We start from the raw sequence: 115343 nt of genomic DNA, 5'->3' as shown, positions 1-115343 counted from the left end.
GCGAGCCGCACCTGCTGAGTGCCGAGCAGCCAGCCGAGCACGACGTAATTGCCGAGGGCGAGCGGCGCGGCCCAGATGCGCGCGTGACAGTACAACCGTGCGTTGCGCTGCACCGCGTCGCTGCCGCCGATCACGCGCAGTCCGTAATCGATCAGCGGCATTTGCAGCGCCAGCACAACGGCGCCGATCGCGGCCGCCAGCAACAGCGCGCGGACGACGTTGTTGCGCAGTTCGACGTGGTTATCCGCACCGTGCGATTGCGCGACCAGACCGGTCGTGCCCATGCGCAGAAAGCCGAAGCCCCAGAACACGAAGTTGAAGAACAGGCCGCCGAGCGCCACGCCGCCGAGATACGACGCGCCGTCCAAATGGCCCGCCACAGCGGTGTCGACCGCGCCGAGAATCGGCTGTGTCAGATTGGCGAGAACGATCGGAAACGCCAGCGCCAGCACCCGGCGGTGCCAGTGCACGGGAACAGCGGGTGCCGCTGCCGACGTGTCAGCGTCGCGCGCGGCCTCGCTCAACTGCGTTCCTGCACGCACACCCAGGGAGAGACGACGACGGCCCACAGATCCGGGTCGCGCTCGGCGAAATCCGCGGCGGTTTCCGCCTGCACGCGCTCGACGAGCCCGGCGGACAGCCATTGCGTGACCTGCGTGGTGTCGTCGCTGGCGATGGCTTCGGCCACGCTCACCAGATCGAGGTCGCGCGCGACGCGCAGCAGAATGCCGCGCGCAAAGAAGCGTTCGAGTTCGACCCAGCCGATCTTGGCGGTTTCGGCGAGCAACTTGGCGTACAGCGGGCTATGGGTGGCGTCGTTGGAAGTCATCGTAAGCGGGTTCCGGCGGGGCCGTTACTATAAACCATCGGCGCGGGCCGCCAGCGCGGCGCGCGTTCCGGTAGGCTATGGGTCCTGCGAAATTCATTCTGAACCTTCATGTCACTGGATTCAACGGCGCCGGCTTCGGCCGCGCAAGCTCACGTCGTGACCGACGTTGCGCTCACGCGCGCGGAGGTGGAACGGCTCATCGCGGCAAGCCTTGCCGGCAATAAAGCGCCGCTTCATTTCACGGACTGCGATTTCGAAGGCGTCGACCTCTCGCGTCTCGATCTGCGCGGCGCCGAGTTTCACCGCTGCACGATCGTCGAGACGTCGTTTTTCGGCGCGACGCTCTCGCATACCCTCTGGGCCCGTTGCCGTGGCCGCGAGGCGGATTTCGCGTCGGCCGATCTGGTCGACGCGGCGTTTCAGTCGAGCGATCTCAACAATACCGGCTGGCGACGCGCCAAGCTGGCTTCAGCGTCGTTTCATAGCTGCAAGCTGACCGGCGCCAATTTCGAGGCGTGCACGGCGCTGGGTTTGAGCTTCGTCGAAACGCTGCTGGTCGGCGCGCACCTGCGCGGCCTGTCGTTTCGCAAAGCCACCCTGCAACAACTTGATTTCTCCGATGCCGACCTGGCCGGCGTCGACTTCCGCGAAGCGATCTTCGACGGCGGCAGCCTGAAGGATGCCCATTTGAAGGGCGCCCGCTTCGACGGCGCGGACCTGCGCGAAGCCGACCTCAGCGGCGTGCGGCTGGTGGACGCCGCGCTCTTCAAGGGCGCGACGATCTCGCATGCGCAGGCGGCCGTGCTCGTCACCGAGCTGGGTTTGCGGGTCATGTGAGCGTGCTCTCAAGTTGGCCGATTTTAGCCATTCGGCCTCCTTGAACGATTGGATGCCGATGCTTATCATTCGAATGGTCGAATCAATTAAGCCGGTCCATTTTTAGTGCTGCAATTTGTCGGCGGATTTAATCGCTTTGATATTTACGCTGTTTGCGAATTGCTGTGAAGAAGCTGGCTACTTTGATTAAGTCGGTCAATATCGGATAATAATGCGAAAGAGTGCGGTGGCGCACTAAAGCTACGCAGTACGTAAAGCGTCCGAATCATGCTGGATGGGTTAGCAGAAATCCGCCAGTGGCCTTTCCTCAGGCTTTTCGGGCCGTTTTCGGGCGGATCCCTTGCCTCGCCCGGTTCTGCGGGCAATATCGGGTTTCGAGTCGCGCCCCTTTAAAGCGTTTCATGTTGAAACGGCGGGCGCATTTAGCCTGTATGATTCCGACTTTTCTCGTTCACATAACGCGGAATCCGTACGCCGCATCACACTGACTGCGAAATTAATATATTGCGCTTGTAAAAGGGGATTGTTAGATTTCGTTCTGGCGCATGGTGAACCGGTCCTTTGCCGATATGCGCCGAACCCCCGTTAGCCCGGCCTCGTGCCGGGCTTTTTTTCTTGCCGCGCTACGTCCGAGTCACCACTGGTTCACATGTGCAGTGGATCATGAAAGCTTACATTTCCTCGCACCAGCATGACCGCGCTAATCATTTTTCTCGGCATCTGCCCGTTCGCGCTTGGCGTCCTGGTCGCGTTCGCCGCGCGCATCGATCCGCGCTCAGGACGCTGGCGCCGCCGCTAGCTCGGCTGCGGCGCGCGTGGCGTCGTCGTTATTGCTTGCAGCGAACCACCATCGAACGGTTCTTCACGTTCGCACCGAAAATACCGCCCACCGTGCCGCCCGCGGTCGCACCGTTGTCGACATCTTTCGAAACGACGTCGTAGCCGTAGTTGCCGCAGACCTGACCCGCCTGCTTGTAGCACTCGGCCCAGCTCGAACTTGCATCGCTGCCGCTGCAGTTGATTGCAAAGCCGGTGTCGCCGCTCGGCAGGTAGGTCATGGTCGTGGTGCTGGAGCAGCCGCCGAGGCCGCCGAGCGTCAGCAGGCCGAGACCGATCGCCGCGGCCGTCGCGACGGACGCAAATGCGCTCTTCATACAGATTCCTTACAGATAGACGGAGAAAGACGTGACGCGAAGCCACGTCGTGTCCTGATTGAGCGTTTTATAACACGCCGGGTTCCCTCGGCCGCCGTTGCAGAACGCATGCCCGGCAATAGGCGGCGCAGGCGGCGCGACAGCACGCGGGCGGTACAGCCGGGCCGGGAGCGCCCGCTGGCGGGACAGCCCGTGCCAACCCCAGCCAGCTTCTAGCGTGGCGGCAGAGCCCGCGACGGATCGATTGAGCGGCCCTGATAGCGCAGTTCGAAGTGCAGCATCACGCGGTCTGTATCGGTGTCGCCCATCTCGGCAATTTTCTCGCCGCGCGTGACCGACTCGCCTTCCTTCACCAGCAGCACGCGGTTGTGGGCATAGGCGGTCAGATACTCGGCGTTGTGTTTGAGAATCAGCAGATTGCCATAGCCGCGCAAGCCGTTGCCGGCGTACACCACCGTACCGGGCGCCGCGGCGACGACGGGCGTGCCCGCTGCCGACGAGATATCGATGCCCTTCGAACTGCCGCCGTCGAAACGCCGGATGACCGTGCCGTCGGCCGGCCATACCAGCGAGATCGTCGAAGCCGGCGGCGCGGACGGTGCGCTATCGACGGGCGCCGGACGTGGCGTGGCCGAAGCACTGCCGCTTCCGCTGCTGCGTACCGCGCCACTGGTCGATGCGGCGCCGCCCGGCGGCGCGACGCGCAGCACCTGGCCGACCTCGATGCTGTCCGGATTAGTCAGATTGTTCCAGCGCACGATGCTTTGCACCGATTGCCGGCTACTGCGCGCGATCTTCGACAGCGTATCGCCCCGTTCCACCCGATAAAAGCCCGGCCCCACCGGCGCCGACCCGCACGCGGCGAGCAGTGCTACCAACGACGCGCACGCGAGCCGTTTCATCATTCTTGTTGTGCTAAGCATTGGACCTCGCAAAGCGCTGCCGCGCGCCGATCCCGATCACGCGGCAGGTAGATACAAAGCGCTCGATTCTAACGGTTTTGCGCTGCAGCACGCGAAAAGCGGGCCACGCGGCAGGCACGCACGGCGCAGGCTGCGGCGAAATGCAGCGAAATTCGCCTTAAAGCCGACTACGCCGCGTTGTCTGGAATCCCCGCAATCAACCCAGCCTGGCGACGCTGATGCGCAGCGCCGCGACCTCTGTCTGCCCCGCTTCGAGCCAGCGCAGACCCAAGCCGTTGTGAATCGCGTCCGGCAGTCCGAGCCACGGTTCGACACAGTAGAAGTCCGACTCCGGTGCTTCGGTCCACGTGGTCACAGCGTACCAAGGCACCGAGCCCGGCCGTTGCAGGTCGATGGTGATGAGCCGGTCGAGGCCTGACGCGACGAGCCGCACCGGTTGATCCGGTGTGCCGATGAGGCAATGAAAGCGGTCATGGATGCGCGCCTCGTCGAGCGTATAGCGCGCTTCGCCCGGCTCGGCGGCGCTGATCGAGCCGTCTTCCTGCTGAAAGCACCGTTGCGTGCGCGGCAGCTCGAGCGAGGTCTCGCCACGCTGCGTGTGCGGCAGCGTGAAGTAGAAGTGATGACCGGCGTAGTAGGGCAGGCGCGTATCGCCGGTATTGGTGGTGGTGAACGTGACGTCGAGCGTATGCGCGTCCACGAGGTCGTAGGCGGCCTCGAAACGGAAGCCGAATGGATAGCCGCCGCGGGTCGCCTCGCTGTCGGTGAGGATCATGCGCAGGCCGGCGCCGTGCACGTCGGCGTGGGCTTCAAACGGCAGGTCGCGGGCGAAGCCGTGCATCGGCAATTCACGCACTATGCCCTGAGCGTCACGCCAGAAACCGATCTTGCCGTCGACACGATGCCGGCCGAGAAACGGAAACAGCAGCGGATTGCCGCCGCGAATTCGCGCCGGCTGGCTCCAGTCGGCGTGCTCCGGCCAATGGATGACTTCTTCGCCGCCGATCGTCCACGACATCAGTCTGCCGCCGGCTTGCGGCGCGAAACGGAGCACGGAGGCGTCCTGGGCGATCTCGAGAATGTCCTGTTGCGGGGAGAGGGGCATGGTCGATGGATTGATGAGTAAGAGGTTGAAGGCAGATCCAGGATGGCCGGCGACGGCGCCATCCTGGCGTACGCGCGTGGGAATTTGCCGCGCGGCGCCGCGCGAGAGAATGATTTTGCGCTGCTTTCCGCTACGGGGAAACCCTTCTGGGGAAATTGCGGGTGTCGCCGCAAGGCTATCCTTGCCGATAATTCGTCTGACTGCCCGGTAACTTCGACGACCGGGCGAGACTGCCTCAGGAGGCTGTATGGATCTCGCAATGGCAATGGCTGTTACGTTGTTCGGCATGTTCGCGGCAAGCACGGTCTACTTCTTTTACAAGCTCGAACGCTGATCCGGGCAGTCCGCGCCTGCTGGCTCTGCTCGTCAGACGCGTCGGGCTATTGGGCAAGGCTTCTTCTACCGTGTACCACGCGGTTCGTTTCACATCATTTCGCTGATCCCACAGGGCGGCCATTCGCGGCGCCCGCTCCTTTTTCTGCGGCGTAACAACGGTTTCGAGTTGTGACGCAACGCACAATATTTCCCCGAATGCGGTTCAAACGCTTGGCGCTGACATTGCAGCCAGGCATAATCGGTGCGCTTTGAGGCGCACGTCGATTCCTTATCCGGCGCGCTTGTCCCCGACATTTTCCTTACAAGGACGCCCCGCGTGAACCTGTCGTTTCTCATTTTCCTGAGCGTGCTGCAAGGCGTCACCGAACTGTTTCCAGTGAGTAGTCTCGGCCATACGCTGCTCGTGCCCGCCCTGTTCGGCATGCATATCGACAAACACGCGCCGCAATTGCTGCCGTTCCTCGTCGCGTTGCATCTCGGCACGGCGCTCGCGCTGCTTTGGTACTTCCGCAAACGTTGGTGCGCGCTGGTGCGCGGTTTCTTCGCGTCGTTCGGCGGCCGTCGCAACGACGACGCGCACATGATGTGGGCGCTCATCATCGGCACCATTCCGGCGGGTCTGGTCGGACTGATTCTGGAAAAGCGGCTCGAACGGCTTTTTCACGATTTGCGGATCGTCGCAATCGCGCTGATCGTCAACGGCGTGCTGTTGTGGTTCGGCGATCGCCTGCAGCGTTCGCGCGCGCATCAGGCGCCGGAGAAGCTGAGTTTCGGTCAGGCGTTTTTCGTCGGTCTTGCGCAGATCGGCGCGTTGATTCCGGGTTTCTCGCGTAGCGGCCTGACGATGATTGCCGGCAACGCTGCTGGCCTCACGGCGGAAAAATCGGCGGAGTTCTCGTTCCTTCTCGGCACACCGATTATTTTCGCGGCGGGCGTGCTCGAGTTGCCGAAGCTGTTCCATGCGCCGGGCCAACTCGCCGATGCGTTGCTCGGCGGTGTATTGACGGCGATCGCGGCCTATCTCAGCGTGCGGTTCCTGATGCGCTATTTCGAAGGCCGCGGACGCCTGGCGTCGTTCGGCGTATATTGCGTGATCGCCGGTATCGTGTTTCTCGGCTGGTTCATGCTGCATCCGCAGACGGTCTGATGGCGTTCGCCGTGTCCGCTAGCGTGCGCTGGCGGGCAGGGGACGATCGGTTATAATCCGGGCCCGGCTCAGCTTGCCGGGCCTGTTTGTTTGGTGGTCTGTTTCCTGACAGCAGCCGGTGTGACGCGCAGATTGTCTGCCACGCACGCGCCGGAGTGGCTTTCCTGTCTACGGCACGGTCAGTTAGAATTTCCGTATCCCACGAACCTTGTTGCTTGCAGAGCCACAGGTTCCAATACCCGGGAGCAGGATCTCATTGCGGGCGATGCACGTTGTACGCGGCTGCATCGCCTCAGTTCAATACGGCAGTAGCTCAGCTGGATAGAGCATCGGCCTTCTAAGCCGAGGGTGGGGGGTTCTTATGGTGGGTTGTTTTAGTTGCATCTTACTAGCGTAGATTTTTTGATTTCCGCCCTTAGCTCAGACGGATAGAGCAACGGCCTTCTAAGCCGTAGGTCACACGTTCGAATCGTGTAGGGCGGGCCAGTTTCCTCCCATACCAACGTCATCGTTGCGTCCAGATTTCTCGACGGCGAGCATTTTTCCGCCAAAGTCGCTGCCTAATTTCCCACCTCTTTCGATTCGCTGAAACCCTCTGTTACGTTCGGGCTAGTTGCGTATTTGGAGGTGCCATGTTTTCGCATGTGACTCTTGTAGAGACCGCGAAAGGGGGCCAAACGACTTGGCGTTTGCTGGGCCCCGATGGCCTTCCGCTTGTCGCCTTCGACGCCTTCGCCGACTACTTGCTGCGCAAGCGGCGCAAGCGGAACACTAGGGAGACGTACTGTCGTCACACGGCCGAGGCCGTCGACTATGCATTCGACGCTGCGGCCGTCCTTTTGTCAGACCAGCGACCTCCGCGACAACTGACAAAGCTTGACCTTGAGGCGATTTTCGAGGCGTATGACGAGTACTTGGTCATGGGCGAGCATTCCGGCAACGCTTTGGCTCGGCTCGTGGGTTCGGTACGACCTTCCCCGATGAACAGTGCCGCGAGTTCGGCACTCAAACACGCGTCACTACGCCGGTTTTTAAAGCTTTCGGAAAGGGCGCGGCGTCAGGCGCTTGATATGTTGCGTGCGGGCTTTAGCAGTTTGGACACCGACCCGTCGCCGCTATTGCCTGGCACAGGCACAAGAGTGGCAATCAATCCTAGTGAGCTTCGGGCAATGAAAGAATCCTCGATGCTTGCGGGCGTGATAGCCGGGGGGCCTAAAACCAAAGAGAGCATCCTCCTTCCTTTACCTCTCCGTTCAACCGCCTATAACCGCGCACGGGCTTTTCCTTTCGACGACATTCCTAAACTGATTGCGTCGTTGCCGACGTACCGCGACAGGGCGTTTTATGCGCTGCTGGCTGCTTGCGGCTGCAGGTCTCATGAGGGCTTGCAATTGCTTTTTGACGATATCGACGTAAAGAGCGGAACCGTTAGTCTCATTGAGCCGGCGTCGCGTAAGAATCATCAGAGTTACCTCTACCTTTCCCCGCTGCAGCGCGAGCGCATGTGCTGGAAGGGACGAGCGACGAAGCTGACGCTTTTGATTGAGCCTTTCGCATCGATGTTTTTCGAAGCGCTTGAGGGCTACATGAAGCGTGAATACGTTCCACACGGCCTTCACAGATTTGTTTTTCAATATTTGGCTAACGGATTAGAGGGAGAGCCATTCTTTCTCAGTTTGGCTAGTTCAAGACGTGAAACGTTTCACTCCGCAGTACAGCGCGCTGATATCGAAACCGCTGTTGCAGGTCCGCACTCGCTTCGCCACGCCTACGGAACGTATCTTTTAAATTATTTTCCTCGAATAAATGGGCAGTATGGTTTGCCATTGGCAATCGTTCAGCAACTAATGGGGCATGCGGATATAAAATCTACAAAAAAATACGCTCAACTGGATGAGAGTCTGCGGATTTTGGAACTTGAGCATGCGAATTCAATGGTGTTTCAGGGTGAAAAGCCTAAATCAATCCTGGAGCTGAAGTTGCGGGCCCTCAATTCCGAGGTGGAGCGAGTTGAAGCCGCTCTCCGAAAGGAAGCTGCATTAGAGTTGGCGGTATGAGATGATAAATACCACGAGCGACGAATTGGTCTTCAATGTGTCCGGAGACAAATTAAATTCGGCGGTTCGCGAGGCGCTCCGTCGCTCGTCAAGAGCAATGTTGGACGCCTATAAGATGCGAGACATAAATCTAAGTGGAGTAACGACTAAAACTAATCTTCCAGCATGCTATTCCATGTTGGTCGAATTGTCGGCTCTGAAAACAAATAATTTAAAATTCAATAAAGCGTATGTCCAAAATGCGTCTTCCCTATATGCCGAGCGAAAAATAAAGCCAACCGAACAACAGTTCAACGACTTTACGTTGTGCTCGGGACAAGGCGCGTTGGCTTACAAAACGAGTTATTTAAACGTGTTCACGACAGGCGTAGGAGTTTTCTTATTGGCTCTACATAGTCTAAGGGCTATCACACTTCCGTCGTCTTTCGATTGGCCATTCCCCCGTCGAGTGAATGGAAAATACGTTGAAATTGGTATCTTGGTGTGTTCGCCAATGCTGCGTTTCATTCGTGAGCTGGACGCAACTGACAATAAGTTGCCACATCCCGCTTTCGCACCTGTAGGTCAAGACTTAAAGAGACGCCAATATTTTCAAACATATGCAACAAAGCTTTTGCTGGCGACGGGCTGGCATAGCCCGTCTGAAGGAAACCTGGCCGACCTGGCCGACATAAAAAAGGCTGAATCGAAAGGCAGACTATATGGTAATCATATGCTCCCGATTAGCCTGCTCGTTGATGTTTTGAGACGTAAGTATGAGAAAGAGTTTTCGGTATCCGTAAACGATTGGGAGGTCGAAATCGCATCCCTTAGCGTATCTCTCGGTCACGAGAGAGCTCACGACCAACTTGTGGATGAGGCGGATGATTTCGTTGAAGCCGTCCTGAGTAGCAGACCCTCAGTGGCGTCGCCGGCTTCTCTTCGCAAACGAATGACATCCATAGCTTCAACTCCTGAGTTGAAATGCGCGCTGGAAAGTTGGTTGAATTTGGAAGAGCTTTATGTCCGAAAAATTCGAAGAGAGAGTTATAAGGAAATAAAATTCGCTTTCGGATATTTGAATTTGTACCTTTTCTTTTATTTGCCTCGCTGGTTTGCAGGTAATCCGGATAGCAAACTGGTTTTCCCTTCAGCACCGAATCGGTTGATTTCGAGCGTGTTTGTGTCGCGCCTTCTCGTCACATCAGAAAAATTACCGCTTACGTTTATGGAAGTGATGGACAAAGTAGCGGAAAGACGTAATTGGGTTGGCAACTCATACTACGCCAAGTTAAAGCAAATAGAGCTGTTTTTTGCATTTATAGAAAAAAATTCCGATGAACTGCCAGGGTGCGACGGATTTAAACAACCGCTTTCCAGTGAAGATTACCCGAGCACGTCGGGGTCTACGGGAACAGATAAGCAACCAATGCCCAGAAGGCTCTTCGGTACGTTTATCGATTACGTAGAGGCAATACGGTGTCATCTTTGGGTTATTCAATCAAGAATTTTGGACGGACAGCTCGACGCTGTGGGTTTTGATGAGGAAATTTCATCGAAGGGACGAATATTGACACATTTGAGACTTCCGGATATGTGGGTTTTATTCCAATTATTTTCGTCTTGGAGGGTCCAAGACGAAAATCCAGAGCGATTCCCCTTCGTTTCATCCCGAATTGTTTATGGCTCGATTGGTTTGAACTCAAAAATAAACAGCAATTGCTGCTGCCCCAGCCGCATGGACTGAATAATATTCTTGTTTCACTATATACCGGACTGCGGAATAATCACATTCAATGGTTGGATGCAAAAACATTTGACTGTCGAGTTACGGAGGAAGACCGTCTGTTCGCGAAGTTGCACACCAATACGGATAAGACAAAGAAAAGTGCTTGGGAACCTCACGTCAATTTTCGCGTGATTGAAATCTTGCGTAGCCAAAAGGAGTGGCGAGGACTTATCAATTGGCCTGGTTTCAAAGAACTTCTTTATTATAATAACAACGAAAAAACAAAGTGGCCAAAAATATTTCCGTTGTTTTCTGCTGTTGCTGATGGGCGACCGCATCCGGACTCCAGATACGAACGTACTTGGCGGGCTGTTCTGGGAAGTTTTCAAGCCATCTTGCCTGACATTGATGAGGCGTCCAATTTCCGATTGTGCTCGTTGGAACCACCATACGTGGAGTTTCTTGATGTAGATGCAAAAGCGAAGAAGGAGAAGTACGGACTCGAATGCAACGAAACAGGAGTATGTCTTCTGGACGTCAAAAGCAAGATAACGCCGCACAGCGCGCGCGTCAGCGTTGTGTCGCAATTCATTACCTTTTTGCCGGCCGAGATGATTGGTACATACATCACCGGTCAGACGCCTGCTACGGTTCATCATTACGTGAAGCTCGACCCCGAGTTTCTCGAGATTGAGCAAGTTCATCAAAGCATGGTTCTCCGCGAGCGAGCATATCGCAACGAACTGGAGGCGTTCGCGACGGCGCCACGTGTGCCCGATAGATTCATAAGAGCCGACGACGTCAACTCGCACCTCGCCAAGAGTCTGCGTTCCAATCTGGACGAGACCTTAACTTCCTACGGTTGCATCAGTATCGTTTTGAACGAAGGGAGCACTAACGGCCTCGATGTTTTGCGCGAGACCCGGGCAGCGTACGCCGTCGAGAACAAAACGGAGATTTGCCCGTATGCAAATCACTGCCCGCCTGAGGTCGTGAAAATGTGGCGGGGACCGCACCGGTGCGGTCTGTGCCAATACGCGGTTCGGTCTGTTGACCACCTACCTGCGGTGGCAGCAAAGGCAAATCAGTTTGACGAGATACTTTTTGCTCTGACTGAGAAGATTGTCGCCGCCATGAACAGCGACGACCCTAGATATTCAGATGCTGAACTTGACCGTCTCGAAGAAGAGCGTTTGCGGATAGGAGAGGAACTCGCAGGCTGGAAAGTGAGCGAAGAAGTTCTTGATGCGACCAGATGCCGTATTGCGGCGGGCGAAGAAACGCGACGATGGGTCGTGCAAGCTCCGGAAATCATCTTGCAAGACCTACAGCGCGTTGCGGTTCCATCGAATGCGACAGCGTACCTGCTTCAACGCTTGCAGGAGTGCATTGTGTACCCAACACTTGAAAGTCCCCAGATGCGAGCAAAGTTTGATTTGCTCAGGCGCTCACTTCTGGCGAGAACTGGCCGTTTGGATGAGGCATTCAGCTTTGCGGCGCCGGTTAGCCCAGCAGAAGAGTGTGCGGGTTTGTTACGGAGTATGGTTGAAGCAAATACGCTCACTTACGACGACTTGGTGAATTTGCTTGAACGTGACCAGCACCTGCAAAACTTTGCGCCCACACACTTGTTGCCGGAGTCCGGGGTCGGTAATGGCGAAAAATAGGAACACATTTGAAGCTTATCAAGAAGATAAGCAGTCGAATCGAGAAACGCTGATTACGGAATTTCTTGAGTATTCGAAGAAGTCGCGCGCAAAATATCCACACGTTACGGCACTGGCCTCCGCCGCCGCGGGTCATATAGCGTTGAGCGAAGGGCGACCGTGTGACCAGGCAACAATTTTGCGCAATAAAAGATATCGCATACTGTTGGACAGCCATCTGGCAACGCAAGCTCGCGGAGAAGTCGGGTATGTCTCACTTCAGACCGATGCTGGAAGGGAGGCAGCGCTGGTCTCCGCGCAACTAGAAAGCGCGAACCTTCGCCGAGACAATTCCCGGCTGAGAACATACGTTGCTTCTCTAGAATCCGCCTCGCATCAACCGGTTGCCGGTTCAGAACGAGACGGAAGCGACGGCGAGATGGCGTCCCGACCTAGCACCGAACAACTGCAAATCGATTTAGCGAAAACATGCCAAGCGCTTCACACACTATTGCGTTACTCCGAGAGGCTCATTCATTTCGATTCTGAGCATGGGGAGATTGTTGATAGGTCAAAGCTGCGCAGCAATGTCATCGTAGAGCAGAGGTTGTTGGGTCCATTCATCTCATGGTTAAAACTCAATCAGGGTATCGTGTGAGGTACGCAGATGAAGAACGGTCAGGAAATTGGGCAGGACTATGTTCAAGAATTGAGGGCGTTTTTCAAGGATGGTAAGTCTGTACCGCTGTCCTCCGATGGGATGCTCAATCTAGCAGAGCTTTCGAGATTGACGCGGATACCAAAATGCAGTTTCTATCAAAATTCCTCGCTGAAGGAGTGCTTGGAAGAGCATCTACAGGCTAAGGGCATCTCCCGTCGAGGGCCGGCGGCAAAAGAGTCAGCGCAGGGACCGTCCGGCTTCGAGCTAAGAGCGCCGTCCTCTGAACCATCGACTTCAGCTCTTGAACGCAGAGTCCAACAACTGGAGCAACGCAACGCGGTACTACTCGCGGAGGTGGGAAACTTGCGCGCACAACTTAGTCAGTTGCGACTTCGTTTGGGGCGGGAAGACATGATGCTGGAGTCGGGCCGGTGGATAGCCATTCCGGGTGCCCAGGCGTGAACGCGAAGGCAGACGTCGAGAGAGTTACGTTGATTGTCGACAAGACAGTAGTCGCCCTCTCAAATGGCTTTACGGTGTTCGACGGAAGTTCGTCGACTGGGGAGCGATTTCGTGTTGTCATACCCGGTGCCGTATTCACGAGAATACCGACTCGCGGAGAGGTGTGGTCCGTGGAAGGCGTCAGGAAAATCCACTCGACTTATGGCGCCGAACTGATAGCAGCTCGTTGCCGCTATGAATTACCACGGGGACGGCTCATTGTCTGCTATCTGGCCCATTCAGCGAATTTTCCTGGAATCGGCGAAACGAAAGCGCGCCGATTGTGGGATTTCTTTGGCGATAAACTTGCCGATGTGCTTGGTCGAGGTGACTTGGCCGCACTTTCCCAAGTGCTGACTCTACGAGTTGCACAAGGCCTTGTGGAAACCTGGGCCGAGCGAAAAGCAGAGGCCTCGGTTGTAGAATTTCTTGATGCACACGGCTTCGACCGTAACTTGGCAACCAAAGTTCGTCGGGCTTGGGGTAACGACGCGGCTCGCATGACGGAGCTAAATCCCTACTACTTACTAGCGTTCACGTCGTGGGCTGGTGTGGACGCAGCCGCTGCAAAGTTGGGGGTCGCGCACGATGACCCACGTCGCCTGATTGGGGCTGTTGAATCGTCTTTATATGACCGACTTTCAGATGGTCATACGCTTACTGACGAAGCTACGCTGATTCGAAGTGTTAATCGGCTTCTTGTCAGAAAATGCGGCGAACAGGCGCTCAATCTGGCTTTGGAAGGAGGAGTTGTTCTGGGTGGCGTGCAGACGGGGTATCAATCTGTGGGCGCGGCGGCAATGGAGCAAGCGGTGGTCGGAAGGATTAGGTCAATGCTAGCCAGCGATTTGTCCTTCCGCGACGAAGTGGGCACGGTAGCTCGTCAGTCTGATTTCATCGGAACGGCCATTGAACGCATTCAAGCTGTACAGGGGTTTAGTCTGAGTGTTGAGCAGATTGAAGCGCTGCGACTTCCCTTCAAGTCACAGTTCAGTATCATCTGTGGTGGCGCCGGGGTAGGAAAGACCACAGTCTTGGGCGCAATTGCGGAGGTTGCGAATGCGATGGGCTTAGAAGTAATCCAAATGGCACTTTCAGGCCGTGCGGCGAAGCGTATTGAAGAGAGCTCTGGTCACGCCGCTATGACCATTGCCAGATTCATTGCTGGCGTTTCGGGTGGCCAGTTGAAACATCCAACGTCTCGGGCGCTTGTTATAATCGATGAAGCCTCGATGTTGGACCTACCCACAACCCATCGGATTCTCCGGTGTCTGTCTGATGGGGTGAGGGTGCTTCTTGTTGGGGACCCGGCTCAATTGCCGCCCATCGGATTCGGGCTCATTTTCCATCGCCTCGCGAAAAATCCGCGAGTTCCGTTCGTTGAGTTGTCCAGGGTGGTTCGTCAATCTGCCGTTAGTGGAATTCCGAAAGTCGCGGAGGATGTGCGTTGTCATCGACTGCCTTCTCTTACGCCTTTTAAGGGGGTGCAGTCAGGCGTCAGCTTCATCGAGTGTAGCCCTGACGAGGTTGTGCAGCAGCTGCGAATGTTGGCGACCCGTTGGGAGGGGGAGGAGTGGAGGATTCTTTCAGCCCTCAAAGTCGGACGTGCAGGCGTGCGAGCAATCAATGACGCATTTCACTTCGACCGATGCTCAAGAGTTGAACGTCAATCCAATTTTGAGGTCGGTGAGCCGGTAGTTCACAATGTCAACGATTACACACGGTGTCTGACAAATGGTTCGCTTGGACGAGTTGCTGCCAGAGATGAATCTGGAGGCACTGTAATCGATTTTGACGGGCAACAATTTACGTTCCAACCGGAGGAGCTTCCTGGCCGCATAGAGCTTGCATACGCGATTAGTGTGCATAAAGCTCAAGGCTCTCAGTTCAAGCGCGTCGCCATCGTGATTCAGCAAAGTAGAGTGCTTGACCATTCACTCGTTTACACAGCGCTGACTAGGGGCGTAGCGCAGGTCGTTTTTGTGGGCGCGCGCGCAGCGTTTGAGTCAGCTGTCTTAAATCCCGCCTTTGCTCAACAGCGTTCTGTAGCATTTGATATTTGACGGTTCGAAATCTGGGCTCTTGGCGGCATCAACTGCATGCCAATGTAGCTAGATGCTAAAGCTCACGCTTGGTGCCAAGACACGAAGCGACCTAGTCTCTCGCGTCAGGGCCGCATACGAATGATGGCGGTTCTCGCACGTGTCTGGAGCGGTGACGACATGGTCAAATTCGAGCCCTTTCCGGAGCAGTGTGCTGCCAACTGACTTGTTCCTGAGAATACGACCTTTCTCACGACGTGTATTTGCAACCTGAAAACGCTGCGTCGTCAAGCTGCAGAGTCGGGTTCTCTGAGCACAGTCGCAACGCCGATTTGACGCAGTGGACCAGTTCTGGTCGCGCGGTCGTCACGCCAGTCGCGTTCTCAACACACCGAATCGCGTCCAGAACGCTCGCCAAGGAATCGCTGGTTGCGATGCCGGTCAACGCGAGCTCCGCTGGTGTGGCCGGTGTATTGGTGCGGGTCGGATTTGCCAGTAACGATTCGACGCGTTTCCTTTTATTCGATGCCCTCGCACGTCCACCTGCTCGACGCGTGGCCAGCTCGATATTTTGCGTTTTTGGCAACGGCTAAAACCGTCGCACTATAGGTTGCATGAAACCCATCGACCTGGAACCTGCAAGTTATTTCGATGCTAGCGAGCTCGCTGGCTTGCTCGGCGTGTCCGTCCGCACCGTCCGCTTGCGAGCAAGACACTGCCCTTGGCTGCTACCACCTCGCGCCATCCTGTACGACCGCGAACTGCTCCGTTGGCGCGCCGACGTAGTCAGCGCTTGGATTCAAACCGCGTCTCAAGCAACGCCTTGTTGCCACTCCAACCCGCAATCCGAAACCGCGTCGTCATCAACGACTAGAGAAGCTGCCCAGGCGTGACCTTAAGAGCAGCAGCAAGCTTTTCGAGAGTCTTCAGATAAAGCTTCGTCTCGCCTTTCTCGAGTACGGACACGTAGCCCGGCCGAAGTTGCGCCCGCGTGGCCATCACGCTTTGGCTGAGGCCGGCGGCCTCTCGCATCGATTTCACCTTTGCCATAACCTGCGCACTAGACGTCGCGTACTGAGTTTCGATACCACGCCTGACTTTGCCGCTCGGAGTATCAAGAAGCGCAGGCAACTCCACCCCCAAAACTTGAGCGAATTGGGCGGCTCTCTCGAGAGTAACGCTCGCCATTTTTCGTTCAATCCGGCTCACCTGTGTCGAATCGACGCCGACCTTGTTCGCCAACTCACTCTGCGACCAGTCGAGCTCTTCCCGACACCCCTTGAGATTTTGAGCGAAGCGTTCGGCCAAAGACGTCATCGATAGCTACGGAGATTTTAAGGCGCCGATAGTCCCACGCTATACGAAGTTAGTCTACGGTCAACTTCGTATAGACGTATTTCGTATAGTCAAACTTCGTATAGACAAACTTCGTATACCCGGGTAAATTTCGCCTATGTATCTTGAGCTAGGGCCAACGGCGCCTGAATTTAAGTTTCTTTGGGTTCAACACCCGCTCAAATTTAAGGAAGAGAAGGATGGCAATCTCGTCAGGGCTTTGGCGCGTGTTCCGCGACGACCCGTTCCCATGCATACAGTTGCTGGCGGGAGCGACCGCGGAGGAGCGTCGTGAATCGGTCGCTGCAGTGGAAAGTTGCGACATCCTGGTGGTCACGGGAGGGCTTGGCAGTCTTGATGAGGCAATACCGGCTTTAGTCGCAAAAGGCTTGCCGACAATTTACGTCTTGGGGTCAAGCGAACTGGTCGGACGGGACGCAGCAGATGCGGTCGAAGAGGCAAAGGCTCTTGCGGCAGGGTCGGCGGTACATGTTTTGGAAAAAGAGACAGTCGTCCTGCGAGGAGTCCGATTTGTAGGAACGACCCTTTGGACATCCTTTGACGAGTGGAGACCAGCCTTGGCGGCGGAATGCCTTGCACGCTGCCCGGATTTCAAAACAATCGATGCCTCATCGTGGTGGAGTGACCCCGCGATTAGCCGACAGGCAGAAGAGCTTTGCCGACAAGCAGGACTGCCGCCACCGAACTCTCGTTCCGCGCAAGAAGCGACCGCGTTCCATCCTGCGCTCTCGTTCATTGAAAATCGCAAGGCCGTCAGTTGGTTGAGCGAGCAATTGAGTGTTCCATTCGACGGACCCACAGTGGTCGTCTCGGAAAACCCTCCAGTGCGGGCGCCATTGCAAGCAGTACCTCACTACCGCGCTGACGATGTCGACTCGCTCGGCTGGCAGGGGCGAGAAGACCGCAAGGCGAACGCGTGCCTGTTTGCAGGGACGAATGACCTTCGATGGCTGCTTCGTCGTCAGCCGAGCATTGACGTCTGGATGCACGGCCGCATTCCGGCTCATAGCGATGTTGTTTCGGAGGGTGTTCGGATAGTGTCGCGTTCTGGACGCTGCACTCGCGTAGATGACGAACTGTCTTTTGGAGACATCCTTTCTCGCAGCTTGGCGACGAGAATGAAGCGAAAAGGCGCACGGAACGATGTTGGAGAGTCGCTGGAACGGGCCAACGCAATCATTCATCCGCCACCTGTACAGCTTGAGGCCGGACTGGCAGCCCCTTTATCAGAATCATTGCTGCCGCTGGCCCAGAAAATGAAGAAGCATGAGGTGGCGGTTCGCAACGTCGTGCCACTCACTATGAGCAAAAGCTCGATTCATCGCGCTTGTATTCGACGCGTTATCCACGAAGAGATGGAAGGGTTCGCGCAGATGGCGAAAGTGGCGGCAGCCATCGAAAGGGATTTGGTTGCAAGCGACGACCGTTGGCCCAATATCACTTTCCTGTTCAGTTCAGTTGATGCACCGCGCGGTTATCCCACGGAAATGAGCGAGCCCACGCAGTACGACTATTACTCGAAAGCCGACAGATTGTCAGCGCAAATCGACGAGGTCGAGTCGCTACCTTTTCGGGCCGCCACTCAGTTGGCCTTATGGTGCGACAGGGCACACGATGTGTTAGCTACCTTGGCCTCTGACCAAATAGAAGCGATGGTCGTTCGCCCGCCTATTGCAGCGTTACGCATTGCTGCTTGCGCTGCATTCGTGGAAGTGGTTGTGGTCGGCGATAAAGCTGCGCGCCTGGCGATTCTTCATCGACTTGTCGCTGCGCACCCGCCCACTGGCAAGCTGCAGCCAGCAATCCGCGTGTTGGACGCTGCGGCTCTGAACGATACTCAACCGGTCCTGCTTGACCTGAAGAAGCTTAAGGAAATCACCGACAACATCTCAGCGGCCGCGTTGTTTTCGTAGAAGACTTGGATGGCCTCACCGTTGACATATCACATGATTAAGGAAAGGTATAAATGGTGAGGATGACTGTTGAACTGTGGCAGGGTGACCGGGAAAGCGGCAGGCGCGTGATTGCACCTGCAGACATCGCGCGTGTGAAGGATGGCGCTCTCGCTGACTAACGGAAGAACTGCCCCCGCGGCCGATAACACCTGAGGTGGCTGTGCATGTACGCAGCAGTGACGGCATGCGTTACGTGCGTCTGGATGAAATACCTGAGCCAGTGAGAACGTTTTTTGGGCACAACATCGACGGCTCGAGTATTCCCGCACATGACTGTGCGTATGCCCACGACTGGCTTGACTTCCTAAACGGGTACCGATGATGCGGGGCGAGCTGCTGTCGGTCGCCGAGATTGCACGGCTTTTGAACGTGAGTCCTGGGTACGTGCGCAAACGATTGATGCGGAAACATGTCTTGAGTCCGATTATCGTGCGGCGCGGCCGTAAGTACGCACTGCGAGCAAAAGCGGAGGACTACAGCAAGAAACGTAGCAAGATTGAGCGCAGAGCACTTCGCGAACTGGCAATCGTATCGCAAGAAGCGGAGCTCTATGAAAAAACTAAAGCGGGGATATCAAGGTGTTGACAGGTGCTCCCGGACCGGCTTTCCAGATACCCCCGCCTAGGCACACAGGTGGCCTCGTTTTGTATCTAGATTTTGACGGAGTTCTTCACCCGGAGGACGTTTGGATGCGACCAAACAGAGGTCCCTTTATTGCTTCGCCGCCGGGCCACATGCTGTTCGAGCATGCGCCGCTCCTTGAACGAGTCCTGCTGCCTTACCCTGGTGTCCGGATTGTGCTGAGCACGTCTTGGATACGCATGTACGGCGGCAGTGTTGCGAAAGTGGCGCGTCGATTGACGCCAGACTTGCGGGCAAGGGTCGTCGGCGCCACGTTTCACAAAAGCATGGACGCGGAGTCTTTCAAGCAGTCGCCACGTGGTATGCAAATTTGGTCCGACGTGCTCCGTCGGCAGCCGCAAGATTGGCTCGCTCTGGATGATGATTACCTGCACTGGCCATCGTGGTGTCGCGATAAGCTCATTCGGACTCACGAAGTACTTGGCATCAGTGCGCCAACGGTGTTGGCCGAACTGCGAGCAAAACTTGCGCTGATGCACGGAGAGCTGCCATGAGCGCCACAAGCTACGAGTTGCCAGAGCCGCTCGTAGACACACAGGTGCGCGTATACGCAGAAAGGATGGGTGCTTTTTGCTACCAATCACGCTCCCCAGTCTGCGAGGGACGGTCGGTTATGCACGAGGGCACCCCTTGGCAGCAATGTATCGCTGCATTGCGCTCGCGTTCCGCGGACGGACCGTTCGTTGTATCAACTGCCATCACAGTGCTCGTGAGGCAGCGAAGTTTATCCGCGCCTAAGGCGCTGACGACGTGGCTTGTCGACATTGCCGTCGAAGACGGAGTTGCGCACGCTCGTGTGTACAGCACGTTACCCCGACTCGACGTCGGTCCCATTTCTGTTGGGCCGACGGATGATGTAGTGGTCGTCGCCATCAAAGTTCTTGAAGCTGCGATGCTTAAAATATCGTTTTACGACGGCCAGTACACGGGCGACGCGGCATCGCCTACTAAGCTATGCGACGTGGAGGGCAGCGCCGTACCGTTCGACCGGCCGCCATTTTTCCTACTGGAGGAAGTGTTTCATGTGCTCGAACATTGCACGGACAAGTACAGTACGCCTTGCCCGAGCGACGACTGGTTTACCGCGTTTATTGGTCGCAAAGCTGGCACAGAAGTAGAACCATTGGTGCGCCTCGACGTCGTTGCTCGAAGGGGCAGCGTGCATGCGACGATAGTGCATGAGGACGGTTCCCGTGGCGACACGGCGGCTGTTGGCTACGACGAGGGTGACGATGTCGCAACCATTGTGCGCAAAATCCTAGCTGTGTTGTTGCAGTAAAAATCTGTCATTGGAGGTGGCCACATGATGGTTGCAAGCTCACAGAGTTGTAGCAGAAGGAAGACCCTCACTCGTCGGTATGCCATCTGGACCTACGACCTACCGGTGCACCCCGCTGCGGTACACGACGTAAAGACCGTCATAGGCTGCTGAGGCTTTGTGTATCTGACAACCAGCTTGCCACCATAGTCGTTTCGAACAGAGCGACTTGACCCACCACGGGAGCGGACCCGAAGATGAACCTGGAAGACCGCGTCATGCGTTCAATCGCTAAACGTCACGGCGTTGTTATCCTGCGTGCAGAGCTAAAGCGATTAGGTAGCCCTGCGCAGCTAAGCCGCGTCTTATCTAATTTGGTCAAGACCAAAAGGCTGGTGCGAGTCGGCGTGGGAATTTATGCCAAAACGCGGCCCAACAAATTCACGCATGAGCTTGCGCCGGCCGCCACGTTTGAGGATATAGCAGCAGAAGTTTTCCGGAAGCTAGGAATCGATATCGCTCCTGGCAAGTTGGCTCACGACTACAACGCAGGCAAAACGACTCAGGTGCCAATGCTTGCGATGGTAGATACGGGGCGACGTCGCATCACGCGGCGAATTTCACTCGGAAGCAGGTTTATCACCTACGAGCGAAGCGGCGTACACCGGCGTAAGGAGCAGCAAGCGTGAAAGTACGAGACATTCTGCGCCGCTTGCACGAAGCAGACCCCGAGGCCGTTGTCCTCTACCTAGCGCCGTACGCCGACGACGGGACCAAACTACCGACGAGCAATCGCGCGAGCAAGTGGCCATCCTGTCGTCAGTTCAGCGAGCTTGATACGACTGACAGCGGCTGGGACATCTCGATGCGCCGCATCGACGCGGAGTACGACCTCCCGCAATTCCAAGCGTCAACGCTTGTGCGCAAAATCGCTGCAAACAGTTTCCGGCTGCCGACTGCCGACCGCGCTAGGTTTCAACAGTTGCCTGACCATCTGATTGAACGCATCGAACAGATTGTCCGTGACGCCTACATTGAGGCCGGCGAAGACGTTGGCGGCGACATCTCGAGCGAGGACGTTTGGCAGCAGGCCCTAACTGCTCGCCGCGACATGGTTGCGAATGGCGACTTGATTTCGGAAGCGGAATTTCGCAGGCGCGGCAGCCTGTCAACGCGACGGCTTTCGGAGCTCCTGGCAGATGAAAGTGTTTTCAAGCTTGAGGTCGACGGCGTGGAATATTTCCCAGCTGTGCTTGCAGTTCCGGCAAATCAGCGGAGGAACCTATACGCAATCTGCCACGTCCTTGCGACCGCGCCAACGGACGCCCGGCTGGACTTTCTCACTTCGCCGCGTGAAAGCCTCGCCGACCATAGTCCGCTTGAAGCGCTCAAAAATGATAAAAATCGATTTAAAACAGTGAGCCGAATGGCCATGGCGTGGGCTTCGGAATGGTCGCGCACCTCCGTCAAAATTTACGACGGGAATCACGAGACCGAACCGCCCGGTGTTGAACCGCTATACACCGCGGCAGTGGAAATTGACCCTAGGAAGCCACTGTGGACACGAGCATCCGAAGCGCTTCATGTACACGGATACGAATGGCCGCTGGGGCCATATCCGGAGCCTCGGATATTTACTGTGTTCGTTGAGCGACAAGCGGTTGGGGATTCCACGCCGATACCCGAAGCTTGCGTGCAAGTCCTTGTCGTCGGCGAGCTCGTTCGAATCCGAATCGTGGCTGCGCCAGGCACTGCGCTCAACTCGCAAACAATAGCGGCTGGCAAGCATAAGACGGTTGTTGACGTCGCGAAGTAAGTCATCGCTCGCCTCCTTGCGCTGAGCGCAGCCCGCTAGGGGGCGGTGTTAAATGATATGTCGCATTCGACCGATAGCAATCGAAGCAATCGTGGATGAGAAAAATCTGACCGTCCTACTAAAGCACGGGGGCACGTTGCGACTTCCCCTGCGACTGTTCCCGAAATTGTGGGTTGCAGCCGTTGAGCAACGACACGATGTCCGCATTTCTGCGTCCGGCGCAGGCCTCCGATGGGACCAGCTCGACGAAGACATAAGTGTCGGCGAGTTGATGCGCGATGCTGAGAGGCGCCATCGCGATGAGCGATTGACCTCATGCGTACCGGTCGATTTTCCATGGGACCCAACGCCCGCCTTGCTGCCAGGAACGCAGCCGAAACTCGCGGGACGGTTGATTGACGGCAGGTTTGTCGTCGGCTTGACCGCGGAAGAGCGATGGGTACGTTGGGACATATGCGAAGACCTGGCGCAGCAGCTGGTGCCAAAGACCCTTAAAGACGCAGCCAAATTCCCTGAACATTCACACGATGTGACGCTGCGGCGAATGCGGAGGGCCCTCGAACGAAAGCAATGGACGGAAAGCCAGGAGACGGATTGGCTGATGCAACGACTGCGCGTGCTCCTAGGCTGGTAGTAGGTGGCCCTTGTACGTCAAGGGCGTGCGGGGCTCCTCGCGCTCCCACGCAGTATTGAAAGTCAGCCTCTCCGTTGCTCTCGCAATGGAATGACTGAGGTCTTTTTGGTTGGCAAACGACTCACACCGGCGCAGCTCATTTATTCTCGTTGAGGCATGTTATCAATTCTTCGAACGGCTCCATTTCGAACAGTCATTGACAACTAGCTGGTAACACGACGGCGGCTTCTTTTTCTGAACGGAACGGGCGAAGTGCTGGTTGAGGAGGCATGGCTACCGCTGGCCGCTTCAATTTCCTCGCAACCGACGTCCATTGGCGAACTCGCGCGCACGGGCTGCAGCGCATAAATTGAAGCGAGTCATTTCTCGCGCGTTTCGTGAGACGACACCTCTTCCGGACTCTCGTAGATATATGTGGCGACGCTGCGCTGTTGTAGAGCATTGCCCAATTTCATCCGCAGAAAGCTGCTTGTCGTATACCGAGTTACATCTGAGTAAAATCTTGCGACAAGACCGGTCACCATTTCGGAGTACGCGTCGATGACCTCGGGCGCTATCGAGAAATTGTCGTAGTTGACTATCGCATGGGGCCTGACTTTGAGCCCGGAGAGCGAACGTTCCACTTCTGCGCGGATTGCTTGAACATCGTCCGCCGTCGACACTTTGTGTCCTTCAAAATTGATGAAGAACATGTTCTTCTCTGGGTCGTAACTGAACCGCTCGCTGAGTTTCAGCCGCAGCAACATTGCCCGCAGGCCCATCGGCCGTTCTTCAAAGATGCGCGCGTCCATGAGGTGGGGAGCACCTTTCATGATAGGAGCGAAACCCATCTGAGAGACGATGTCACGGTGGAGGTCGACTCCTGGTGCAATCTCGACGAGTTCGAGACCATCACGGCTAAGAGAAAAGACGCAACGTTCCGTGATGTACAGGACCGGTTGTTGGCGTTCAATGGCGTAGTGGCCGCCGAAGGTTCGATGCTCCACTGCGTCCACAAACTTCTGGCAAACGCCTTCCTTGAGAATCTGCAGACGTCCATCTTTGATACTCACTTCGAGCTGGCCTGCATTGAACGTTCCGACAAAGACGACCTTCTTCGCTGCCTGTGAGATATTGATAAACCCGCCGGCGCCAGCGAGCTTTGGCCCAAACTTGCTGACGTTGAGGTTGCCCTCGCGGTCAACCTGCGCAAGTCCAAGAAATGCGATGTCGAGACCGCCGCCATCGTAGAAGTCGAACTGGTACGGCTGGTCGATGATGGCATCGGTGTTGGTTGCTGCGCCGAAATTCAGCCCGCCTGCCGGTATGCCGCCAATGACACCGGGCTCGGTCGTCATCGTGAAAAGGTCGCATACCTTCTCTTCGTTAGCAACGCTCGCAATTCCTTCGGGCATTCCGATGCCCAGGTTGACGACGCTATTGGCCATCAGCTCGAAAGAAGCACGTCTCGCGATGACTTTTCGCTCACTCATCTTCATCGACGGAATCGAACCTGTCGCAATGCGAAGCTCACTCGCGAAGCCCGGGCTGTAGGGCTCAGTGAACGTTTGCCAATGGTTTTCCTGTTTTGCAACCACGATGCAGTCAACCAGAATCCCAGGTATTTTGACCTGTCGTGGATTCAGAGTGCCTGACTCGGCGATTCGCTCAACCTGGACTATCACAATTCCGCCAGAGTTACGCGCGGCCATCGCGATGGCCAGTGATTCGAGCGTGAGTGCCTCCTTCTCCATTGTCACATTCCCATTCGCGTCGGCGGTGGTGCCACGCACGATGGCGACGTCGACCGGGAAAGTTTTATACAGAAGGCAATCAGCCCCGTTGACCGATATGAGGCTGACCAAGTCCTCGGTCGTTCGGGCGTTGAGCTTGCCGCCACCGTTGCGTGGGTCGACGAACGTGTCGAGTCCAACTGTGGATAAGTGACCTGGCCGATGAGCGGCGATGTCGCGGAACAGTTGGGAAATGACGCCCTGCGGGAGATTATAGGCTTCGATGAGATTTTCAACGGCCAGGCGTTGGAGGCCAGGAACAAGTCCCCAGTGGCCACCGACAACCCGCCGAACGAGTCCTTCGTGGGCGAGGTGATTTAGGCCTCTACTGGCCCCGTCGCCCTGACCACCCGCGTACATCAGTGTTAAGTCTCGAGCCGTGTCGCTTGCGCCGCGGCCTGAGTCAAGGAACAGCTGTTCCAGCGCGATGGCGACTTCTTCCGCGAAGCCGATACCAACGAAGCCACCGGTTGCCACGGTGTTTCCAGGTCGAATCAGTCTGACGGCTTGTTGTGCGCTAACGATTTTGCCTCGCGCGACACTATTGGCGGCTGCGGGGAATGGGTGTTGAAAGCCTGCACTCATGATGTCTCCAAACTGCACCATGGAGCCAGGCTCCGGCGCTATATAGTTGTTGCGACCATTCGTAACTCGACCACAGTCTTCATTGTTGGTTAATGATGAATTATCTATCAGCTATGGACGGCCAGTGGAAACCCGTAGGCTCATTCGTGACGAGTGCCTGCGTTGCCGTCACGGTCTCCCATACCTTACGGCCACGACCGCGGCGGGAAAGCTCCCATGGACAAAACAGAGACGGTTGACCTCGCACCGTTAAGCGCGGGATGAACGGTCAGTTCAAACCTCCGCATCCGGTTGGGCGGAAGGTTCGGCCTGCCTGAAGGCTTCCAAATCAAACGCGTTGTCGGAAATGCGTTTGATTGTCGGATAGCTGTCCAGCGGTATGTCAAATCGGCGGGCGTTCCAGACTTGTGGTACCAGGCAGATGTCAGCAAGAGTTGGCGTGTCGCCGAACGCGAACTTTCCAACGCGTCTTTCCGCTTTAAGCCGCACCTCCAATGAACCGAAGCCGACATCAATCCAATGGCGGTACCATTGCGACTTCTGCTCATCAGATATGCCGAAGTTTTTCTTCAGATACTGGAGTACCCGCAAATTATTGACCGGATGTATTTCGCAGGCGACCTGAAGCGCAACGGAGCGGACGTAGGCCCGGTCGGTGGGGTGTCCGGGAAGAAGCGGCGGGTCGGGATACATCTCGTCGACGTATTCGATTATCGCCAAAGACTGCGTCAAAACGTCCGGTCCGTCCTCAAGCGCTGGGATGATACCGTCTGGATTTACCCGACGGTATGCCGGTGAGAGCTGTTGACCGCCGTCTTTGAGAAGATGAACAGCCTCGTACTGAAACGGCAGCTTTTTCAAGGCGAGTGCGATACGAACCCGATAAGACGCAGAGCTGCGAAAGTAGCTATACAGCTTCATTCACCGTCCTCCGGGACGGGGACTTCAAGTGCGGGCAGTATGGCACCAACGCATGAACCGAACCCGACGCGATAGCCATCGCCTTGACACCAGCCAGTCAGAGTAAGTTCGTCGCCATCGTCGATAAAGCTCCGAGTCTCGCCATCGTCGAGCTTGAGGGGTGATTGCCCATTCCATGTTAGCTCGAGCAGGCTGCCGAACGTCCCAATCTTGTCATCGCTCGAGTCAGATTTCGGTCCGCTGATGGTCCCCGAGCCCAGGAGGTCTCCGACCCGCGTGTTGCAGCCAGCGGAGGTGTGGTGCACCAACTGCTGCACCATCGACCAGTACATGTATTTGAAGTTGGTCCTGGCAATAGTCGTCGGCGACGCAGCAGCTTTTGGCTTCAACTGCACCTCAAGGTGTAAGTCGACGCCAGCGCGCGTCGCACCCCGCAGATATGACAGGGGCTTCGGCATCTGCGGTGGTTGTTCGACGCGAAACGGCTCGAGTGCTTCCATCGTGACGACCCAGGGAGAGATGGTCGTCGCGAACCCTTTCGAGTTGAACGGGCCGAGGGGCTGGTATTCCCACTGCTGGATGTCGCGCGCGCTCCAGTCGTTGAGGAGGACCATTCCAAAGATATGACCATCCGCGTCCGCGGCGGGAATCGTTGTGCCTAGGGTGTTACCCACGCCGACAAAAAACCCGGTTTCCAGCTCGATGTCGAGCTTGCGGCACGGTCCATAAGTGGGGCGCTCATCCTCGGGGCCCTTGCGCTGCCCATTCGGGCGGCGAATCGGTGTGCCGCTCACTACTACCGAAGACGCCCGACCGTTATATCCGATTGGAATCTCGAGCCAATTTGGCATCAACGCGTTCTTCGGGTCACGAAACATCGCCCCGACGTTGGTCGCATGTTCTCTCGATGAATAGAAATCGGTGTAACCGGGTATGTCGAAGGGGAGACGCATGACCGCGTCGCTTTGGCGCACGAACGCTTGCTCTCGCAGTTCGGGGTCGTCCCGAAGCGTCGCGTTGTCCGCGGACAGTAGCGTCGACAGCTGAATCCGGATGCTGCTCCAGGTCGCTTTCCCCAAGGCTACGAAATCATTGAGCCGCGATTGGCGGAAGACGCTTTTAGGCAGACCGTCATCGTCCGTGACCACATAAGGTACGGCGAGCAGTCCAGCGGACTCAAGCTCGCAAAGGTCGACAATCAAGTCTCCGATTGCAACACCGACCCGCCCTCTGTCGGACTTGTCGTCGGAGAACACGCCGAAAGGAAGGTTCTGGATGGGAAAGTCGGTATCAGCAGAATTCGCTGACTCGACCCAGCTTCGAAGGCTCGGGTCAGTCGTCCGACTAAGCATCAGGGTATCGTCTGTATTGACTGGCATCACTTGACGTCCGGATTGAAGTTGTTTTCGAGGCCTTGCCAGCACTCAAAATACTGCGCCTGCAACTGTGAGGTCTCCAGGGCGAACTGAGTTGGCTTGATGAGGTTGCGAGTCTCGAACATGAAAGCCATGGTTGAATCGACCTTCATGGGCTTTGTTGTGTCAGACACCGATGCCTTCTCAAACGTGCCGGCGTCGGGCCCGTGGCCTGACATGCAGTTGTGCACGCTGGCACCGCCGGGCACGAAACCCTCAGCTTTAGCGTCATACTCGCCATGGATTAGCCCCATAAACTCGCTGGCAAAGTTCCGATGGAACCAGGGCGGCCGGAACGTGTTTTCGGCAGCAAGCCACCGCGGCGGGAAGATGACGAAGTCGATGGTGTCCACGCCGGGCGTGTCACTCGGCGAGTGCAGCACCAGAAAAATCGACGGGTCCGGATGGTCGAAGCTGATTGAGCCAATCGTATTGAAGAGTCGGAGGTCGTATTTGTACGGCGCATAGTTGCCGTGCCACGCTACGACATCGAGCGGCGAGTGGCCAATATCTGCGCGCCACAGATGCCCGTTAAGCTTTGCCACCAGTTCAAAATTGCCCTCGCGGACTTCATATGCTGCAAGTGGCGTCAGGAAGTCGCGTGGATTGGCAAGACCGTTCGAACCAATAGGACCGAGGTCCGGCAGGCGTAACAGGGCGCCGAAGTTCTCGCAGATATAGCCGCGGGCTTCGCCATCGGGCAACTCGACGCGAAAGCGTACGCCTCGCGGAATGACAGCGATTTCTTGTGGCTCCACGTCGAGTAGACCCAGTTCGGTCGCAATGCTCAGGCGACCAGCCTGGGGAACAATCAGAAGTTCTCCGTCAGCGCTGTAGAAGAACCGGTCTGTCATCGACTGGTTTGTTGCGTACATATGGATAGCACAACCCGACATCGCCTCCGCGGAACCATTACCTGCCATGGTTACCAGACCGTCAATAAAATCTGTCGGCGTTTCCGGCATCGGAAGCGGTTCCCAGCGCAACTGATTTGGAGGCGTTGGGGGCACACTCGAGAAGTCGCTAAGGAGTTTGTCGCTCTGTAACAGCGTGAACGGCATATGGACCGCAGCTGGTCGCACCCGATAAAGCCACGAACGACGGTTGTGGGAGCGAGGAGCAGTGAATGCCGTGCCCGAGAGTTGTTCGGTGTACAGGCCGTAGGGTGCGCGCTGAGGTGAGTTTCGACCAACCGGGAGAGCACCGGGGAGCGCCTCGGTGGCGAACTCGCTGGCGAATCCCGATTGGTAGCCAACTGGATGGGCCGAGAACGCAGACGCGGACGATGCGCGCTCCAGTAACGGATTGCAGGGCGCGCCCGCCTGAGCAGGCTCACGGCGACTTGGTATGTCTCGCGTCGGTTGTTGCACTTTGGAAACTCCAGATTGAGCTTGTCGTTGAAGCGACCTGTGCGTTTCTGATGCACACAGGCCGGCGCGCGATGCAGGTCAGCCCTCGAGGGTTTCCCACATCTCCTTGTCGCGCTGCGCGGTCCAGATGCGAGGGTCGGGGTACTGCGTTGCTTCGTCGTGTGCCCGCGTGACGTCGAAGGGCATGCAATGGTCGAAGATGACCCAGTCGCCAAACTTCGGCTTCAGCGTGGCGTAGGTCTCTTTGTAAATGGCGTTCAAGTCTTTGCCTTCGCTGGAACCGGACTTGACCTTGCTGTAAAGCTCGCTGACGAAAGCGCGGGTTCCTGCCAGACCGTCGGCCACTTCCTGCGGCGTCTTGAGAGCAGCGCCCCGGCCGGGGACAAGCTTTTCAGGCTTCAGCGCAGCGATTGCGTCAAGGGTGGCCGGCCAATCCTGGAAATACGCGTCGCCGGCATATGGCGTTGCGCCGTACTCGACCAGGTCACCGGAAAGAAGCGTCTTTTCCTGCGGCAACCAGACTACGGTATCGCCCTTCGTGTGCCCGCGACCAAGCTGCAGGATTTGAACTTCGAGCTTGCCCATCCAGAGCGTCATCTTTTTCTGGAAGGTAAGCGTGGGCCACGTCAGGCCGGGCACCGATTCAACCGCGTTGAAGAGGCGCGGGAAGCGCTCAATTTCGCTCTTCATGTCCTGCTCGCCGCGCTCGACAATCAGGTCGTAGGTGTCCTGACTGGCGATGATTTGCTCAGCGTTATACGCCGATGCTCCAAGTACGCGGACCGCGTGATAGTGGGTCAGCAGGACGTACTTGATAGGTTTGTCCGTGACTTCGCGAATGCGGCGAATCACGTCCTGAGCCATCACCGGCGTCGCCTGAGTGTCCGCTACGAGCACGGCGTCGTCCCCGATGATGATGCCGGTATTGGGGTCGCCTTCGGCGGTGTATGCGTACGCATGTTCGGAAAGCTGTTCGAACGTGACTTTCTTTTCTTCAACGTCCGCGTGGGAAGCAAACTTCTTTTCTGTCGCCATGGCAGAAGACCTCTACAAAATTGATTGAAGGGGACAGGGTGGGTTTTGGCCAGCAACCCCGGCATTGAGAGAATTATACATAAGCGAATGAAATCGCATATAGATAATTTCCCGTACGCCTTAAACTGTCCACAAAACCTGGGCTGCCAGTCCTGCTTGCCCTCTGCAATCACAGACATCCGAAGCATGTTGGTATATGGGGGCGCTGGCTGTAGACGAGCGGCGGAAAGCGGGGATGAACCGTCGCGACGCCAAGACGCAAGCGTGGATTCATTTCGTGCGACTGTCGGACGGCACACTTGCGTCCGTGGATGTCTTCGGCACTCGGAGGGCGTTGCGGCGAACTACCGTGAGGCCGACACGCGTGTTGATTGTTCTTGGCGGCCGGGTGGGCCGACGTCCCGCACTGATATGTGCTCGACGTCAGGGCTTCTGTGTTTCGAAGGGTTTGAGAGAGGTGGCCGCACAAGTGAGCCCTGGTTTTTCGGGCTCGCCTGCGCAATTGGCATCAAAGCGATGCAGGGACTTGAAGGGGGCTTGCGGGAGCGCCGCCGGCGTGCGTTGGGAAGGTCTCAAGTCGCTGACAGGCGACGCCCGAGGCAGCCGCGAATTGTCTTCGCATTTCTCGGGCGTTGCTGTCGCATCGCGATGAACTAGGCCTCGTCGCCCCGGATGGCCGAGTAGCCTAGTCGGTAGGACAGGTCCAGTGTGGTCTGGCGCAGGGTCAACGCAAGTTCCCCATCCCAACTTGTATCGAACGTACCTGCGGGCCCAACCAGCGTGATGGCCAGCGCTATGGACCCGGTGAACAGGAATACAGGTGCCGCGATAGCATTGACGCCCGGCAAAGGATAGCCCGAAGTTCGCGTCATGCCTTCCTCGCGAATCTTCCGATACTCCTTGAACAGGTCCTGCTTTTCCGTTGTCTTCAGTGCGGTTGCACCGCTGAGCCGTATGCTCTCGTCTGCGAGAGCCTTCTGCACCAAGGACTCTGGCATATACGCGCCGAAAAGTCGTCCCGTTGCCGTGTTGACGAGCGACATGACCGTGCCGACTCGCAAAGTGAGATGCAGCGGATATGAAGGGTCTTCCTGCCTGACGACGACCGGTCCGTTTGGCCCCCAAGTCGTCAAAAAAACGCTTTGTCCGGTTTTCGATGCTAGCGCCACTACGTCCGCCTCGGCTTCGCGCAGAGGATTCAATCGTTGCAGCCCATACAGGCCAAGCCGCAGCGCGAGGGGACCTGGGGCATAATCACCTGACGGCTCCATTCGCTGTACCAGTTGAAGCTTGATGAGGCTCACCAGATACGGAAAAAGCTTGGCGGGAGACATCCCGGTGACCCGCGAAATCTCTTTGAGCGGCATGGGCGAGTCAGATTGCGTGAGTGCCAGCAGAATTTCGCTGCCCACTTCAACTGACTGGATTCCCCGCTGGGCTTTTTCGGTGCTTTCGGTGTCCATTTGCGTATCTTGTCGGATTCAGAATCCAAGTGCCTTACGGTGACCAGGAAGCCGGTAAAATCGGCGAAACATAATGTGTTCGTGCACAGAGGATTGCATGGTAACGAAGCAGCGGGCAAAAGAAAATCCGGAAAGCCTCGATTCAAGTGCCCGGAAGGAGCAACGCGGCATTCAGAGCATGGAAGTGGGTGGCCGCTTCCTTCAGTATCTCGCGGACGCTGGCGAACCAGTGACACTTGCGGAGCTCAGCGCGCGCAGCGGCATTCCCACGAATCAGGTGTTCACCTATATGGTGAGCCTGCTTCGTACCGGCCTCGTCAAACGGGACCCCGTCACCTCGCGTTTCGAGCCAGGGCCTTTGTCTCTCCGCATGGGGTTGCATGCGCTTCGCATGGTGCCCGCAGTCCGTAATGCAATGCAGCCTTCCACCGACCTTGCGACGCGCGTCGAGCAAAGTGTGCTTCTCGCCGCGTGGGGAGACCGTGGTCCAACCGTTCTGCAAAGCATTGAGCCGGCCGCCTCGCTGCATGCAGGTGTTCACGTCGGCACGGTTATGTCGCTCACGCATTCGACGACTGGCCGTGTGTTTGCTGCATACAAGCAGAGTTCCACGCTCGACGAGCTCGTCGGTGCGGATTTCGGGTCGCAAACTCCTGATGGCGAGCGTCTGACCATCACGCAGTTTGACGCCATTCTGGCGGATATTCGAAAGCGAGGAGTGGCGCGAGGAGAAGGCATGCCGATTCCAGGTATCAACAGCATCAGCGCACCGGTTTTTGACAACAACGGAGAGATTGTTCTTGTTTTGACGCTCTTCGGGGTTGCCGGGAATTTCGACGTTTCCTGGAAAGGCCCGCTGGTTACCAGTCTTCTCGCGACCACCAAGCTGTTGACCGAACAGAATTCCGCGCCGACTGTACCGGCCGTCTAGGCACGCATGTTCCATCTGATTCGCCGTGCGCTTCCTTTGCCAGCTGGCGCCCACCCCGGTTATCTGCTCCGCCGGCATTCCGTTAGCTCCTTGCCAACTGTGCGGTTTGGCGAGAAACCAGCGAAGAAAACACGACTGCGACTAGAAAAAGGCCGAAAGCACAGCCTATAAAAACGGGCGGCGCTGAAAATCTGTCGATAAACCACGCGGCGCAAGCAACGCCTATTGATTGCCCAAAGAAAAGAAAGCACGAAAAGAGTGACACGGCGGTTCCGCGCACGCTCGGTGCCATCTGCGTGGCATGGGTCTGCAGCGTGTTGTGCAACGCGTAGAAGCCAAATCCAGCCATGAAGCACGCGGGCAACGCGAGCCACCAGGTGTTGAGAAGCGCGAGTCCGCCGTATGATACTGCGAGACAGGCACCGCCAAGCCTCGCCAGATTGGCTTCTCCCAAGCGACGGACCAGGAGGCGCGCGCATCGGCTGTACGTTAAACCGCCTACCCCATAAAGAGCCACAATCGCGCCCGCCCTCGACATCGGAAGTTCTAATGTCCCGTGCAGATAGGTCGGGATGAACGATAGCGCGCTGAACGCGAGCGAGCCTTCGATGAAGGTAACGAGGAGCACTGTTCGAGCCCAAGGAATCGCCAACACCTCAAAAGCACGATACTCGAAACGGCCGGGGGCCGATTTTCCCGTCATGTCCGACGAATTGACTTCTCGCAAGACGAAGAGCCCCGCAACCAGATAAATCAAGGCCAGCGAGGCAAACGAGATTCGCCAGGCAGCCGCGTCGGCGAGCAATGCCCCTAGCCACTGACCGGCAATCATCCCGAAAACCGTCGCGCCGAGCAGCCGTGCAAGGATTTCCTGACGCCGTTCATAGGGCACTGTGTCGCCAATCCACGCCATAGTTAAAGGCACGATTCCAGCGGCCGCAGCCCCGGACAAGACCCGGGCCGCGACCAATTGGCCCATATGAACGGACAATGCTGCACCAAGGTTTCCTACCGTGCAGGCCAGCGTGGTCAGAGCGATTACGCGAACTTTTCCGAACCTGTCTCCCAAGGGTCCGAAGACGAGTTGGGTAAGGCCGTATGCGAGGGCGAACCCGGAAATCGCCAGGGCGGCGCGCCCCATGTTCACACCAAACTCCGCCTGCAGTGACGGTAACAGCGAATCGCAGACCCGCATTGACGCCATGCTGGCAAAGCAGCACGCGCTCAGAAGCCACAACATTCTCGCGGACAAACCGGTCTCCTTAACGATGCAATCGCTGTACGTGGCAGCTCACTCGTGCTTTATTATATATACGCAAACGTATTAGCGTAAAACAAAACGTGCTTGGTGGCGCTGCGGGCCGCCAGGCAAAGCGAATTCGAGGCAAGGGCGGCCAATTCGAACTTGCCGGTCCCTGGCCTGTGCGACATCTGACGAACCAGTCGCAGGCACGTTAGGTGTTTACCAGCACTTCGAAGCCGTTCGCGGTCCAGAAGGACCCAGATAGGTACAAACGAGAATTATATATGTGCGAAGTGAAGCGTTAATATGTAATCAGGAAGCGTGGACCTGCCATGGTGCGGTTACCTTCTGAGTGGGTTGGCGGTCAGTGAGGTGGCGTAGGTGCCTCGACTGACAGCGGACCACAACTGAAAAACTGCACTGGAGTTTCTGATGACAACGCGAAGTTCAGTCGGCACGGTCCCTGCACCGACGAATCCCCCATCTGTCGGCACATCGGATGACACCTTGTTTCGCAAAGTGACGCTGCGAATCATTCCGTTTCTCTTCTTCTGTTACGTCATTGCAATCCTGGACCGGAACAACATCGGGTTCGCTCAGTTGCAGATGAAGCACGACCTTTCCTTCACTGACGCCGCGTACAGTTTGGGCGCAGTGTTCTTTTTTGTCGGGTACGTCCTCTTCGAAGTGCCCAGCAACATACTCTTGCATAAGTACGGAGCCAGGAAGACCTTCGCACGAATCATGGTGTTGTGGGGCGCGTGTTCGGTGGTGATGGTCGCGGTATCCAACAGCACGCAGTTTTACGTCTTACGCTTTCTTCTCGGTGTATTCGAGGCCGGCTTCTTCCCAGGCATCGTTTTATATCTGACGTACTGGTTCCCGGCACGCCGTCGCGCAGGAGCGCTATCCGTCTTTTATGCTGGTGTCGCCGTCGCCGGTGTGCTTGGCGGTCTGGTCTCTGGCTGGATTATGCGCGGCATGGATGGGGTCCATGGTGTCCACGGGTGGCAGTGGATGCTGGCCATCGAGGGTGCTCCCGCAATCCTGCTGGGTGTTATCGCATTCTTCTTCTTGAAGGACAGGCCGTCCGCTGCACCGTGGCTTAGCGCAGGTGAGAAGCGGCGGTTGGAAGACGTGCTGGCGAACGACGGAAAGCCTGCTGAGCATAGCCATTCCCTGCTTGCGGCAGTGGGTAACCCGTACGTCTATGTGTTCGCGTTTGTGTACTTCTGCCTGACCTCGGGCATCCTCCTGTTGCTATTCTGGATGCCGACGATGATTCGCGAATTCGGAATTACCGACATCGTTCAGATTAGTCTGTACTCGGCAATCCCGAATGCAATCGGCGCTGTGGGCGTGATTTTGATTGCTCGTCGTTCTGACCGACGCAACGAACGCAAATGGCATTTCATCGTCTGTGGCGCTGGCGCCGCTGCGGCGCTCGCGCTACTGACTTCGCATGGCCTGGGCTTCGCACTATCCATGGCGCTCTTGACTGCGGCGGCCGTATTTATTTACGCGGCTCATCCCATCTTCTGGTCTGTGCCCGCTAGCTTCTTTCGCGGTTCTAGCGCTCCTGCGAGCATCGCGCTGGTCAGCACTATTGGGGTCACCAGCGGAACCATCACCCCGTATCTAATCGGTCTTATCAAGACCTACACTGGAAGCATGAACAACGCGTTCTATTTCATTGCATTCATGCTGCTTCTTGCCTGCACAGCGATGTTTTTTGCGTTACGGTCCGACCGGGCGAGGAATCTGCATAAAGCGTGAGCTGAGCGCCGAAAATGAGATGCACCGGGCGCTCGGAGCTTCAGCGCCCGTTTTGTTTTTTTGGTACGGGCTGACGGTGCGGTTTCGTAGCAATTTCCGAATCGCAGCGCGCTATGGTTTCCGTAGAGAGAGGGGGCGACGCGCCCACCAAACCGGCTACCGGTCTGAAATGGTTACCCGCATCCGATGCCGACGACCATTCGGATTACCCGACCACGAGCGGGTTGATAAGGTACGCAGCCGCACGGTCGGCTAAGCCGTCAATGCTTTGCACGAGGCTGCTCTCAACTCGAAACGCGTCATGCGCTTCCGCAAGATTCTTGAACCACAGCGCGGCAAGCACGGTGGGCACAACCGGCTCTGCCCAAAGGCGTTCACGTTTCGCGCTTCTGGTCGTCCAATTGAGCGATGTTGTCGCCGGCGTCGGTTGTCCCTCCTCGGATTCGACGATTACCTTCTCGAACTCGATTCGTGAGACACCTGCCCTTAGAGCAGCGACGAGGATGACCTTCACGCCTGTTTGCTCTGTGGCTTCATCCTCGTGGTCGACCACGCAGAGCGTCCATCCACGCAGGAAGTTTGGCTCGTCTTCAGGAATGTATCGACTCCCGACCGCGGAACGTTGCGCTTCGGACATGAGTTCATCGCTTTCGAAGTAGAGCTCGACGATGCCATCGACATAAAAACATCCAGAACCACCTCCGGACTTCCAGAGGGTTTTCTCGACCCTGTTTTGCGTGTATTTCGCAATGCCATCCATGCACAAAGCGAGTTGAGCATGACAGCCAGACCAGTACGCACGAAAGTCGCTTACCGAAGTGCCTTCTTTGCGCGCCAGCAAAGTCATACGTTTAATCATGTCGTCTCCAGAGTAGTGAAGCAAACGGTACCGGCGACAGACCGCCGGGTAGCCGGAAATTCGATGACAAAGGTGGCGAGCGCAGCGCCTGCGCACAAGGCCGCCAACCGCATCCAAGCAGAAGGGCACAAGCCTTTCCCATGGAGTCCTCAATTTACATCCGAGACGATGGAATCCGGCATAGGGATTGTACGTACGCAAATATATACGCGTATATGTAATTACGGCGTATGATTTGACCATGGCCCAGAAGACGGGGATGGATTATGAGGACGCACCTGAGGTGACGCGTCCTCGCTATCGGAGATGCGTGATGAAGCAGGAAAGCGAATTCAGCTGTGACGTGCTTGTTATTGGTTCGGGATGCTCGGGAATGTCCGCGGCAATCACGGCCGCGTCTGAGGGGCTCAATGTCCTCGTTATCGAGAAAGAGCCGAAGTTCGGCGGCTCAACAGCTCGCTCGGGCGGTTGGCTCTGGATTCCGAATACAGCGCTTGCAAAGGTGCAAGGGATTTACGAGGCAGAAGATGCCGCGCGTACGTATCTCCAGCACGAGGCGGGGTCGAGCTTTGATGGTGAGCGCGTCGACGCCTTCATCAAGAATGGGCCGGAAGCTGTAGACTTCTTCACAGCGAAGACAGCTGTACGCTTCGACATGCCTCTCGTGTTTCCCGACTATCACGCCGAGGCGCCCGGCGGTACGCAAGGTGGTCGTTCCATGGTCACTCGTCCGTTTGACGGCCGCGAACTCGGCGCCGCAATTAAGGACCTCGCTCCGGCTCTGCCCGAACTCACCGTATTCGGAATGATGCTTGGTTCGGGCAAGGAAATTGTGCACTTCATGCGGGTGACGAAGTCAATCAAGTCAGCCTGGTACGTCACCAAGCGTCTGTCGCGCCACTTTGCAGACGTTTTGAAGCATGGTCGCGGCATGACGCTGACGAACGGCAACGCGCTTGCCGGTCGTCTCGCGAAGTCGCTCTTCGACCTGAACGTTCCTCTTTGGCTAAACACCAAGGCGCTCAGCCTCACCAACGACAACGGCAGAATCACCGGAGCGGTCCTTGACCGGGCCGGTTCCAAAGTACGCGTGAACGCGAACCGTGCTGTTATCCTGGCAAGCGGCGGTTTTCCATACGACATCGAACGTCGCAAGCAACTCTTCGCCCACGCTCCGACAGGCGCCGAACATTTCTCGCCTTCTCCGACCGGTAACACGGGCGACGGATTGCGCATGGCTGAAGCAGTCGGCGGTCAAGTGACGACAACGCTGCCGAACGCGGCTGCTTGGGTGCCGGTTTCGACGCTGACCAGAAAGGACGGAACCACAGGCATCATGCCGCACTTTATCGACCGCGCGAAGCCGGGCGTCATCTCCGTGCTGCGCGACGGCCGTAGGTTCACGAATGAAGGCAACTCGTACCATGACTTCGTGCAAGCGCTGGTGAAGTCGACGCCTGCGGGAGAGGAGATTTCCGCACATCTCATCTGCGACCACAAGACTCTCCGAACGTACGGCTTGGGTAGTGTTGCTCCGTTCCCCATGCCCATTGGCCGCTATCTGCGTGTCGGCTACCTGACGAAAGCATCGACCGTAGACGAGTTGGCCGAGAAGATTGGCGTCAATGCGCTCAACTTCAAAGAGACCGTGCGAGGCTATAACGCCGAGGCGCGACTAGGTCGAGACTCACTCTTCGGGAAGGGAAGCACAGCCTATAACCGTTATCAGGGTGACGCTCTTCATTCGCCGAATCCGTGTGTCGCGCCTATCGAGAAAGGCCCTTTCTATGCGCTTAAAATCCGCGTCGGTGACATTGGCACATTCGCCGGCCTGAAGACTGATTCTTCATGCCGCGTGCTCAGCTTCGACGGCTCGCCAATCGACGGGCTGTTCGCGGTTGGCAACGACGCATGCAGCATCATGGGCGGCAACTACCCGGGCGCCGGCATTACGCTGGGACCGGCGTTGACTTTCGGCTACATCGCAGGCAAAGCAATCGCATCTGCCACAGAGGTCCGGAAGGAAGACACTGTGACGGGCGCTCAGGCCATGAAATTTGCAGTGGTGTCCCATTAAGAAGCGTATTAGTTCCGATGGGCGTGCATTGCCGCGGTTGCTGTTGCCCAGCGGCCGCGGCTCTTTTGGCATGTCGGACTCGGTCGAGAAAACGCGGCGTGTCGACCGGTCGGCATCGCCAGTTCCGGGACGATGCTCGCAAACGAGGGGGAGATATGGAGGCTGCCGAATGCGCCGAGCGACTTGCTCCGGGAAGAACTAGGGAGCAGCGTGGAATCCATGCGATGGAGGTTGGAGGGACGCTTTTGCAGCATCTGGCTGACGCCGGAAAACCTGTTTCGATGCTGGGATTGAGCGCTGCGACCGCCTTACCTTTGAATCAGGTCTTCACATACATGGTCAGCTTGGTTCGCACAGGACTGGTTAGACGTGATTCAACGACCCAGAGCTTTGAGCCCGGACCACTTGCATTGAAGCTTGGCCTGCGAGCTTTAGCGCAACTCCACCCATTGCACAAGGCGGCGGAGTTGGCCATTGAATTGCTTAAAGACGATAATCACGGTGCGTTTGTCGCGATATGGACGGACCATGGCCCCACCGTCATTCGATACCACGGGCCCGAAATGTACCTGCATGTCGGCTTGCATGTGGGGTCGGTAATGTCCATCGCCCACAGCAGCACAGGACGACTGTTCGCCGCGTTCCTTCCGAGGCAGACGATAGAACCGATGCTTGCTCGTGAAGTTGCGAAGGCCGATGCGGTCTCGGCGGGATGCTTTGTCGATGTAATTGAGAACTTCGCAGGAGATGTGCGGCGCACACATCTGTCACGAACGCTCGGTGTGCCAATCCCTGGCGTCGACAGCCTGAGCGCGCCTGTTTTCGACCGCGGGCAGATGGTGCTTTCAGTTACCATTTTCGGCCCGTCAAGCATGCTGGATACTTCTGATACCGGAGCCGTTGCGAGGGGACTGCTTCAGCTCTCTGAAAAGCTGTCCTCGTAACGCCTTGGGAATCGAAGACCCGGTTGGTCCATGCCTGCCCAGCAAGCTGGTGGAAAGGATGATTGGAGGCAGGTTCTCGAAAATGTGCAGCTTCTGGTGCTGGCGTCGGCACGTGCTATCTGCAAACGGATTTCGCCGCGAGAACAGCGTAGGACTCGCTTCTGACTGCTCCGGCGTAGACGCTGTTGTGCCAAAAAAAGCCCGCTGGGCGGGCTTTTGCAAGACAGACCTTAGATAGCTAGAAATCCGCCATCTACCGCGAGGGTTACCCCCGTCACGTAGCGCGACATTCCAGACGCCAGGAATATTGTCGGGCCGACGAGGTCCTCCGTTTGGCCAACCCGACCCATAGGGATGCGTGACATAAACGCCTCGAGACGCGCCGGGTTCTCGCGTGTTGCAGCCGTCATAGGGGTTTCGATGACGCCGGGCGCCAATGCATTTACGCGTACCCCGTGAGGCGCGAGTTCGGCCGCTAGAGACTGCGTGAACATCTTGATTGCACCTTTGGACGGGGAATAGCCGAGGCTAGCGCCTTGTCCAGCATAAGCGGCGATAGATGCAACGTTGATAATCACGCCTTTGGTCGTCTTGATAGCCTCAAGAAACGCGTGCGTGACATTGAACGTCCCTTGAACGTTCACGTCCATCACTTTCTTCCAGTTCTTGGCTGCATTCGGGCTTGTCGAGTTCTCACGAATAATGATGCCCGCATTATTCACAAGCAGGTCGACACAGCCGATGTCGTTGGAGACCTTTTCGGCAAGGGTGTAGCAAGCGTCTGCGTTGGTCACATCCAGCTCGAACGGCCATGCTTTCCCGCCTTCCTTCTCAATGAGCGCGGCGGTTTCCCCGACGTGTTCGAAAGCAATGTCGCTAACGACAACCTTGGCGCCGGCCTGGGCAAGGCCGAGCGCGAGTGCACGGCCATTGCCTTGTCCTGCGCCGGTTACGAAAGCCACGCGGTCTTCGAGCAAACGTGGCGCGACGTATTGAGGGAACGACATGATTTCTCCTTGATGTCTGACAGATTTACGGTTAGCAACGCCGCTGCGTGAGTGTTTCACGTAAACATATGTAATTGCATAGGTGTAATTACCCACATCCAGACACCACATGCCATCGATATTGCGATAGCGCTGATGCGTTGCTTGCGACTTAGCGTATGGCTCCGGCTGGAAACCGCATGGTGTGTCGGTTCTCGCCGTCCGATGGTCTTTGAGATGAATGTGAAGCAGCGTGATAGGGATTTGCACCTATGCAAAAGCAGTGGCGCATGTTTAATTTTGTGGCGTAGTATCTGGGCTATCGGGGGAGGCAGCCCTCCCTCAAGACAACGAGCGCCGCAAATAAGTCAATCATGCGTGCCGCGCGTAACACGGTGCATTCCTCTCGAATCCAGTGAGAGTAAATCGCTACACCGATTCGTTGTCCTACATATAGAAAGCCGAATTGGCCCTGTTGCCCACGACAGGCCGCGACAAGTGATGGCAATCAGACGCCGCCGCTGACGACTCGGACTAGAAAATTATTAAGGAGACTTTTAATGACGAAGAAGAGAGTTGTTCGATGTGCAGTAGGTGCGAGTCTTGGTTTGGCTGTTCTTCCTGCATTTGCTCAGTCGAGCGTGATTCTGTACGGCATTGTCGACACGTCTATCACCTATCAAAACAGTCAAACAACTCTCGGCTCGACGACGCCGGGAAAGTCCAACGTTCGCATGCAGTCGGGTGTGTGGAACGGAGACCGTTGGGGGCTTCGTGGCACAGAGGACCTCGGTAACGGTTATCAGACGTTGTTTGTCCTGGAGTCGGGATTCAATCTCGCGAATGGCGGACAGCAGTTCACGAATGCGATGTTTGGCCGACAGGCGCGTATCGAGTTGTCGAACCCCGCCTATGGGGCCTTGTCAGTGGGCCGTCAATATAGCGCTTATTACGTGATGCTTTCACCGTGGGTTCCCGCGTTCTATGTGACCGGGTACGGTTCGCATCCCGGTGACCTCGACGGCATGGATACCTACTATCGCTCCAACAATGCGATTTCCTATACGACGCCGACGTTTTACGGCATTACGGCGAGTGGCCAATTTGCTCCTGCCGGCGTACCTGGAAGCTTGAACCAGGGCTCGACGTGGAGCGGGGGACTTCAATACAAGGGCGGAAATTTTGGTCTTGCCGCGGGCTTCTGGCGCATCAATAACTCAACCCTTGGCGGTGGCGCGTACGGCGCGGAATCTTCTGTGAACTCATCCGGTCAGCAGGGCGTGTCGGCCATCACAAATGGCTACAACCAAGCCCAGGCTCAACAGCGCTTCGCTGTCGACGGCGGCTATGTCTTCAGCCAGAACTGGGACATCTCGTTTGCATATTCGAACGTGCAGTACATCCCGGGCGTGAATTCCAAGTTCACCGACACGGCCGTCTGGAACACGGTAGGCAGTGTGCTTCATTGGAAGCCGGCCGTTGCGTTCGATTTGGCACTTGGCTACAGCTACACGTGGGCTTCCAAGGCGAACAACATCTCGGACGCAGCCAAGTATCACCAGGTCGTTCTCTCCCAGTATTACGCGCTTTCGAAGCGTACAGGTTTATACGCGCTCGAAGGATACCAGCGTGCGTCGGGCCAGACGCTGGGTAACCCGGGAACTGGCGCAATTATCAATGCCACACCGGCCATCGGTGACAGCTTCCAGACAACCCCGGGGGCGAGCCGCTCCTTGGTCGCGGTCAGTCTGGGTGTCGTGAGCAAGTTCTGATTGATTGAAACGACGATGGGATGAATACGCCCATCGAATGCTGAAGCAACAGGTTGGAGAAATCATGAAAGCAATTCGCGTCATCGCAGGAATCGTAGCCTCGCTCAGTTTTGCTGCGGCGGTCCCCGTCGCGTCGGCGCAGGAGATAAAGATTGGCTTCAACGGCGACCTTTCTGCGTCGCCCTCGGCACAGAGCGGGCAAGCCGCTGTCCTTGGCATGCAAGCTGCAATAGCTGATGTAAATGCAGCGGGCGGACTGCTCGGCAAAAAACTGGCGCTCGTCGTGCGTGACGATGTATCACAGCCGCCCAAGTCCATCCAGAACATGACGGACCTCATCGACAACGAAAAGGTTGTTGCCGTCTTCGGTCCGACGAACTCTGGAAACGCAATGGCATGGAAGCACATCGTCAATCAGAAGAAGATGCCGGTGATTGACAATGTCTCGTCGGGAACGGACATCACCAAGCCGATGAGCCCCGGTGCGGATAACTACATGTTCCGTGTCTCGATGGTCGACCGTGAACAAGTCGCGGCGCTGATGGCGTATGTGAAGAAGACGGGCAGTGCGAAAAAGGTTGGCTTCATGACAGAGACGACAGGCTACGGTCAAGGTGCTCTCAAAGACATGAAGTCCATCGCCGAGATGCAGGGAATCACTCCCGCTGCCATCGAACAATTTGGCGTCAGCGACACAGACATGACTTCCCAGTTGAACAAGCTCAAGGAAGCAGGCGTCGACACAGTCATCATCTGGGCGCAGGGCACTCCTATCGCTCAGGTCATGCGGAGCATGGAGAAAATCAACTACTACCCGCGTACGCTCAGTTCCTGGGCGGCGGACAACATCACTTTCTATGATGCAGCCGGAAAGACGTTGGCAGAGAAGCCGCTCTTTCTGCGTACCGTCAGTGAAAATCGGACCACGGCGCAGGACAAGTTGTTCACCCGCGTCGGGTCTCAGCTGAAGGCGCCAAGTTCGTTCTCGTTTGCGCTGCACGGCTACGACTCCGTGATGGTTCTGGTTCAGGCAATCAAGCAGGCGAACAGTACCAATGGCGCGGCAATCCGTGTTGCGCTCGAGAACCTCAATGCACCGGTGCAAGGTCTGCTTAAAACCTACAACAAGCCTTTCAGCAAGACAAATCACGAAGCACTGATAGCAAAGGACTTCGTTTGGGTGCACTGGAAAGATGGCCGACTCGTGCCGTACAGCGATGCGCTCGTTGCGTCCCTGACCCCGGCCGACTACAAGCAGTAACGGTCCCATCGATGATGGCGGCACTGCAGGTGCCGTCACAGCGGAGAACACTCATCATGGAAGCTATCTTTCAGGCTTTAATTAGTGGATTGGCGGTCGGCGGCGCATATGCGCTTGTGGCGCTGGGCTTCAGCATTACGTTCACTACGACGAAAACGCTCAACTTCTCGCACGGTGAATTCGTATCAAGCGGCGCATTCATTGGAATGAGCGCGATGCTGCTCCTCTTGGGCAAGCCAATCACCTCGACAACTTTCGGCGGGGTAGTGCCTGGCGTGAGCGCGCAATTGTTGGCGCTGGTTGCCGCACTGGTCGTGATGGGCGCGCTCGGTTGGTTGTTGTATGCCGTCGGCGTGCGTCCTTTCGCAAAACAGCCCGGAATGGCGTGGGTCATGAGCACTCTCGGGTTCGGTGTGGTCCTGGATAGCATCGGGCTGGCCATCTGGGGCCCCAAACCGGTTGTGGTGCCGTCCCCTGTTGGTGACTCCGTGATTCAATTTTTCGGAATCGGCGTGCGCCCGCAAGAGCTGCTTCTCCTGGCAGTGGCCGTCCTCGTGATGATTGCCTTTGACATCGTCATGCGAAAGACGATGGTTGGAAAGATGATGCGCGCTGTCGCCGCCAACGGTAACGTCGCGAGCCTGATGGGCATCAACACGAATGCAGTGATGATTGGCGCCTTCGTGGTGAGTTCGGCGTTGGCTGGGCTGTCTGGCTTTCTCATTGCACCCATCACGCAGGCGTCTCTCTTCATGGGCCTGGCTATTGGGCTGAAGGGCTTCTCTGGGGCGATGGTCGGCGGTCTTAGCAATCCCCGCGGCTGCGTTATCGGTGGCTTCGCTCTCGGAGTGTTCGAGTCAACGGTCAATTTGTGGCAAGCGCAGTGGCGCGAGATTGCGGTGTTCGCTCTGGTGATTCTCGTTCTGGCTTTCAAGCCGACGGGCCTCTTTGGCAGCCGCCTCGTGGAGAAAGTATGAAAAAGTACAGCCACATAGCAGGCGTATGTGCCATCGCGGTCGCGCTTGGCGTCGCCGCGCTTTCCATCGAGAACGACTATTACCTGCACATTGCGTTCATGATGTGCGTCTACTACCTGTGCGCCGCTGGCATGAACGTCCTTGTCGGCTTCGCAGGGCAGAAGTCGCTCGGTCAAGCGGGACTGTTCGGAGCGGGAGCGTACGCAGTCGCACTTCTCACATCGCACACGGAAATCAATCCGTGGGGCGCCATGGCCATCGCAACGGCTATCTCGGGGGTCTGCGGGGTGCTTATCGCGCTGCCGTCGCTTCGTGTCAAAGGGCCGTACCTGGCCATGGTCACGCTCGCGTTCGGTATCGTTGTGGAACGGCTGGTCAGCGACTGGACAGATGTATTTGGCGGAGCCCAGGGCATCTACGGGATTCGTAGCCCGGAAATAGGTGGGCAGCCGATGTCGCTCGGTCAATGGGTGTGCGTCGGGCTCGTTTTCTGCGCGGTTACTCACCTGTTGCTTCGCAACCTGCTGAATGGAAGGTTTGGCCGTGCCTTCCTTTCGCTTCAGGCTGACGAAATTGCATCGTCGTCGGTGGGCGTTCGTGTCTATCGGGGCAAAGTGATTGCGTTCGTGATTGCAGCGGTGACATGTGGACTTGCTGGCGCAATGGTCGCTCAGCAAAACCAGTACATCAATTCCGATTTCATCTCGTTTCAGCTCTCCATTTTCATCCTGCTGCTCGTCCTTTTTGGCGGAGCGGGAACGAAGCTTGGACCCGTTGTTGGGGCAATCGTCCTGACCCTGCTAGACGCACTTCTTGCACGTTGGCCTTCAGTTCAACACACGCTGTATGGGCTACTTCTCCTGTTTGCGCTCTATGTGATGCCCGGGGGAGTTGTCGGCGCGCTGTCAAAGCTGGTCGGACACAAGAGTCGAGACTCGAAGGAAGAATACGTTGCCCCGGGCGGGCAGGTTACAACGCTCTTGCGCGGCGGCCGGGCGAACAGCGCGGAACTGCTGACGGTCACGAAGCTCTCGAAAGCATACGGTGGCGTGAAGCCGGCTCAAGACATTTCGTTCGCCTTGAAGCGGGGGCATATCCACGCGCTCATCGGCCCGAATGGTGCGGGGAAGAGCACGATGATTAACATGGTAACGGGCGTCGTCCGTCCGGATAGCGGGTCGATTCGCTTCAACGGGAAGGAGATTGGCGGAAGCCCGGTTCATTCCATCTGTTGCCAGGGGATGGGTCGTACCTTCCAGAACCTGAGACTCTTCGCCGATTTGTCGATACTCGACAACGTAATGCTTGGTCGGCACAGCCGGATGAAGAACGGCTTGTTTGCTTCCTTGTTCGCGACCGCGAAGGCGCGTCGTGAGGAGGAAATCACGAGGCAACGTGCGCGGGAGTTGCTTGAGCTGGTTGACCTCGGTCACCTGGCGAGCCGTCCCGCAGGGAGTTTGCCGTATGGCCTGCAACGTCGGGCCGAACTCGCGCGTGCACTCGCCACCGAACCGCAGCTGTTACTGCTGGATGAGCCGGCAGCGGGTTTGAACCCACAGGAAACGGCGGAGCTGGGACAGCTGCTCCTTCGTATCAGCAAATATGGCGTGAGCATCCTGATGGTCGAGCACCACATGGACCTCGTCATGTCGATTTCCGACCACGTCATCGTGCTTGACTACGGCATCAAGATTGCCGAAGGCAAGCCTGCAGACGTCCAGGCCAACCCCCGCGTCGTCGAAGCATATCTCGGCGTCGACGAAGCTGAAGCCGCATGAGAGAGGAGCAACGATGCTCAAAGTCGATTCAGTAAAGGTCTCTTACGGCGCTATTCAGGCCGTGAAGGGTGTGAGCCTCGAGGTGAGGGAAGGCGAAGTCGTCACCATCATCGGCGCGAACGGTGCCGGGAAAAGTAGCCTTCTAAAGAGCATCGCGGGGCTGCAGGCGGTCTCCTCTGGCCGCATCACGGTTGGCGGTCGCGACTGCACCCAGTTGCCTGCACACATGCGCCTCGGCCTCGGCATTGCCCTGTCGCCCGAAGGTCGCGGCGTGTTTCCCGACCAGACCGTGCGTGAGAACCTTCTTCTCGGAGCCTATTCCCGCAAGCAGCCGATGTCCGCGACTGAGGTAGCGATGGAGCGGGAGTTTGACCGGTTTCCACGTCTTCGCGAACGTCAGAACCAGCTCTCGGGAACGCTTTCCGGGGGCGAGCAGCAAATGCTCGCCATTTCGCGCGCATTGATGAGTCAGCCGCGCATGCTTCTTCTCGATGAGCCTTCGTTGGGCCTGGCCCCGCTGGTCATCCGCGACATTTTCGATGCCATCCGTAGTCTGCGCGAGGATGGCCTCACCATTCTGCTGGTCGAGCAGATGGCGAAGCAGGCCTTGGGGGTCGCTGACAGGGCATATGTGCTTGAGGTTGGCAACATCACGCTGGAGGGGTCTGGGCGCGACTTGCTGAACGACCCAAAAGTCAAGGCGGCATATTTAGGCGCGCATTGACCGCGCCGAGCTTTCGACCTAAGTCACGACATTGGAGGATTGATGAGCACGGTACGCATGGGGCTTATTTCAAAGAAGCCCGAATGGTCGAACGATGAGTTTTACAAGCATTGGCTCGGCCATCACGGCCCGTTGGTGAAAAACGCACCTGGACTTAGTCAGTATTGGCAGAACCACATTGTCGACCGTGTTCAGCGCGGAATCGACTTCGAGCGGGAGCCGTGGGAGTTCGACGGTTTCTCGCAACTGTGGATTTCGGACCCGAACAAGCCGTTCGGAGAGGGGGAGCTGCCGCAAAGAATCATCGAAGACGAGAACCATTTCCTCGGCCGCCTTCATATCCTGACCGTCAGACAGACGACGGTAGTAGAAGTGCCGGAAGATGCGTCTCGTGCAAAGCTCAAGAAGCGGATTTCTCTCATCCGCCGTCGCCCCGAGCTTTCGGAGCAGGACTTTCTGAACGAGTGGAAAGTACATGCGGATTTCGTTCGCACGATGCCTGGCGTCAAAGGCTATCGGCAGAACGCGGTAGTGCAGCGAGAGCTTCAGAAAGGCACGCCTTGCAGTTACGACGACCTACCCATTGACGGGGTCGTTGAGTTCTGGTTCGAAAGCACTGGGTCGCTGCAAAAGGCGTTCGAATCAGAGGTCGGCGTGAAGACGATGGAACATGCAAAAACATTCCTCGCCGGCATCACCGCGTTCCTGGTCGAGGAGCACCGAATCATCTGACGTCCCTGGAATTGAGTGGGTGCCGCGTCCCTGCGACGGCGGGGGCCGCGGTTGTGGTGCTGGCGTAAGTGGATTACGTCTTGTAAATAAAGTTAGGAATGAAGAGTAAGTTTATCTAACGATTGGCGAGACACCGATGGAGGTCGTTATGAAGCGTTCAAGTCGTGCAGCGCTGCTTGCAGCCGCGGCAATTCTGTTATCCGGTGCGGCAGTTCCCGCGCTTGCGTCTACACCCTTTCCGGGTGGAGTATGGAGCCCGGGTAATCCGACTTACGGGACCGCACTAGACAAAAGCGTCCCGGTCACCATGAGCGATGGAACGGTGCTTATGGTCGATGTGTCCTATCCCACCGACTTGCATACCGGTGCTCGGGCGAAGGGTCCGTTCCCTGTCATTCTCACTCAAACGCCATACCTTGGGAATCCGTCCACGGCTGGTGATTACTTCGTTCAGCGAGGCTACATCTATGTGACAGCATCGGTCAGAGGGACTCGAAACTCAGGCGGCGAATTTTCGTTCTTCGGCAACGACGGGACGGATGGTGCGGAGATAGTCCAATGGGCCGCGACGAAGCTGCAGAACTCAAACGGCAAGATTGCTCTGCAGGGCGGTTCATGGTCAGGACTGAACCAATACACGACGGCGCTGGCAGCCGGAAAAAATTCACCTATCAAGGCTCTAGCACCGTTTTGTGCAGGAGCCGAGTTTTACCGTGAGACGTATTTCGCAGGCGGCATCCCTACGCAAACGGGCCAGTTCCCACTAGGTTTCGGTGCTGCGGTTGGTAATAATCATGGCGCGACCGCCTACGGCCAGGCAATGGTCGACGAAATCAACGCGGGTGGCCCCAGGGCTTATTACAGGGACTTCTGGAAGGCGCGCTCTCCCGGCACGTTCGCCCGGCAACTCGCAGACCTCGACATTCCGACTCTTATTTGGAGCACGCACCAGGACATCTACGCTGAGAGCTCTATGTCCATGTACGCATATTTGCAGAACGCGAGAAGCGGCCAATACGTATACGGTCCCATGCGTCCGAACCAGGATGTCACAGGCCGCTACCAGGTGATTATCAGCCAGGGCGGTCACTGCCAATTTGAGGAGCAGACGACTGGGCAGAACATTACAAACAACATCACGCTGGAATGGTTCGATACCTGGCTCAAAGGTAAGAAGACAGGGATGGCGGACACTAAGCAACCAGTTCACGTCCACGAGCTAATTTCCAACAACTGGATTAGCACGTCGGCTTACCCGGTTGCGCCTGTGTACAAGCAATACTTCCTTACGCCCAAGGGAGCGCTTTCAAAGAAGCCTTCAAATCAATCGGCGGAAGTTAATCTCCTTTGGGCGCAGCCAGGCGCCGGGAGCACGGCGCAATTTGATGGGCCTGTCCTGAAAAAGGGAGCGACGCTTGCCGGCCCGATGAGCGCGTCATTCTACGCCTCGTCGACAACGCCGAATCTGGAACTCATCGCGACGGTGCAGCTTGTGGGTGCCGATGGCACCGTCACGCCACTTTCGAGTGGCACTGTCCTCGGGAGCCTCTCGAAGAATGACCCGAATCGGTCTTGGCTTGATAAAAACGGAGTGCCGGTAAAGCCCTATGGCGAGTACTTCGCGGACCACTATGTGCCAGCAGGCAACATTCGACGATACGACTTTGTCATCTCGCCAAAGTTTGCTTCCATCCCCGCAGGAAGCAAGGTCCGCCTCATAGTCAGCACCCAGACTCCCTCGCAGCAATCGAATGGCATTACATCTCCACCGCCGCCCAACTCGCAATGCTCGCCGGTACTGGGCACCGATGCATGCTTCCCGACGCATCCTCAGGTGGTCTCTCTGACGGGAAGTACCGTCTCACTGTATGTTGGGTCAAGCCTTCCGTCGTCTCTGAATCTCCCCCTGCTGAAAGCTGGTTGCTTTGCATCTGAGGGCAATACCAGCCTGCCTTATTGGGACTCCGATTTGGCGAAGAAGGAAGGCCCGGTGTGCCAGGAGACAGACGACGACTGAGTGTGATTCTTTGCGTAAGTAGTTAGCCCCGTCCTCAGGGACGGGGCGTTTCGCGAGGGTCGGAAATTTCCGATTCAATAGGTTGCCCCCATGCCGTAGACTCCCATAATGCTTTTAGTCGAGATGGCGCGGCGAGCCAATCGATAAGGCGGCGCCTATTCGCACAGGTGAGTTCGGCCGGTCGCTCCGACGCCGCAGCGGCATTCGTTACGCGGTGCGAACCTCGGGGCCGATGCGGTTGATAATCATCATACCGATGGTGGTCCAATATTCTGACGCTGCTTGCTCAGTGTTCAGGGACTCGTGCTCGACAATCCTTGCGTTCATCGGGCTCACCAGAAAATCTTCGAGGTCTGCGAGGCTTGAAAAGCTCATAAGAGTTATTCCATCTAGCGTCGCTGCGTCAGGGTGAAAAAACGCCTGGCCGGGTTCTCGACCACCGATATTATGAAGCTGGGCATAACGTTTGACCAACTGACTGCCTTGGCAGTGACTGCTGACGTAGGGGCCATGGTCCTCGAGCCACCACTGCTGGAATGATTCGCGCGCCTCGTCTTTTCGACGCACATGTAGCTTGACCAATGTGACTGCTTCATTTCCCGATTCGCTAGGAATGGTGATGTGCTGCCGGGCAAGTACCGGCGCGATGTCACGAAACATGGTCAAGTCTTCGGGAAGAATTTTGGTGCGCACTCGCTCGTTAGCGAACACAGCTGCGATGTCATCGACGCTCTCAAAGTTGAGATACGCGACGCCGTCCCAGCGCGGCCGTTGATACGGTTCAATGTGTCCGAGAATTGTCGGCCAGAGCATTCCGCTTTCGTCGACTGGAGCGCGGTATGGGGGCGCGTTAAAGCTTGTGGGCCCAGGAGCGAATCGATGGAGTTGTTCATAACGCAGCAGTCGTTCTAAGCTGCGGTCGTCGTCCTCTTCGATGTGGGTAAAACGAACGCCGTGCACCTTTCGCCAATACTCGCCCCAGTGCTCGAAGCTGACGTTGGCGTTACTCTCGAAACCAATGGCGGAAGAATTTGTCGCCGGGTCTCGTAATGGATGGCCAGACTTGTCGAGCGTGTAACCATCACCCACTCGACGTACGTCGATTGGCGTCGTATCCGCACGGGAAAGCAACGAAAAGAGAACTGTCAGCGGCTCGCTTCCACCTGGTCGAGTTTGGACGTAGGGCGGTCGAAACAGCTTTTCGACAACGAAGTTAGACATGGGTTGACCTTCGGACGATTTGAAAGAGAGAAATGGGAATCGAGACTCCTCCCGCAACCACGCTGACATCTCATCACCCAGCGCGCCTGCTTCGATACGGGTAAGCGGCAGTAAGGCTAAACATGCGGAGACTCGACACCGACACACAGACGAAGGTCTATTTTGAGTGAATTGTCACTCGCTGTCCGCGAGGTCGAATTCGTCTGGGAGATGGAGTCTTGAAATCCGCCGAGGTCGATAACCCTAGCATCTGGCGCCACGATTGCCCTCAAGATGCAGCGTAGGGAGCGTAATCCACGTAACCCTCTGCGCCGCCACCATAGAAGGTCGCCGGATTTGCGGGGCTCAGTGGCCAATCATTCTGAAGGCGGGCAACGAGGTCGGGGTTGCTGATGAATGCAGCGCCGAATGCAACGAGGTCGATGACGTCACCCTCAATCATTTGCTCCGCAAGTTCTCTCGACATACCTCCTGCAAGAATGAGCGCAGTATGCGGCAGATAGCCTTTCAGGAGACGTAGGAGGGCCATGAATCCAGACTCGGCTTCCGGTTCGAGAGCGTTGTCCAGGCGCGAGTATCCCGACTGATTCATGACGTGAACATACGCGAGCTTTCGCTTCCCGATTTCGCGGCAGAGCTCACTGTATGTCGCATCAATGGTCGGATAGAAGGGCATGTCGAATAGCTTGCCGTAAGGCGAAATTCGAATGCCGACCCGCTCAACACCGATACGTCCAGCAACGGCATCGATGACTTCGAGAGTGAAGCGCAATCGATTCCCAATGTTGTCGGCTGAGTAACAATCGCTCCGGTCATTGACGAGCGGGTTCATAAACTGCTCGAACAGATAGCCGTTCGCGGCATGAATTTCGACCCCGTCAAACCCTGCCTTCATAGCATTCTCGGCAGCCTGAGCAAAATCCTGGACGATACGCCGAACTTCCTGCGTTTGGAGCTGGCGAGGCGTGGGCGTGTCTACGGGGTTGGGCTTCCCGCTACCGTCGTAAGCAAAGGCCTTCGCGTTCGCTGCCTGTTTGGAACTGGCGCTGACGGGAGCCTTCCCGCCTTCCTGGATTGAATGATGGGAAACGCGGCCGACGTGCCAGAGTTGCGCGAAAATCTTTCCGCCGACGGCGTGAACGGAATCAGTTGTCAGACGCCAACCGTCGATTTGCTCCGGCGTGTAGATGCCTGGGTTGAAGAGATACCCTGTTCCTTCTCGCGAAATCGAAGTGCCTTCGCTGACAATCAGCCCAGCGGTGGCACGCTGCGTGTAATAGAGAGCAATGCGTTCATCAGCGACTTCGCGCGACGCGCGTGCTCGCGTGAGCGGAGCCATGACGATGTGATTCTTCAGTGCGGTGCCAGAGAGATTGAATGGTTCGAAAATGGTTTTCATAGATGGATTTGCATGACCACGTCAGGGAGCTAGGTGCACATCGTCAGTGTGAAGGAAAGTGCGGGAGGACTTCGGAAGCGAGCTCTTCCATCAGGTCAGCGTACGGGCGTCGACTAACCTTGGGATTCAGCGCGATGTGATTGACGCCCGCCGTCTGAGCGTCGTGCAGAAAGTTCGCAAGGCCTTTGCTCCCGGCTCGAAATCCGCCGCGCGTGCGGATAAGCGGCTCATTCTGGTCCTCTACCAAGTCGAGAAATCCACCAATACCAAGAGGCTTGAATTCTTCGGGACCGCAGGTCTGTTCAACCTGAGCGTGCCATTGTTTCGCCAACGATGGCAGCTGTTCGGGCACCGGGGAGGAGCCAATGAACCCGTCCATGTTCTCAGCAATCCAGGCCAAGCTTTGTTGTGCTCGCCCGATTGCAACGGTCGGCGTCCTACCGAATGGCGGCTTCGGTACAAGGTCGTGCGTTCCACTCGAGCTTCCGAATCTGGGCGAAGAGAACCGGGGAAAATCGTCGTGCAGCACTCTGGTGAAGACATCGAAAGCATCACGGAAGCGCTCGCCTCTTGTCTCAAAGTCGATGCCGAAGAGAGGGTACTCGGCCGGGCGGTCGCCAGATGAGAGGCCCAAGACCATGCGCCCGCCCGATAGTTGGTCAAGCGAAGCTATCTGCTTGGCAAGAATCAACGGCTCACGCATCGGCAAGACGATTCCTGCCGTTCCGAGCGCTATTTTCCGAGTAAAGGCAGCGAGATAGGCGACGTACGGAATGGGGTCGAAAACCTGACCGACATCGCCGTAGTCTGGGTCATAGAACGGGACGTCGCGCATCCAGAGGGCAGCAAAGCCGAGACTATCGGCTTTCTGAGCCATCGTGACGTGGTCTCGCATCGTCGGCGCCGGCCTGTTCGGGTGGGTTTCAAGCGGCAGAATCAGGCCGACGGTCAGCTTATCTCGCAAAAAGAGCCTCGCATAAGCACGCTGTTCAGAAATCTGGGCGCGGCTGAAGCCCTGTTCAACGTTGGCGTTCATACGGGTTCTCCATGTTGGCTCCATTCTAATTTCGTCCGAGAAGGCCATTAACCGCCTAGAATTCCATTTACTTAATCCCTCGATTCTCAAATCATGTCGAAAGATAGATTCGATGGACTCAACGAATTCGTCCTGTCAGCCCAGGAGGGAAGCTTCACGGCAGCCGGCGCTCGGCTTGGTTTGACCAGCAGTGCGGTCGGCAAAGCCGTCACGCGGTTGGAGGGACGCATTGGGGCCAAGCTCGTTCATCGAACCACCCGGCGGCTCACCCTGACGAACGAGGGAGAGGCCTACCTGGCCAGTTGTCTGCGCGTACTCGGAGATTTGGACGAGACGGAGAGTTTTTTGGCCACAGGACACCAGGAACCGGTGGGCCGGGTCAGAATTGAGTTGCCGGCAACCTTTGGTCGGCGTCACGTGCTTCCGACGTTGCTCGAACTTTCGCGTCGGTATCCTCGACTGGACATCTCAGCGAATTTCAGCGAACGGCTGGTTGACCTTATCGCTGAAGGCGTCGATGTTGCCGTGCGAATCGGCCAACTGAAGGATGACGCGGACATTGCCGCGCGGAGACTTGGCGAACAGCGTCTGGTGATTTGTGCCTCGCCTCAATACTTTAAAGAACACGGCAAACCTAAAGACAAGGCTGACCTGCTTCTGAATCACGACTGCATTGCGGGGTTGCAACGAAGTCGTCGGTCCGCCTGGCTGCTTCGGAATGACGCTGGCGATTTTGAACTCACGCCGGTGAGAGCGCGGCATGAGTGGGGCGACGGTGAGGCGATGCTAAATGCTGCGGTAGCAGGTTGCGGCGTGGCTCAGCTTCCAACTTGGCTTGTGGGTGCGCATCTTCGCAACGGGGACCTGATTGAAATCCTCAAGGAATGGTCTGGTGGGGAGATGCCGGTTCATGTCATCTGGCCGAGAACAAAATATGTCCAGCCACGAGTCCGCGTTGTGATTGACGAGCTCATCCGGTTGTCCGACGACGTTAGCTCTGGGTTCAAGGCTTGAATATCAGGTGCCGGATGGTCTCGTGGTACTCGGCGCCAGACCTGCGCTGTCGCCAGATACGGCGAACGCTCGTTGCATAAGGACCCAGCGTCACTCTTCGCCATCCCGCACGACCGTCGGTGGCCGAGCTGCACAAGCGTCGTCGCGCGGCGTAACCCCACAAGCACCTAGTTTCACGTTCCAACGTTGAGCATTCTCTCTTGCGAACATCTCTTGTTTTTCTGATTGCCCCTTGGTGAAGTTGAGCCCCGCCTTATCCTGAGCGAGGCCTTCAGACACGTTCCAAGCATCATGAGATGCCCCTCGGAGCCAGCGTCGCCCGTCAGCCGTTCGCCTCAGGGCGCTAACTTCGCCACCCTGTCCGGTGTCTCAAGACTATCCCACAGTACCGGTTGTCCCGCGACCGCTGCCGTTGATGTCCGACCAGTCGCGCGGCTGCACCGCGGAACGGGCAGCAGTATGTATACCGCGCAAAAGGGGTGATGATTTCGCATAGGAAGGAAGCACTCGGAATTGTGGCCGCCAGCATTAGAGATTTGGCTGAAAAAAATTCAGGCGGACTCGCAGCGAGCAGGCGATGGAGGAAAGCTCCACGGAGTTTGAAGAGGTGCGAAACCAGCGAGCAACGTGCAAGTGAACGTCGGAGGGCTAGTTTGCTTTCCTATAGGCCGGCAAAAGGACGGCGGTGCTTCACCATAGGGAGATGCGACGGGTTGATAGTCTATGATGAAACAAGGTATTCGTTAACGACAACAGTATTTGCTATCCGGTCATGCAGCGCCTGCCTTCGCGGATTGAACGGAACCCATAGAAATCCCGCTCCGCACGTCGCGAAGGTAAGCATGTAGCCTGCTGTGCGCAAGAAAGCTTGCCTGACCGTCATTGGCTGACCTGTATCCGCATCCACGATTCGCAATCGCAAGACGCGCTTACCGGGAGACGTGCCCCATACGGCCCAAAGAATGCCAGTCACGAGAATCGGGACACACTGGGCTACCAGCAGCCATAAGACAAGGGTCGAAGCAAAGGCGTCAGGCGCCAGCAGCAGGTCTTGAGTTGACGGTCCGAGAGGCACAAAGAGCACGATGACGGTCCACCAAAGCGAATCAATGAACAAGGCACGGGCGCGCTGGGAATAGGTGGCGTAGCGCATGGTAATGTCGGATTCTCCAGGCGATTGCAGCATCAGTCAGTTGGCCTTCGTCCAGCGTTTCATCTTAGCCTGAGCAGGTGCCGCGAATGCAACGTCGCCGCCGCCGAAACAATTGGTGCGTAGGATGTTTGTAATATTATGACGGAGTCGTCAAAACGAAAGCGTCTCCAGCACCCTGTTCAATGCCCAATTCTGTTGAAATTTCTGCCGCCGTTATCTTTGCCCTTGCGCTCATTCATACGTTCGCCGTAGCACGCATTGAGAAGCTCTCGCACCGTTTCCCGCGGCATGCGGGTGTCTTCCACTTCCTCGCGGAGGTGGAGGTCGTCTTCGGATTCTGGGCGCTGATTCTGTGTCTCGTGATGTGGGCGCTCGTCGGGTCGCACGCGACCATCGAGTACCTGGAGCATCGTGAGTTTACGGAGGCGCTGTTCGTCTTTGTCATCATGGTGGTTGCCGCGAGTCGACCGATTCTCGTCTTGGTAACGAGCATCGTGATGCATCTCTCGCGGTTCTTGCCAGTACGCACTGAAGTGGCCGTTATCTGGTTCTCCCTGTCCGCCGTGCCGCTTCTGGGCTCCGTCATCACTGAACCGGCAGCGATGACGCTCGCCGCGCTATTGCTGCGCGACACACTGTTCTCCGCGCGAATCTCGGAGCGTGTGAAGTATTTCGGCCTGGCGCTACTTTTCGTGAACGTATCAATCGGCGGCGTCATGACGGCGTACGCGGCGCCACCGGTGTTGATGGTCGCAAGCGTCTGGGGGTGGAACACCGGATTCATGGCGGCGACTTTTGGATGGAAGGCGGCGCTCGCCGTTCTTTTCAATGCTATGGCCTTCATCGCTCTGATTGCCAAGAGCGTGCCGACGTCACAAGGCAGCGAAGACGCGGGTGTCTCCCAATCGCAGCGAGTCCCAGTTGGCGTCACGCTTGTTCATATCGCGTTCCTCGCGCTGGTCGTCATCAATTCGCATCACGCCGTCGTGTTCGTGGGCGCATTCCTCTTTTTTCTGGGCTTTACTCACGCTTACGAGCGCCATCAATCGCCTCTCATGCTTCGCGAAAGTCTTCTGGTAGCGTTCTTCCTTGGCGGCCTCGTTGTGCTTGGCGGATTGCAACAATGGTGGCTTCAGCCGATTGTGAGTTCCATGGATGCATTGACGCTGTACTTTGGCGCCACAGGTCTGACTGCAGTGATGGACAACGCCGCCATCACCTATCTGGGGTCGCTCATACCTGGGTTATCTGACAGCGCAAAGTACCTGCTCGTGGCCGGAGCGGTGACCGGCGGCGGACTGACCGTGATTGCAAACGCGCCGAACCCCGCGGGCTTGGCGATACTTGGTAATCGGTTTTCTGGAGGAGCGGTGAGTCCGCTGAAATTACTCGGCGCCGCGCTCTTGCCGACCGTAACCGCAGGCGTCGCCTTCCTTGTGTTATAGGTGCTCCTCTGCCCGGATGCAACGAAGTCGCATCAATCAAATTTGCGATGTGGCACTACCGAAGAGCCGCCATGGCCGTTGATGGCGAGCCCTGCCGCGTGAGGTGAACGACGCGGGAAGCATCTCAGACAACCAGTTAAGCGACGAAGCATTCCGCAATGTCACCAGCGGTCTTCCGCGCTTGCCTGGCGACACTATCGTCAAGCGACGCGCGTGGTTGAAGGAGAACGCCGACGAAATCCGCAAGGCCCTGATGTTCGAACCTCGCGGTCATGCAGACATGTACGGCAATTACCTGACGGAGCCGGTTAGCCCGAACGCTGATTTCGGCATCATCTTCCTTCACAACGAAGGCTACAGCGACCATTGCGGGCACGGTGTCATCGCACTGTCGACGGCGGCGGTGGCACTTGGGTGGGTGCAACGTCAGGTGCCCGAAATCCGCGTCGGTATCGATGCGCCGTGCGGATTCATCGAGGCATTCGTGCAGTGGGACGGCGAGCACGCGGGCAATGTCCGTTTCGTTAATGTGCCGTCCTTTATCTGGAACCTTCGGTGACGCATTTTACTTCTACGCGGACGGCGCGCCGCACGGTCTTGAAGTTCGCGAGTCTTCGGTCGAAGGGCTCATCAAGTTCGGTGCCGAAGTGAAGGACGCTGCAAATCAGGCATTCCCGGTTCAGCATCCCGACATTCCGGAAATCAATCACATCTACGGGACCATTGTTGCTAACAAACCGCGGCATGAAGGTTCCACGCAAGCCAACTGCTGTGTGTTTGCCGACCGCGAGGTGGACCGTTCACCGACCGGCTCAGGAACAGGCGGTCGCGTCGCCCAACTTTACCTACGCGGCGAATTGGGCAAAGACGAGACGTTTGTAAATGAGTCTATCATCGGGACTGTTTTCAAAGGCCGCGTTCTCAGCGAAACGACCGTCGGCAACTTCAAGGCAGTCATCACGGAGGTGGAAGGCAACGCATACCTTTGCGGCTTTGCGAATTGGATTGTGGACGAGCGTGACCCCTTGACTTATGGGTTCCGGGTTCGATAGACCAACGTTGGCGTTGATACCATATTGAGCGCTGAGCAATGGCTAATGGGTCGTTGATACTGTCCTGGACAACAAGCGATGCGCCGACACTGGAGGCAACGTCCACGAGCAGTCCGATTCAGAGCAACAAGGACCTACGCTTCTCGTTCTCACAAGGGTGTGGTGTGCCTGAAGATTAGGTATACGCGAGAGAAGCACCTGCATTGCTGGAATGCGCGAGCATAACGGGAGGCAACATGCAGCATCGAATCGTCCTCACTGGCATCCTGAGCTTGATGGCCGTGTTCACTGCCTGTGCGGAGGCAGTTCCCGGAGAACAACAGCACAATCAGTCGCAGGCCGGCCAATTGACTCAGGCAAAGCCGTTCACTGTCGAACTCCGGTTTGACATCAAGAACGGCGAGCCGGGGTTGCCCAATGAATACACGAAACTGATTTTTGCAGACGGCAGCAATCGATATGTCGCGCTGGTGCGTCGCTCGGGCAAGGTGGTAAGTGAGGGAGTGCTTCACGGCGCGACGGTACAGGAGTGGGGATTCCACGAAGTGACCTTGGGGCCTGAAACCAATGGTCTAGGGACCGGCTATCTCGTCATCACTCAGGGCTCCAGTGACATACTGTATCTGAAGACGCAACTGCGGCAGATAACCTTGGTCGGCAAGCCCGGGACGCCGCATTCTGCTTTCAATGGCCTGTGGGAAGTCAGCGGCGCGACAGGTAAATTCAATGGACTGACGGGAGCGGGCACCCTCCGGATTAACCGCTTATCGGAAAGCGAGCGCCAATGGGTTCTGGAAGGTGAGTTGAGCGAACCCTAGCTTGAATTCCCGTTGAGAGTATGCGAGCGCGGCCGACTTCTGAAGAACAAGTAAGCCGGAAACCTTTATCGCAATTCTTCAGGTGTCGCACGAGGGAAGAGCCTCGCCGGAAGGGGGTATGCGACACCTCGATATGCAGGGCGCAAATTTTCATCGTGACAAATTCAGGTCGCTAGCAGAAGCTGCGCGAAGCATGGGATTGGGATGCGTTGCGGGCCTTGCTGTACGAAGGGCAGCTTGGAGAGGTCGATTAGACGACGCTGCCCAATCGTATGCAAATTGAATAGACCTATCGCTTCGTTTTGTCTTTAGGGACACTTCGCGTTCTGCAGACCACGGGTGCGCTTACTCCACTGCCTGGTGCCCGACACATATGAACTGCGAGATGCGCATGTTCGGCGCGCACTGCACAAATTCATTCTTTTCAGCTATTTGTCCCGCTTGCCCGGGAGTTGTCCACAGCCTTGCGAACAGATTGTGTGGACAACTTGATGGTTCTGGCATGAGGGGGCATCTCGAATGCGGTCTGGCAATCGCAAATTAACGGTATATACTGTTTATACCGTTTATCAAACTGGAGTGGGTCATGAGTGAACCCAGCGTGAGGAAGCCGACGAAGAAGGCCTTTCACTTTCCGAAGAGTGCCAACGGCCATGCGAAAGCCGATGAGAAGGCAGCGGATGAGAAGAGCGTGGCCGCAGCACGAGATGCCCAGCCGGCTCCGACGGACGCCGACAAACGGAAGCGAGCGAAGTCCGTTGAGGCCGCGCAAGTCAATCCGGCAGCCGAGGTGAAAGCGAAACGCGCGAAGAAGGAGAAGGTAGTGCGCGACAGCTTCACGATGCCGAAGCCCGACTACGAGAAAATCGCAGCGCTGAAACGGAAGTGTCTCGACGCAGGCGTCTCGGTGAGCAAGAGTGAGCTTCTTCGCGCTGGGCTGCTTTTACTGGACTCGGCTCCCACCGCAGAGAGTCTGCTGGCAGCTGTTTCCGCGGTCGAAACCGTCAAGACCGGTCGACCAGCAAAATCGTAGCTTTACCACGCTCCGAGCGGGCCGCCCCTGCAGCCCGCGTTTCACCGCTGCGCCGGATGCCTGCGCACTTTTCGTGGAGCTTCTGCCACCGTTCCTTACGTGCTGCAGTGGTCATGAAACCGAGGGGCAACTGAAAAGCAGCTGGTCGGCTGACAGGAGTTCCGATGCCCGATAACCATCTTTCCAGTCGATTCGACGCTGACATCAACGGGATATTGTCCAAGGTTTTCGAGATGGGCGGCATCGTTGAATCGCAACTCATCAATGCGATGCAGGCGCTGAACCACCTCGATTTGGACCTGGTCGACAGAGTCATCATCGACGAGCGTCGACTCAATGCCCTCGAAGCGGAAGTCGATGAAGAGTGCATCAACATCATCGCGCGGTACCAGCCGGCCGCACGCGACCTGCGTCTGCTGATGGCCATCTCGAAGACCGTCACGAACCTTGAGCGTGCTGGGGATGAAGCGCGGAAGGTCGCGAAGCGGACTCGACGAATTGCAGCAGACCGCAACGCACTGGCCATCAATATCACGGAAATCGCGCTATCCGGTGAGATGGCCATCACTATTCTCCGCCGTGCGCTTGATGCGTTCGCGCGCCTCGATACAGCTTCCGCCGCACAAATCGTCCGCGACGATGACGCCATCGATGAGCAATTTCGTGCGGTCATACAGAAGCTGGTGACCACCATGATGGACGACACGCGAGTCGTCTCCATCGCGCTGGACTACCTTTTCATCGCGAAGGCCATTGAACGCATTGGCGACCACGCGACGAACATAGCGGAAATCATCATCTACGTCGTCAAGGGCAAGGACGTGCGCCATGTTTCTCGCGAACAACTCGAACACGAAGCCTTCAGCGGATATCCATCCTGATGACATCAACAATGGGGCTGCCCGACAGGCATGTTGGGTGGAAGCCGCTCCACTGTCCGCCGTAGCGAATTGCCCGCCCTAGTCACTCAAAGCGGTCGAAGCGGCCAAGCGGCGGCTGCAGTTCGGTCACCTCAAGCTCGCAGACCAGCGCTGCGGGCATGCCTTGCCTTAGCAGGCACACATGTCGGCAAGTTGCTCCGGAGAACCCTGCAGCATCACCTCCGCCGAACCGTCCCCGCGGTTGCGTACCTGCCGCTGATGCCCCCTGCCTGGGCCCGGCGTACGCAGGTTTCCCGATGACAGATGCCCTGTACCAGGCCGCGTACTCGGATGGGTCGGGTCTCAAGCGTCCCGTTTTCGTCGTGCGCCAGATTGCCCACATGATGCCGGTCACGACCACGAGGATGCACGGCTGACGGCGCGGCAGCAACGAGAAAAGCTGAGTGTTTCATGAGAGGTTCTCATGACGCGACGCCGGCTCGCGCTGCGTTGACTGCATATACAGAGGCCTCGGGCGGTTGGATGGGGACAACAGGTGTGTCGCTGCTTCCGGGGACGGCGTGAGCGACCAGGCGCGACAATCGGCCCTGATTTGCCAATTGTCGATTCCGCTGTCAATCACAACCTTTGCGTTCTATAACATAAACGCAGCAAGGGTCTTATTGGTCAACTGACTTTACAACGTCCTTTCGCCAGCGCTCTCACTGCGCATCCCTCTGCCCCGCCCGGTACCAGCCTCGCGTTATTACCCAGGTAGTCATCGAATAAGTCCGGCTTTGAGCACAAATGGTGCCACAAGCCAACTTCGCATTTGCTCGGCTAAACGGCGTCGGAGACGACGCCCTTGGGCATTTGGTAAAGCGAACGCAAGAATCAGCAAGGTGCGAGAACAGGTCTGATGCAACCCTCGCATGTTCGTGGGGATGCCAATCCCCTTTTATTCCGGGGCCGTGTTATCCGCAATCCGTTGACGAAAAAGAGGTGACGAGATGAAAGTGCAGCTTTTAACCATAGTGAGCGTGTTATCCCTGCTCGCTGCGACCGGTGTCGCCCACGCGCAGCAAATGCAACCGTCAGGCACAACTGACCCGTCGTCTGCCCAGCAGCCCATGACAACTGCTCAGCCGGCAGCAACGATGGACCGCACCCCTGACCTGGGATACGGACCTCAGCCCGGCGGAAGCAGCGGCAGCGGCAAAGCGAGAAATGGTGCTCCGTGCACGGTGGGCCTGTCCTGCGATATCTATCAGGGCAGCTAGCACGCCCGAGGTCGCCGATGCCAGTTTGACCCGAATGCGGAAATTTGGATGACCACCTTGATTGGCCGCGAGTCGTTGTTGCTCAGGTCTCGCTTCAGGCGGGGTGGGTCAGCCGCCGCCTCAACGCGACGTTTCTTCGGCCATTGAGTCAGAACGCAGCCGGAGAGCGTGACGCCGCCGCTTATCATCCGACAGCTTTGCCCGTGACGTAATAGTCCCGGGAGACCGTATTTGAGAGAGCGGCTCTGATGGCCGGCTCAAGAAGCCAAACGAATCAAACTTTGTGGAGTACCTAGATATGAAAACGCCCAAAGTAGCGGCAGCTATCGCCGCGGTTCTCGCGTTTGGATATGTCCAGGCGCAAGACACGGCGCCTGCAACGCAGCCCACAAATACCACCGTGTCTTCCACAGATTCTGTGGGTGGTGTGGCCGCCACGAGGAGCGACGCTGGCGGTCCAATGGGAAAGACCCGAGCCCAGGTCAAGCAGGAGTTTCTGCAAGCACGCAAATCGGGCGAACTCGACCGCATCAACGCGGAGTATGGGGGGCAATGAAGCAAGGTGCCTGCCCCGGGTCTGATGCGCTCCATCGCGGTCACACGCCAGGACGCTCGTCGGGTAAAGCCAGTTGCATCGACGAGCCGAATTTTTGCTTGGCATTGAAAAAGCTGCACTCGCGCGATGGGTCGGTCGCTCCTGGCCAGTAGACGATGGGCGGCGCAGGGAGCGATGTACCACATATCAAACAGCCGTCTTACGTCCCCGTCGCTCGGGCGCTTTTCTCCTGCATAGCTGACCGCCCCTCGGTTTGTGTCGAGACGGCCGACGCGCTGTGCAGTGGCGCGGCACGTGTTCGTGGACTTCGCCCATCCTGCGAAAATGCGGCTCAATAGGCGTGCACAGGCCCGAAAACCGGATTGAATTCCGACTCGACGGGTTGATGCATCGCCTGGACCATTTTCGTTTTCTTCGGGAGAGCTACCACATAAGCATCCACTTTCAGCAGTCAGAAACCGCAGGAGGGCTTCATGTTTCGGTCCACGCCAGTAATTGCCAGCACAACAGTCGGCGGCGAAAACATCCACGCTGAATTTCTTAGCGATACGGGCCGACTGCGAATTATCGGCGGCGTAACAGTGCGGGCAGAATGGTTTCCGCCGCATTTCTGGTTTGCCATTGCATCTGTTGCGGGATACAGCCGATGGGGTACGCGGCCGGACGAAACGGACTTGCCGCGGCTCATCGAAAACTTCATGCGGCTACCAAGACGGCCGGCTCTCTGAACAGAGCTATTTCCGCTCGCCAGTCGCAAGAGAAATCTATCAGCACTGCCTCGTCCATCTGGCCGATTCCGGTTACTTCTGAATCCGGGACGGCTCCAGCGGTCTGACGAGCAGACGACCATGCCCATCTAAAGTGGTCGCCGGAAAAGCTTAAGCATCGTTCGCTAGATATGTAGTCTCTTAGACATACAAGCCATTCAATGGATGGGACTTTTTTAGAGAAGGCAGCCGCTTCCTGCGGATGCAAGGGAGCCTACGAAGAAATCGAGGCTGCTTACCTGAATCACGCGGTATCTGCTACTTCCGCGGCCCCTCGCCGTTCTCCAACATGCGTGCGTGACTTATGTTTTGAGGAGAAAGGTCGTGGAACTGATACGCATGGTCGGCATGGTTTTGGCCAGTTTCTTCGGCGTGCGCAAGCGTGCAAACCATGAAGCGGATTTGGCCAACGTCAACATGGTGCTGCTACCCTTTGTCGCAGTGGCGCTGGCTCTAGTGATTGGGTTGCTCATCGTTGGTGTAGTCGAGCTGATTGTCGATGGAACAAGTTCAGTGCAGGGCTTTTGACTGCGGACATGTGTCGCAACGCGCATCTGTGCTTCGCGACATGGTCAGGCGCGAACTGCGGGTGAGTCGAGAATCTCGGCAAGTGCGCGAACTGCATTTTCGAAGCGGGCATCCCAAGGATGCCCGAAATTGAGCCGCACGCAGTTCTGAAAAGCGTGTGTCGCTGAGAACATTGGGCCTGGCGCAATGCTGACGCCGCGTTCGCTCGCCAGCGCGTGAAGCTCCATCGCCTTGACAGACTGTGGGAGTTGCAGCCACAGCATGTAGCCTCCGTGCGGGCGCGTCCACTTGGCGGCGTCGGGTAGCCATCGGTGCAGCGCGGCCTCCATCTGTCCAAGTTGCGTTTGAAGCGATGAGCGTAGCGAGCGGAGATGCCTGTCGTAGCCGCCGTTCTCCAGGTAGTCGGCTATGCCAGCCTGGGCGGGGATACTTGCACACAGTGTTGTCATTAGCTTGAGTCGCCGAACTTTGTCGGCAAATCGGCCCGCCGTGGCCCATCCAACCCGGTAACCGGGTGCGAGCGTCTTCGAGAACGAGCTGCAATGCATGACGAGTCCTTCAGTATCGAATGCCTTTGCTGGCACGGGGCGGTCGCGGCTGAAATGGAGCTCCTGATAAACGTCGTCCTCGATGAGCGGAACCTGCTTTTCACGCAGCATCTCAACCAGAGCCCGCTTCTTTTCAATCGACAAGGAGGTTCCCGTCGGATTCTGGAAGTTGGGCATGAACCAGCAAGCCCGGATGGGGTGCTGCTCGAGCGCGCGTCGCAGTGCGACCAGGTCTAGGCCCAAGATGGGGTCCACGGGAATCTCGACTGCTCTTAGGTCCAAACGCTCGATTGCTTGCAAGGCGGCATAGAACCCCGGCGACTCGACGGCCACGGCGTCGCCTGGCCGCGTGACTGCCATCAGACAGAGGTTCAATGCTTCCAAGGCGCCGTTGGTCACAACGATTTCTTCGGGTGCGACTGCGAGTCCAATTCCCACGTATCGCAATCTGACTTGTTGGCGAAGACGGTCGCTGCCAGGAAGGTCTTCAACCGTGCTCCAGGGACTGAGCGAGCGCGTTCCGGCGACGAGCGACTTCAACAGCCGCGACGACGGAAACAGCGTTGGCGAAGGAAACGCCGAGCCCAACGGCACAATATCGGGATGCTGCGTCGATTCCAGGACCGAGAACACAAGGTCGCTGATGTCGACCTTCTTTAGCGCGTCGTCCTGCTTCTGCTTGGGGACCTCAGCGTGAACTGCCGCGCCTGGCGTCACGAAGTAGCCGGCACGCTCCTCCGCGCGGACTAAACCCCATTGCTCGAGCAGATAGTAGGCTCGGAAGACCGTCGTCTGACTGACGCCATATTGCGAGATGATTTGTCGCAACGACGGAAGCCGGGCGCCCACCGGAATTTGGCCCGCGCGGATTTGTTCTGCCAGGTTGTTAGCAATGGTTTCAAACCGAGTCATTGTTGGACCTTCGTGCGCGTTATCCAAGCCGGGCCCACAGCACTGCTTGACACGAGGAGCCACGAGTCGTCTCTCAGGCTGCATGCTACCCCGGAATGAGCGTGTCTCAGGTCGCCGGGCCTGCCACGTCCCGACTGCTGCGCAGAAATCCACCGCATCTGCTTCTTCCTGATTATCGTCAACGCATCTACCGTAGCCGTCTGCGCCATAAGAGAGCGCGTTTGGAAAAGCGTGACAGGAGAGGCTTCGCACCCATGTATCGATACACCGACTTTGACAAAGCATTCGTTAAAAGCCGTGCCGCGCAATTCCGCGACCAGTTGGAGCGTTGGCAATGTGGCCAACTGCGCGAGGAGGACTTTCGCCCGCTCAGACTGCAGAACGGATGGTATGTGCAACGGCACGCACCGATGTTGCGCGTGGCTGTGCCGTATGGCGAACTGTCGAGCGCACAGTTGCGCGTCCTGGCGCGCATCGCCCGCGAATACGATGACCCAGCCTCCGACGTCTATCGGTGCGCCGTCGAGGCGCAGGCAAAGCTTGGTTCGACCCATCTACCGACGCACACCGCTCACTTCACCACCCGCACGAACGTCCAGTTCAACTGGATTCCGTTAGATAAAGCCGCCGACGTGATGGACCTCCTCGCGTCCGTGGACATGCACGGCATTCAAACTAGCGGAAACTGCATCCGAAACATTTCATGCGACGAACGTGCTGGCGTGGCCGTTGACGAAATTGCCGACCCGCGGCCTTTCGCTGAACTGATGCGGCAGTGGACAACACTGCACCCCGAATTTGCCTATCTGCCGCGGAAGTTCAAGATTGCAGTCACCGGCGCCACCGAAGACCGAGCGGCGACCGACTGGCACGACGTAGGCCTTCGACTGGTGCGAAACAGCTCGGGCGACCTGGGATTCCGCGTCTCGGTCGGTGGCGGTATGGGCCGAACGCCAATGACTGCGACGGTTCTGCGGGAGTTCCTGCCATGGAACCAAATCATGAACTACATTGAAGCGGTCGTGCGCGTGTATAACCGCTACGGCAGGCGCGACAACAAGTACAAGGCGCGCATCAAGATTCTGGTAAAGGCAGAAGGACAGCGCTACATCGCCGACGTCGAGCAGGAGTTCCGGCAAATCGTTGAACTTGACGGCGCTCCGCACACCATCACACAAGCAGAACTCGACCGGGTGACCGCCGCATTTGTGCCGCCCGAGACAGTCGCCGAGGCTACCGGAAGTTCGCAAGCAGATGCACCCGCCGTCTCGGACCGTTTCGCGCGCTGGATGCGGCGGAACGTGGCGCCGCATAAGGAACCGGCGCTGCGCATCGTGACGCTGTCGTTCAAACGGCTGGGCCACGCGCCAGGAGACGCTTCGGCCGAGCAGTTGGAGCGCCTGGCAGACTTGGCAGACCGTTTTTTCCGGTGGTGAGGCGCGGGTCACCCACACCCAGAACATCGTTCTGCCCTGGGTGCCCGCGTCCGAGCTATACGCGCTCTGGGAGGCTGCGAGCGCACTCGGTCTTGCCAGCACAAACATCGGTTTGATGACAGACATCATCGCATGCCCGGGAGGAGACTTTTGCGCGCTGGCCAATGCGCGTTCGATTCCTGTCGCGCAGGCCCTCGCCGAACGGTATCAAGACATCGACGAACTCGACGACATCGGTGACATCGATGTCCATATCAGTGGATGCATCAACTCCTGCGGCCATCACCATAGCGGGCATATCGGCGTGCTGGGCGTCGACAAGGACGGGAAGGAGTGGTACCAGATTACGTTGGGCGGGGCCGACGGGAGCCAGGCCAGCGGCACCGCGCAGCCAGGCAAGGTAATTGGTCCGTCGTTTTCTGCTGCCGAAGTCCCTGATGCAATCGAGGCCATCCTCGGCGCATATCGCGACCTGCGGGAACACCAGGAACAGGGGCGGTACGAACGCTTCATCGAGACGTTGCGTCGCATCGGCCTTGACCCCTTCAAGGCGGCGGCTAATGGCGCTCGAAACAAAGATGAGGTGCTGGCGTGAACAATATTCCCCGCTTGGAAGTCATCGACAGGCGCGCGGCTCAAGACGGCGACCAACCGAGAGTTCGAAAGCTGCCCAACGATGCAGACCCCATGACGCTAGCAGGCGAGCTCGCCGGCGTAGAGCGAGTTGAACTGCATTTTCCGCATTTCACCGACGGCCGAGCGTATAGCCAAGCGTATCTCTTGCGCCGGAGGCTACGCTTCACGGGAGATTTGCGGGCGACGGGCGACGTCCAGGTCGACCAACTGCTGCAGATGGCGCGAACTGGCTTCTCCAGCGCGGTGCTCAACGACGGACTGAGTCCGACGGAGGCGGCCCGCCACCTGGAGCAATTTTCTGGCTTCTATCAACGCGACCTCACCGTAGATTCTCTGCCTCTTGCCGCAGCCCGAGCGCTTCAACCTGGTTCAACGTCCGATTGAAGGTGTCGCAAAACGACTGCCACGCCGGCGAGGCCTCGACGCACCGGGAAAAGTTGGAAGAAAAAGCAAGGCTGTATTTCGACACTTAGACGGAAAACGACGAACCGTCTACGCTGCAACATCCGGTTCGAGACTAGCTAGGCCTCAACAAGCGTCCGCGCTTGGTCCAGAAGTGCGGAAGCCGCGAGAAGCTCTTTGCGCCCCGCCATCGTAAGAACTGGTCCATTTTAGATTGCCGGCTAGATGAAGCCATTCTCAACATACGTCGGCCACCATTTCCGGCACGTCGCTGAAACCAACGTTCCAGCGATACTTCAGTCGGGCAGTCGGGCACTTCCGGGCGCATCGCTCAGTCCCGCGCTTGCTGCTTCGTGTCGTCAGTCTAGGAGGCGTCAATTATCTTCGGGACGGCGCGCGGTTTCCTTCCAGACGAAACGTGGTGCAGTTGGCTGCTAGCGTCGGAATGTCTTGGGCGGTCACTGCGCTGAATGTGTTCGCGATGGCGATATGGACAGTCGGTGTCTTTGCGTCACTTTATGCCGGATACGTGATGCCAGAATTGCGAGTGACCTGCGCGAACCTGTCATCCGTCATCAATGGGTTGGCAACTGTTGTGCTGGCGGTGGTCATTGACCCTCAGGTTTCGGTAATGACGGACGACGCCATTGAAGGTCGCATTGCAGAAAGCAGCTTCAGGCGCCCTATCATTGCGCTTTGAGGTGCCCGTGTCCTCGGGACGGTGTGCGCTCAACTTCGGCTCGTACCGGCGGCGCCCATTGTCGCGCGAGTTGCGGAATTCATTTAGCGTGTGCGGGGCGGGTAAGCCGCGTGAGGGAGCCGGCGCCGGCAACAAACCTTGTGAGAGGTACGACACGGCTCTTGCGCGACCCGCTGGCGGCGAACAATTCCGGCTCCAAAGACGCGCCCATCTAAAGTGGCCGCCAGAAAAAAGTTAAAACCCCGTTCGCTAGATATGTCTTTACTCATTCGTATCATCGAAGAGTCTCTTCAGACATTCAAGCCATTCAGTGGGTGGGACTCTTTTTGGAGCAGGCAAACTGCGTCCTGCGGATGCTGCAAGGAAGCCTCAGGCGTGCCGGAAGACGGCTCGCCTGGCGCAGTCTGGCAGCCTTTCGGTAGGCAGGTCGGGCAGTGGACTCAGCAATGGGCGTCGACCCAGGCGCGGGCCCAATCCAGGCCCGCAAGCTGAGCGTCCTCCTCACTTTCGAAATGCCCAAGGACGCCTGATGCTTCGATTAGCTTGCCGCCCTTGGTGATGGTCCCGCTCGCCGCGTAGCGCTCCGGCTGAAGCATGCCCTCCTGTTCGAGGATAGCGTGTCCCCAGACGTCACAGCCGTGGTAGTTCTGCGATTGCATTAGCGCACAACCCGGGCCGATGCCGCACGGCCTGTCACGCGAAGGACGTTGCCTTCCGGCGTGACTTGCCGTGCAATTTCAGACATATTCGGTTCGTCTCCCGGCAAAGTCCTTGGCACGTTGCCTCGTTTCGCGACGAGCCTCGGTGTAGGTGCTGAGGTGCGCCGCGAATACAGCCTCCCGGCACGCGGAACCACATTCCGTCGTACTGCGACTTTGTGCGCGGCACCGACGCTGTGTAGGGCGGTCGCGCGCGCCTCCGGTGGATTCCAGACTTCCGAATATGTGCCAGCCCCGAAAGCAGCCGGCGCAAGCGCCGCCGTCAGTAACGCAAGTCCAAGTTTTCTCACGATTTTCCCCTTGTTTGCTTTTCGTGCTACCCCTGTTTGCATGCCATCGCCTGGTCCATCGGTTCGCCGTCACAGCCGACGCAATAGCGGCGGTTCAGCGCGCTGGCTCTGACAACGGTATGACGATTGTCAGTGGTGTAAAACTTAGCTCTCCAGCCTTGCCAGGGCGAATGACCTCGTTGATTTCTTGCTCGCCGGACGCTGATGTCGTCTGCGCCACGAACGCCGCAATTCTGGGATGGGATGGCTCACAGGCTTGCGAACGCGCGTACCCATCCGCCTATGCTGTCAAAGAAGCATGTCCGCTACTCGGAAAAACCGGTGAGGTACTGTACATCCATACAGGCACTGGCGCAAATAACTGCTACGGCACCATCGCAGGACGATGCACCTGTCCTTGGGGCCGGCGTCGCGGCTCGCGCACGGCCGAGGTTGGCTATATTTCTGAGCCCGACGGTCGGCGCGCATCGCCGCCGCAGAGTCACGGCACAAGGGGTATCGTCGGGAACGACCTGCGCGCCGCAGTGCTGGGGGCGAATGACGGACTGGTTTCGAATCTGCCTGATTCTGGGCGTGGCGGGTGCCGGTGACCGGCAACAAGGCGACTGACAGCCGGGCGCGTTCGATAGCGCTTGGACAATGGCCGTCGGTGACCGCGAACTGACCTCTGACGGTATCACACGCGACGGTCAGCTTACCTGTTGCTCGTCTCGGGGACATCGCGCTGGGCGCCATCATGTACGGAATAGAGACGCTTCTTTCTGCCCTCGCGCCCACAGACTATGCTGAACAGTCAATGCAAGCCTTGTTGCAGGCCTTTGGGGTCGATGCGGGCGAAGCGCGAAAGCTGGCATATGCGGAAATCGCCGAATGTCGCGCGCCGCAAGGCCCCGTATTCGACAAGGTCGGCGCCGTGCTCGGCAAGACAACGAATCGTCGGCAAACGCGGCCGTTTAGGAGGTGACCGCACCTTGCCAACGCCGATACGGCCAGCTCGGTGGGCTAGCGCGGCACTCTTGATGCGCATTTGGGCCGGGCGTCGAAGACATCGTCAGGCTCGCGCTCCTGCTGAGCGCACGTCCGATTTTCTTCGGGCTGCTCACGCGCAGTGGGCGCCGGGCTTCGGGACAACCAACGCGGGAGTCAGGCGGATGGAAGACGACAAGGAAAATGGGATGCTTGAGACCCGGCTGGTGAGGGTGCGTGGCATCGTGCAGGGTATCGGCTATCGGGAGGCCTGTGTACGCCGCGCCCGTGCGCTGGACGTCACTGGCTGGGTCCGCAACCGCATGGACGGCTCCGTGGAGGCGATGGTGCAGGGCTCACCGGAGCAGCTTGCGGACATGTGCGCGTGGCTAAGTGAAGGTATGTCCGCCGCGCTTGTCGATGAGCTTGAGGTGACTGAGGTCTCGCCACCGTTCGCCCGCTTTGAACACTTCGAGCGATTGCCGACGTTGTAGAGACTCTACGCCGTTGCCGCGCATCACCTAGTTCATTCGGAGAAAGCTGCTCGTGGTGTACCGGGTCACATCCGAGTAATACCGGGCGACGAGCCCCGTCACGTCGCTGCGCAAAGCGCTCTCATGAGCATTCACGCCGTTCTTATTCAAGGGCGTTGGGGTCGCAGGTAAGAGCAGCTCTTCGACGCTTTGCGGGCTCGGAACGTCGCTTGCTGAGTGGTTGTTCTCAACCATTTGAAGGGGCAAGCCGATGGCGGGCGACAGTTCATAGAAGCCGGGCGAAAGAGCAAAAGTTTCGGGTATTTATTCGGTCGTGCATGATGATGGGAAAGACACTTTCGAGGTCATCTGCGTCGAAGGCGAACACTTCCCGCCGACGCGTAGCGGCAAAGGTGCGCATTTCGAACTGAAGTACGCACGACGCATTCACACAAGCATGGATACCTGAAGGGCACCGAAGGCCGGAGCTAAACCAGGTTCTAACGTCGGCGCGTCGCAGAGTGATACTTTGACGGTGCGCCTATAACCTTTGGCCTCGAGCTATGGGCGGATGGAGGTCTGGCCGTCGCCGTGGCGCTGCCTAACGCCTGTGCCTCCGGCGGTTAGCCGGCGGGGAAACCTACCTTGATTTGTGCGTTCTTCGACTGAAGCCATGGTCACGACTCGCAGCGCGGCGTCTTCACCTCTCAGCCGCTACCAGAAAATGCGGGATTTCGGAGCTACGCCCGAACCTGCACCATCAACCCACGCCACAAGCAGGTCAGCGGGCCGTGGTTTCGTCGTTCAGAAGCACTGGGCGGGTCGCCTTCACTACGATTTCCGGCTTGAGCTGGATGGCGTACTGGTTTCGTGGGCTTTACCCAAGGGGCTCTGCTACGACCCAAAGGAAAAACGGATAGCCATCCACGTGGAGGACCATCCGCTTGAGTACGCGACATTCGAAGGAACGATTCCACCTAAGCAGTACGGCGCTGGCACCGTAATAGTCTGGGACCGCGGGACGTGGGAGCCAGTCGGTGACCCCAGAAATGCATTGGTTGCCGGCAAGCTGATGTTTCAACTGCATGGCGAGAAACTCGCGGGCTTGTGGGAACTGGTCCGCATATCCAAGTCAGACGACAAACAGGACCAGTGGATGCTCTTCAAGAAACGCGATGAATGGGCACAACCGCTGGCGAAATACGATGTCATCAAGGCGCTTCCAGACAGCGTCACCAAGAAGCCGCTGGGGCTGCTCGAAGAGCGGGAGCCGAAAGTCGTGCGACCGGCGCGCAGGAGCAATCATGAACTAGACCTGTCTGCCGCCACGAGCGCGCCGCTCCCCGCCAAACTCGAACCGCAGCGCGCGACACTGGCTTCCTCGCTACCGACGGGTGGCGACTGGATAGTCGAATCGAAACTCGATGGTTACAGAATGCTCGCCCGCGTCCACAAAGGTCGGGTGCGGCTGTTCACGAGTGGGGGACACGACTGGACGAAGAAGCTCCCAAGTCTGGCTGCAGAAGTTGCAAAGCTTCCAGTCTCCAATGGATGGCTTGACGGTGAAATTGTCGTGCTGAGCAACGGGCTGCCAGATTTCGGCGCCCTCCAGAACGCTGTAGATGGCGCCACGAACCAGGAAATTGTTTATTTTCTGTTCGACGTCCCGTACTTCGATGGGATGGACCTCAGGAACGTCCCGCTGTGGGCGCGGCGCGCGCTGCTTTCAAAAATTCTCAAAGATGAAGGCGACCGCATCCGGTTCAGTCAGGACTTCGACGCTCCCGTGGCCCAGATATTTGAAGCGGCTGCCGGTCTGGGTCTCGAAGGCCTGATGTTGAAACGTCGCGACGCGAGTTATGAGTCAGGGAGAACGCAAACCTGGCTGAAGGCAAAGTGCCGACTTCGGCAGGAGCTTGTGGTCTGTGGTTTCACCGCTCGGGGCGACAAGGACGGCGAAGTTGGCAGCCTCCTGCTTGGATATTATGTCGGCAACCAGCTCCATGACGCCGGCAGCGTCGGCACCGGTTGGAACGCCCGTATGGGTCGGGACCTATGGGAGCGCCTGACGCCGCTCGAGGTGGATGCAACTCCCTTTGACGTCACGGTATCGAAGCCCAGCCGCTGGTCGAGGCGTGCGGCTGGCAGCGAGCGCTGGGTTCGGCCTGAGCTCGTAGCCGAGGTCGAGTTTGCCGAGTGGACTGCGGAAGGTGTCGTGCGCCAGGCGTCGTTCAAGGGTCTGCGCGTCGATAAGCCCGCACGGCTGGTCGTCCGGGAGTCCGGTGAGACTCTAACGCCTACGCCCGGCCCTCAGGTGAAGGTCACGCACCCTGAGCGTATCGTCGACCCGACAAGCGGCGTTACCAAGCTAGACCTGATTCGGTATTACGAAAGCGTTGCCCAATGGATGCTTCCGCACCTGAAGGACCGGCCGCTCGCCATGGTCCGCGCGCCCACTGGCATCTCCGGTGAGCTGTTTTTCCAGAAGCACGCCGAAAAGACTGCCATGCCGGGGCTGACGGCCCACAACCGCGACTTGTGGCTAAACCACCCGCCGCTGCTGACCGTCAATACCGCTGACGCATTGATGTCGGCGGCCCAGATGAATGTCGTTGAGTTTCATACCTGGAATTCCACGGTCCTGCAAATCGACAAGCCCGACCGGGTCATCTTTGACCTCGACCCGGGCGAAGGGGTCAAGTGGAAGCAGATTCAGGAAGCGGCTGTGCTTGTGCATGCGCTGTTGACGGAGCTCGAACTGAAGGCCTGGCTAAAAACGAGTGGAGGCAAAGGACTGCATGTTGTCGTGCCGCTGACGCCCCGACTGGACTACAAATCGGTCAAGGCGTTTTCGCAAGCGTTCGTCAGGCATCTGGCGAAGACCATCCCGGAACGCTTTTCGGCTACGTCGGGAGCCGCCAACAGAATTGGCAAAATCTATGTCGATTACCTGCGCAACGGTAAGGCGCAGACTACTGCCACCGCATTTTCTGCGCGGGCACGGCCAGGGATGGGTGTGTCGATGCCAGTGTCATGGGAGCAGCTGCCCGACGTGAAAAGCGGCGCGCACTGGACGGTGCAAACGGCGAGAGAGTATCTTAGCTTCCAGGTGCGCGACCCGTGGGAAGAGTATTGGTCAACGCGGCAATCTCTGGCGTCAGCCGTGAAGCGTATGCGCTAGGAAGTCCGTCCAGCTGAACGCGGTCTCGGGAAGTGCATGGCGACAGCCCGTCACCGACGGGCACAGCTCATGCTGTGCGACGCGAAGTGTTGTTTCCTCAAGTGGATAGTCCGTGAGCAGCGCCGGCGGCGGTTTCGCCCGCCGCTATCAGGAGAATCACATGGCAGCGCGTTCCATTGCATCGCTGACGCTTTCCTTCGGTCTGGTGTCCATACCCGTGAAGCTATATTCGGCTACGGACAGCGCTGCTGGCGTTGGCTTCAATCTGTTGACGCCGGAAGGCGGTAGGGTCAAACAGCAGTACATATCCGAGGCCACTGGCGACGTCGTGGCCCGCGCTGACATGAAGAAAGGCTACGAATTCGAAAAGGGGCAGTTTGTCGTTTTTGCTCCTGACGAATTGAAGGCGCTCGAGGAAGGGGCGAGCCACGTTGTCGAGATTGTCTCCTTCGTCCCAGAAAAGTCGGTGGACCCGCTCTACTACGATAAGGCGTATTTCATCGCCCCCGACAAACGCGGCGGCAAACCCTATAGTCTGCTGCAACAGGCCATGCGAGAGAGCGAACGTTGCGCGCTTGCAAAATGGTCGTATAAGGGAAGGACCCGAGTCGTCCAGATAAGGCCGGCTGAAGACGGGATGGTCTTCCAGCAACTGTTGTTTGCCGATGAAGTGCGCGCGCTGAGCGATTTGCATATTGAGCAGGTCACTGTCAGTGATACGGAGTTGAAGCTCGCGCTTCAAATCATCGACCAGGTATCAGAAGACGCATATGACCCGACTGCGTACGAAGACGAAGAAAAGAAGCGGATTCTCGAAGCCATTGACAGGAAGATTGCGGGCAAACAGATTGTGTCGCCGGAGGCGCCGGCCGAAGAGTCTGGGGGTCAGGTGATTGACCTGATGGAAGCGCTTCGCGCGAGTCTGAGCGCCAATAAGCAGAAACGCGAGGCGCCGGTGAAGACCTCTGCAGCGAAGGCGCCAGCGACAAAGAAGACTTCGCCCGCTGAACTTGAGGTGCTTGCTGCCAAACCTCGCCGGCCTGTCAAACGAGCCACACCGAAAGCCGACGTGAAAGAAGCACCGCCGGCAAAGGTCCGAGCACGCAAGTGACCAGACGGAGCCAGTCTAACGATTACTCATTGCGCAGCCTTCAATCGCTGCTGGGCGTGTCGCGCCGCGTGCTTTCCGGGCTGATTGAAGCGGGATTCGTTCACCCCGCGCGCGGTCGCAGGAACGAGCTTCGATTCTCTTTCCAGGACGTCGTGGTCCTGCGCACAGCGTTCCAGTTGCAATCAGCCAAAGTCTCAGCACGGAAAATACTGAGGGCGCTTGCCAAGCTGAAAGCCGAACTTCCTGATGAGCTTCCGCTTTCTGGAATTCGAATTACGTCGGTAGGCGAGACGGTGGCTGTCAGGTCAGGACAGGCCCAATGGGACGCCGCTTCCGGCCAGCACCTGCTCGACTTCGAGGTCGCACCTATTAGAGGCGAGGTCGCTTTCCTCGACTCGGCACCGCGAAACCAGACGAGTCGCGAACAGCAAGCGGAGGAATGGTTCGCACTCGCCGAACAACTCACCGGAACCGATGCTATTGGCGCGGAGCAGGCGTATCGAAAGGTGCTCGAGCTCGCGCCATCACCGCATTACCACGCTTATACGAATCTGGGCGTATTGCTGTGCGAGGCAGAAACGCGTTGCGACGAGGCATTGTCCGTTTTTGATGGGGCGTTAGAGCACTTCCCGAATGACGCGTTACTGCACTTCAACCGCGCGGTCGTTCTCGAAGAGCTGAAACGCTATGACGCGGCAGTGGACGCTTATGAGCGATGCATCGGTCTCGACCCGACTCATGCCGATGCTCACTTCAACGTTGCGCGCCTAAGCGAGATTCGCGGCGACGAGCAGGGGCTCGTGAGGCACCTCAGTGCGTATCGCCGGCTTAGTGGCTGATTTTGCGCGGTCATCGCTCGTTCGGTGGCGCACGGAATCTCGCCAGACTCTGGCGATAACGCCAAATATCGTCCGTTTTGCCGCACCCTCTTCGACGCGCTGCTCGACTTCACTCGAAATAATGCCCCGCGCCCGAGCCCAATATTCCCGATGCCGTCGCACCGTTCAGGACAAGACTAGCGGCCGGCGGTGAGAGACGTATCTCCCTGAAATGGCTGCCGCAAAAAATTAAAACATCGTTCGCTAGATATGTCTTTACTCATTCGTATCATCGAAGAGCCTCTTCAGACATCAAGCCATTCAATGGATGGAGCTCTTTTTCAGGCGGGCAAGAGCATCTTGCCGATGCTTCGCAAAGGAGCGTGATGAGCACCAGGAAGACGAGTTGAAGCCGTCGTGGCGGTGCGTGCATGCGGGCGGGCCAGGCAGTCACCTTACCCATGTGCGTCGACCCAGGCGCGTGCCCAATCCAGGCCTGCATGTTGAGCTTCCTCTTCGCTATCAAAATGGCCAAGGACGTCCGATGCTTCGATTAGCTTTCCGCCCATCGTGATGGTAGATGTAACTGCATCGACGAACACCTATATCGCACCAGCCGCGCCCGTCTTCGTCGTGCCCGCGTATTACCCCGTCGCGTATCCTTGCTACGGCTGGGCCGCGTGGTGGGGACCATCGGTGTCACTGAGCTTCGGCTATTGGGGCGGATGCTGTTACGGCGGGGGCCGGCACGGCTACTCGGGCCACCACGGCTATTGGGGCCATGGATATGGGGGCGGTTGGGGCGGTCATGGCAGCCGGGGTGGGCACGGATATCCAAGGCGTGGTATGGGCGGCGGCCAATACTGGGGCGGTGGCGGCGGTCACGGGCTTTCGCATTGAACGCTAACGGAGATGCGCTCGTGTTCAACAGTGCCTCGACAGCTGCGGCCGTGGGTCAACTGGACGCAGCTCGCCAACGCGCGGCAGCGCCGGACCGTGCGGTGACCAGTTTCAGCCTCCATTGCAGGTCGACGAGTCTTTTCAACACTCACTATCAATTCAACTGACGTATGAAGATAAGCACAACTATCTGCCAGCGGAAGAGCGCGGACGCCGAAAGTGGACTACAAGGCCTTTCTGGCGGGGCTGTCTATTGCCCGCGCGATAGAGAGCGAGGCCAGGCGGCACGTCCGGCGCGATTGAAGCGAAGACCCGGGGCTTTGGGGGCTCCGCTGCTTCCAATGGTCCCTGGTTGCATTGTCGACCTTGTGCTTCGCGTCGTATGGCGGGTATTTAAATGCCAGCTTAACGGGTCGGTGGTTATATACTTACAAACTAATCTGTAAAACTCAACGTACAGGCAACGCCATTTAATAATATTTTATTACATAAGAAGCATTCTTGGCAGCGCCGCGAACTTCGCGTAATAAGGATATTGAATGAATGTGCTCGTCGTCGACGATAATGAGTTCGTCGCGGACAGTCTGGCCTTCCTGCTGGACTGCATTGGTCACCGCGCCGTTATGGCGCACGACGGGGAGACTGCGCTGGAACTGCTCCATGCCGGCGCTTTCGAACTCGTTTTCCTGGACGAAAACCTCCCCGACATCAACGGCAGTGCCGTCGCGCTGTCGCTGCTGGACAGGCCAGTCGTTCCCCGGCCCTTTGTTGCCTCCATGACGGGTGACAGCGATAGCAACGAAGAGTTTGCCCGGCTCTTCGATGTGTGTCTGCAAAAGCCCTTCTCCCTCGAAGCACTCATGCAAGTTATCGAAGATGCTCGCTGCAGCAGCGATGCGAGCGCTCTCCTGGCCGCCTAGACTAGTAAGCGGAAGCGTCACCGCAGCCCATAGGGTAGCGGGCGCAGTGCAGTCAGGATGGTTCGCAGCGGCGCCTGTCCCCGACCCGATAGCCTGAGACTTTCTTTCCTTATAGTTGCTTTTGCAACCAACTCGCGCCTTCGATGGCGTGGTGCAATAGAAACTCCGCAGTGGCTCTGGATGAGGTGAGTTCCACCTACGTGTGCGAGCCCCTCTGGCGGTTGGCTAAACTCATCGATTGCTCCGGACTGGAGACCGATATTTCAGGCCGGAAGGCATCGATGCTTTCCAGCAGTCTCTGCAGTCGTTGTTGTTGGTTCGGTAAGAGTCCCGGCGTCGCAAGTGCCTGAAGCACTCGCCCACGCCAGTAAGTTCTGGAGAAGAGCGAATCCGCGCCTTCTGCGCCCAGCACCTACTCGAGATGCGCTATTGCGGCGTCGATGTCGCGCAACGTGTAGGGGCTTTTGCCCAGGGAACCTCTGTCGGTGGCGGTCATTGCATGCGCTCTGATTTACCTGCCTTTTCTGTCTGGCATGTGCACGGAAGAACGGTAGCGCTCAACTGTTCTGCTATAACAAACATATCAATTTTGTCAAAAGTTGACATCAAGCAATACAGCAAACGGGCTGCTGAAATAACACAATCGCACGGCACCATGCCGCAAGCGAGTATGGTTAGCTCCCGGTTTCCGGCGGAAACACGTGCCACGTGCCGTCATCGTGCCGGAAGAAAAAAAGCGTGACCGGGCCTTCTGGTCGTTGTGCCTCAACGCACACATAACGCCTCCGGCTGGAGCCAGTGCGACTGAATCGGGTTACTCGCATCGGCGTCCTCGAAGTTGGCGTCAGCCATTTTTCAACCAGAAAACGCAACGACTTTTCCGCAGTGTTCATCCGCTCTTCCTTCAGCCTCGTCGCCGCCGGCTCGGCATTGCCCTGTGGCACTCGCCTCGATGCACCTGCAGCCGCGAGGAATATGGTCGCTTCGCGTGATTGATACCGAACGAAATCAAAGGAAGCTACGGCAGGCGACCTGCGCAACTTCGCTTGAAAGGTTTCTGGCTCAGGAGACGGGTTCCGTGACGGCGTACGAGGCGCACCGGGCGCCTCCGAGCGCCACAGACGGCCACCAGCAAGCAAAGCGAGCGGGGCTCGCTTGAAAGGCTTGGCAGCAGTGAGCTACGGCAAGACGCTATTACTTCTCACTGGTGGCGACCGGTGCAGCAAGCTGTCGAGTCTCGCTTGGCCGAGGCCGACGCCGACGCGCTGATATTGCTCTCGGCAGCTCCACCGCCTGCTTTGCGGCCTTCCTCGCGGCTTCATACGTCGTGTTCGCCGTCTCGCTTGCCGTGGTGATGAATGTCTTCCACGCAGCTACGGCGTTTCGCTTCCTGCCGGCGCGTTCTTTGCGGAGCTATCGACAAATGCCTGTGCAACTCCATGGAGGTGAGGTGACCAACGTCAAAAAGCCAGACTACAGGTTCGGCGGCAACGCCGGTGGCGTGTGAGAACGTAGGCAAACGCCCCGTTGGTATTTGAGGAGAGCGAATACTAGGGGAATACCCGCAGAACGTTCGATTCCTCATGATGCTATTGAGAATCTTTTACTCAAATGTGTGCGGCGCCACAAAAGCGCCACGGGTCATCCACCGGGGTGGCTATAAGCACGGCGGAATTTGACGATGAGCCGGTAGGCGGCGCGATACTTGGTGACCGGATAACCCGGAGCGCAGCTTGATGCGGCGCGACGATTTACGAAGAATTATTTTCTGTTTGACACCGGTGTGCTGGCGAAGAATAGTTGAACCTGCAACTAGCCGCCAGTCGGGCTCCGATACAGAGTGCAACCGGAGTTAAGCATGACGTCATGAGCGCGTCATGGCGGGCATGTAAGTTTGACGGGCAGCCGGAAGAGAGCCGGTACTGGATTGCATAAAAATATATTTGAGAGAAGTTGGACAAAATGAATCGTCATACTAAAAGTATCAGTCATCTCGAGCGCAGTGCCGGCGATGACCGCCTGACGCGCGCCTTGGCCGCACGCTTCGACAGGGCATTGACACGCGCCGGCATCAGTTCGGCACGCGCAGCGAAGTGGCTGGGTGTGAGCGAATATGACGTGCAATATTGGCGACGCGGAATCACCGTGCCGCCGCTGAACGCCTGTACGCGCCTCGCCGCCGTCCTCCATCTCGATGTTCACTGGCTTTGCACAGGTCAGCCTCAGGCTGCCTGATTCGCAGTTCGCGGGAATCGCGGGCCAAGGAAGTTTCTCTCCCGTAGATGCCCATACGTTCTGATGTTCGCAGCTTGGTCGGCATCGTGCTCGCAATGATGCCGCCATACGCATTTCTGATGCTGTACACCAAGCGTTTTTCACAGAAGCCTGGGATGTCAATGTGAAGTCAGCTAAACGAAACGGGGCGTTCGACGAAGCACTGCGCCTGAATAAATACGAGGTTGAGTTGGCGCGAGGCGCCTCGCATATCGCGAGCACGCTGTACGACGAAAGCATGCTTGCGGCGGTGAGGGAAACCATTGTTCACTTCGAGGGCTCGCATGGACGCGACGACCTGAAGGCATTTGCGCACGCCCTTCTCAGAAGACTCGAGCAGCGAGGGAAACCGCTGGCGGGCAAGGTGCTGCAGCACTTTATTGAGCGCGGCCGTTTGCCAGAGGAGGTACCCAGCGCGCCAGTACCTGTGTCTGCTCGCAAACCTGCCGCCCGGAAGCGGCAAAGCGCGCACTCACGGGAGGCCAGGGCGCGCGAAGCAGCGTAAGCCGGATGTATGTTGGCGAACTACAAGTTTCAATTCTTAACCGCAACAACCGAGGGAAGAACATGTCAAAGCGAATCGCTTATGTCACCGGCGGCATGGGTGGAATTGGTACAGAAATTTCTCAGCGGTTGTTCAAGGACGGCTTCACGGTCGTCGCCGGTTGCGGACCCGACTCTCCCCGACGGGAAAGATGGTTGAAGGAGCAGGAGGCACTTGGCTTTTCCTTTACTGCGTCCGAAGGGAATGTCAGTGACTGGGAGTCTACCGTGGCTGCGTTTGCCAGGGTGAAGAAAGACGTCGGCGAGATTGACGTGCTGGTGAACAACGCCGGCATTACGCGGGATGGCACGTTTCGCAAGATGTCCAGAGAGAACTGGAACGAGGTCATTGACACGAACCTGACCAGCCTCTTCAACGTCACCAAGCAGGTCATCGAGGGGATGGTCAGCAGGGAGTGGGGGCGAATCATCAACATCTCGTCCGTGAACGGGCAGAAAGGGCAGTTCGGCCAGACGAACTACGCGACTGCGAAGGCGGGCATTCACGGCTTTACGATGTCGCTTGCGCAGGAAGTAGCGACAAAGGGCATCACGGTAAATACGGTCTCCCCGGGGTACATCGGGACAGATATGGTTCGTGCCGTGCGCCCTGAAGTGATGGACGCAATCATTCAGGGCATTCCGGTGCGCCGTCTCGGAGAGGCGTCGGAAATTGCTTCAATTGTCTCTTGGCTCGCCGGCAATGAATCCGGCTTTGCGACCGGTGCTGATTTTTCGCTCAACGGTGGGCTTCACATGGGTTGAAACCTCGATGAACGCGTGCTTTACGCGGGCCGCCAGCAGTCCAGGCCTTCGTTCCCGTCGAAGTGGCGACGAGATGCAAGCCGCTTTGCGGCGACCACACCGATGGCGTGATACTGGGCCGGTCGTGCACATCGACGACCGATGTGACTCGCGAAGACAGTGTCACCGTGATAAGACTCTTCCTCCTGATTCGCCGCGCTGTGAAATACAGCAAACGAAAATGCGACATTAAACTTTTGTGGAATGAATATGGCAACCGGAACAGTAAAGTGGTTTAACGACGCCAAGGGCTTCGGCTTTATCACGCCAGACGACGGCGGAGAAGACCTGTTCGCCCACTTCTCAGAGGTCCAGGGCAGTGGCTTCAAAACACTGCAAGAGAATCAGAAGGTCAGCTTCGAAGTGAAGCAGGGGCCGAAGGGCAAGCAGGCTGCCAACATCAAGCCGCTGTAACAGGCCCGACGCTCGCGTCGTCGCGATGAATGGGACGTTATGCGGCCCATCGCAAAACGTACGGACAACCAGCTGGAGACCCGCATGCACGACGTGCCGCATATCGAACCCTCGTCCTACCCGGGTACCCGCAAGACGTTGCGCTTTCTCGCACGCGACGCCCGAAAGCCTTGCGCAGCCCTGGTGTACTGGCTGGGGGTGACGGAGCCCACTGCGGAACCCAGCTTTTTCAGCGCCATGCAAACATACGGACCGTTGATGCAGCTGGTTCTACCCGACGAACGGCCTGGCGTCTTCGTGAAGCGGGACGCCGTTCAGAGAGTCCAGGATTCCGGGGTCGTGAAGCGACTCGTTTTCAAGGACGGGTCGTCGCTCGACGTTCGCTATGCCGGGCCGTGCCGCGCCCTCTTCAACGAGTGAACGACGCCGGCGTGCCTCTGTTGTCGCCAGAGGCGGATATTGTCCGTGGATACGGCAACGGAACGGTGATGCGACTTCGCAGCTAGCGGCGCCAATTGTTCCAGGCGCGCCTCCGCAGCACGGCTGGACATCACCATCAATCTGACGTGACCCTTTGGCGCGCCGGCGTTATCGTTCCGAAAAGTACGGGTTCTACACGCCTGTCTGAACTTCTCGACGTGGACGTCGCCTGGCTATGCGCAGGTCAAGCGTAGACCACAGCATGTCATGAAACTTTTCATAGGACGCGACCTCACAAGTCGTTCGGCTTGTCCCGACTCGCCGCCGCGCCGGCACCGCGTGCCGGGGTCCTGCCATTGACGGGCAGCACGGTCGAAATGGCATGTTTGAAAACAAGTTGCGCACCTGCGCCAGACTCGAGCAGAACTACAAACTGGTCAAAGGCGGCCAGCTGACCGCTTAGTCTGATGCCGTTCACGAGGAACACGCTTACAGTGGTCTTGTCACTCACGAGGGTGTGCAAAAAATCGTCCTGCACGCTTGGGCGTGGGGTCATGTTCGAGGTCAAAGCATTAGGCCCTTTAATTGTACCGGTGATACCTGACGTCCAACACGGCAGTACCAGGAAACTTTAATCCAGGTTAGATATCCTGAGCAATAACGTGTCAAGAGGTTGACCGCGGCTGTGGCCATGGCCAACCGCAAGGTTAACTATGTTGTGCGTCTGAACTATCCTGATTCATGAAGGAACTAGCCAATTTGAGAAGCGTTGATTTTACGCAGCGACCGATGCCCACATTCATATTGCCTGTAGAGCCCTGGTGTCACCCTGCCTGCACCGGAAGGAAACGTAGCGCTAGTGTTGGCAGGCGTTCAGCAGCATCGAAATCCGGAGCTTCGGCGGCCCTCTGAGAATCCGCCCGTGCGGCGGCGCTCGCGCAAATGCACGTCGGCGAAGGCGGTCATCGAAGCATGCCAAGCGTTCCGGTACGAGCTTTCGCATACGGCGCACTCCAGGCACGTCCCATGCGCGCCTGCAAAGCAGTTACGCGGGGAAGTCCATGAGCAGAATATTGCTGGTCGGCAAAGAGCCTCATCTCATTGAGGTCCTGCGACTTTGCCTGGAGTCTGAGGGTCATCACATCATGACGGCGCTCGATTGTCTGGAGGCGTTGGAAATGGTGTCAGGGAGACTTCCGGACATCGTGGTCACTGACACGAAGATGCTAGATGAAATCGCCCTTTGCAAGTTGCAACGACACGCGCACCCGGGCGATGGCTTCCCTGTCATCCTGCTATCCGACGGCCCGCACCCGACAGACCGGCACGCACCCCTTTTCGATGCCTGTGTTCAAAAGCCGGTGGCCGTTGAGCACTTGCTAAGGCTGGTTTCGCAACTGATTTCCGAGCGGCACAATCCGGCATCAGTACCGCGGCACTAGCCGGCTAGGCTACAGGTGGAGTGCTTCGCAAATAGCGGCGTGCGAAAGCAGGACAGTAGCGCACACTGCTATCGCTGTGTCTCATGAACCCGCAGACGGCGACTTCGGCTCACCGACCGTTCGATGCTCGTAGGCCGCGCGGAACTGCTAACGTCGCTTGTGGGCGCCGGTGATGCTGCGCAATCTATTCACACTGTTGGCAGCGGTCGATGGGAAGTGCGTGGGCGCGACCGGTCCGTCGCATGCGTTTATTGCGAGCCCAGACGGGCCCGCCGCAAGTCGGGCGAGCCTCGTCTTTCGTCGCGCACCTTCGTTTACCGCTCAAGGTGCCTTTTCGTCCGGCGGCTGGTCGCCGGGAGACGGCTCCGGGGGCGTCTCCTCGTCGGGAACGTCTTCGTCCGGTTCTGTTCCTGGCACGTCGCTGTCTGTCTGCGTTCCAGCATTCTCGTCCGACCCGATTTTCGTCGTTCCCGTCGACGGCGGGTCGCTCGCAGCGAACGTATCCTCGACAGCTGTATCGACGCCCTTTTCCGACTTGCCGTCGGCCGCGCGTTGCTCGGTAGGATGGGTAGCCATTTCCCACTCCTGATGGTTTGTGTTCCGAGAGGCCGCAACGGCTATTCCTGAAACGGCATCAGCCTGCGCGGCAGGAAGGCGAGCGATGGTAGAGCCGCGCCAAGAGCGCAAATCAGCGCAGACCCTCCGTGCGCGGAAGAACCATCAACGCATTGGCATTCCAAAAAAACGGACCTCCAGGGGAGCGACTCCGCTCCGTCCGCGTATCGGTTGTGAGTTGTCGTCTGGCCGAATGTTCTTCAATGGAAAGGGGGGCGTCCCGTACCCGCGTCGGGCTTGTCGCTACTTCCTTCACGAGGGTTTACATGTCCACATCTAAAGTCGGACTTGTTGCTGCCCACTTCACTCTGTCGGGTGATGTCTTTCCCGCCAGTCCGCAGTTGAAGTTGCCACTCGGAGTCATCGGAAAGAAGTGCTTGTCTGACCTCACCATTGTCCATAGCGGTCGACACATGCTGGCTCCGCCCGGACTCCCAGTCATTCACTGCGCGAGATATACTCGCCGGGACGTTGTTCTGCCTTGAACAGAATGGAGACAGCCCTGTGAAAGCTCACGTCATCATTGGTTTGGCTGCAATCGGCGCCTTCGCGATTACATTGTTCATCGGTTGGTACGATGGAGTCGACTATCTCATCAGAGGAAGGGACCAGGCGTTCTGGACCATGGAGGGGATGCTTGCGGCACTTGCCGTTTACCTGTTCATGCGAACGAAGCTTCTGCGAGCGGCGACCGTTTTTGGCTCCCGGCGGGCAAGAATCCTAACAACTGTGGTTGCCTTCGTCATTGTCTTTGTAGAGGCTTGGTATGGCGGGTTGAACCCATTCATGCGCGGGCACGGTCAAGGCGGAATCCTCTTCACCGCATGCGTCGCTGCTTTCTTCTGTTGGACCTGCCCGCTGTGGGCGCGGCCGGAATCGCGTCGCTGCACTGAGCCGCCGTGACCGCCGATGCGTGGTAACAGGGAAATGGACGGGCCATCATCCTGTTGCCTCGGCGACTTGATTCCGGACTGACGTTATCAATTTAATTGTTATGGCCGACGCGTTCTGTGCCATCCGATGTAGTCAGCCCAAGACGACGAGAAGTTAATATCGGAATCCGTAGAGCACAGCGACGTGGCAGTGTCTGCAATGGCTTGTAGGTCGGTTGCGGTCGGATGCGATGCGACGGTTGCAGAAGTTGTAGTGGGCTGGAGCAGCAGTTTGCTCCGCAGTTACATGCTTTGAGGCTCAACAATGAGGCGGCATCGTGACTACAGACTCCAATAAAAGTAGCATTGCTGCGCTGACGCTGGCTGCCATTGGAATTGTGTACGGCGACATTGGAACCAGTCCGCTTTACACAATGAAGGAGGTATTCGCGAAACATCACGGTCTTTCGCTTGTCCCTGTCAATGTGCTGGGGGTGGTCTCGCTGATTTTGTGGGGCCTCATAATCGTGATTTCGCTCAAGTACGTAACTCTTGTTTTGCGGGCGGACAACCGGGGGGAAGGCGGCATTATGGCGATGACCGCGTTAGCGCTATCGTCGGTCACGCAGAAATCCCGTTGGTACTATCCGGTGATGCTGCTTGGCATGGTCGGCGCAGGGCTGTTTTTCGGCGACGGTGTAATTACGCCAGCCATTTCAGTCTTGTCGGCTATTGAAGGGTTGGAAGTGGCCGCGCCTGCTCTTAAGCCGTATGTTATCTCTGTGACATTGGCCGTTCTGGTTGCACTGTACTTGTTGCAGCGCAGGGGCACAGCCGGTATCGGAAAATGGTTCGGCCCGATTGTGCTGGTCTGGTTCATTACGCTTGCTGCCATGGGCGTTGCTAATATCGCAAAGAACCCGGTTGTTCTGATTGCCTTCAATCCGCTCCACGCCCTCGGCTTTCTCATCCACAACGGGTGGTTGGCCTTCGTCGCCCTCGGTGCGGTTGTCCTGGCGCTCACCGGTGCGGAAGCGCTGTATGCTGATATGGGCCATTTTGGCAAGAAGACAGTTCGCTTGGCCTGGTTCTCTATCGTCGCTCCCGCGCTGGCACTCAATTACCTCGGGCAAGGCGCCTTGTTGTTATCGAATCCGGCAGCGGTTTCGAATCCTTTCTTTCTGCAACTTGGCCCTTGGAGCGTCTATCCGCTGGTAGTGCTCTCGACGATGGCGACCGTTATCGCATCGCAGGCGACAATCTCTGGTGCATTTTCAGTGACTCAGCAAGCTATTGCGCTGGGCTTCCTGCCCCGTATGCGCATCCGCCAGACCTCTGAAAGTCAAAAGGGGCAAATCTACATCCCACTCGTCAATTGGCTCCAGCTCACGGCTGTCATATTGGCCGTTGTGGGATTCGGCTCGTCTTCCAATTTGGCTTCGGCCTATGGCATTGCTGCGACCGCTACGATGTTGACGACGACGCTGCTGACGTTCTTCGTTGTTCGTTTCGGCTGGAAATTTCCGCTGTTGCTGTCGGTCGCAGCGACCGGATTCTTTTTGACGATTGACGTCGCTTTGTTCTCTTCCACGAGTTTGAAAATCATTAGCGGCGGCTGGTTTACGCTAACAATCAGTGCGCTGATGGTCATGCTCATGCTGACGTGGCGAAGGGGGCGCGAACTGGTATTCCAAAGCCTCCAACGCCAACTCATCCCTCTCGACGACTTCCTCCAGTCGCTCTTCATCAATCCACCGCTACGCGTGCCTGGTACGGCCGTCTTCTTCCGTGCAGAAGGTGATGGCGTACCCCATGCGCTGTTGCATAACCTACTGCATAACCAAGTGCTGCATGAACGAACGATATTTTTGACTGTGTACGCCACCGACATCCCCAGAGTTCCGGACAGGGAACGCATCAAGGTGGTCCCGCTTGGACACAACTGCTATCAAGTCAACGTCTACTATGGGTTCTCGGATGAGCGCGACATCCCGCGCGCTTTGCAAGAAGGTCGGCATGCTGGACTCTCGATTAACCCGATGCAAACCTCCTTCTTTATCGCCCGCCAGACAGTCCTCGCCACGCCGAAAGCCGGCATGGCGCTATGGCGGGAGGCCTTGTATTCCGCGATGTCTCGCAACGCTCGCGACGCGGCTGATTACTTCAAGATTCCGCCCAATCGGGTCATCGAACTGGGAGCGCAGGTAGAGATTTGAAGGGTAATGCCGACTCGAGCGAAGAGTTTCGGTTCCGTCCTTGGCAAGATAAGCCGACGGCGCGCGACGCGCTGGGTGCTCATGCTGGCGATGAGCTGGCATTGCGCCGTTCGTCGGTGCGGCGCCGCAGACATCAATCGGCGAGCCGGTCGACAGCATCAGTGATGTGCAAACAGTGTGTTTGTGCGGGTAGGAGCCCATCCAAGGGAGTTTTGTCCGCCGAGCAACGAATTTCGCGGTCCCTTCGACCCACTTCGGATGCGACTGAGTTGGCGAGGGAGAGGCTCGCGGAGCTGGGCTACGACGTAGACATACTGATTCCGACGCAGTCCGGCTTCGCCAAGCGATTCCGCTTAAGCCGGCAACACATCGGTTACGGACTTTTAGTGGCGCCGCTTGGACTACTAGTGCTAACCTTTTTAGGCTGCGGATTCGCTTTGGGCTGTTCCGTCGGAGCACCCTGAAAAATGGCCAACAGAACGTCCACGAGTCTTTTTAGGATGACTTCGACGGCTTCTGCAGCGTACCCGCCAAGGATAGCTAAAGCGCCCGGCGTGAAAGCCGCATTGCTGTGTCCAATGGCTTCCTGCAGTCCAATAGACAAGATGATTCCCGCTACCACGCCTGTGATTAGCCGCGATATATACATCGCATTGTATTTGGGGTCGTAGGAACGGTTCACCAAGTAAGGCTGTGCCCTTAATAACACGTAAAAAGAAGCTCCCAGTACCGCGCCTGAGAAAGTTTGCAACATGCTCAATGCGCCCGGGCTTAAGAACGCAGACAAGGAAAACGTCTTCAGGTAGTCCATGGCGCGCTCTCCGGTCGTAGACCACTTCTCGAAATATTGAAGGACGCCTTATTTCCCCGAGCGACCGGCGCGGATGCCGCCTCGGGGCTCGACGCAGGCGCACTAGGCTTGACAGGCTTCGTCTCAAAATTTCTCGCGACTATAATTGCGGACGTAATAGCGAATACAAGTGCGCTGCAAAGTGCTGCGCCCGCAGCCCATTTAACAAGGAGCGGCATCCCTCCGAGCAACTTGTGTCGGCCTGGCGGAGGTTCCGATGTCAGGAGCGATACCGCTGTCGCGGGCGCGATGGCCAGCGAGAGTTCTGCTTGCACCCTGAGGACGAGTTCAGTGACTGTCGTGAACGGTTTTGCATTCACGCTTGTCAAGTCGGCTGAATGCAAGGCTTCCTTATCCGGGACCACAGACGGCCGGCTGATGCCGACCGGTCTGATTTTTGCGGCTTCCGTTGCAGAATGATTGGCCTCACCCCGATGCTGAATTTCGGTGGGAGAATCGGCAGGCGTTGGGCCACCGACGTCGCTGCCGACGTCCTCACTGTGTGGAAAATTGGCCTCGTTCGGCGATGTCGGAATGTCGCTCGGCGTGTCGTCTGGCAGCGGGCCTGTTCCCGCCGGTCGGGCGACTACAGGCTGCTCTTGGCTGAGAACTGGTCTCGACCTCGGACCGTACAAGTCGCTTTCAATAAGTGTTTTGTCGATAAATACGATTGGCTCTTTGTTGAGCGACACTAGCCGCATGTCAAGCTCTGCGACGTCATGCATTAGCTGTTCCGATAGCTGTAATCCATTTTTCGTCGCAAAGCGGAGCATGATTCTGCAATCTGACAGTAGGTCGGAATGCGTCTCATCATTCGGCGTTGCCGCATCAGTTTTCGTCGCCACGGGAAACCTCAAATTACGTCTTCATTACGTTGGGCATCTGACATTCGACAGGGTCGAGGTCGGCTCAGTGAGGCATGTAGTGTCTAAATGAAAGGGCACAACCTCTCGGAGGAGGACGAGAATTGGCCGCTTTTTTTTATGCATGTCTCATTCGTCACGGGCCCGACGTGGAGGGCTATCTATGCATCCATGGTTTGTGAGAGAAAATACCGTCTTTCAGCGCAGAACGTAATGCAGAAAGCAACAGGCGACCGTCGAAGCGAATTGCTCCGAAGAGCGTAAATTTTTGAATAGTCGGCCGCCAGATTTCGATATCCTGGAAAGGCTTCGCTGTTATGCAGCGGGCTTCCGTGTGCAAACGTTAGCGTTTGTCTCTTTGTCAGGCAGCGTAGGTCAGTGCAAAGTTTATGTATGTGTCTAAGCGCACACTGAGTAAGCGAAAGCGTTGCAGCCACCGCGCTGTGCAGACCAACACCTACAAGGTTGTACGTCGGAATGGTCAAGCCTTTGATTCGGGATTGAACAATCAAAGAATGAAGGCGCGGACGTAATCTCGCGGTGAAAACAAAGCGCGACGCCGAATGGGTCGACAAGCGCCAGACACCCGCCCGTGACGACATGCCGCTCGTTCCCGAGCTCCAGGAGTTGGTTGCTGATTGCCTACTTGCGGCTACCGGCGCGCCCGGTCCCCCCTACGCTGAAACCGGGACGCACAGGGGCAGCCTCGGGTTTATGCAAAACGGCTTTATCGGGTTATGCATACTCACGGCCTGCTGCTCACGCGCCGCCCTCGACATCCGAATCCACGCGCCGGCACGATGGCAGGGTCGCGGTGGACCAGAGCAATGCGCGCTGGTGCTCGGACGGCTTCGAATTCCGCTGTGATGACGGCTCGCCGCTGCGCGTCAGCTTTGCACCGGACTGCTGTGACCGGGAGGCCATGAGCTGGGCTGCGACCACTGGAGGCTATACCGGAGACATGGTGCGTGATGTCATGCTTCAGGCTGTAGAAAACCGTTTCGATGGTGCGTTGAAGGCCGACAACGAAATCGAATGGCTCAGCGACAACGGCTCCTGCTACATTGCCGAGGAGACCCTGACGTTCTCGAAAAACGTAGGCCTGAAACCCATCACGACGCCGGTCAGAAGTCCGCTGAGCAATGGGATGGCCGAGAGCTTCGTCAAAACGATGAAGAGAGACTACGTTCGTGGATGCTCAAGCCGGACGCGAGAACGGCGTTGCACAACTTGGCCATCGCGTTTGACCACAACAACGAGTCGCATCCGCACAGCGCCCTGAAATACTGCTCACCACGCGAGTTTCGCCAACGAGCAAATTCCCCGACCTAAGCGTGACCGCATGTCCGGGCATGCAGGGGCGAGTCCGGGCAGAGCCTATTGTGAAATCAAAATGTGGCGACGATACCCTCGACTACTTCGCGTATAGCGTAACTTAAAAATAGTTTTTCTTTTTCTTGTCTATACGCAAAAACACATTATTGAAATAATTTTTATCTTTACAGAATGCCTTCCGCGACCTTTTATTTGTGAGACATAGGCATCTTGCTTAGATAACTCGCGAAAATTCCGTCGCCAGTTTTCATGCTTGAGCGGCGGCCGTTCGCATGGTTGTAGGCCGTTGCTGTCTTCAGGTTAGAAACAGCAAGAGAATGATTTCTTATACGAATCCAAGGAGATAGCTTATGGGCGCAGATGCGGCCGTCCCGGCGACGCCAGCCACGGCAGGTTGGAGCAATCCGGTGCTTGGCGAGTTGATGAGCCATGCGCAATGGTCGCCAACGGCGGATGACAACGCCAGGGACGAGAGTATTCCGATTTCCTTCTACAAAGCTCTGGTTGATTCCTATCTTAGCAACACAGACGACGCCACGGCAAAACGCAACCTCGGTCTGCTTGCTCTGACGGTGGGCGTGAGCGAGTGGGGTATAACAGGTATCGACGAACGCGAGCTGCCCGACCCGTGCAATCGGCACTGGGCCAGCAATAGCAATGCGAAGCAGGGAAAGCACGTCATGAGTTACGACCTCGGCGGCATTGGTATTTCGCACGTTGACTCCGAGGAACTGGGACACTTCGTCGAGTTCGTAGCGGAGCGCTTCATTACCCACCCAACCTCGCTGACAGAAAAGGCCGAATTCCTCAAATTTGCGGACCCGGGCATCTATCTGCACAACCGCATCCAGTACGACCAGATTCGAGCTTCCGGGCTGTGTGACGCCGCCGCTATCAACGCTGACCTGTTCGGCCGGGCGTTTAATGCGGATGAGGAGCACCCACGAGTCTCGCGAGAGAACTGCCTCGTCTGGGACAATAAGAAGCACATGAATCCGCATAGCTGGCAACTCTTTCGGACCTACATGCGTATCGCGCTTCGTTCTCAGGAAGGTCAAGAGTGGATTTTCAACAGTTGGCTTGACCGCAACTGGAACCGCTCGATGAATCACACGCTTGCGCAAGGCGGCACCATAGATGAGGCACTGGCGAATGCTCGCGTTCGAAATTCCGCTCCAGCGCGCGCTGAGGCCGCGCTTGCCAGAAAGGCGAATACGGATACGGGGCGCGTCCAGCGAGAAATTGACGCATATGCCCAGATGAACGACGGCACCACGGCTCGCCGCCGGTTTGGCTTCATCATGCGTTCCGTGAACTTGTACCGCTTCCTTACCGGTCAGCCCTTACTCACAGATGTCCACTCACCATAGGCTAACCTCCTGCGCGCAAGCAACCCCGCGCGTTTGGACGCGCTAGTTTCGATGTATGCAAGCGACACCTCTTCGTGCACCAAGGAGTGAATATGACAACATTTGCGACGTTTCCAGACGGAAAGGCCATTCCCGCGTTATCCGGCAAAGGGATGTACATCTACACGTGCGACAAAGTGGTCTCTGCCTTCAACCATAACGAGAGGGATGCCGCGCAGGCAATGAAGGACATGGGCCTGCAGCATGTCTGGGTACGCATCCACGGAAACGGCTATGTTGGTGACAGGGATGGTGCTGACCGTAAGAAGATGCACCTCTTCTTGGATGCAGTCCAGACGGCCGGCCTCGCTGTCGCGGGCTGGGGCTGGTGTCAGGGAGAGAACCCCGGCAAAGAGGCTAGCCTCACCAAAAAAGCACTGAAGGAGTTCGGACTAGACACCTTCGTAGCAGACATCGAGCAGGGCGTGTCGTCATCAAACTGGACGCCGACGGAAATCCACGACTATCTGGCAGGGGTGAAGGACACCGCCTCCGGCGGCTTGGCGCTGACGAGCCACGGCTTTATAGACTGGCACGACCCTGCGGTGCTCAAGCCGGCCGAAGATTTCGTCGACGCAATGAACCCGCAGGCTTATTGGTACGGGAGCTTCCCGTCACAGAAAATGGTGAACGCAATCAGCAAACCCGCAGCCTACGAGCTCAAGAATTCAGCCGATTACGGCCGGCTCTGTGTAGACCGGTACACGACCTGGTATCACAAACCAGTCATCCTCACGGGACAGGCTTATCCGGAAGACGCGTTTTCAGCGGATGATGTTGAGAAGAAACTTGTGGAATTCCAGCAGGGCTTCGACGCGTGGGGCAGTATCGTTGCGCTCAACTTCTGGCACCTCGGGGCGACGACGCCAGATATGCGTACTACGATAGCGGCTATCTAGCCATAGAAGGAGACCCGCCTTCGAGAGTGTCGCCAATGCAATTCAGGAAACCGAGCGCTTGGAATTCGCTTTGAGCTCCATTCCCAATAAGTGCCATTGTCCAGCATTCCGGGCGGCCGAGCAAACGAGCCGCTACTGGAGACATGGCGGCCGTTCGTATTGCGGTTGTAAGCGTCAATTCCGATAACAGGTGAGGCGTGCCGGTATCGACGTCTGCGAGAAACCAATACCAAATTGATGGTCGTTGTGGGGCTGGCTTTTATCTCATTTTAAGCGCCAGCAACGTGTGGCTGGGATACTTCCAAGATGCCGCCCGTCTATAAACGCCCGTGGTCGCTCCGGGAGAGCGGTGGCCATGTTGGCGATGGATGTGGGGCTCGAATGGCGAGAGCGCACCGCAAGTCACTAAATTGAATTTCCCGCTCTGGAAGCAGCCTGCAGCTACTTGTGATGTCTCCTTTACCTTTGAGTATTATAACGACGTTATCGCAAGCAAAGTCTTCATCACCCCATGAGACTGTCTACGTAGTCCACCGAAGGGAGACCTTTAACCCAAGAAACCGAATCGTCAAGGTGACTGTACGATTACAAGATAGGTGTCTCCACCGTCATGCGAAGCGTCGTCTTGAACGTGCGTAGTCGAAGCCACGTTGTTCCAACCCGCGCTCTCGCACTTAATGATTCCAGGCCCCACTGGTAAGAAGTTTCGTTCTTCCTTCCAAACCGTGAGCACGACAAGCGCTTCGTGCTCGGTCGAAAATGCTTCGATAACAACGTTGGACATTTGCTCGTCTCCAGCCAAGTGTTACTTGATTGCGACGTACAGCGGTTTCGCGGCACCCTCGAACCGCAAGAAAAGGTAGTCGCGGAACGTCGCCGCCTCATTCCTTTTTAGAAGTTGCAATTTTATGTTCGGAGCGCTAATTGCCGATTTTTCTACCAAAGCATTTCGCTTGGCTATGTCGAGTGTGCCGTCAGATTTGCTCACTGCCCGCATTACCGCAGTTATCATTTGGGTTTGACTGGCCACAAGTTGCTCGGCCTCCGTCTGAATATCTGCAGAGACTGCCGGATAGGCATTGGTGTTAACCAGCGCTGCTCCCCCTTTGTCGGCCAGCAAGCGGGCCGCCATCCCTGTTGCAAAATACTGCGCAATGCTGCCGCCGGCCGACACTTCAGCGCCCGTCTTATCAACAGGCGCGCGCCCAGTAGTCTCGCCGGAGAGCGTTGCAATCACCGAATAAGTGTCACGTGCTCCAGGACCATTGACATGGCCGTCCCCACCAGTCATCCCGATGAAGCTCCGGCAGTCGTCACTGTCACACTTCGCCGGAATTTGGTTGCCTTCGACTTCTCCATCGTTAGCTAGCAGAGGCATCCATACCGCCTCCTGCCTCTTGTAGCCCAATGTCACCCCGACGTTGCCGGTTGGCGACTGTGAGACGTCGAGCGCGATGATGGTGTTGGTGCCGAAGATGAGTGTGTTCGTGTGTTTCGGGGTGCTGGAGCAGGCCATCGTTGCAAGCACAACGATGGTCAAGACTATTCCGATTTCTGTACGCATAGTTCTGTCGCCATGATTGGGTCTTGAATGAATCTTCTCGCGGCTTCGAGTTGACTCTCGGTGTTGACCAGAACGACGACTCGGCAGTCGAGTGGGACGTACAAGATGCTCTCGCTGAAGAATCCAACCCCCGACTGGGCACCGACACGGAGTCCCACCGTGGTGAACTTATTCTGCGTCACTTGAAGCTCACGGTCCCCATACGTATCAATTTTGACAACGCCAAAGTAGCGGGTCGACTCAATCGCTCCATTCACGTGCTCATTTTGGATGACGCATCCTGAAAGACCTAGACACACGAGGGCGAGGGCCATCAAAGCCTTAGCCTTCTTGAGGTCAAGGCGAAGAATCGGACGAGGCCCGAGCGCCGGCCGCGATGCGGCAGCTACCGTTCGGCGCGTTGACATCCACATTACTCAAATAGCCTTAATTCTGTCGCGCATCGCCGATGACAGCGTTGGTCGATGGGTGTTCGATAGGCGGTGTAGGGGCAGTATTCACTTCATGTCTCCTAGATTTTTCTTTCTTTCGAGGAAGCACCGAGTAACCTCCCCGCGGCACGTCAAGGCTCGCGCGCAGGCGGTCAATAACCCTTGGCGAACTGAAAATGCATCGGGTCCTTACGTCCCTTGAAATCGCCGCCATAGAAGAACCCACATTCATTAAAAATGCTTACCACTTCGTCAGGAAACCGGTCGCTGCTTCCGAGAGGATATTTCTTGGGCTCCAGGTCGATGGCAATACCCCATGCGTGCGTAGAGACCTTGCCTGTCTTCCCCTCTTTCCCTCGGACCTTTCGGTCGTTGTATATGCCCCCGTAATTTTGAACGTATTTACTTAGCCCGTTCTTTTGGAGTGTGTCGAATGCTTTGAGAAAATTATCAACAATCAGAAAGTGGCAGCGCGCTCTGTGCACTATCTCTTTGTCATAGTAAAGCGGATACGGCAGTGTAAATGGTGTGATGTACCTGTCCTTGAACTTTGGCACATCAAGGCTCCCGAACGTCTCGACAATCTCATCTAGCCCAACGGGCGTCCTCTCTAGCATTGCGCACCCCCTTTTCTTCGGTTGCCAATGCACTACCAAATAACCGCTACTCACGGATTTGGGCGCTTAGCGCTGTGGAACTGCGTTGTTGTGACTATCTGCAGTGGATGCTCTACCCGTCTAGAAAATAAAAGGTGAAAGTAGGTCTAATGTAAACGTCTTAATTGTTACCGCTGTGTGGCCTACCGCACATACGATTTGTGAGTGACGGAAATTCAGGGACGCCTCAGCGTCGACACGGGCTAGGACCCTCGGTTGGCGCGAACCAAATCCCACATTTGGTATCCGACGCAGAACACCTGCGACTAATTTCACGAGCCTTCGATGGTCACGCAGGGAGGGCTCGTCCTTCCTTTGAGCCGTTGTTTCACGTCAGTGGTGCGGTGGATTTGTTCGCGATACCGCGTAACGTCGGCGGTCAAGTACGTTTCTGCGAGAGATGCGAGTCAGACCGGGACGGTGCACGCGTATCGCAATGCAGTGGCGCGCTGCGTAAGACAGCAATGTGCGCTAGCGAACATAGACGAATGCAAAGCGCGAGCCTTATCTGGCGCGCAGTATAAGCTTACAAAGCAAAAAGTTTCGGCGTCTGAGAGTGCCAATCGGTCTAGTCTCCGTCGAATTTCCAGCGCGCGTTTTGCAAGTGCGCGGAGATAGCCGCGCCAGAGAAACTGGCGGTATTTCTTTCCCAAACGCTGGGGACACGGAAGGAACCAATTTTCAACAATTTCGACTGGCAGTTTCTCGTGCAGAGCGACTCTTGGTTTGCAATGAACACATTGAAGCCTGTTGCAGTGACCAGCATGCTTTCGACATATGGTGCCAGTTCGCCTCCGCCATTCAACGAGGACCCGCGGATGCGATTCCGCCTATTGCCGACCCGGCACCGGCACTGCCAGTCATGAAAAGGAACGGCACTCCGAGAGCCCGTGGCGCACATGTTTGAGCCAGTTCAGGCCAGGTCCCGACAATACAGTAGGCGGAGGTAGGCATGTATCAAATTTCGGTTGTGAATCGCACGAGTTGCATTGCGGACCGGGAAATGCATCGTGTCGCCCGTGCCATCAATCGGCAGATTGCCGAGGACTTTGAGCCTTACTGGGCATTTGGCGGCAGACTTCGTGTCGAGGGTCCCGTTGGCCCGAACACCGACCTCACACAGCTCAAGGAATTGCGCGGCGACGCCATTCTTTACGTCCTTGACTCTGCCGCTTCGAACGACGTGCTCGGATATCACGACCAGAACCTGGCCGGAATTCCATATGGATTTGTCTATCTGGACCTCTGCAAGATTCTCGGTGAGGAATGGCCAACGACCTTGTCACATGAAGCACTCGAGCTTATCGGCGACCCGCAGTGCAATCTGCTTGTGCAGGGAGCCGACCCAAACGACAACAATCGCACCGTCTACCATTTTTTTGAGATGTGCGATGCTGTGCAAGCGCAGACGTACGTCATCGACGGCGTGACTGTTTCGAACTTCGTTTTGCCGCACTATTTCACACCAGGCGAGGAGGAAGGTGCGCGAAACGATTTTTGCGGAACAGACCTGAAATCGTTTGGAGTCAGCTCGGGAGGATATATTGGTTACTTCGACCCGGCAAAAGGCCAATATAGCCAGTTCTTCGCAAACGATGCGCTTGCGCGGCAGCGCCTGGACGCAAAGACAGGCGGTCTTGGTCGAGTAGTCCGCCGCAGCAGTATGCAAAATGAACCGGCGTCACGCAAATTTCAGCTGGCCGGACGATTTGCCGCGACGGCAGCAAAAGGCGTCGATGTCAACACACTTCCCGGTGACCCTATCCGCCATGTCATCGTGCTCATGATGGAGAACCGGTCCTTCGACCACATGCTGGGGGCGCTCCAAGCTTCCAATCCAGATATCGATGGGGTCGACCCTCAAAAACCCGGCGTCAATCTTGACGCCAAAAAAGATAACGCGCCTCACAAGCAAACTCCCACGGCTGCACAGTTCGTCAGCAAAGATTTCAAAGTCCCGCACGAGTTTGAGAACGTCACCAGACAGATTGCGGACGGGATGGCGCACTTTGTGGACGAGTTCCGACACGAGAACGCTACTGCTCCAGCTGCCGAAGCAGACCAGGTGATGGCGTATTTCAAGGATGGCGACCTGCCGGCGTTGCACGCGCTGGCGAAATCGTTCACGGTATGCGACCGATGGTTTTCATCGATGCCGGGACCGACTTGGCCAAACCGCTTGTTCGTGCATAGCGGCACGAGCCTTGGGGATGTACTCATGCCAGACGGTGTCATCGACACTGTGCGCATGTTTTTCGGAAGGTACACCCAGCGAACGATTTACGACGAACTCAATGACAAGTCGATTTCATGGAAGATTTACCACGGTGGTGTACCGCAATCCATCGTGCTGAGCCGCTTGAAACGCCTGTACTTCACGGATAGCTTCCAGGAGATGGATGCATTCTTTGACAACTGCAAAGGAGCGGAATCAGACTTCCCAGCATATTCGTTCATCGAGCCCCGATATTTTGATGGATTACATGGTGACGAGAACGACCAGCATTCGCCAACTGGTGTGATGGCCGGCGAAACGCTTATAGCCGATGTGTACAATGCAATCCGGGCAAATCAGGCGTTATGGGAATCGACGCTACTGGTCGTCACCTATGACGAACACGGTGGCTTTTACGACCATGTCGTGCCGCCCGCGACGGTGGCTCCCGACGAGAATACGGACAATTTCTCGTTTAACCAACTGGGCGTGCGCGTTCCCGCTGTCCTTGTATCGCCATGGGTAGCTAAAGGCGTGGACCATACGTTGTACGACCATACAAGCGTTTTGCGTTACGTCTGCGAGAAATGGGGCCTTTCGCCAATCTGTCATCGGACGGCATCAGCGGCGGGCGAACATAAGTCGGGCACGTTCGCGTCGAGCGTTTCGCAGCCAAAGCCTCGCACAGACACGCCGGAGAGGATTTCGACTTGCGCTCAGTCCAGCTTGATGGCCCAGAATCAAAAAGGAACGCCATCGACCTTTCACGATGCCCAGACTGCTCTAGTTTCATACGCAGAGCTTGTACGGCAGGAGCGCGAACGCACAACGGGCCGTTTGGCCGCGACCCGGCCAGGATTGGCCATGAGGGGAAACGGGAAGACAGCGCCGGTTTCCGTCTCCGCGCGTGCGAAAGCAATAGAGAAGTGGTTCGCGCAGGAAAGAGGTAGCGCAAGGCCTGCAATCATCGCGGCGCCGATTTCCGTTCAGCCAGTCATCTCTATGTCCATGCCGGGTAAGAAGATGACAAGCGGTGGACAGCACAAGCCTAGGCCGAAAGCCAAAGGCCGCATCGGCACGTCGAGGTCCGGTCGTTCCTAAGCGAAGCCTCCTCGTAATTGTAGCCACGGTTCGACGAACGGCTGTCGCCAACTCGGTGCAGCGGTCGCCGAATACGGCTCCTAGGGAACACGTTGCCAACACGCCCAACGCACGCGAGCTCGGGCGCAGAGATTTTCGCAGTCTTGTCGCGCGCCGCAACGCTTCGCATTAGGCTTCATAGTTGATTTCCTGTTTGAGCGAGTCTTCAGTAGAGCGCTTCGCAAAGGCGAGGTTTAAGCGGGTGGCAGACTCTCGGGGGTAGCAGGCAGACGCCGCTAGGATATGACAATCGCGAGCGAACCAATGACGAGGTAACCATGACTGCCTTTAAGACAGCTGACTCATCCAAATCCAGCCTCGCCGTATGGATTCCAATTGTAGTGGGCGCAATCGTCGCTATTTCAGGTGGAATCGCATGGCTGTATGCACATCACGAGCAATATCAAAGCAATGTCGTGGCTGAAGAACGCGAAAATCAGAAGCTTTGGTGCCAACTCAAAGTCATCCAGACAAAGCTTGACGAGACGCGAGATATGTCTCGCGACCTGCAAGCGAACTATTTAGTCAAGCCTTGGGGTATCCTCGAATCCTATGTGAGCAAGGCACGAAAGACGGGTGAGACGAAGCAGGCGCTTATGCGAGAAAAGATTGATTCTTTGGTTAAAGCTAACGACGAAATTATTTCTCGGATTCGGTTGTATCTACCCAACGCCATGTTCGGCGAATTTGGGAAGCAAGCGCAAGCCTATATCTATCATGCAGTTAACTATAGCGACCGTTGGAGGGCTGTGCCTCGAGTTATACAAAGTAGCGAACAGCTTCCATTTGCAGTTCCATTTCCGGAACAGTTCCCGACGGCAGTAAATGAAGAGTTGAAACGGCGTGACGCGCTCTCGAAGGCGAATCACAGTGCCTTAAAATTGTGGGTCGGACAAGAAGACTCTTTTCCAGTGCGCAATTGTTCGTCGAGCTGAAATGTCGGTCCGCGACCTTGAGAAGCGCCGTGATATCTCGATGCCGACGCTTTGCCATGACATCGGATACAAGTGTCGTGCCGATGAAAAAGCGCGCCGGTGGCTGCCCAAAAGGGGCCTTCGCGCTCCAAGCGTCTGGCTAGTGGTTCCAAGGCTAGCACCTGAGCCAATTTCGCACAGGCCGTCCGCCAGAGACTGCGGCAGTTGCGTTAGTGGCAATCGGTATCCAGTTGAGCGGAATAGACAAGGTAAGCGCACCAGCCGACTTTCTTCGTTAGTTGGGACTAACTATGTTACTTTCGACAGTACTCTAACGTTGCCGTCCTAGCTGAGTCACTATGGAAAGGCTGCAATATCGGGCATCAGATGCGATTTGGGGCGGATGCAGGGAGATAGCGCTGCGTCGATTCGACCTGATGTATTCGCCCATCTGTCCGGTGACCTGTGAACTGCGTTCTACCGAAATGGGTCCGCAATATTTCTCGGCATGGGGACCGCGAGTTGGCCGCCAATTCGCGACCTGCGCGTGGAAACGATGGTGACCGGCGAAAGCGCCAACAGTGCTCACTGCGCGACGCACACGAAGCCATGCGCCGCAGCTTCATGATTCGAGTGCGCCATAAGTATCGTCTGGTCCAGGAAATCGCCGTATCAATCAATCCTAGCGCCGATGCCCCCGTTCAGTCACGTCACTCTATCCCTCCGGCGGAAATACCTTTGTAGTACTACTGCTCTTTTCGCAAAACGCCGGTAGGCATCGGGGTTGACGTATCTTGAGAACAAATGTCATTCGAGGACTGGTTGCGAAATTAAAAACGGAAATGCTTCCCGGCCCAGCGGGTAGTAGTTTGCTGACTCTGGTATCCTAATTCATCTTCGTTGATGTCGTGACCGGTAAAGCTTTTCTGTATGTGCAGCAGTCCAATTCCCGAATGAGACGTACCGTGTCTCAATCCGGCGCGTCTCTCACGTGTAGCCTCGTGGAGATGCTAATGTGCAAGCGATTCCCAACTAGCTAACGCTCTGACCATGTCCTATGCTTTGCTCACGCGACACAGATAGCTCACGGGGGAAAGTTATGGATGACTTGACCAAGGGCGGTACGCGTTCGTCCGACGATGACGATGCGAAGACGAGGGAGAAGCTGGCGGAAATGCGGCGGCATGAGCTCGAAGAAGTGCACCAAGAGCAGCAGCTCCGTCAGTCTCTGTCAGGCGAAGAGGGCCCCTCTCGAGCCATTTCCCACGAGAGCGCATTGGGCGCCGTAGGTGAACAAACAACATTGGAGGCTGCGGCCTCACTGGTAGAAAGCGATGGGAATGGCTCACCGAACTCCGCTGCCCCACCAGCTTTCTTCAGCGATTCGGCGTCCCCAGCGCCTGACAGCGCATCCAGCAGCCCCTCCTCGGCGCCGACGGCGCCGCCTTTTCCTTCGGACCAGCACGCCTCATCGCTGACTTCAGGCACAGGACTCGATGATGAGTTGTCGAACCTCGGTGCCCTTACCTCGTCACAGCAAAAAGTACCCGACGAGCAAGGGTTCCGCTCCGACGAAGTCAACGGCGGCAATTTCTTCAAACCTTCGGACCCTCGGGGGGGTAACAGCGCTGATACTCTTGATGCTGATACCAGTTCTGGTACCCAGGCAGGACTGGACAAGATTGACTCTAACACCTCTACTCCTGGGAGCGAGGAAACATCGACCGGGGCTACAGGAAGCAGGGGGCAGCTCAGCGCCTCGCTTTCGATTCACATAGCCCGGGACAACTGGACGACGAAAGACTCGTTAGGTGTTGACGCCGACACAATATCGCCCCACATGCCGACGTCGGCCTGACCAGACTGCGAATTGGGAAAGCGTTTCAGGAGCAACGATTCGCGGGCAATTCTCGTGGCCCAGTCGAATTTCGGCATCTGGGTCAAACTGGCATCGGCGGTAACAATACTAGGCCTCTAAAAGGCGTTGCCGCTTTAGCAGCGAAAATTGAACCTTCAACTCGTTTCGAAGCGCCCCTTCAGCATGCGTGTAAAAAAAATACTGTTGCCACATTGATGTCCCCGCATTCTATGTATCGCAACGGCCGTTTGACCGCTTCAATATTTTAAGCAACGCTCGCCTCGTGGCCTGCCGACAGAAGATGAACGTTGTAGACTTTGGTATCGGCAATTTATGCCGCACGGGGACGTTTGCGAATCAGCGCGTAACTTGGGCCAGCGCCGCAAATTCCTACGACGGCGGCAGTTGTAGGGCGGGCATGCTGCACATAAGCAATGCCGTATCACAGCGGCCCGAAGCCCCCGACATTTGCCGTTGATGGAGTCGATGGTCGGCGAGAACGATGAGGTAAAGGATTTTGTCGGCTATTCCCAGAATGCTGCGACCCTTTGCGAGACACTGGAGGACCATCTAGCCATCCCGTACGGAGTGGTAAATATCTAGTTTGGCGGACCGGAAGATTGTGGCAGGGAGGGACTAGGCCTCGAGTGTCAGCTTCAGCATTCGCTTGGGCGGACCTGATTCCACTGCTAATTGGCCCCACGCGTATCTGGTCCCCATGATGTATAGATAAGGAACTCTCCCTCGTTAAAGCGATACTAGGTCATGGGGACTATCGTTTGTCCCGCTCTTGTCAGGCCGACGGACCTAGAAAACAGTAGAACTTAGAGCAATCAAAGCTTGGCCGCTACATTGGAGCTTGACTTACAAGGTGTGGCTTACCATTCTATAAGGACTCCCCTCGCTGAGATGGTTCGATGGACCCGAAAACTCCAACACTTATCGTCGACGAGCCTGCCGGAAAGGATGCGCTCGGTCCGCATCAGCGCGTCGCAGATGCTATCTACAGAATTGTCACAACACAGAGTGGCGGTAAGACCATCCGGCTTGACGGAGAATGGGGAGCTGGAAAGTCAACCGTAGTGCGGTTGCTCAAGGAGCGGCGCGAGAACGACCGGTTGGTTTTTGTGTACGACGCGTGGGTGCATGTTGGTGACCCGTTGCGCCGGGTGTTCCTCGACAGTCTCGTCGAATCGTTAACTCAGGCGACGTGGCTGAGTTCCGATTGGAAGCGCGAGCGAGACATCTTGGCTGGCAAGATAAAGGTAACGGTCGAGCGAAAAGCTCCCAAAATTGATGGCTTAACTCGCGCCACTTTCGGTGCAGTTCTATTCTTGCCCCTTCTGACGGCGCTGGTCTTTCAAATCTGGCCAAGAATAGGCACATCTCTCGGTCAACTCGAACTCATTCCGGGTATCGTTCTATGCGTTAGCGTCGCACTTTTATGTGCGTTCCTCATACGCTCTTTGTCGGACAAATGGATTGGCTTTCTCTTAAGTCGGACACCGCTAGAGTACACGACGGAAAAGCAAGATGAGCCATCGGCGACGAGCATCGAGTTCCAAAAGTTCTTCGCTGGCCTGATGGAGGACGGCCTGAATAGGAAGCCGGACAGCTCTCGAAAGCTCGTCATCGTTATCGACAATCTGGACCGGGTAGTTGACGCAGAAGTCAAGGAAATTTGGGCGCTGCTCCGTTCTTTTTTGGACAATCCGCAATTCAAGCAGGCCGTTTGGTTCAAAAATCTGTGGGTCTTGATACCTATAGCGAAACCGGTTTCGGATGTTTCAAATTCAGCGAGCACGCGCACAGTTGAGCCGGCTAAGCCTAAGGGTGAAGACGTCGGACAGTCCGCGGCCGATTCGACCAAGACATTGCAGCGACCACTTGTCCAAAGAGATATCTTCCTTGAGAAGGTATTTCAATTGCAGCTTGAGCTTCAACCGCCGACTTTAGCTGCGTGGACCAGCTATTTGCGCGAGCAACTGTCGGAGGCAATCGGTACTTGTACGGCGCCCGTGGAGCTCGATGATTGCGTTCGCCTGTATTTGCTCAAGACACGTGACCGAGTTCCCACACCTCGGGAACTCGTACGGTTTGTCAACGACGTTTCTGGGTTGATTTTTCAGTGGGGAGAAGCCTACCCTGTCAGAACACTAGTGGCCTTCGCTCTAACGGGACCGCGCGAGCGATTAATACAACAAATTGAAGATGGTTCGAGGCCTTGGGAGGCATTCGTCACAGGCGCAGAAGACGCGCGCGAGTTCGAGCGTGCATTCAAAAGCTTAGTTTTTGGCATCGCAGAAAAGTGGAAATTAACGCTGTCGACAGATTACAGAGCCGAGCTTATCAGTTCCTTGAAAGTCGGTAACTCGACCAAGATTTTAGAGGCAATTCGATGCAACGAGGGTTGGATTGTGGACTCGCTAATCAGCGAACTGCCTCTTTTAGCGAGTTCCCCACCCCACTTGTTTGCGGCCCTTCGAGCGTTCAGTGGCGCCCTCGCTTCCCTGAAAAGCGAATCCGGTGACTCGGGACTCTTGCCGGGGTCCTTCAAAACTCGGCTTGGGCACATATGTCGCCGGTCGCTTTCGGAGTTGGAGAATCTTTGTTTTGAGACGGAGCCTGGAGTAGTCGCGGCGGGCTTCGATGCGTTTTTTCAGCTAATGAAGGTTTGTCCAGGCGAAGCAGGACCGTCAGCGGCACGCCTTATAGCTGACGCAATGAATCGTTGGGGGCCGAACGATGCTCGCGACACACGTCAAAAGGATTTGTTCACGAGAAACCTCCTGGAAATTCTGTCGGTTGGAGAGATAGCGGAAGGGATACGCGGATTGAAAGGCTATATAAATTTGCCGTTGGACGGGCAGTCGTGGGTGAGCGCGTGCATTGCTCTCATGTCAAGGCCCGTTGCCTTAGAGGACGATTGGGACCTGACAGTGTCGATGCTCAATCGGTGTTTGCCAGTAGACGGCCCGCAGGCGACACTCTCCGCTGTGCAGCGCTTGTTTGTCGATTGCGACGACTCGGCCGTCGTATCTCTTGCCCTACTAGACGTTGTTCCGGACGACCTTCTTGATGAATTGTTCGGCACGCTGCAAGTTATCTGCACATACTGGAGCGACGGCGCCGCCCGGGCTTGCGATGGTGGTATCTGCTCTAAGTCCCACCGTTTGCATCAAAGCTATGCTTTGCTGCGCTTCCTTATTGGACGTCTGACCATCGAGAATGTGCTCTCTAGCGCGCGGGTTTCCCTAAGATTTAACGAAGTTTGCCGGGAGCTGATGCTCCTTGCTGCATGCAGTGCAGACCTTCCAGATTCCGAGCGCAAGCGGGCTCTCTTACTTTATATCGGTTTTACTATTTCGAGCTTTAATGGTGGTCCCTTGGTGACGCAGACATTCCTCCGTCGATTGATGGATGCGCCGGGCGAATATCCTGTCCTAGTCGAGTCGTACTCCGAGCTGTTACGGGACCTTAGTCCCGCTCCATTCATTTCGCTCTGCTTGTTCCCTTGGCCAAACTACGAGGGACCCGCTCCTCAACAATTTTTCGGTTCTGTACTAGAACACTTCGCGGGCAACCGCGAACTTATCTTTCATGCAATTTTTGACGTCGTATCGCGGAGAGAACCTCACAGTTATCCCGGTGCAGCAGAGGCGTTTGCAGGCGCGGTGTTTGCGACGAGAGAGGAGCGGGAGGCCTTTTTGTCGCAATACCTTGCAGCACATCCCCGAAGCCAGACTAGATAACTCTCGACGGGGAGCCTTAGGAACCACCTGACGCAGATACTCCGAAGGCGCATTCAGTGTCACAACGATTCGGTCTAGGTGAACCCAGGAGAGTGTCGGTTACTGGGACGAGACGTCACGGACGTGGAGCACCGAAGACTCGTCGTGGAGCGTATTGAACAACTGGTTGGCGACTTCTCTCCCTCCATGCCGTCCCCTGACCGACCTTCTCATTTCCTTTTGCTGCCGGATATTTGAATGCGTATTGCGGGATGGCCTGCCCCGCGTTAGTCAGAAGCACTTTTAGAGTTCGAAGTCAGAAACTGTTGCCCATCGTGCGCATGGGCGAACCGCTAGGACGTCGAGACTGTGCATCCAGTAAGAGTCGCACCGTACTGCAGTTGAAGAGCAAATCAGCGCGACTGGTGACTTTTTGGACAGTTGGGCAAGCAGATGAAGGGGAGAACGGGTTAAATTAATTGAAACTCCATCCCAGCATTAAATAAGGCTGCCGCTCAATGCCTATCTTTGTCGTAATGTGGCATAGTGCGGCAATTGCAATCAATCGGGGAAAAAGCAAATGGCTACAGTAGAAAGTCTGCAGGCAAAAATCGCAAAGCTGAAGGCGCAAGCCGAAGCAATTGTGAAGAAAGACTCGTCCGCGGTGATTGAAAAGATTCGTGGCATGCTGGAAAAGCATGGTTTGACGACTGCTGACATCGCTGCGCATGTTGGTGGTGGCAAGAAGCGTGGACCCAAGCCGGGCGTCAAAGCCGCAGTGAAATCCTCTGCATCGGTTGCAAAATACCGTCACCCGAAGACGGGCGCGACGTGGACAGGTCACGGACGAGCCCCTGCCTGGCTTGCAAATGCGAAGAACCGAAACAAGTTTCAGATTGATGGCGTCGCCGATGCGTCGGCTCCTGAAAGCAAGTCAGCCGCAAAGACCGGAAAGTACGTGAGGGGTGCGCAGCCGGCGATGTACAGGGACGCAAAGTCGGGCGCGACCTGGAGCGGACGCGGTCGCGCTCCGGCGTGGATTGCTGAAGCCAAAGACCGAAGCAAATTTCTGATTTCAGGCCGCGCTGAAGCGACTGTTACGACGAACGCGGGTGCTGTGAGCAAGGCAAAGACTGCGGGCAAGAAGACCGCGTCGAAGTCGGTCGGTGCGAGTGTGGGCGCCGGGAAGGGACAACCGAAGGGTACGCAGCCTGCGCGTTACCGTGACCCGAAGAGTGGCGCGACCTGGAGCGGCCGCGGTCCGACGCCGGCGTGGCTGGCTGGTGCCAAAGACCGGACGAAGTTCTTGATTGATGGCGTTAGCGGAGTTGCGGATTCTCGCACTCCGAGCAAGCCGAAAGCCGTCGCGAAGAAGCCTTCGACAAAGGCGGCGGTAGCGAAGAAGGCACCGGCGAAGAAACTGGTTGGGGCCAAAAAGGTGGGCGCAGCGACGAATGTCGCGGCTACACCAGAAGCTGGGGCTGCTTAATCGCGCGAGTAAGCGAGCACTCTGAGCTCGCTTTTCGTCGCGCCGGCGCGCGCGATTGGCGTGCTTTATCTCGAGCGGGTCCGCAATGCGTCTAGACGGGCGGCGCATTTTGCGTTCGAACCACCGCGCTTGTAGGCCTGTGCCACCTTTGTGGTGTCGGGGACGAAGTCGCCAGGAGCACTTCTGTCCCAGCGTCCCTCCCAGTACAAACCAAGGTTGTACGCGGCGACCGGTGTCCACGCTCCAGCGCCGTGGCATACATATCCTTGGCCATCTCGAGGTCCGCGTCCATGCCGCGACCAAGCCTCGCACTGTCCGCCAGAGCTGCTGCCGCCATGCCGCGCAGCGGCTCGCTCGCCGTATCGTCCTTCAGCACGTCGCCCAGAATGACGTGTCCACCCTCGTAACCCGCAGGCCCACCTGTCTCCGTGACAAGAGACGGTGCAAGCGCGACCAGGAGGGAGGGATGCCGGTCAGGGCCAACCCGTTCAAGCAAGTCGCCGGCCGAGAAAAGGCGCGCCCGACAGCGGGCTCGTGAGCAGGCCATTCGCAATGGCGGCGATAGATTCAAGTGAGAGAAATCCGACCTTTTTTCTGATACAACGTGGCGGAAGAACCTTTCCACATCGAGTGACGGGTCGCACTGGCGAAGTTGTGCCCATTCGCGTTCGATTTGGCCCAACCAACTGGAATCTACCGACATCAGATTTTCGCGTCCTGTGGTGATTGATGCGGGCGAGATATTTCACCGCTCCTCACGCCTGAACTCCGTCATGGGTTGGCGAGGCTCGTCAGGTACCTGGAATCCCCGCAGTATGCGAAGTGTTTGAGTACCACGCGTATGGCGGCAGAGCGCACAGTCAGCGCCGCAGCGCGGCCGGTAGACTGGGATTAACAAACAGAAATAGAACGAGATTGATTCAGGGAGGCGGCGTGAAAGGGTACGTCTACGTAATTTCCAACAAGGCAATGCCGGACTACGTGAAGGTCGGACACACGACTCGCTCACCAAAGGAGCGGGCCCTTGAGTTAGGCGGTACTGCGCTACCTTATCCCGCCGTCGTCGAATATTCCGTTTTTGTGGACAACGCCCGTGCCGTCGAATTTGAGGTTCACCGTCGACTTGCGAGGGTACGGGCGAACAAAGGTCGGGAGTGGTTCCGGTGCTCACGGGCGAAAGCAGTAGAGACCATCAAAGCTTCAATTGGCCCAGCGGCGCAGCGCGAGCACGACAGAGAGGTCGAAGAGCAACGCGCGCGCGTTCAGGCGAAAGAGTCGAAAAGGCAGGCGTCAATGAAGCGCCAGAAGGAGGAGGCGGAGAAAGCCTTGGAGCAAGCCCGTAACGTTGCTAGAGCTGCCATCTATGCGAAATACGAACCTCGAAGGGAAGGGCTCGCTCGGGTGCCTCATTTTTGCTTTTTTTGGCTATTAGGCTCCGCGCTAGCTTGGGTCGTCATTGGCCTCCTCGATAAAAAGGGCTTTTCAGGCGATTTGCTTTTGCCCTCATGCTTTCCCGGCCTCATCGTCGGTTTCATCCTGCAGGAGCAAGCTAGGAAGCAGAAGAGGCAGGCAAGCGAATATATAGCCCTCGAAGCGGCCCTATCGTCGGAGCTGAAAGCTGTGGAACAGCGATGCGATTTCAGCGGAATGACATCAACCCCGTTGATGAATTCTGTGGCTCGCTCGGTTTCACAATTAGAGTTAAAGACAGCTGTAACGCGTACCGGTCAAGCAACTATTACCCCAACCGCACCTCCTACCGTAACGGCAGCGCAACCGCGTTGGCTCGTAGCCGCGGCTTCGCCGCGCACTCCAAACCAACTACGCGGCAACGCCTCTACCGCTTCCGCCGGAAATCAGCAAACGCTCGCCACCGCAGCCGAAGTACCCCTTGAAGCCGCAGCCAACAGCGCGAAAGTCAACGTAACATGTCCGGTCTGCCGGAAACTAATGCGCCTGCCTGCTCTGAAGACGGTGGACGCGACCTGCCCCCATTGCACTCACGTATTCCGTGTGTCGACGGGAACAACGGGATTCACTTGCGTATCGGGTGGGAGTGGTAGCAGGCGCCATTGGGGCTCCCGCTAGTGTCGTTAGACACACGTAAACGACAGTGCGAGATTGGTAACGCAGCATTACCGACTTCGGGGCACCGCGCTGTGTACCGGGTCAGTGGCTAAATCTGCGCCGTGTGGCAGTCGAATACCTGTACGCAGGTGCAAACACTCACGCGGCTCAGACGTATGGCAGTGCGTCACAACCCAAAAATGAGCGAGCGGTGAGTAGCTACGCCTGCAGCGACCCCTGCTGCAGCGGCAAACGTCGCGTTTGTCCAAGGGGTAGCAGCATCACCTGCGGCGAAGACCCCAGGAATGCTCGTCTGCTTGAACTCATTGACACGGATTGTCGGACCCATTGGTCCTTCGTCGAATTCGCAGCCAAGTTGCTGGGCGAGACTGCTGGCCATGTGAGTGTGTGGGGCGACGAACAGCGCGTCGATTGCAACGACACGGTTGTCGGCAAGCCGCAATCCCCTCATCTCCGGCGCATTACCCAAGACCTCCACGACTGGCAAGCGCTCGATGCGCACGTTGCGCGAGCCAAGGAGCGCGGCCTCTTCCGGCGTCGCTTCAACGATGCCTTGCGTGAACCAGGTCGTTGGGCTCCAATCGGGTATCAGTAGCGCCTGATGGATTGACAATGCATTCGTTGCGAGGACGCCAAGCTGCTTGTCGACGACTTCATATCCGTGGCAGTACGGGCAGTGAAGCACGCTGACGCCCCAGCGCTCGTCGAGCCCGGGCAACGAAGGGAGTTCATCCCGCACGCCCGTTGCAAGCACTATCCTGTCAGCACAAAATGACAGTCCGTCTGCTAGCGTGACGACGAAATGACCATCGAGCTGACTGGCGGTCCTAGCTTCAGTCGTGACGATATCGACAGTCGGATATTGGGCCAGCTGAGCGGTCGCTTCGCCGATAATTTCCGTCGGGTTTTTGCCATCCTGCCCGAAAAAACCGTGTGAATGCGCGGTATAGCGATTGCGAGGCTTTCTGCCGTCAACGACGAGTACGCGACGTCTCGCTCGCGCGAGTTGCATGGCGGCAGACAATCCGGCGAAGCTCCCGCCGACGACAATGACATCAAATTGCGAACGCATAGTGCTTCTCCCATTTTGAGGGCAAGTGGATAGCGCTGCTGATAGCAGCCGCAGTCCTAGGTGACCAGTACACGTAACATATAAAGTTGCATGATACCCGCGTGGTATGCTCTTACGCAACTCGACGTGTTTCATAAATGAGCTTTCCTCAATGAGAACTGATAGCCGGATGTCGCGGACGTTGCATGCGTTGATTCATATGGCACACGCCGGTGGGCCGTTGACCTCCGAGACGCTCGCGGAAATGCTCGCCACGAACGCCGTTGTGGTGCGGCGTATGTTTGGCGGATTGCGGGACGCTGGGTACGTGCAGTCAGAAAAGGGGCACGGCGGCGGCTGGGTTCTGGTCACACCGCTCGAGGAAATTACGCTGCTGGACGTTTATCGGGCGGTGGGCGAGCCGCCGTTGTTTTCCGACCTCGTGTCAGAAGACCGTCCCGAATGTCTGATTGAGCAAGCGGTGAACGCACATCTGTCGGCGACGTTAGGGGACGCTCGCGCTGCGGTGCTGGCCAAGTTTGCAAAAGTCACTCTTGCAATGCTGTCTTCCGGATTCAAAGACGCGTCATCGAGAAAGAAGAATCCCACGCGTTGACCGCTAACGAGAACAGAACGCCCTCAGCGTTCAACTTTTCGCTATTGCAGCCGATATCCTGTGGGCCGTCCTCGCATTCAAACAGGAAAATAAAATGCGCACTCTGGTCTCCGCTGTTGCCGCTGTGTTGGCGCTGGGCATCCTTTCTGGCTGCTCCACAACCCAGAATGTCGCGGCGGGGCCGCAGGCGAAAGCCTCGCCAATGACGGTCGCCTGTTTCACCACGCATGGCGGCCGGTCTGCGGATATGGACGCAGCTATCCAGCGCAATCTGGAGAACCACGGTGTGTCCGTATCGTTGGCGCCGGCGTGTGATAAGACCGACATGAACGTTACCTACACCGACAGTTGGCGCTGGGACATCGTCATGTACCTGCGTTCAATGGATATTCGCTTCTACAAGGCGCCAAGCGGCGGCCTCATTGCGTCCGGGCACTGGAAGAATTCGGTGCTGCATCAGTTTCCCAACGCCGATGGCATCGTGCAAGACCTGATAGACGAGATGTTCAAACAGGCGGGTGAGCCGAGCGCCGTCAGGACGAAAGCAGCTTCAAACTAGACACCGCGCGGCACGGGGAGGGCGCGCGTGGCTTGTCAACCGCTGCAGCCTACTGGTGGACTGCTTGTGAATCAGTCGTCGTTCGAGAGCACCGTCTGGGCCATCTGGGACAAGGTCTGGTCTGTGCGTTATGCATACTACCGACGTCTCTGAGGTCGTCTGCGGCTGTTCCGATGCTCGCAATCGTTTGCAATCCGCTTTCATTCGATTTTCTGATGTCGGTCCGCCATGACTTAGCGCGTTTGAATCCTCGACTTCTGGGCGATGTCCCTGTGAATATTTGGCGCGCACTATCGCTCTCCGCTATGTCGTTATGAGATTATGGCGGGGCGCGACCGCCGCGATAAGGGCATACGTTCATTCCTTAAAATGCCTGTGTTCTCGCTGCCTTTTCGGCGGATGGAGCGCGGCAGGTCGGCAGCAAAATCAAATCGAGAGACGTACCAGCGGAATTTTGGGGGCCAGATGGACGAGACTATTGTCGAGCCGGCAGACGTGCCGGAGGAGCCGCGTTGCGTGCAGATTAAGGCAACGCTCGCCAGCAAGTTAAATCTGGCCGACTTCCAGAACGCCGTCCCGGTCGTCCACGAGCTTTCGCTCGCTAACGAGACCGCGGATGACATCAAAGAGTTGCGGCTCACCGCTTCTTCTGAGCCGACATTTTTCAAGCCGAAGACATGGCACCTGGACCACGTCGCTGCTGGAAAAGATATACGCATCAGTGACCTCGACCTTTTGCTCGACGGCGCGCTTCTCGGCCGTCTGACCGAGTCAGAAAAGGCACTGATAACTTTCAAGCTTACGGCTGGGCTCGCCGAGCCTGTCGAGCTCGCGTCATTCGAATCTGCCGTTGAGTTGTTGCCGCGCAATCAATGGGGCGGCTTATCGGTTTTGCCCGATTTGGTCGCAGCATTCGTTCAGCCGAACGAACCAGCGGTCGAGCGGGTTTTGAAGAAAGCCGCCGAGGTGCTTCATAAAGCTGGCAAATCGGGTGCCATTAACGGTTATCAGGAAGGTGCTCGCCGCGTTTGGGAGCTCGCATCCGCTATCTGGAATGCGATTGGGTCGATGGGCATCGATTATTCGCTGCCGCCCGCGAGTTTCGAACAGGCCGGACAGAAGGTGCGAAGCCCGAGCCAGATTGCCGACTCCGGGCTTGGAACCTGTCTCGACCTTGCATTGTTCGCGTGTGCGGCGCTTGAGCAGGCAGGTCTCAACGCTGTCTTGGTCTTTACGGAGGGGCACGCTTTTCCAGGTGTTTGGCTCAAAGCAGAAGAGTTCTCGACCTCGGTCGTCGACGATGTCACGGCACTTCGCAAGCGTGTGAAATTGAAGGAGATGGTGCTGTTTGAGTCGACGATGCTCACACAACGTCCGTATCCTGCCTTCAGCTTTGCCATTGCCAATGGCGAAGAGCAGATTTCTGAAGAAAATGACCATAAGTTTCACCTGGCCGTCGACATCCGGCGCGCTCGCTTGCAGCGCATCAAGCCGTTGGCTAGCGAACAGGCGATTGCTCGAGGGACAGTCGGAACCGAAGCGACGAACATTGAAGCAGGTTTTGAGAGCGCGCCGGAACTGCCGGATGAACTGGAAGGTGCGGTTGACGATAAGGCAGTCGAGCGGCCGGAGGACCGACTCACCCGTTGGCAACGGAAACTCCTCGACCTGTCACTTCGAAACAATCTGCTCAGTTTCAAGGCGGGAAAGAAATCACTGAAACTTGACGCTCCGGACCCCGGGCAGCTTGAGGACATTCTGGCGGAGGGCCACGCCATCAAGTTGCTTACGCGTCCAGACCTGATGGACGGCAACGACCCTCGTAGTCAGGCAATCCATGAAGCGCGTGAGCGGGAAAACATCCGTCGTTCCCATGCGATTGACGCATTGAAGCGAAAAGAAGTTTTCGTCGGCCTCTCGCAAGACGAGATGGATACTCGTCTGGTCGAGCTCTTTCGGACCTCACGCACAAACTTGCAGGAGGGTGGTTCCAACACCTTGTATCTGGCGCTGGGCTTTCTTTCATGGACACGTGAAGCGAAGGACGACAAGAAGTATCGCGCGCCACTCGTTCTTGTTCCTGTGTCGCTTGAGCGGCGAAGCGCGCGCTCGGGGTTCAGCCTGACTTTGCACGATGACGAACCGCGCTTCAATCCGACGCTGATTGAAATGCTTCGCCAGGATTTCGAACTGGAGCTGGGCATCCAGGGCACCGAGCTGCCGAAGGATGATTCTGGTCTGGATGTCACGGGAATCTGGAAGACCGTATCGAGTGCGGTCAAGGACATCAAGGGTTGGGAGGTAGTCGAAGAAGTCGTTCTCGCGACGTTCTCGTTCGCGAAGTATTTGATGTGGAAGGACTTGACTGAGCGAACCGAGCAGCTCAAACAGAACGCGGTCGTACGGCACCTCATTGAAACGCCGCGCGATTCCTATGAGAGCACGATTGAGTTTCCTGACGCCAGGCGGCTCGACGCAGAACTGCCGGTGAAGAACACCTTCTGCCCATTGCCGGCCGATTCCTCGCAGCTTTCCGCGGTTGTGGCGGGAAGCAAAGGAAAAGACTTCGTCCTAATTGGGCCCCCGGGAACCGGGAAGAGCCAGACCATCTCGAATCTGATTGCGCAGTGTCTGGCGGAAAGAAAGCGTGTGCTATTCGTCTCAGAGAAGATGGCGGCGCTTGATGTCGTGTACCGGCGCCTCGCCGATGTTGGTCTTGGCAACTTCTGCCTCGAATTGCATTCCAGCAAAGCACGTAAGACGGAAGTGCTCGAGCAGCTACGTACTTCGTGGGATTCTGCTGCGGCCATGGAACCCGATGAATGGCATGCAGAAGCCGCTCGGCTGGAGGGATTGCGCAACCAGTTGAACGGGTATGTTGAACGTCTGCACCTGAGATACCCGAACGGGCTCAGTGTATATGAGGCTATCGGCCGCGTTGTCGCCGGGCATGACTTGCCCGTCCTGCAGTTGTCATGGCCGTCCGCTCGGGTTCACGATTCAGTCGCTATGCGAACGCTGCGCGAGACGGCTGAGTTGCTAGATGTTCACGCGAAAGTGATGGGAGAGGGGCAGTTGACATCCAGCCCGCTCGCTCACGTGGTTCAAACTGAATGGTCGCCGCTGTGGCAAGCCGCGCTGCTCGATTCGGCCCGCGCTATTGGCCCAGTGGTTGCCCGTTTTGAAGCCGCAACCGAGCAACTGCGTGCGGCCGTCGGTCTGCCGGCATCTGTTCTCGACACGCGTGGTAGGGAAGGCCTGCGTCTCCTGGCTGCGACTTTGCCGTCTGCGTCTGGGCACGATTGGCAGTTCGTTCTGCGTCCGGATGCAAAAACGATTGCAGACAACCTGCGCTTCGCGAAACCATTGGTCGAACGACACCGCGAGCTGCACGCTTCGCTGTCAGCGCCGCAGGGAAACCAGGTCCTGGAAGATTTACGACAAGGCATCGTTCAGCTCACTCGTTATCACGAACTTCATTCGCAGCTTTCGCAGCCGTGGAACGAATCGCTAAGGTCACGGCTTTCCGCTGGCATTGAGCTGCTGCGAAAGCGTCAGGACGTGATTAGCCAACTGTCGCTTAAATACAAAGACGGTATTTCGACGGCAACGGTTCAGCAACTCCAGCTCGATTGGAGGGAACTGCAGGATTCGTCCTGGCCGATGAGCATGATGCGCCGCCGCTCGCTTTCGAAGAAGCTCGTGGACCTGTCGACCGGCGGAGGCGAGCCAGACATTGGCGGTGACATCGAACGTCTCAAGCAGATTGATTCACTTCAGGAAGAAATCAAAGCGCTCGACGACCTGTCGCTGCCAACATCTAACGCATGGCTGGGACTGAAAACGGAACTCGATGTAGCGCGGGCTTCGCTCGGTTTCCAGACCGTCCTCGAACAGGCTCGCGTACGCGCGGCTTGGGAAGATGTTGGGCTTGACCCAGTCAGCCGGGGGCAGTGTGGCGAGACGGCGCGCGAAGACCTTGCTCGCATCAGAGAACTTCGTCAGATTGACCAGATAATCAATCGCCTTTCCGGACTCGAAGAAGAGACAGACGCCGTATGGGTTGGATATAAAACGGATTTGGCTGTCGCGAAGACGTACGTCGCCTTCCAGGGTGCGCTGGCAGCAGCAGTGGCCAGCAGCTATTGGCAGGACGAGGGGTTCAGCGTTATCGAACGCGGCAGCGCGGGTGCCGTCGCGTCGGCGGACCTCAAGAAGATGCGCGAGCTGGTTGCGTTCGGTGCACGTCTCAAGGAGTTTGACGACCTCCCCGCGAAGACCGGTGGACTCTGGAACGGTTTGCAGACAAAACTGGAGGAAATCGAACCAGCGCTTGATTTCTTCGAGTCGCTGTCGGGCGCGCTCGCATTGATAGCAAATTCGCCTGAAGCGCTGGCGGCAGTGAAGAGCCCGATTGCTTTGCTGCTGGGCGATAGCAATGTTCTGCTTGAGCCGACGGGCGCGATTGCGGGTGCCGGGCGTATGTATGCCGAGGCACTACAAGCGTTTAATCAGGCAGTGATGCAATTCACGGTCGCGAGCGGCTTGCCGAGCTCTGATGTCGCGACTCTGGGTGCACTTCTCCCTGCCGCACTGGCCGCACGTGCAAGCGACGTCCTGGCTAGCTCGAACCGGTTGAATGCCTGGTGTGCGTGG

At 57.1% G+C, this 115343-nt stretch carries 86 protein-coding genes, 1 tRNA gene and 7 pseudogenes (2 of these 94 running past the window's edge); 65 read left to right on the top strand and 29 right to left on the bottom strand.

The window, feature by feature from the left end:
• Positions 1-524, bottom strand: partial view of an MATE family efflux transporter gene (locus tag B0G80_RS10410; protein WP_116117944.1) — the start only. It extends 844 nt beyond the left edge of the window; the window shows 524 of its 1368 coding nt (coding positions 1-524); its start codon is at positions 522-524; its stop codon lies beyond the left edge, outside the window.
• A complete protein-coding gene (locus B0G80_RS10405) occupies positions 521-829 on the bottom strand; it encodes a DUF2288 domain-containing protein (protein ID WP_116117943.1) in 309 nt (102 codons plus the stop codon). Before B0G80_RS10405 ends, B0G80_RS10410 begins: the two co-directional genes overlap by 4 nt.
• Before the next feature lie 108 nt (positions 830-937).
• Here B0G80_RS10405 and B0G80_RS10400 point away from each other — a divergent pair, with 108 nt between their 5' ends.
• Positions 938-1666, top strand: coding sequence for a pentapeptide repeat-containing protein (locus tag B0G80_RS10400; protein WP_116117942.1), 729 nt, complete (start codon positions 938-940; stop codon positions 1664-1666).
• Positions 1667-2493: 827 nt separating this feature from the next.
• On the opposite strand, the gene B0G80_RS10395 is transcribed toward B0G80_RS10400, so the two are convergent.
• The 3 genes from B0G80_RS10395 to B0G80_RS10385 form a co-directional block, all read right to left on the bottom strand.
• The gene (locus B0G80_RS10395; protein ID WP_116117941.1) at positions 2494-2820 is read right to left on the bottom strand and encodes a hypothetical protein; all 327 of its coding nucleotides are present in this window, start codon (positions 2818-2820) and stop codon (positions 2494-2496) included.
• A 212-nt stretch (positions 2821-3032) separates the two neighbouring features.
• On the bottom strand, positions 3033-3743 hold the full coding sequence (locus tag B0G80_RS10390) for a peptidoglycan DD-metalloendopeptidase family protein (RefSeq protein ID WP_116117940.1): 711 nt from the start codon (positions 3741-3743) through the stop codon (positions 3033-3035).
• 196 nt (positions 3744-3939) lie between these two features.
• Positions 3940-4848 carry an aldose epimerase gene (locus B0G80_RS10385; protein WP_116117939.1) on the bottom strand — a complete coding sequence of 303 codons (909 nt, stop codon included), beginning with the start codon at positions 4846-4848 and terminating at the stop codon, positions 3940-3942.
• A gap of 652 nt (positions 4849-5500) precedes the next feature.
• Between B0G80_RS10385 and B0G80_RS10380 the strand changes: the two genes are divergently transcribed.
• The 8 genes from B0G80_RS10380 (at position 5501) to B0G80_RS10350 (ending at position 14967) form a co-directional block, all read left to right on the top strand.
• Positions 5501-6331: an undecaprenyl-diphosphate phosphatase gene (locus B0G80_RS10380; RefSeq protein ID WP_106283690.1), complete on the top strand. Its 831-nt coding sequence runs from the start codon at positions 5501-5503 to the stop codon at positions 6329-6331.
• A gap of 409 nt (positions 6332-6740) precedes the next feature.
• Positions 6741-6817: transfer RNA gene (locus B0G80_RS10375), tRNA-Arg, on the top strand.
• Positions 6818-6963: 146 nt separating this feature from the next.
• A complete protein-coding gene (locus tag B0G80_RS10370) occupies positions 6964-8388 on the top strand; it encodes a site-specific integrase (protein WP_116117938.1) in 1425 nt (474 codons plus the stop codon).
• Between the two features lie 175 nt (positions 8389-8563).
• Positions 8564-10114 (top strand): hypothetical protein, encoded by a 1551-nt coding sequence (locus tag B0G80_RS45225; protein ID WP_147309852.1) that lies wholly within the window; start codon positions 8564-8566, stop codon positions 10112-10114.
• Positions 10087-11763 carry a hypothetical protein gene (locus B0G80_RS10365; protein ID WP_147309851.1) on the top strand — a complete coding sequence of 559 codons (1677 nt, stop codon included), beginning with the start codon at positions 10087-10089 and terminating at the stop codon, positions 11761-11763. The genes B0G80_RS45225 and B0G80_RS10365 overlap by 28 nt, the downstream gene beginning before the upstream one ends.
• A complete protein-coding gene (locus B0G80_RS45220) occupies positions 11750-12400 on the top strand; it encodes a hypothetical protein (protein WP_147309850.1) in 651 nt (216 codons plus the stop codon). The genes B0G80_RS10365 and B0G80_RS45220 overlap by 14 nt, the downstream gene beginning before the upstream one ends.
• Before the next feature lie 9 nt (positions 12401-12409).
• A complete protein-coding gene (locus B0G80_RS10355) occupies positions 12410-12865 on the top strand; it encodes a hypothetical protein (RefSeq protein WP_116117935.1) in 456 nt (151 codons plus the stop codon).
• Between the two features lie 170 nt (positions 12866-13035).
• The gene (locus tag B0G80_RS10350) at positions 13036-14967 is read left to right on the top strand and encodes an AAA family ATPase (protein ID WP_220377457.1); all 1932 of its coding nucleotides are present in this window, start codon (positions 13036-13038) and stop codon (positions 14965-14967) included.
• 849 nt (positions 14968-15816) lie between these two features.
• On the opposite strand, the gene B0G80_RS45785 is transcribed toward B0G80_RS10350, so the two are convergent.
• The gene (locus B0G80_RS45785; RefSeq protein ID WP_220377456.1) at positions 15817-16254 is read right to left on the bottom strand and encodes a helix-turn-helix domain-containing protein; all 438 of its coding nucleotides are present in this window, start codon (positions 16252-16254) and stop codon (positions 15817-15819) included.
• 227 nt (positions 16255-16481) lie between these two features.
• Between B0G80_RS45785 and B0G80_RS10340 the strand changes: the two genes are divergently transcribed.
• From B0G80_RS10340 to B0G80_RS10305, 7 genes are all read left to right on the top strand, one after another.
• A complete protein-coding gene (locus tag B0G80_RS10340) occupies positions 16482-18215 on the top strand; it encodes a hypothetical protein (RefSeq protein ID WP_116117934.1) in 1734 nt (577 codons plus the stop codon).
• A 360-nt stretch (positions 18216-18575) separates the two neighbouring features.
• A complete protein-coding gene (locus B0G80_RS48020; RefSeq protein ID WP_116117933.1) occupies positions 18576-18842 on the top strand; it encodes a helix-turn-helix domain-containing protein in 267 nt (88 codons plus the stop codon).
• Positions 18836-19393, top strand: coding sequence for an HAD domain-containing protein (locus tag B0G80_RS10325; protein WP_408967698.1), 558 nt, complete (start codon positions 18836-18838; stop codon positions 19391-19393). The genes B0G80_RS48020 and B0G80_RS10325 overlap by 7 nt, the downstream gene beginning before the upstream one ends.
• A 365-nt stretch (positions 19394-19758) precedes the next feature.
• Positions 19759-20178, top strand: a complete 420-nt coding sequence (locus B0G80_RS10320) for a hypothetical protein (protein WP_258878875.1) — start codon at positions 19759-19761, stop codon at positions 20176-20178.
• A gap of 236 nt (positions 20179-20414) precedes the next feature.
• Positions 20415-20846, top strand: a complete 432-nt coding sequence (locus tag B0G80_RS10315; RefSeq protein WP_116117932.1) for a DUF6088 family protein — start codon at positions 20415-20417, stop codon at positions 20844-20846.
• On the top strand, positions 20843-21973 hold the full coding sequence (locus tag B0G80_RS10310; RefSeq protein ID WP_258878874.1) for a hypothetical protein: 1131 nt from the start codon (positions 20843-20845) through the stop codon (positions 21971-21973). The genes B0G80_RS10315 and B0G80_RS10310 overlap by 4 nt, the downstream gene beginning before the upstream one ends.
• 91 nt (positions 21974-22064) lie before the next feature.
• On the top strand, positions 22065-22607 hold the full coding sequence (locus B0G80_RS10305; RefSeq protein ID WP_220377455.1) for a DUF2442 domain-containing protein: 543 nt from the start codon (positions 22065-22067) through the stop codon (positions 22605-22607).
• 359 nt (positions 22608-22966) lie between these two features.
• On the opposite strand, the gene B0G80_RS10300 is transcribed toward B0G80_RS10305, so the two are convergent.
• The 6 genes from B0G80_RS10300 to B0G80_RS10275 all read right to left on the bottom strand — a co-directional run bounded on the left by B0G80_RS10300 (position 22967) and on the right by B0G80_RS10275 (position 31168).
• On the bottom strand, positions 22967-24964 hold the full coding sequence (locus B0G80_RS10300) for an acyl CoA:acetate/3-ketoacid CoA transferase (RefSeq protein ID WP_116119613.1): 1998 nt from the start codon (positions 24962-24964) through the stop codon (positions 22967-22969).
• 273 nt (positions 24965-25237) lie between these two features.
• Entirely contained in the window at positions 25238-25885 is a 648-nt protein-coding gene (maiA, locus tag B0G80_RS10295; RefSeq protein WP_116117931.1) for a maleylacetoacetate isomerase, read from the bottom strand.
• A complete protein-coding gene (fahA, locus tag B0G80_RS10290; protein WP_116117930.1) occupies positions 25882-27264 on the bottom strand; it encodes a fumarylacetoacetase in 1383 nt (460 codons plus the stop codon). The genes maiA and fahA overlap by 4 nt, the downstream gene beginning before the upstream one ends.
• Positions 27264-28598, bottom strand: coding sequence for a homogentisate 1,2-dioxygenase (hmgA, locus tag B0G80_RS10285; RefSeq protein WP_116119612.1), 1335 nt, complete (start codon positions 28596-28598; stop codon positions 27264-27266). The genes fahA and hmgA overlap by 1 nt, the downstream gene beginning before the upstream one ends.
• Before the next feature lie 150 nt (positions 28599-28748).
• The gene (locus B0G80_RS10280; RefSeq protein WP_116117929.1) at positions 28749-29705 is read right to left on the bottom strand and encodes an MBL fold metallo-hydrolase; all 957 of its coding nucleotides are present in this window, start codon (positions 29703-29705) and stop codon (positions 28749-28751) included.
• A gap of 653 nt (positions 29706-30358) precedes the next feature.
• Positions 30359-31168: an IclR family transcriptional regulator gene (locus B0G80_RS10275; RefSeq protein WP_116117928.1), complete on the bottom strand. Its 810-nt coding sequence runs from the start codon at positions 31166-31168 to the stop codon at positions 30359-30361.
• Between the two features lie 97 nt (positions 31169-31265).
• On the opposite strand from B0G80_RS10275, the gene B0G80_RS10270 reads away from it, so the two are divergent.
• On the top strand, positions 31266-32099 hold the full coding sequence (locus tag B0G80_RS10270; RefSeq protein WP_166656137.1) for an IclR family transcriptional regulator: 834 nt from the start codon (positions 31266-31268) through the stop codon (positions 32097-32099).
• Between the two features lie 82 nt (positions 32100-32181).
• Here the strand turns inward: B0G80_RS10270 and B0G80_RS10265 are convergent, their stop codons facing one another.
• Positions 32182-33351, bottom strand: a complete 1170-nt coding sequence (locus tag B0G80_RS10265; protein ID WP_258878872.1) for an MFS transporter — start codon at positions 33349-33351, stop codon at positions 32182-32184.
• 423 nt (positions 33352-33774) lie between these two features.
• Between B0G80_RS10265 and B0G80_RS10260 the strand changes: the two genes are divergently transcribed.
• Positions 33775-35118, top strand: a complete 1344-nt coding sequence (locus tag B0G80_RS10260; RefSeq protein WP_116117925.1) for an MFS transporter — start codon at positions 33775-33777, stop codon at positions 35116-35118.
• 205 nt (positions 35119-35323) lie between these two features.
• Here the strand turns inward: B0G80_RS10260 and B0G80_RS10255 are convergent, their stop codons facing one another.
• Positions 35324-35977, bottom strand: a complete 654-nt coding sequence (locus tag B0G80_RS10255) for an EthD domain-containing protein (protein WP_181919945.1) — start codon at positions 35975-35977, stop codon at positions 35324-35326.
• A gap of 313 nt (positions 35978-36290) precedes the next feature.
• On the opposite strand from B0G80_RS10255, the gene B0G80_RS10250 reads away from it, so the two are divergent.
• Both B0G80_RS10250 and B0G80_RS10245 read left to right on the top strand, forming a co-directional pair.
• Positions 36291-38054, top strand: a complete 1764-nt coding sequence (locus B0G80_RS10250) for an FAD-dependent oxidoreductase (protein ID WP_116117923.1) — start codon at positions 36291-36293, stop codon at positions 38052-38054.
• A gap of 155 nt (positions 38055-38209) precedes the next feature.
• On the top strand, positions 38210-38998 hold the full coding sequence (locus B0G80_RS10245) for an IclR family transcriptional regulator (RefSeq protein ID WP_220377454.1): 789 nt from the start codon (positions 38210-38212) through the stop codon (positions 38996-38998).
• 230 nt (positions 38999-39228) lie between these two features.
• On the opposite strand, the gene B0G80_RS10240 is transcribed toward B0G80_RS10245, so the two are convergent.
• Positions 39229-40005 carry an SDR family NAD(P)-dependent oxidoreductase gene (locus tag B0G80_RS10240; protein WP_116117921.1) on the bottom strand — a complete coding sequence of 259 codons (777 nt, stop codon included), beginning with the start codon at positions 40003-40005 and terminating at the stop codon, positions 39229-39231.
• A 539-nt stretch (positions 40006-40544) separates the two neighbouring features.
• Here B0G80_RS10240 and B0G80_RS10235 point away from each other — a divergent pair.
• From B0G80_RS10235 to B0G80_RS10205, 7 genes are all read left to right on the top strand, one after another.
• Positions 40545-41756: a porin gene (locus B0G80_RS10235; protein ID WP_116117920.1), complete on the top strand. Its 1212-nt coding sequence runs from the start codon at positions 40545-40547 to the stop codon at positions 41754-41756.
• A gap of 64 nt (positions 41757-41820) precedes the next feature.
• Positions 41821-43017, top strand: coding sequence for an ABC transporter substrate-binding protein (locus B0G80_RS10230; RefSeq protein ID WP_116119611.1), 1197 nt, complete (start codon positions 41821-41823; stop codon positions 43015-43017).
• A 53-nt stretch (positions 43018-43070) separates the two neighbouring features.
• Complete coding sequence (locus B0G80_RS10225; RefSeq protein ID WP_116119610.1) at positions 43071-43994, top strand: branched-chain amino acid ABC transporter permease; 924 nt, start codon at positions 43071-43073, stop codon at positions 43992-43994.
• Positions 43991-45772, top strand: coding sequence for an ABC transporter permease subunit (locus tag B0G80_RS10220; RefSeq protein WP_116117919.1), 1782 nt, complete (start codon positions 43991-43993; stop codon positions 45770-45772). Before B0G80_RS10225 ends, B0G80_RS10220 begins: the two co-directional genes overlap by 4 nt.
• A gap of 13 nt (positions 45773-45785) precedes the next feature.
• Positions 45786-46496: an ABC transporter ATP-binding protein gene (locus B0G80_RS10215; protein ID WP_106305395.1), complete on the top strand. Its 711-nt coding sequence runs from the start codon at positions 45786-45788 to the stop codon at positions 46494-46496.
• 42 nt (positions 46497-46538) lie between these two features.
• Positions 46539-47228 (top strand): EthD domain-containing protein, encoded by a 690-nt coding sequence (locus B0G80_RS10210; RefSeq protein WP_116117918.1) that lies wholly within the window; start codon positions 46539-46541, stop codon positions 47226-47228.
• A gap of 136 nt (positions 47229-47364) precedes the next feature.
• On the top strand, positions 47365-49245 hold the full coding sequence (locus B0G80_RS10205) for a CocE/NonD family hydrolase (RefSeq protein ID WP_116117917.1): 1881 nt from the start codon (positions 47365-47367) through the stop codon (positions 49243-49245).
• A gap of 207 nt (positions 49246-49452) precedes the next feature.
• Here the strand turns inward: B0G80_RS10205 and B0G80_RS10200 are convergent, their stop codons facing one another.
• The 3 genes from B0G80_RS10200 to B0G80_RS10190 form a co-directional block, all read right to left on the bottom strand.
• Entirely contained in the window at positions 49453-50466 is a 1014-nt protein-coding gene (locus B0G80_RS10200) for an EthD domain-containing protein (RefSeq protein WP_116119609.1), read from the bottom strand.
• 268 nt (positions 50467-50734) lie between these two features.
• Positions 50735-51865 (bottom strand): alkene reductase, encoded by a 1131-nt coding sequence (locus B0G80_RS10195; RefSeq protein WP_116117916.1) that lies wholly within the window; start codon positions 51863-51865, stop codon positions 50735-50737.
• A 43-nt stretch (positions 51866-51908) separates the two neighbouring features.
• A complete protein-coding gene (locus B0G80_RS10190; RefSeq protein WP_116117915.1) occupies positions 51909-52901 on the bottom strand; it encodes an LLM class oxidoreductase in 993 nt (330 codons plus the stop codon).
• A gap of 93 nt (positions 52902-52994) precedes the next feature.
• Between B0G80_RS10190 and B0G80_RS10185 the strand changes: the two genes are divergently transcribed.
• Positions 52995-53915 (top strand): LysR family transcriptional regulator, encoded by a 921-nt coding sequence (locus B0G80_RS10185; protein ID WP_116117914.1) that lies wholly within the window; start codon positions 52995-52997, stop codon positions 53913-53915.
• A gap of 721 nt (positions 53916-54636) precedes the next feature.
• Here the strand turns inward: B0G80_RS10185 and B0G80_RS10180 are convergent.
• Complete coding sequence (locus B0G80_RS10180) at positions 54637-55068, bottom strand: RDD family protein (RefSeq protein WP_116117913.1); 432 nt, start codon at positions 55066-55068, stop codon at positions 54637-54639.
• A 182-nt stretch (positions 55069-55250) separates the two neighbouring features.
• Here B0G80_RS10180 and B0G80_RS10175 point away from each other — a divergent pair, with 182 nt between their 5' ends.
• From B0G80_RS10175 to phoU, 5 genes and pseudogenes are all read left to right on the top strand, one after another.
• The gene (locus tag B0G80_RS10175) at positions 55251-56513 is read left to right on the top strand and encodes a putative Na+/H+ antiporter (RefSeq protein WP_116117912.1); all 1263 of its coding nucleotides are present in this window, start codon (positions 55251-55253) and stop codon (positions 56511-56513) included.
• Positions 56514-56616: 103 nt separating this feature from the next.
• Positions 56617-57565, top strand: a pseudogene (gene lhpH / locus B0G80_RS10170) (trans-3-hydroxy-L-proline dehydratase).
• 236 nt (positions 57566-57801) lie between these two features.
• Positions 57802-58383, top strand: a complete 582-nt coding sequence (locus B0G80_RS10165; protein WP_116117911.1) for a hypothetical protein — start codon at positions 57802-57804, stop codon at positions 58381-58383.
• Positions 58384-58969: 586 nt separating this feature from the next.
• Positions 58970-59416: a hypothetical protein gene (locus B0G80_RS10160; protein ID WP_116117910.1), complete on the top strand. Its 447-nt coding sequence runs from the start codon at positions 58970-58972 to the stop codon at positions 59414-59416.
• Positions 59417-59580: 164 nt separating this feature from the next.
• A complete protein-coding gene (phoU, locus tag B0G80_RS10155; RefSeq protein WP_116117909.1) occupies positions 59581-60297 on the top strand; it encodes a phosphate signaling complex protein PhoU in 717 nt (238 codons plus the stop codon).
• Between the two features lie 82 nt (positions 60298-60379).
• Here the strand turns inward: phoU and B0G80_RS46795 are convergent.
• A pseudogene (locus B0G80_RS46795) lies at positions 60380-60629 on the bottom strand (acylphosphatase).
• 1387 nt (positions 60630-62016) lie between these two features.
• On the opposite strand from B0G80_RS46795, the gene B0G80_RS46790 reads away from it, so the two are divergent.
• The 3 genes from B0G80_RS46790 (at position 62017) to B0G80_RS10130 (ending at position 63407) form a co-directional block, all read left to right on the top strand.
• A complete protein-coding gene (locus B0G80_RS46790) occupies positions 62017-62112 on the top strand; it encodes a DUF4148 domain-containing protein (RefSeq protein ID WP_258878870.1) in 96 nt (31 codons plus the stop codon).
• A gap of 473 nt (positions 62113-62585) precedes the next feature.
• Positions 62586-62840 carry a hypothetical protein gene (locus B0G80_RS10135; protein WP_116117908.1) on the top strand — a complete coding sequence of 85 codons (255 nt, stop codon included), beginning with the start codon at positions 62586-62588 and terminating at the stop codon, positions 62838-62840.
• A 363-nt stretch (positions 62841-63203) separates the two neighbouring features.
• Positions 63204-63407: a DUF2970 domain-containing protein gene (locus B0G80_RS10130; RefSeq protein WP_116117907.1), complete on the top strand. Its 204-nt coding sequence runs from the start codon at positions 63204-63206 to the stop codon at positions 63405-63407.
• 44 nt (positions 63408-63451) lie between these two features.
• Here the strand turns inward: B0G80_RS10130 and B0G80_RS10125 are convergent, their stop codons facing one another.
• A complete protein-coding gene (locus tag B0G80_RS10125; RefSeq protein WP_116117906.1) occupies positions 63452-64867 on the bottom strand; it encodes a PLP-dependent aminotransferase family protein in 1416 nt (471 codons plus the stop codon).
• Positions 64868-65121: 254 nt separating this feature from the next.
• Between B0G80_RS10125 and B0G80_RS10115 the strand changes: the two are divergent.
• From B0G80_RS10115 to B0G80_RS10105, 3 genes and pseudogenes are all read left to right on the top strand, one after another.
• Positions 65122-66898: pseudogene (locus B0G80_RS10115) on the top strand (nitrite/sulfite reductase).
• A complete protein-coding gene (locus B0G80_RS10110) occupies positions 66895-67323 on the top strand; it encodes a DUF934 domain-containing protein (RefSeq protein WP_116117904.1) in 429 nt (142 codons plus the stop codon). Before B0G80_RS10115 ends, B0G80_RS10110 begins: the two are co-directional and overlap by 4 nt.
• 262 nt (positions 67324-67585) lie before the next feature.
• A pseudogene (locus B0G80_RS10105) lies at positions 67586-68128 on the top strand (lipid II flippase family protein); the annotation flags it as partial.
• A gap of 353 nt (positions 68129-68481) precedes the next feature.
• On the opposite strand, the gene B0G80_RS10100 reads toward B0G80_RS10105, so the two are convergent.
• Entirely contained in the window at positions 68482-68700 is a 219-nt protein-coding gene (locus B0G80_RS10100; protein ID WP_116117903.1) for a hypothetical protein, read from the bottom strand.
• Between the two features lie 1501 nt (positions 68701-70201).
• On the opposite strand from B0G80_RS10100, the gene B0G80_RS10080 reads away from it, so the two are divergent.
• From B0G80_RS10080 to B0G80_RS10015, 10 genes and pseudogenes are all read left to right on the top strand, one after another.
• On the top strand, positions 70202-70510 hold the full coding sequence (locus B0G80_RS10080) for an acylphosphatase (RefSeq protein ID WP_116117902.1): 309 nt from the start codon (positions 70202-70204) through the stop codon (positions 70508-70510).
• A 652-nt stretch (positions 70511-71162) separates the two neighbouring features.
• The gene (ligD, locus tag B0G80_RS10070; protein ID WP_116117901.1) at positions 71163-73670 is read left to right on the top strand and encodes a DNA ligase D; all 2508 of its coding nucleotides are present in this window, start codon (positions 71163-71165) and stop codon (positions 73668-73670) included.
• A 160-nt stretch (positions 73671-73830) separates the two neighbouring features.
• On the top strand, positions 73831-74781 hold the full coding sequence (locus B0G80_RS10065) for a Ku protein (protein ID WP_116117900.1): 951 nt from the start codon (positions 73831-73833) through the stop codon (positions 74779-74781).
• Entirely contained in the window at positions 74778-75620 is an 843-nt protein-coding gene (locus B0G80_RS10060) for a tetratricopeptide repeat protein (RefSeq protein ID WP_116117899.1), read from the top strand. Before B0G80_RS10065 ends, B0G80_RS10060 begins: the two co-directional genes overlap by 4 nt.
• A gap of 558 nt (positions 75621-76178) precedes the next feature.
• Positions 76179-76499, top strand: a pseudogene (locus B0G80_RS46785) (hypothetical protein); the annotation flags it as partial.
• 539 nt (positions 76500-77038) lie between these two features.
• Positions 77039-77419 (top strand): response regulator, encoded by a 381-nt coding sequence (locus B0G80_RS10050; protein WP_116117898.1) that lies wholly within the window; start codon positions 77039-77041, stop codon positions 77417-77419.
• Between the two features lie 1962 nt (positions 77420-79381).
• Complete coding sequence (locus B0G80_RS10035; RefSeq protein ID WP_116117896.1) at positions 79382-79654, top strand: helix-turn-helix transcriptional regulator; 273 nt, start codon at positions 79382-79384, stop codon at positions 79652-79654.
• Between the two features lie 606 nt (positions 79655-80260).
• Positions 80261-81001, top strand: coding sequence for a 3-ketoacyl-ACP reductase (locus B0G80_RS10025; protein WP_116117894.1), 741 nt, complete (start codon positions 80261-80263; stop codon positions 80999-81001).
• 249 nt (positions 81002-81250) lie between these two features.
• Entirely contained in the window at positions 81251-81454 is a 204-nt protein-coding gene (locus B0G80_RS10020; RefSeq protein WP_116119606.1) for a cold-shock protein, read from the top strand.
• Between the two features lie 84 nt (positions 81455-81538).
• Positions 81539-81874: a hypothetical protein gene (locus tag B0G80_RS10015; RefSeq protein ID WP_116119605.1), complete on the top strand. Its 336-nt coding sequence runs from the start codon at positions 81539-81541 to the stop codon at positions 81872-81874.
• 292 nt (positions 81875-82166) lie between these two features.
• On the opposite strand, the gene hfq is transcribed toward B0G80_RS10015, so the two are convergent.
• Positions 82167-82430, bottom strand: coding sequence for an RNA chaperone Hfq (hfq, locus tag B0G80_RS10010; protein ID WP_116117893.1), 264 nt, complete (start codon positions 82428-82430; stop codon positions 82167-82169).
• A gap of 505 nt (positions 82431-82935) precedes the next feature.
• Here hfq and B0G80_RS10005 point away from each other — a divergent pair.
• Positions 82936-83316, top strand: a complete 381-nt coding sequence (locus tag B0G80_RS10005) for a response regulator (RefSeq protein WP_116117892.1) — start codon at positions 82936-82938, stop codon at positions 83314-83316.
• Positions 83317-83637: 321 nt separating this feature from the next.
• On the opposite strand, the gene B0G80_RS10000 is transcribed toward B0G80_RS10005, so the two are convergent.
• Positions 83638-83892, bottom strand: a complete 255-nt coding sequence (locus B0G80_RS10000; RefSeq protein WP_116117891.1) for a hypothetical protein — start codon at positions 83890-83892, stop codon at positions 83638-83640.
• A gap of 543 nt (positions 83893-84435) precedes the next feature.
• Here B0G80_RS10000 and B0G80_RS09995 point away from each other — a divergent pair.
• Together B0G80_RS09995 and B0G80_RS09990 are read left to right on the top strand one after the other, a co-directional pair.
• Positions 84436-84834, top strand: coding sequence for a hypothetical protein (locus B0G80_RS09995; protein ID WP_116117890.1), 399 nt, complete (start codon positions 84436-84438; stop codon positions 84832-84834).
• Between the two features lie 307 nt (positions 84835-85141).
• On the top strand, positions 85142-87019 hold the full coding sequence (locus tag B0G80_RS09990; RefSeq protein ID WP_116117889.1) for a potassium transporter Kup: 1878 nt from the start codon (positions 85142-85144) through the stop codon (positions 87017-87019).
• A gap of 373 nt (positions 87020-87392) precedes the next feature.
• Here the strand turns inward: B0G80_RS09990 and B0G80_RS09985 are convergent, their stop codons facing one another.
• Complete coding sequence (locus B0G80_RS09985) at positions 87393-87830, bottom strand: hypothetical protein (protein ID WP_116117888.1); 438 nt, start codon at positions 87828-87830, stop codon at positions 87393-87395.
• Positions 87831-89263: 1433 nt separating this feature from the next.
• On the opposite strand from B0G80_RS09985, the pseudogene B0G80_RS46770 reads away from it, so the two are divergent.
• The 3 genes and pseudogenes from B0G80_RS46770 to B0G80_RS09970 all read left to right on the top strand — a co-directional run.
• Positions 89264-90064: pseudogene (locus B0G80_RS46770) on the top strand (IS3 family transposase); the annotation flags it as partial.
• 353 nt (positions 90065-90417) lie between these two features.
• The gene (locus B0G80_RS09975) at positions 90418-91437 is read left to right on the top strand and encodes a hypothetical protein (protein ID WP_116117886.1); all 1020 of its coding nucleotides are present in this window, start codon (positions 90418-90420) and stop codon (positions 91435-91437) included.
• A 92-nt stretch (positions 91438-91529) separates the two neighbouring features.
• Positions 91530-92375, top strand: coding sequence for a hypothetical protein (locus tag B0G80_RS09970; protein WP_116117885.1), 846 nt, complete (start codon positions 91530-91532; stop codon positions 92373-92375).
• A 31-nt stretch (positions 92376-92406) separates the two neighbouring features.
• Here the strand turns inward: B0G80_RS09970 and B0G80_RS09965 are convergent.
• Both B0G80_RS09965 and B0G80_RS09955 read right to left on the bottom strand, forming a co-directional pair.
• A pseudogene (locus B0G80_RS09965) lies at positions 92407-92595 on the bottom strand (ornithine cyclodeaminase); the annotation flags it as partial.
• A 585-nt stretch (positions 92596-93180) separates the two neighbouring features.
• Positions 93181-93939 carry a hypothetical protein gene (locus tag B0G80_RS09955; protein ID WP_116117882.1) on the bottom strand — a complete coding sequence of 253 codons (759 nt, stop codon included), beginning with the start codon at positions 93937-93939 and terminating at the stop codon, positions 93181-93183.
• 23 nt (positions 93940-93962) lie between these two features.
• Here B0G80_RS09955 and B0G80_RS45215 point away from each other — a divergent pair, with 23 nt between their 5' ends.
• Entirely contained in the window at positions 93963-94223 is a 261-nt protein-coding gene (locus B0G80_RS45215; protein WP_147309849.1) for a hypothetical protein, read from the top strand.
• Between the two features lie 299 nt (positions 94224-94522).
• On the opposite strand, the gene B0G80_RS09945 is transcribed toward B0G80_RS45215, so the two are convergent.
• A complete protein-coding gene (locus tag B0G80_RS09945) occupies positions 94523-94987 on the bottom strand; it encodes a M15 family metallopeptidase (protein ID WP_116117880.1) in 465 nt (154 codons plus the stop codon).
• A 991-nt stretch (positions 94988-95978) separates the two neighbouring features.
• Between B0G80_RS09945 and B0G80_RS09940 the strand changes: the two genes are divergently transcribed.
• The 6 genes from B0G80_RS09940 to B0G80_RS09910 all read left to right on the top strand — a co-directional run bounded on the left by B0G80_RS09940 (position 95979) and on the right by B0G80_RS09910 (position 108461).
• Positions 95979-98342, top strand: coding sequence for an alkaline phosphatase family protein (locus tag B0G80_RS09940; RefSeq protein WP_116117879.1), 2364 nt, complete (start codon positions 95979-95981; stop codon positions 98340-98342).
• Between the two features lie 317 nt (positions 98343-98659).
• Positions 98660-99316 (top strand): hypothetical protein, encoded by a 657-nt coding sequence (locus tag B0G80_RS09935; RefSeq protein ID WP_116117878.1) that lies wholly within the window; start codon positions 98660-98662, stop codon positions 99314-99316.
• A 1078-nt stretch (positions 99317-100394) separates the two neighbouring features.
• Positions 100395-101153 carry a hypothetical protein gene (locus tag B0G80_RS09930; RefSeq protein ID WP_116117877.1) on the top strand — a complete coding sequence of 253 codons (759 nt, stop codon included), beginning with the start codon at positions 100395-100397 and terminating at the stop codon, positions 101151-101153.
• A gap of 917 nt (positions 101154-102070) precedes the next feature.
• Entirely contained in the window at positions 102071-104905 is a 2835-nt protein-coding gene (locus B0G80_RS09925; protein ID WP_116117876.1) for a P-loop NTPase fold protein, read from the top strand.
• Positions 104906-105464: 559 nt separating this feature from the next.
• Positions 105465-106373, top strand: coding sequence for an H-NS family nucleoid-associated regulatory protein (locus B0G80_RS09920; RefSeq protein ID WP_116117875.1), 909 nt, complete (start codon positions 105465-105467; stop codon positions 106371-106373).
• Positions 106374-107306: 933 nt separating this feature from the next.
• Entirely contained in the window at positions 107307-108461 is a 1155-nt protein-coding gene (locus B0G80_RS09910; protein WP_147309848.1) for a GIY-YIG nuclease family protein, read from the top strand.
• Between the two features lie 166 nt (positions 108462-108627).
• Here B0G80_RS09910 and B0G80_RS09905 read toward each other — a convergent pair whose 3' ends face one another.
• Positions 108628-109533, bottom strand: a complete 906-nt coding sequence (locus tag B0G80_RS09905; RefSeq protein ID WP_116117873.1) for an NAD(P)/FAD-dependent oxidoreductase — start codon at positions 109531-109533, stop codon at positions 108628-108630.
• 151 nt (positions 109534-109684) lie between these two features.
• Between B0G80_RS09905 and B0G80_RS09900 the strand changes: the two genes are divergently transcribed.
• From B0G80_RS09900 to B0G80_RS09890, 3 genes are all read left to right on the top strand, one after another.
• Positions 109685-110128 carry an Rrf2 family transcriptional regulator gene (locus B0G80_RS09900; RefSeq protein WP_116117872.1) on the top strand — a complete coding sequence of 148 codons (444 nt, stop codon included), beginning with the start codon at positions 109685-109687 and terminating at the stop codon, positions 110126-110128.
• Positions 110129-110222: 94 nt separating this feature from the next.
• Positions 110223-110687, top strand: a complete 465-nt coding sequence (locus B0G80_RS09895; RefSeq protein WP_116117871.1) for a hypothetical protein — start codon at positions 110223-110225, stop codon at positions 110685-110687.
• 465 nt (positions 110688-111152) lie between these two features.
• On the top strand, positions 111153-115343 hold the 5' portion of the coding sequence (locus B0G80_RS09890) for a DUF3320 domain-containing protein (RefSeq protein ID WP_116119604.1). Its footprint extends 2436 nt past the window's final position; the window shows 4191 of its 6627 coding nt (coding positions 1-4191); the start codon lies at positions 111153-111155; the stop codon falls past the right edge of the window.

It is taken from the genome of Paraburkholderia sp. BL6669N2, assembly GCF_003387275.1.
Lineage (GTDB): Bacteria > Pseudomonadota > Gammaproteobacteria > Burkholderiales > Burkholderiaceae > Paraburkholderia.
Note: the sequence above shows the minus strand (reverse complement) of the source record. Positions and strands in the feature narration are given on the sequence as shown.

Excerpts from the sequence above, each read along its gene's own strand:
- B0G80_RS10405 (WP_116117943.1), bottom strand. The coding sequence starts at position 829 with ATGACTTCCAACGACGCCACCCATAGCCCGCTGTACGCCAAGTTGCTC.
- B0G80_RS10400 (WP_116117942.1), top strand. The coding sequence starts at position 938 with ATGTCACTGGATTCAACGGCGCCGGCTTCGGCCGCGCAAGCTCACGTC.
- B0G80_RS10395 (WP_116117941.1), bottom strand. The coding sequence starts at position 2,820 with ATGAAGAGCGCATTTGCGTCCGTCGCGACGGCCGCGGCGATCGGTCTC.
- B0G80_RS10390 (WP_116117940.1), bottom strand. The coding sequence starts at position 3,743 with ATGCTTAGCACAACAAGAATGATGAAACGGCTCGCGTGCGCGTCGTTG.
- B0G80_RS10385 (WP_116117939.1), bottom strand. The coding sequence starts at position 4,848 with ATGCCCCTCTCCCCGCAACAGGACATTCTCGAGATCGCCCAGGACGCC.
- B0G80_RS10370 (WP_116117938.1), top strand. The coding sequence starts at position 6,964 with ATGTTTTCGCATGTGACTCTTGTAGAGACCGCGAAAGGGGGCCAAACG.
- B0G80_RS45225 (WP_147309852.1), top strand. The coding sequence starts at position 8,564 with ATGTTGGTCGAATTGTCGGCTCTGAAAACAAATAATTTAAAATTCAAT.
- B0G80_RS45220 (WP_147309850.1), top strand. The coding sequence starts at position 11,750 with ATGGCGAAAAATAGGAACACATTTGAAGCTTATCAAGAAGATAAGCAG.
- B0G80_RS10355 (WP_116117935.1), top strand. The coding sequence starts at position 12,410 with ATGAAGAACGGTCAGGAAATTGGGCAGGACTATGTTCAAGAATTGAGG.
- B0G80_RS10340 (WP_116117934.1), top strand. The coding sequence starts at position 16,482 with ATGGCAATCTCGTCAGGGCTTTGGCGCGTGTTCCGCGACGACCCGTTC.
- B0G80_RS48020 (WP_116117933.1), top strand. The coding sequence starts at position 18,576 with ATGATGCGGGGCGAGCTGCTGTCGGTCGCCGAGATTGCACGGCTTTTG.
- B0G80_RS10315 (WP_116117932.1), top strand. The coding sequence starts at position 20,415 with ATGAACCTGGAAGACCGCGTCATGCGTTCAATCGCTAAACGTCACGGC.
- B0G80_RS10300 (WP_116119613.1), bottom strand. The coding sequence starts at position 24,964 with ATGAGTGCAGGCTTTCAACACCCATTCCCCGCAGCCGCCAATAGTGTC.
- maiA (WP_116117931.1), bottom strand. The coding sequence starts at position 25,885 with ATGAAGCTGTATAGCTACTTTCGCAGCTCTGCGTCTTATCGGGTTCGT.
- fahA (WP_116117930.1), bottom strand. The coding sequence starts at position 27,264 with ATGCCAGTCAATACAGACGATACCCTGATGCTTAGTCGGACGACTGAC.
- B0G80_RS10280 (WP_116117929.1), bottom strand. The coding sequence starts at position 29,705 with ATGGCGACAGAAAAGAAGTTTGCTTCCCACGCGGACGTTGAAGAAAAG.
- B0G80_RS10275 (WP_116117928.1), bottom strand. The coding sequence starts at position 31,168 with ATGGACACCGAAAGCACCGAAAAAGCCCAGCGGGGAATCCAGTCAGTT.
- B0G80_RS10270 (WP_166656137.1), top strand. The coding sequence starts at position 31,266 with ATGGTAACGAAGCAGCGGGCAAAAGAAAATCCGGAAAGCCTCGATTCA.
- B0G80_RS10260 (WP_116117925.1), top strand. The coding sequence starts at position 33,775 with ATGACAACGCGAAGTTCAGTCGGCACGGTCCCTGCACCGACGAATCCC.
- B0G80_RS10255 (WP_181919945.1), bottom strand. The coding sequence starts at position 35,977 with ATGATTAAACGTATGACTTTGCTGGCGCGCAAAGAAGGCACTTCGGTA.
- B0G80_RS10250 (WP_116117923.1), top strand. The coding sequence starts at position 36,291 with ATGAAGCAGGAAAGCGAATTCAGCTGTGACGTGCTTGTTATTGGTTCG.
- B0G80_RS10245 (WP_220377454.1), top strand. The coding sequence starts at position 38,210 with ATGGAGGCTGCCGAATGCGCCGAGCGACTTGCTCCGGGAAGAACTAGG.
- B0G80_RS10240 (WP_116117921.1), bottom strand. The coding sequence starts at position 40,005 with ATGTCGTTCCCTCAATACGTCGCGCCACGTTTGCTCGAAGACCGCGTG.
- B0G80_RS10235 (WP_116117920.1), top strand. The coding sequence starts at position 40,545 with ATGACGAAGAAGAGAGTTGTTCGATGTGCAGTAGGTGCGAGTCTTGGT.
- B0G80_RS10230 (WP_116119611.1), top strand. The coding sequence starts at position 41,821 with ATGAAAGCAATTCGCGTCATCGCAGGAATCGTAGCCTCGCTCAGTTTT.
- B0G80_RS10220 (WP_116117919.1), top strand. The coding sequence starts at position 43,991 with ATGAAAAAGTACAGCCACATAGCAGGCGTATGTGCCATCGCGGTCGCG.
- B0G80_RS10215 (WP_106305395.1), top strand. The coding sequence starts at position 45,786 with ATGCTCAAAGTCGATTCAGTAAAGGTCTCTTACGGCGCTATTCAGGCC.
- B0G80_RS10210 (WP_116117918.1), top strand. The coding sequence starts at position 46,539 with ATGAGCACGGTACGCATGGGGCTTATTTCAAAGAAGCCCGAATGGTCG.
- B0G80_RS10205 (WP_116117917.1), top strand. The coding sequence starts at position 47,365 with ATGGAGGTCGTTATGAAGCGTTCAAGTCGTGCAGCGCTGCTTGCAGCC.
- B0G80_RS10200 (WP_116119609.1), bottom strand. The coding sequence starts at position 50,466 with ATGTCTAACTTCGTTGTCGAAAAGCTGTTTCGACCGCCCTACGTCCAA.
- B0G80_RS10195 (WP_116117916.1), bottom strand. The coding sequence starts at position 51,865 with ATGAAAACCATTTTCGAACCATTCAATCTCTCTGGCACCGCACTGAAG.
- B0G80_RS10190 (WP_116117915.1), bottom strand. The coding sequence starts at position 52,901 with ATGAACGCCAACGTTGAACAGGGCTTCAGCCGCGCCCAGATTTCTGAA.
- B0G80_RS10185 (WP_116117914.1), top strand. The coding sequence starts at position 52,995 with ATGTCGAAAGATAGATTCGATGGACTCAACGAATTCGTCCTGTCAGCC.
- B0G80_RS10180 (WP_116117913.1), bottom strand. The coding sequence starts at position 55,068 with ATGCGCTACGCCACCTATTCCCAGCGCGCCCGTGCCTTGTTCATTGAT.
- B0G80_RS10175 (WP_116117912.1), top strand. The coding sequence starts at position 55,251 with ATGCCCAATTCTGTTGAAATTTCTGCCGCCGTTATCTTTGCCCTTGCG.
- B0G80_RS10165 (WP_116117911.1), top strand. The coding sequence starts at position 57,802 with ATGCAGCATCGAATCGTCCTCACTGGCATCCTGAGCTTGATGGCCGTG.
- B0G80_RS10160 (WP_116117910.1), top strand. The coding sequence starts at position 58,970 with ATGAGTGAACCCAGCGTGAGGAAGCCGACGAAGAAGGCCTTTCACTTT.
- phoU (WP_116117909.1), top strand. The coding sequence starts at position 59,581 with ATGCCCGATAACCATCTTTCCAGTCGATTCGACGCTGACATCAACGGG.
- B0G80_RS46790 (WP_258878870.1), top strand. The coding sequence starts at position 62,017 with ATGGGAAAGACCCGAGCCCAGGTCAAGCAGGAGTTTCTGCAAGCACGC.
- B0G80_RS10135 (WP_116117908.1), top strand. The coding sequence starts at position 62,586 with ATGTTTCGGTCCACGCCAGTAATTGCCAGCACAACAGTCGGCGGCGAA.
- B0G80_RS10125 (WP_116117906.1), bottom strand. The coding sequence starts at position 64,867 with ATGACTCGGTTTGAAACCATTGCTAACAACCTGGCAGAACAAATCCGC.
- B0G80_RS10100 (WP_116117903.1), bottom strand. The coding sequence starts at position 68,700 with ATGCAATCGCAGAACTACCACGGCTGTGACGTCTGGGGACACGCTATC.
- B0G80_RS10080 (WP_116117902.1), top strand. The coding sequence starts at position 70,202 with ATGGAAGACGACAAGGAAAATGGGATGCTTGAGACCCGGCTGGTGAGG.
- ligD (WP_116117901.1), top strand. The coding sequence starts at position 71,163 with ATGGTCACGACTCGCAGCGCGGCGTCTTCACCTCTCAGCCGCTACCAG.
- B0G80_RS10065 (WP_116117900.1), top strand. The coding sequence starts at position 73,831 with ATGGCAGCGCGTTCCATTGCATCGCTGACGCTTTCCTTCGGTCTGGTG.
- B0G80_RS10050 (WP_116117898.1), top strand. The coding sequence starts at position 77,039 with ATGAATGTGCTCGTCGTCGACGATAATGAGTTCGTCGCGGACAGTCTG.
- B0G80_RS10035 (WP_116117896.1), top strand. The coding sequence starts at position 79,382 with ATGAATCGTCATACTAAAAGTATCAGTCATCTCGAGCGCAGTGCCGGC.
- B0G80_RS10025 (WP_116117894.1), top strand. The coding sequence starts at position 80,261 with ATGTCAAAGCGAATCGCTTATGTCACCGGCGGCATGGGTGGAATTGGT.
- B0G80_RS10020 (WP_116119606.1), top strand. The coding sequence starts at position 81,251 with ATGGCAACCGGAACAGTAAAGTGGTTTAACGACGCCAAGGGCTTCGGC.
- B0G80_RS10015 (WP_116119605.1), top strand. The coding sequence starts at position 81,539 with ATGCACGACGTGCCGCATATCGAACCCTCGTCCTACCCGGGTACCCGC.
- hfq (WP_116117893.1), bottom strand. The coding sequence starts at position 82,430 with ATGACCCCACGCCCAAGCGTGCAGGACGATTTTTTGCACACCCTCGTG.
- B0G80_RS10005 (WP_116117892.1), top strand. The coding sequence starts at position 82,936 with ATGAGCAGAATATTGCTGGTCGGCAAAGAGCCTCATCTCATTGAGGTC.
- B0G80_RS10000 (WP_116117891.1), bottom strand. The coding sequence starts at position 83,892 with ATGGCTACCCATCCTACCGAGCAACGCGCGGCCGACGGCAAGTCGGAA.
- B0G80_RS09985 (WP_116117888.1), bottom strand. The coding sequence starts at position 87,830 with ATGGACTACCTGAAGACGTTTTCCTTGTCTGCGTTCTTAAGCCCGGGC.
- B0G80_RS09975 (WP_116117886.1), top strand. The coding sequence starts at position 90,418 with ATGGGCGCAGATGCGGCCGTCCCGGCGACGCCAGCCACGGCAGGTTGG.
- B0G80_RS09970 (WP_116117885.1), top strand. The coding sequence starts at position 91,530 with ATGACAACATTTGCGACGTTTCCAGACGGAAAGGCCATTCCCGCGTTA.
- B0G80_RS09955 (WP_116117882.1), bottom strand. The coding sequence starts at position 93,939 with ATGCGTACAGAAATCGGAATAGTCTTGACCATCGTTGTGCTTGCAACG.
- B0G80_RS09945 (WP_116117880.1), bottom strand. The coding sequence starts at position 94,987 with ATGCTAGAGAGGACGCCCGTTGGGCTAGATGAGATTGTCGAGACGTTC.
- B0G80_RS09940 (WP_116117879.1), top strand. The coding sequence starts at position 95,979 with ATGTATCAAATTTCGGTTGTGAATCGCACGAGTTGCATTGCGGACCGG.
- B0G80_RS09935 (WP_116117878.1), top strand. The coding sequence starts at position 98,660 with ATGACTGCCTTTAAGACAGCTGACTCATCCAAATCCAGCCTCGCCGTA.
- B0G80_RS09930 (WP_116117877.1), top strand. The coding sequence starts at position 100,395 with ATGGATGACTTGACCAAGGGCGGTACGCGTTCGTCCGACGATGACGAT.
- B0G80_RS09925 (WP_116117876.1), top strand. The coding sequence starts at position 102,071 with ATGGACCCGAAAACTCCAACACTTATCGTCGACGAGCCTGCCGGAAAG.
- B0G80_RS09920 (WP_116117875.1), top strand. The coding sequence starts at position 105,465 with ATGGCTACAGTAGAAAGTCTGCAGGCAAAAATCGCAAAGCTGAAGGCG.
- B0G80_RS09905 (WP_116117873.1), bottom strand. The coding sequence starts at position 109,533 with ATGCGTTCGCAATTTGATGTCATTGTCGTCGGCGGGAGCTTCGCCGGA.
- B0G80_RS09900 (WP_116117872.1), top strand. The coding sequence starts at position 109,685 with ATGAGAACTGATAGCCGGATGTCGCGGACGTTGCATGCGTTGATTCAT.
- B0G80_RS09895 (WP_116117871.1), top strand. The coding sequence starts at position 110,223 with ATGCGCACTCTGGTCTCCGCTGTTGCCGCTGTGTTGGCGCTGGGCATC.